Genomic DNA, 115343 nt, shown 5'->3' with positions numbered 1-115343 from the left:
TCATCAAAATAATCTTCCATTAATTGAATTAGTTCCTTATTGTCATCAACTAAACATACCGATATTTTCTCCACTTAAAATTTCCTCCTTTTATGTAATTCAGCGTTTCTATTCTACTTATTCTACAAAAGATCCAAATATCCTTTATTTATTTAAAAAACTTTAGGTTTTTTTGTATTTACTTTAATTATCATCATTTACCTTTAATTTTCGATGTAATTCGATAAGTGATGACAAAAAGGGGTGGTAATTGTCGAATAATATTTATGCCTATTATATCATAGTTTAATTTATAATTTTCCCTACATGAATAATAAAATGACTTGTATGGAATTAATCCATCACAAGTCATTTTTTTAACTAGCTTTATTTTCTTCATTTTTATAAATATTTAAGCCTGCATCCTGAAGCATCCATTCAATATGAACACCATATCCGGAAGTCGGATCATTAACAAAAACATGTGTTACTGCACCAATGATTTTTCCATTCTGTATTATTGGGCTTCCACTCATGCCTTGGACAATACCTCCTGTTTGATTGAGTAATTTCTCATCAGTCATCTGAATCACCATTCCCTTTGTAGCCGGAAACTTTTGAGGTACAGTACTGACAATTTCAATATCAAATTCCTCTACCTTTTCATCTTCAACTACTGTAAGAATTTTGGCAGGTCCTTCTTTAACTTCATGAGACAATGCAATTGGGAGTGGTTCATCACTTTTACCATTTGATATTGGATCATTAAGCTTTCCAAAAATACCAAAAGGACTGTTTTTGGTTATAGAACCTATTTTGTTTTCCGTGATAGAAAATTTGGCCTGTTTTTCCCCTGGAACTCCATTATTTCCTTTTTCAATAGATGTTACAGATGAACGTACAATTGTTCCTTCATGAATTTCAATTGGTTTTTTTGTATCCATATCAGAAATGACATGGCCAAGTGCACCATACTTTTTTGATTTTGGTTCATAAAAAGTCATTGTACCAATTCCAGCAGCCGAATCCCTTATATACAAACCAATTTTATAATCATTTACTTTTGTATCTAAAACTGGTTTCAACTTGGTTTCAATTGTCTCTTTTCCTCTTTTTATTGTTACGTTTAATTTACCTTCTTTTTCTCCAGCCTTTTTTACAAAAGGTTTAACTTCCTTCATTTTTTTTATTGGTTTTCCTTCTATTTCCAAGATTACATCACCTACTTGTATATCTGCGTCTTCACCAGGTGACAAAGTACCTTCTTGCCCATTAACAAGATGATGTCCAACTACAAGGACACCGAGTGTATGGAGCTGTACACCAATCGACTGACCTCCTGGAATTACTTTCATATCATCTAAAACTGATAAATTTACTTTCTTAATGGGGAAGCCTGCAACCTCATACACCAATTGACTGTCACCAGGTTCTTCAGCATAAAATACGGAGGAATCTAGCGCTTTAACGCTTTTTGAAGGGTCTATCTTCACACTCTTACCTAAATATGGAACTTCTATTTGAGATTGGTTATTAAAGGTGACTATTTCATTTGGGATGGAAAGATATGTTTGCATTGGGGTTAAAAAAGGAACCGCACCTACAACAAAAAGGAGTACAATACCTATCCATATTCGAAGTTTATTTGTAAGTCTCAATCTCAATCGTTTCACTCTCCTCGTTCCAAACCCATACCATTTTTTATTTCTGTACTTCTAATTTGACCTAACAGAGACTGTTTTAAACTGGTGAAACATAAGTAAGATGTGTAACATTTCCTATTACGAAACATATAAATTATGTATAAGTAACGATAGTCAAGGTTAAATGGAAATGCATTGTTTTTCATTTGTAATAATTAGATAAAAAGGCAATTTTAATTTGCCAATAAAAAAAAGCCAGATACTCTATCTTCTGGCTAGATGGACAAAATTATCCTTATTAATTTGATTTAAAAGCAGATACTAAATCAAGCATTTCTTTAGCATGGTCTTTAGCAGTTTCTGTAAGTTTAGTTCCGGTAATCATTCTGCTGAGTTCTTCCACCTGTTCATTCACAGTTAGTTCAGAAACACTGGTAGATGTTCTATTGTTTCTTTCCATTTTGCTGATGAATTTATGCGTATCCGCCATTGCTGCAACCTGTGGCAAGTGTGTTATGCACAGGACCTGTGAGTTATTTGAGATTTGGTATATCTTTTCAGCTATAGCCTGTGCAACCCGCCCACTTACACCTGTATCAACTTCATCAAAAATAACACTCGTAACACCTTGATGTTTTGCAAAGATTTTTTTCAGAGCCAGCATGATACGAGACAATTCCCCGCCTGATGCCACTTTACTTAATTCTTTAAGGGGTTCTCCAGGATTTGTAGATATTAAAAACTTGATATGGTCAAAGCCATTTTTTCCAAGCTTCACTTCTTCATCGTTCTGGACTTTTAAATTATGCTCATCAGGATCAAATGAGATTGCAAAAGATGTCTTTTCTAAATATAGTCCCTTTAATTCTTTATAGATATCCTCCGTTAAAGAATCAGCTGCCTTTCTTCTTATATCATGAAGTTGCTTTGCTTCCAAATAAGCGTCTTTTTTAATTTCATCAATTTGGTCACCTAATTTGGACAAATGTGAGTCCTTATTATTGATTTCTTCGATTTCTTCTTCAATAGTTGCCATATATTCAAGTATTTCATTAACTGTCGTTCCGTATTTTTTCTTTAATCTGTTTATTTCATTTAATCGTGATTCGATTTCATTTAATCGGCTGGCACTATACTGTTGTGTGTCTGAATAGTTCCTGATATCGTAACTCAACTCTTCAAGAGCATAATAATGATTTGATATTTCTTCAGCCTTTTTAGCAATGTAATCATCATAACTGCTCGTATTTTCTAATGCTTGCTTAGCCTTGCTTATCCATTCCAATCCCTTTTGCTCACCATATAGAGCGTTATAGGTATCTTGAAGCGCAGTATAAATTCGTTCGTAATTAACTAATGAAACTCTTTCTTCTTCCAAAGCTTCATCTTCATTCGGTAGTAGGTTTGCTTGCTCCAATTCCTGCATTTGAAATGCAAGCAAATCAAGCCGATGAGCTATTTCCTGTTCATTTTCACTCCATTTTTTATACCGCGTTTTTAAGGTGGTAAGTTTATCATATAAGAATGTATATTCTTCCTTTGATCTTTTTATAATATGAGGATCATATAGGTCCAATAAATCAATATGGTTTTCAGAATCCATGAGAGATTGAGTTTCATGTTGACTATGTATGTCAATAAGTGTTTTTCCAAATTCTCTTAGTATAGCTAACGTTACCAATTTACTGTTTACTCTACAGATGCTTTTCCCATTTGCTGTAATTACCCGTTGTAAAACAACTTGCTGATCCAGTATTTCAATTCCGTATTCCTTGCCCACACTATAAATAGGGTGATCTTTATTATCAATAGTAAATAAGCCTTCTATTTCAGCTTTCTTAGCTTCATGTCGCACATACTCTACAGAGCCTCTGCCACCGGCCAACAACTGTACTGCGTCAATGATGATGGATTTCCCTGCACCGGTTTCTCCAGTTAAAACAGTGAGACCATCATTAAATGTAATCGATATTTTATCTATAATTGCAAAGTCATGAATGGATAATTCAGTTAACACGCTATCATTCACCTCACTAGTTACATTAGTTCATTATTATAATGGGCTATAGCATTCCTATAAATCGTTCTTTCAGTTTTTCTGAATCTGCTTCCGTTTTGCAAATAATTAAGCAGGTATCATCACCACATATAGTTCCCATAATTTCTTCCCAGTCCAGATTATCAATTAAAACACCTACAGCATGAGCATTGCCTGGAAGTGTTTTCAAAACAATAAAATGGCCTGCATTTTCTATTTTTACAAATGCATCCATAATTAAACGCTTCAGTTTATTTAACGGGTTAAATCGCGAATCCGCGGGCAGGCTATACTTATAAGTACCTTTATTAGTAAGAACCTTCACAAGATGAAGTTCTTTAATGTCTCGTGAGACTGTAGCTTGGGTTACTTTATAGCCCAAGTATTTTAAATGGTCCACAAGGTCATCTTGGGTTTCTATTTCATTTTCCGTGATTAACTCACGAATTTTGATGTGCCGTTGTATTTTACTCATTTTTGCACCCCCTATCACATACTATTACTAATTTATAGGTATACAATTATCTATAATTATTTAGCGAGAGACTTTAGTTCATTATGCGCCATTTCTACTAATTGTTCTAGTTCGACATCTGACACCAATTTCCCTTTATTTTTTTCCCAGCCGAAGTGTGCCAAAAATTCAATATTGCCATCGCCTCCAGTTATTGGAGAAAACGTAAGGTCAATGACTTCATATCGTTCACTTTGTGCAAATGCTACTATTTGTTTTAACACACTGTAATGCACTTTTTTATCTCTTACAATTCCTTTTTTACCTACCTGGTCGCGACCAGCTTCAAATTGAGGCTTTATCAAAGCAATGACATCACTACCTGATTCCAATAATGTTTTTAATACTGGCAAAATCAATTTTAAAGAGATGAATGAAACATCAATGGAAGCAAAGTTCGGTTGGTCACTATGTAACATATCTGGTGTTACATACCGAAAGTTCGTTCGTTCCATGACAATTACACGTTTATCATTTCTTAATTTCCAATCAAGTTGGTTATAACCTACATCAATAGCATAGCTGAGTCTAGCTCCATTTTGCAGAGCGCAATCAGTAAAGCCTCCAGTTGATGATCCTACGTCAATCATAACTTTGTCTTCGACAGAAATAGAAAAGTACTGCAATGCTTTCTCGAGCTTAAGTCCACCTCGCCCAACGTAGGGAATAAGTTTTCCTTTTACTGTAAGCGGAATTTCCTCATCTACTTTAACACCTGGTTTATCCAACCGGTTTTGTTCTGAGAATACGAGTCCAGCCATAATTAACCGTTTGGCTTTTTCCCTTGTTTCGATTAAATTCCTTTCGACTAATAGAACATCTAAACGTTTTTTCACCATTATATTGCGTCCTTACTTCTTCTCTAATTTTTAGGAAGTATATTTATTTTTATTTTATTTTCAATTAAGAAAATGACTTTTCCTACAAAAAATATTATCTTTGTTGAAGCGTTTATCGCGAGAAATTTCCCGATTGCTTTACCACCAACTGTAATTGCTGCTACCATGCTTGTCAATAAAACAGATAGAACAATCTGCACCGAAGAGCCATCTCCGGATTCAAAGAGCGCAGCAATTTGGAGGACAACAATTGCAGTTGCTGTTCCACTTACTATTCCCGAAATATCTCCTATTACATCATTACAGAAACTGGCAAATCTGTCAGCATTTCTAACAATAATTACCGCTTCTTTTGCACCTACAACCTTTTCAGCAGCCATCGCATGAAAGGGTGTTTCATTAGCAGCAGTTGCTGCTATCCCTAACATATCAAATATGACTCCTGTAAGAACAATTAATAAGACAATCAACAAGCCGATTATCCACACAACTCCGCTTAATATGGAGGATGATATGACTGAAAAAATAGCCGCTAACACAAATGTGATAACGGCAATTGTCAAACTGAATTTTAGTGATCTTTTTAACTGTAATTTCATTTTTTATTTTATACCTCAATTAAAGTTGGATTTAAAATACGTGCTATGTATAAGGAATGGTCATTTAAAAGGTAAAAACTGCGGCTTAGGTCCAGTAGGTTTTCCCAGATGAGTACCCCATGTTGCCATGTAGGCGGTTCCCCATTAAACCCATCTTAGCTTGTCACCATTAGCTAGACTGGATTACCACTTAGTCCACACTATAATCCCTTTTAAACGTCAATCGAACAGTCTAGGAGATTTCCTCAGCAGTCCTTAACCGTTCCCTAGCCTCTTTTGCAGTGAAGATTTCATAGAGAATAAAAACAGTCAAACTGGTGGCCACCCAGTTTGCTATTTGCGACTCTAATCCCCTCTAACACCACTCAAGGCAGGCTACGCTGCAAATAAGGTGTCCCTTACCATATTGTACAGGTTCATACCCCATTCCATAATGGTCCCTAGGCTTAGTTACCACTACAGAGATGGGCCTCCACGGTAATCGGGTCAACGCCCACATGCCTTTGTGGATCGCCCAAAAACCTTAACTCCCAGCACTGACCCAAGGCTGGGCGCCTCAAGCCAACACAAGGAACTTCATCGATATGCCCTTTGGCAGATTTTTAGGCCCGCCTTCAGGAACGGAGGACTGACTAGAATACTGCACCATTCCTATATTCCTTATAATTATAACATATAATAGCGGAGACTTCCAGAAAATATTAGTGATCTCTCTGACTGAAAAAATCTGTCAACTGCATTAAATAAGAGTGTTCAGCATTGGCTTTCTTTAGTGCTTCTTTCGCCTTCATGACATAGGAGTTCTTCTGTTCAACAGCACCTTCTAAACCCAATAGTTTCGGATACGTGCTTTTTTGATTTCCTTCATCACTGCCTACTGGTTTACCGATTTTATCCGGGTCTCCAGTAATATCTAAAATATCATCTTGCACTTGAAATATTAAGCCTAAATAATAAGCAAAATCCTTCAAATAGCTTAATTGTTCACTTGTAGCTTTTCCCAGGTATGCTCCTGCGTATATAGCAAACCTTAATAGCTCACCTGTTTTATGGGTATGAATTTCTTCAAGCTCTGTCAGGGTAATTGGAAGGTTTTCAGCGTGCATATCCAGCATCTGCCCGCCTACCATTCCATTCGGTCCGCTGGAGTAAGATAACGCTTTTATAAGGTTAACTTTTTGAGTATCATTAAGCAGTGGGTCATTAGAAATGACCTCGAAGCTATATGTTAACAGAGCATCCCCTGCCAGTATGGCGGTAGCTTCATTAAATTCTTTATGGTTCGTGGGTTTACCTCTTCGATAGTCATCATTATCCATTGCAGGTAGATCATCATGTATTAAAGAATAGGTGTGAATGAATTCAAGCGCAATTGCTGAAGTAAGAGCTTTTTGTGTATTGTCACCATATGCTTCGTAAGCAGCAAGTAATAGGACTGGACGTAATCTTTTCCCTCCAGCTTTCACAGAATAGAGCATGGATTCTTTTAGCTTATCAGGGATAACAAGGTCTTCTAGGTATCTAATCAGTTCTTTGTGTATTGCTTCCTTCTTATCTTTAATATAGTTGTTTAGGTTCTCCTGCACAGTTATTCTTCCTCCTGTATATCAAACTCTTCAAGATCTCCTTGCTCATTCATTATCTGGGCCATTTTTTCCTGAACGTTTTTTAGTTTGTCATTACATAGTTTTGACAGATTCATACCTTCTTGGTAATAATTAATCGCCTTTTCTAGTGGGACATCTCCCTCTTCCAGTTTTTCAACAATTACTTCTAGTTTTTCCATCGCTTCTTCAAACGTTAGCTCTTTGTTCTTACTCATTCGGATCCCCCTCTACTTCCAATACTTTACAACTTAAGTTCCCATCCATCAAATTAATCTTAATAATATCCTGTTTTTTTACTTGTCTGTATGATTTAATAATTTCCCCGTTGTTATCATATGGAACAGCAAATCCGCGTTTCATTGTTTCCAATGGATTTAATAAAGTTAATTTCTCTAAATTATTTGATAATTGAACGCTCTTTCGTTTGATAGCCTCATTAATATAGTAGCTTTGTTGTTTAACATACTGATTTAATTGCTTCTTTGATCTTTCCATTTGATTTTCAGGGTGTTGATTTTTAAAACGAGTGTACAGATTTTTATACATTTTATTCTTTTGATCCAATTGATTTAACAGCGTTTTCTGGACGTTCTCAACGTGTTTATCCAATTCCTGTTCCTTTTGTTTTAAAAGCTGTTCTGGGTAACGAAAGGCGTAAGATTGCTTTATGCGCTGTAAATGTTGATCATTGGTAGTAATTTCCCTATCCAATTCGCGTGTCATAGACCGGCTGAGAGTAACTATTCTGGCCTTTAACTCATCTTGGGACTGTACTGCTAATTCAGCGGCTCCTGTTGGTGTAGCTGCACGTAAATCAGCCACATAGTCACAAATGGTAACATCGGTTTCATGGCCGACCGCAGAGATAATTGGTATTTTCGATTGGAAGACAGCTTCAGCGACTATCTCTTCATTAAAACTCCACAGCTCTTCAATGGAACCACCACCACGCCCAACTATTAATACATCGAAGATTGCTTTTTCATTAGCCAATTCAATTGCATTCTTTATTGAATTGGCGGCATTTGGTCCCTGCACAAGTACTGGAAGCACTGTAACTGCTGCAATTGGATACCTTCTTCTTAATGTTGTGATAATATCTCGAACCGCTGCACCAGTTGGTGAAGTTACTATTCCAATATGCTTTGGAAATAATGGAATTTCCTTTTTATGGGTGTCGTCAAAATAACCCAGTTTATGTAATTTGACTTTCAATTGTTCGAATGCTAAAAACAATGCACCGACACCGTCTGGTTCCATTTGCTGAATGTATAACTGATATTGACCATATGCTTCAAAAACACTTATCTCACCTTTTATTAAAACATTCATTCCATTCTCTGGGTTGAATTTCAAAGATCTGTTGTTTCCTGCAAACATTACAGCCTGCATACGGGATTGTTCATCCTTGATTGTTAAGTACATATGTCCACGACTGTGGTGTTTAAAATTAGATATTTCACCCTTGAGCCAGATGTTCTTTAAATGGGGATCTGTATCAATCTTACGTTTAATATACTTAGTTAAGGCAGTGACTGTTAAGTAGTTATTCTTCAATTAATGGACAGCCCCTTGGCTGCTTTAATTGTATTCTTCAGTAACATTGCAATTGTCATGGGACCAACACCTCTTGGTACTGGTGTAATATAGGATGCTTTGCTCTTTGCACTTTCAAAGTCAACATCTCCTGTTAACGAACCGTTATCTGTTCTATTTATACCCACATCAATTACAACGGCATCCTGTTTAAGGTGATCCCTATTAATAACATTTGGAATCCCTATGGCTACTATTAGGATATCTGCTCTTGTAGTATGTTCTTTTAAATTACGAGTTTTCGAATGACAATAAGTAACTGTTGCATTTTCATTTAATAACAACTGACCCACAGGCTTACCAACTATATTACTTCGTCCAATAACAACAGCATGTTTACCTTGAATAGTAATATTTCTTGATTTCAGCATGGTTACAATTCCGTATGGTGTACATGGAAGTAATGAATCATTGCCTGTCATCATCCGCCCTATATTTATTGGATGAAATCCATCAACGTCCTTAGACGGTATGATTGTTTCAATAATATGTTCTTCCTTTATGTGTTCTGGAAGTGGAAGCTGAACTAATATTCCGTGAACAGAAACGTCCTGGTTTAACTCTTTAATTAGATTAAGAAGTTCTTCCTCTGTAGTAGATACTGGAAGCTCAATGATATCTGAAACAATACCAGTTTCCTCGGAGGCTTTTTTCTTCCCGTTTACATATGATTTGGAAGCAGGGTTATCACCCACTAATATTACTGTTAAATGAGGAATTATGCCTTTCTCTTTTAACTCTGAAACTTCTTCTTTCATATTATTTCTTAGTTCCTGAGCGAGATCTTTTCCATTAATTACTGTAGCTGACATAGCTATTATCTCCCTTCATGCAATGATTTTTGACAGAACTCCATTGATAAATTTTCCTGATTTATCATCCCCATATGAGTTAGCCAGTTCTACAGCCTCATTTATGGAGACATTTGTTGGAATGTCTTCTAAAAAGTTAATTTCATAAGTTGCAATTCGCAGAATGGTTTTTTCCACAGATGCTATTCGGTGGATGGACCAATTTTCAAGATTCCTTGTAATAATATTGTCTATTTCAGTCTTATACTGAGCTACACCTTCTACAAGCGCAGTTAGAAATGTATTATTCTCTTCATTTTCAAGAAACTCTGCTATTGCTGTGGTAGGTTCATTGTCATTTATATCCAATTGAAATAGTACTTGAAATGCCTTCTCTCTTGCTGTATGTCTATTCATCTTTATAGCTCCTTTGAACATATCTCCTACAAATAATAACATGATTAGATAGGCAAAGCTAGAATCTAATCATATGCAGGATAGAAATTCTAATCTGAATATATCAAGGCCAAAAGACAGAGTCTTTTGGCCTTGATATTATTCGAAATTTTCTTCTGTACTGTCTTTACCGTCCATCTGAATCCCGACAACATGAACATTTATTTCATCAATCTCTAATGCTGTCATATTTTTTAGTGTCTGCCTGATGTTCGACTGTATCTTTTGAGCGACCTGTGGAATTGATACGCCAAAGTTCATTACTACAAATAGGTCAATTAAGATCCCACTTTCAGTCAGCTCTACCTTAACCCCTTTGCTATGTGATTTCTTACCGAATCTCTCAACTACACCAGAGGCGAAATTACCTCGCATTGCGTATAGACCCTCAACCTCAGCAGCAGCTATTCCCGTAATAACCTCAATAACTTCAGGTGCGATTTCAACTTTCCCCAAGCCCGTATTATCACTTACATTTAACAAAGGTTGCTCACTCATCGTTACCACTCCTTTATTAATACTTAATGAAAGTCGGAATATTTCTATTCTTCCTTTTCCAAAATTGGATTGTCCTCCAAGAAATTCGTATTAAAATCTCCTTTAAGAAAAGTATCATGTTCCATTATCAACCGGTGAAACGGAATAGTAGTAAAAACTCCTTCAATGACAAACTCATCCAATGAGCGTTTCATCCGTTTAATTGCTTCTTCACGTGTAGAAGCATACGTTATTAGTTTGGCAATCATTGAGTCATAATAAGGAGGTATACTATAACCGGGATAAGCAGCTGAATCTACTCTCACCCCGAAGCCTCCTGGTGGAAGATACATTTCTATTTTGCCAGCGGAAGGCATAAAGTTCTTAAATGGATTTTCAGCATTGATTCTGCACTCAATTGACCAACCGTTAAATTCAATATCTTTCTGCTTAAAAGAAAGTTCCTCGTTATTAGCAATATTTATTTGCTCTTTAATTAAGTCGACCCCTGTTACCATCTCTGTAACAGGATGTTCTACTTGAATTCTTGTATTCATCTCCATGAAGTAGAATTCTTTACTTTTTCTGTCAAAAATAAACTCAATGGTACCAGCACCTACATAGCCAACAGCCTCAGCTGCTTTTACTGATGCTTCGCCCATTTTCTGACGAATTTCAGGTGTAATTGCCGGGGAGGGGGTTTCTTCTATTAGCTTTTGAAGTCTTCTCTGAATAGTGCAGTCCCTTTCACCCAAGTGTACGACATTGCCATGCATATCGGCTAACACTTGAATCTCAACATGACGGAAGTCTTCAATATACTTTTCTATATAAACACCAGGATTACCGAAAGCCTGCTCAGCTTCTTTTTGGGTAACTCTGATCCCTTTGGTTAATTCCTCTTCATTCCTCGCTACACGAATTCCCTTTCCACCACCACCAGCAGTTGCCTTTATTATAACTGGATAACCAATGTCTGCTGTTATATCAATTGCATCTTGTTCATTGGCAATAATTCCATTAGATCCAGGTACAATTGGTACGTTTGCACTTTTCATCGTTTCCCGTGCTACATCTTTGATGCCCATTTTCTGAATCGATTCTGGAGTTGGGCCAACAAAGATAATATTGCATGCTTTACAGATCTCTGCAAAGTCAGCATTCTCCGCTAAAAACCCATACCCAGGGTGAATAGCATCGACTTCAGTTAATGTAGCTACACTCATAATATTAGTAAAGTTAAGATAGCTGTCTTTACTTAACGTGGGCCCAATGCAATAAGCTTCATCTGCTAATTGAACATGCAGTGATTCTTTATCTGCTTCAGAATAGACAGCCACAGTTTCTATGTCCATTTCTTTGCACGCACGTATAATTCGAACTGCTATCTCCCCTCTGTTAGCAATTAACAGTTTCTTAATCAATCGGTCCATCCCCTTACTTCTTCTTTACTCTAAATAGTGGTTGTCCATATTCTACTAATTCGCCGTCCTCGGCTAGTACTTCTACAATTTCACCTGTTACTTCTGCTTCTATCTCATTAAATAATTTCATTGCTTCAACAATACAAACGACAGTGCTACTCTCCACCTTGCTCCCTTTTTTTACATAAACATCACTTTCAGGGGATGGTGCAGTGTAAAGCGTGCCCACCATCGGAGATACAATTTCAACATCATAATCAACCTGTGTCTCCGTTTTAGACTGTTCCTGTTCGGATTCCTTAGTTTGAATCTTTTCTTCTGTATCAACAGACTCCTTTGTTATCGGTACTGTCTGCTGTACGACCGGCACAGCTTCTTCTTGCTGCTTTACGGAGCTAGTACCGTCTGCTTTTTTCAGAGATACCGTTGTTCCGTTTGTCTCATAAGTAAATTCGTGAATAGATGATTGATCTATTAACTTGATTATTTCCCGTATTTCTTGAACTTTTAACATTTCTGCACCCCTTTGTTTAAATAAAAAAAGTCTTGTTATTAGCTACTAATAACTTCTCTTAAACATTTTACGATAAACAAACATAAAACATCAAGGGAAATAAAGTGTGTTAGTATGAAATGACTGTTGTTATTGGTCTAATTTGATTCAAAAAAACGTATCACAGAGTTGGAAACAATAATTACTATGTATCCATCCTTATTTTAATTATAACAATGTTATTCTAGCAAAGCGAATTGTTTTCTAATCGGACATAATATTAAATAAGGATCCGGACGTAGTAAACATCCGGGCCCTTATTTATTATCATCCTATTATTCGCTTTTTTCAGTGGGTTGGAAATTCACATCTACAGGTACTTCCCCAAATTCATCTCGTACCATTTGCATAATATTTACTACTTCAGACTTAGATAGCTGTTCCACTTTTACATGAACATGCACTTTATCGTTATCTGAGCGAACTAGTACGTCTTGATAGTCCGATGCACCCAATATCGATTCCTCTAATATAGTTTCTTTGGTTGAAATGTTTTCTAATACATCTATATCCTTTAAAGCTTCTTCTTTTTCATCCGCAGATGAGCTGCTTGAGGCAACAACATCTGTTAAACGATCTTTTTTCATACTACGTTCGTCTTGTAGTTCCATACGGATTGTAGTAAACAGCTCATCCTGTCCCAGATTTGTAATGTCACTTACTTCTGCATCATCGCCTCCATTTGTATCTGCTTCATTGGAATCTGTTGTCATTGTCTCTTCTGAATCACTTTGCCCACTATCAATATAGGCCAGATCTTCGTTAGTTGGAGAGGTCATATAATAGACACTCAGGACAATCATTAAACTCAACATGGTTAACAGCCACACCGTTTGTTTCTTTAACATAAATTTATTCCTCCCTTAATTCTTTGGCATTACAGAAACTCTATGTGTTGGAACATCAAGTACACGAGATACCGCTTCAATTATCCATTTTTTCACTGTTGCATGATCTGCTCCCTTTGCTACAACAAATACTCCTCTTACTTCTGGCTTTTTTGTTTGTATCAATAAAGGAACCTCTTTATCCCCTTGCCTCACCAGTACGGTTTGAACTTCTTCTGTACTGTCTTCTACTTTCCTCGTTCCTCCGTTTCTATCATTCTCATCACTTGTTTGCTGTCCTTTTATAAGATTTTTTTCATATACCTTAATATCTGTTGAATCAAGATTCACCATTACCTCAGCTTCTGAAACACCTTGTATCTTGTTTAACATAGATTCTAAATCCTTTTTGTAAACTGATTCCAGTTCATCTACATTTGAAGTAGTGGACGCTTCTTCTGCCACTGGTTCATGAATTGTTTGCTCCATCTGATTTTCAAAATTTTGCTCTATATCTGCTTCCGGTGGTTGTGAGGTAAACACATTACCCAGGATAATCAGAAGTAGCCCAATTAGAGCGAGTACGATTATATAACCAGTTTTTCTTGACGGTTGTTTTATTTTACTCTCACTATCTTTTTGTTGAAAATAATCTTGGATTTTTTTTTTCAAGATGCCCCTCCCTCCCACATGATAGTTAACTTCTTGTTATCAAACTCCCAAATCTCTCTTAATAATATCTCGATCTGATCAATATCTTGTCCTTCATCAACTGCTGGGTCGTCCATATTAATTACAACGTCTTCAACTAAACTCACTGCTCCCTCCCCGTTCTCTAATTCTCGCAGATACACAATGACTTCTTCCAGATTATCAAATGCCAGATCACTTTCTGCAATAAATACAAATTCGATGTCCGTAATAATTGCATGATAGTTTTCAAACAATGGATCTTTTGCTACCTCTTTTAGTTGAACAGCCATTTGTTCTAAAATATATGCATCCTGAGGTGCTTGTATTTCTTTTTTTTGAAATTCAATTAAATTTTCGATGGAATCGCTGCTTATATTTTCCTGATTAAGCTGTGATAATGAGGTTTCCAAGGCTTCTTGTATGTTTATATTGAATAAAAAAAAGACAGGTTTTAGTAAGATAAGAATTAAAATCAGCCCAACTACTAATTTTATATATTTTTTCATGCTAGTTGCCGGTATTAGTAAATCTATTATTGCAGCCAATAATAAGAAAATTATTATTTGAGTAACCCATTGGGTCAGCACTTCCATTTTTATCATCCTATCTTAGAAGGAGAGTAATATTGCTTGCCACAACAATGATTACGATGGCTAATAAAAACATAAAAGATACAGCGAGCAAGCATGCCAGAGTATAGACAATATACTTACTGATCGTATTTAAGGTAGAAATAACAGGCCCATCGCCTATTGGTTGTAACACAGCAGCCGCTATTTTATAAATGATGGCAATTGCAAATATTTTTAAAGCGGGAAATAGGGCCAGAAAAATTATGATTACTACCCCTACAATACCTACAGCATTTTTTAAAAGTAAAGAAGCACTTAATATAGTATCTGCTGCATCAGTAAATGTTCGCCCCACAACTGGGATAAAATTACCAGTAATGAATTTTGCCGTTTTCATGGCTACTCCATCCTGAATGGCACTGGCTGCACCTTGAACTGACATTACACCAAGAAATATAGTTAAAAATACTCCAAGGACACCCAAAGCAACGGTTTTAAATAAATTCGCCAGGTGAGTAACCTGATAATTTTCACTTAGACTACTTACAATTAATAATAATGCCGATAAAAATAACAGTGGAAGGATAAAGTTTGAGATTAAAACCCCACTTACATGAATTAGAAAAATTATGATAGGGTGGAAAAAAGAAACAGAGACTGCACTCCCAAAGGTCGCCATTAAACCCAAAACCAGAGGCAGTAATGCAATCATGAAGCTACTCATTGTATCAATTGCATCCTTGGCATATGAAAAAGCTAAATAAAAGCTGTTCAATGCTATAAATATAAGTACTAAATAGACAACAAAATAAGCAATTTTACTAACTGTGCTACGTTCAAATGCGTTATGCATTGTTTGTAGAACAATAGAAAATAATGTAAGCATTAAAAGTAATCCAAGTAGTTTTCCATTTAGAATTAGTTCGTGAAACAAAAATTCAAGAATCCCAATAAATATATTTTTTAGTGAAAAGGAACCTTTGTTTTTAATAAATTCATAGATGCTGGTTTTTTCCAGTTCAGGCAAGTAACCTCCATAGTCATTCACTAGCTCGTCCCAATAACTTTGGACCCTGTCGAGCGATATCTTCTCCAGCATTAGTTCATCTAAATCCTCCGTTTGAGGTGCTGCTAAAGCAACTGTTGTTTGTGCAGAAATGGAAATAATTAAAGCGAACAGTAATATAACCATTCCTTTATTTCGTTTCATTCACCATAATTACTCCTTTCATACTGGAATCATGTAGCTGGCAGAAAGCTCAAAATAGCCTCTATTACTGCAGTAATGATCGGTACAGCAAGCAGAAGGATGAATATTTTGCCTGCCAGCTCAATCTTAGTTGCCACTGATACTAGACCTGCATCCTTTGTTAAACTAGCTCCAAGTTCTGCAATATAGGCAATCCCTATTATTTTCAGAATTGTTTCCATGTACATTCCTTCAACATTTGCTTTTTCTCCTAAGGATTCAATTAAACGAAAAATACTGCCTATTTGCTGAATAATAGATAAGAAAATTATAATTCCGGTTATAAGGATTAAAAAGAAGGCAAATGATGGGCTTAGATCCTTCAAAACGATATACAATATACTTGATATAATCCCTAAAGTGACGATTTGTAATATATCCATCTCATTTACCCCTGGAAAAGAAATACAGATTTAATCTGTTGAAATAAATCCGAAAGACCATTTATTACCATGACAAGAACGATAATAAACCCCAACAATGTTGCAAATTGTGCGATCTCTTCTTTTCCCATTTGCTTTAATATGGTATGAATCAATGCTACTATGACTCCGATTCCTGCTATTTGAAATAATATCGTTGCATCAGTAAGCATAGATGGTCTCCTTTCCTCCTTAAATAAGCAGCAATACAATAAACAGTCCACATAATACCCCTAAGCCTTTCGCCATTTTACTATATTTATATTGGTTATCCCTAGCTTCCTCCAGCTCGCGGTCCAGATGACTGAGGGTGAGTTGAATATACTTTTGCTGCTGATAAAAATCATGCTGACCTAATGTCCGGCCAAATTGCTTAAGAATTTCGCTTTCATTATTTCCCAAACAAGAGACCCTTAGAAAGTCATTAACATTCTTGTCCCACAGACCTGGTAACTCTGTATTGCCGTTTTTCATAGAAAGACCCAAAGCATGGAAAAAAGACTTAGAAGGTTGTGGTATCTGTTTTGCAATTGTTATAAATGCATCCTGCAATGGTGCTTGACTATACAGTATTTCTGCTTCTAATATCTGAAGAGCATTCTTCACCTGCCTGATATGCTTTGGCCGATTATTTAATTTATTACTCCACTCAAATCCGATCCATGTTGTCGTGCCTATGAAAAGAAGTGCTCCAATCCACTGCATTCGATAAGCCCCTCGATTTCTGTAGAATATTTACCTCATTATGATCGTATATAGAGTTAATACGACCTGGATCACGATGTTTCTCCAGCAAAACGATGCGTTTAAACACGTGTTGAAGAAACAAAGGTTGTATAATTGGTCTTTTTTTCAGCTCAGTTAGTGATTGACCATGTATTGTACAAATTACAACTACACCTGCATTAATTGCCTCCAGCAGTGCTGCGACATCGCTCTTGCTGCCAATCTCATCTACTACAAGAACGTCCGGTGACATGGAACGGATCATCATCATCATTCCTTCAGCTTTAGGGCAGGCATCCATCACATCTGTTCTACGCCCTAAATCATGTTGGGGAACTCCCTTTATAGAAGCACCTATTTCTGATCGTTCATCAATAATTCCTACTTTTTTTGCTGGAACATTTCCCCAACCTGTTGCAATTAACCTGCTGACATCCCTTATAATAGTCGTTTTTCCAGTTTGCGGTGGTCCAACAAAAAGGGTACTGAGATAAGCAGATTTATACATATAAGGAATAATAGGTGTAGCCGTTCCAATTATTTGCTTTGCAATTCGAATATTTAAGAAAGTGATATGCTGAATTGCTTTAACATTGCCACCTAGTGTATTCACTTTTCCCGCAAGACCTACCCGATGTCCACCTTCTATGGTTATATAGCCTTCACGAAGTTCGTCTTCCATACGATAGAGTGAGAATTCACTTAACTGGTTTACAACAAATACAAAATCTTCCCTTACAGAAGTTATCTCAACCCATTCACTTTCCGTATTGAATATCAGTTCAACCTGCTGATTTAAACGAAGCCGGATTTCCTGCAGTAACTGCCACCTGAATGCAATTTTACTTTCTATTAATCCTTTTAGTTCGTTTGGAAATAAACGCAGAATCTCTTCCATAACTTGTCCCCACTCTTTAGTAGTAGCTTTATAGTAAAATGTATGTTTAACTGTTAAAAATATGACTAGCTGACTTTATTCCATCATATTTGCACACACAAAAAAACAGCCCTTATAAATATAAGGACTGTCTATAGCTGTGTATATAAATTTATGCTCTTGATACGTACTTGCCATCCGATGTATTTATTACTAACATATCGCCTTGATTAATAAAGAATGGTACTTGAACCGTATGGCCAGTTTCGAGTGTTGCAGGTTTCGAACCACCACTTGCTGTATCGCCTTTTATACCAGGCTCTGTTTCAGTTACAGTCAACTCAACATTATTTGGTAAGTCAACACCAAGAATTTCACCTTCATAGGTAATTATGTGGACTTCCATATTTTCTTTTATAAACTTTAATTCATATTCAATCTGTTTTGACTGAATTTCAATTTGTTCATATGTTTTTGTATCCATAAATGCATGTGTATCACCTGAAGCATATAAATATTGCATTGTTTTATTTTCTATATGTGCTTTACTGACTTTCTCTCCACCACGGAAAGTTTTTTCCTGAATATTGCCATTACGTAAGTTCCGGAGCTTTGAACGAACAAAAGCAGCACCTTTCCCTGGTTTTACGTGTTGGAACTCCAGTACTTGCCATATATCATTATCAACTTCAATAGTTAAACCGGTTTTAAAATCATTAACTGAAATCATTCTATTATTCCTCCCTTTAAATCCTAAAATTATAAAGTAATTAATGCCTTCGATGCAACAGTTAACCGTTCATTCCCAGTCTCTGTTATTATAATATCGTCTTCTATCCGGCAACCGCCAATACCTGGAACATAGATACCAGGCTCCACTGTAACAACCATGCCAGCTTCTAACTTTTTATCTGTACGGAAAGATAATCCTGGTCCTTCATGGACTTCAAGCCCTAAGCCGTGCCCTGTGGAATGTCCGAAATATTCGCCGAAGCCTTTTTCTGTTATATAATCCCGAGTCAGCGCGTCCGCTTCCTTACCAGTAATCCCTGGTTTAATTCCATCCACACCTATTAATTGAGCTTCGAGCACTGTGTCATAAATTTTCCTTAGTTCACTACTAATTTCCCCGACAGCAAATGTTCTGGTAATATCTGAACAGTAGCCTTTGTAAAGTGCGCCGTAATCTATTGTCACGAGCTCCCCATTTTGTATTTCTTTTTCAGAAGCAACGCCATGTGGAAGGGCTGAACGGGAGCCCGATGCAACAATAATATCGAAACTAGAAGATGTTGCTCCCTTTTTCCGCATAAAAAATTCAAGTTCATTTGAAATATCTATTTCTTTAACTCCCGCTTTAATATAGGCTTGAATATGCTCAAATGCCTGATCAGCTATTTCGGCTGCCTTTTTCATTACGGCCAATTCTTCAGGGGTCTTAATTAAGCGCAATTCTTCTACTAAACCACTTACTGGAACCAATTCCGCTTCGATAACTTTCTTGTATGTCTCGTATTGACTGTACGTTACATGATCTTTTTCAAAGCCAAGATGCTTAACATTCATATCCTTCAATTGATCTCTTATTTCCAAGTCAATTAGTTGCTTGTGTTCGACTACCCGAAAACCAGCAGCCTGTTCAACAGCCTGCTCCATGTATCTGAAATCGGTAATAAATCGTGTATCATTTCTGCTGATAATTGCCGCACCAGCTGTCCCGGTAAAATTCGTGATATACCTTCTGTTAATTCCACTTGTTATTAGAATTGCATCCAAATCATTTTCTTCCAGTGCTTTTCTTAGTTTCGTAAGCTTCTCCACTGATTTCATCCCTTTCTCTTTCTAATTTATAACTAATTAGTATTGTAGTAAAAACGGATGTTATCAGTTTATCATAATCCAATTCATTTGAATAACAATACTGATGCAGTTGTAGTTTCAGTTTTCGACTTCGGTTTGTTGTTGTTCTTTTATTTTCGTATCATGATAATCATAGGATATGGAATAACCTATGAATGTACCATACAATATAAATAAGCAGATAGTAGACACAATTGTGTTATTATTCAAATCAGTGAGCAAGGGGACATTTTCAAAAATAGGCTGCAGGACATAAAATATTACTCCCCAGAGTACAACTCCAAAAGCAGCACCTACCCACATCGAATTTATTTTCTTTAACAATCCATAATAAATAAATGCCACCAGAATTGATAGAATTCCGACCAATACTATTGTTACTGTATTTCCTAACCAGCTATTCGTCCAATCTGCAGTTGTCCATGAGCGTAATATAAACGACTTAGGTGAAACCTCGGAGAAATTGAAGTAGTACATGACTATTCCAAAAATACTCCATAGTATTCCACCGATCAGTCCAGTTAGCAACGCTCGTGACAGTAACGACATAGGAACTTCACTATTATTTTGCTCTAATTGTTTGTTATGTTTATTTTGTTTCACAATAGCCACCTCCAACTTGTATTATTACCAATAACTTGAAAACCAATTCTATTCCCTCTTACCATAGAAATGACTTATACTTAAAATGGTGGCAGTTTACAGTACACTTTTTTTGGTAAGAATACATATCAAACGTATATTAATTTCATAACCCAAAAAATACCACAAAAAATTAAAGTTATGACCTGAATATTTTATGCAGGAAAGGAAAGAATCTATAATAGATATAAATTTTAGAAGTTTTTAAAATAGTTTACCCTTTACTAATTATGTAAAAGGATTAATATGTATTTCAGACCACAGTTTAACCAGCTTGCTGAAACCAACTTACACTACATTTAAATGTAGTAAACTAGTTAATAACATTTCCCGTGCCTCGTGATAAACTAAAAGCATTGAAAATGGTGACTTAAAAGTATAAATTAGTGGTATACAATATAGTAAAGTATGTAATAACCTTAATAGCATGAATGAAAGGAGGATGGTCCTGTGAACCGCAGAAGACTCCCCATAGTATTATATATAATTATTGGCTTAGCAGTTATAGGCCTGTTTTCACAATTATTTACTAATACCATAGGCTTTTTAACAAATATAATTGTTATGATAGCGGTAGGTATAGCCATATTTTCTGTTATCTATTTTGTTTTCCTTAAAAATAGAGCTCCTTCTAACGATATGAAAAAATACAAGCAGGCTGTTAAGCAATCCAAATCTAAATATCAACAACATTCGCATTCGGTACCTAGTACTAGTAAATCTATCGTACTGAATAAAAAGAAACCGAAGAAGAAAATAAATAAGCGCGCACCTCATCTGCGCGTAATTGATGGAAATAAAAAAGGAAAAGACCGAGCTACTTTTTGAGTAAACTTGGTCCTTTCTTTTTTTTGGTTCTTTTCTTAATGATTGTTGCTTCTAATGCATTATATTCTTACCATTCAAAATGCTTCCATTTTCTTCAGGGAAGTGGTTTTTACTTTTCGGGGAATTTGAAGCGGTTACTACGGCAAAGAAAATGGCCTTCTTTTTTTATCTTACTTTGGCCAGTGCTTTAGAAAAAGATCAGCACTATTTGTTCCAGCACTAATTAGTTGTTCCTTCTTTTCATTGGAAATGTAAAAATCAGTAGTCCCCATGTCTTCTTCTATAGGGATAAAGATAATATTGTTTTTCTGCGATGTAGAGATATATCTTGCATCATGTGCTTGTTTCATTGTCGAAAAAAGTGCATGAAACATATCGAATGCGTTTCGAATCTGCCGAGGCTGGCTCTTTTCTTCAACTGTAGTACTCAATTTAACTCCCAAAATAGGGCGGTTATTTTTAGTACCCCGGTTCTCAAAAATCCATAACGGAAAATTACTCAACAATCCTCCATCTACAATAACACTTTTATCATTCCCTCTACCTGCTAATTTTTTTGGCATAAAAAAATATGGAAACCCTGCACTCATCCGTACTGCCTTAGCTATAGAAAAATTACCGGGATCTAATCCATAAATTCTTTGTAGGTCATCAGAGATCACAACCAGTTTTCCTAATGATAAATCACTGACAACTACTTTCAGATATCCTTCTTTAAGGTCATTAAAGGTAAATATATTTTTTTTAGCTAGTTGTTGATATAACCAATTTTCTAGCCTTTCTCCTTTATTTATTCCTAATTGGAAGTATAAAAAAAACCACTTACTAAAGGGTATCCAAGTGGTTAACCTTGGTGGATCCAAAAAATACTTTAAGTCTAACTCAGTTAACATATTGCTTATCTCATCATGTCGGTAATCTGCTGCTATAAAAGATGCTACAATAGCTCCAGCAGACGTACCTGCCACTCGTTCCAGCTGCAAGGAGTTTTCCTCGATACTTTTTAGGGCACCGATAAACGCAAATGATTTTACACCACCACCAGAAAATACACCATCAATTTTCATTAGCCCTCTCCTTATGCCTTTTTATATAATTTAAGCAAAAGAGCAGAAAAATAGAACCGAATACAAGCGGGCTTTAATTTAATGTTTTACCTACTGTTTACTACTTGATAAGTTAGTTTATGGGTTATTTATTTTCCTCGTTATTTTCTGTTTCATTCTCCGTATGTAATGACCGTAACTGTTCAATCCGTTCTTCATCTTCTTTAAAATAATTCACTAAATCTCCTATCCGATCAATTGAATTCCAGCTAAGGTGATGTTCTATGCCTTCTACATCATTATAAATTTTGTCTTCATCCACCCCGATGATTTCAAGAAAATTTTCCAGTAATTCATGTCGAAAAACTAATCGTTCCCCAATTTTCTTTCCTTTTGCTGTAAGAATAAATCCCCGGTATTTTTCATAATTTAAATACTTATCTTTATCTAGTTTTTGAACCATTTTAGTTACAGAGGATGGGTGTACAGCTAATGCTTCAGCAATATCAGATACTCTGGCATAGCCTTTTGTGTCAATCAGATTGTAAATTTGTTCTATATAATCTTCCATACTTGGTGTAGGCATAATAACTCCTCATTTCATAGCATAATTTTTTATCCTGGGCAAAAATGTTTCTATATTATGAGGATACAACAAATTATGGTCTTAGACAAGTAACCCAATGTCAAAGACAAAAAGAGGTAACCCCTTTGGTTACCTCTTTTTGCTTCAATAATAAGTCCTTTACGTGTTACAAGCCACACTTTAATTGTGCACTACAGCTTGTACACGTGTTGCAGCCACCAATATCCTGCACCCTTCCCTTCCTGCAGACAGGGCAAGTATCTCCAATTTCTGAACCAATGGTTACATTTGTTTTTTCTAATTCCTGAATAGTGTCCATCAGTACTACTTTTGGTTTTTCTGTATCAATAAATAATTCAGTTTGCTCTCCAAAAGTGTTTTCTTCTGCTTTAAGAGTCAGGACTTGAGAATCCCGGCTGCCGTCTACATAGACAGTTCCGCCTTTAGCCCCACCGTTGTATAATCGTCGGTATACACCCTCTACCTGATCAACTTTATAACCTTTAGGCGCATTAACCGTTTTAGATATGGAACTATCAACCCATCGTTGAATAACGCATTGTGTATCAGCATGTGCTTCAGGTGCTAGTTCCATTGCTGTAATAAACCATTTAGGCAGATTATCATTGTCCTGATCCGGGTTAGCGTCCAGGTATTCTTGGACAATGTCTGCTTTTACTTCAATAAATTTACCAAGTCTTCCGCTTCTGTAGTATGAAAATGAAAAATACGGCTCTAGACCTGTTGATACACCAACCATTGTGCCAGTACTGCCTGTTGGTGCTACAGTCAAAAGGTGTGAATTTCTGATTCCGAATTCTAATACACCCTTACGAATATCCTCAGGCATGTTTTTCATATATCCTGTGTTGATGAATGCTTCCCGTAATGCCATTGTTTCTTCTTCAGTTGCCCCTGTAAGGAAAGGAAAGCTGCCTTTCTCCTTAGCAAGTTGGATAGATTCACGATATGCCGTAGTTGCGATTGTTTCAAAAATCTTATCTACTAACTTATTGCCCTCTTCTGATCCATATTCGGTTTGACAGTAGATTAATAGATCGTGTAATCCCATCACTCCAAGGCCAACACGTCGTTCACCAAGTGCTTGTTTTTTATTTTCTTCTAAAAAGTAAGGTGTTGCATCAATTACATTATCCTGCATTCGAACTCCAGTTTTTACCGTTTTAGTTAACTTTTCAAAATCAACTTTATTAGTAGTCTTATTTGCCATTTCTGCAAGGTTTACAGCAGCCAGGTTGCATACAGAGTAAGGGGCTAATGGTTGCTCTCCACATGGGTTAGTGGCAACTACCTGGTCACCATATGCCTTTGCGTTTGTCATGTCATTCGCATTATCAATAAAGAAAATACCTGGTTCTGCGGAGTAAGTAGCGCAAATATTGATCAGATTCCATAGCTCTTTTGCTTTAATACGTCGATATACACGAACACCATAGCCCATTTCTTCCCATCTTCGCACGTCACCAACTTCATGCCATTTTTCATTATATGCTGCCATTTCTGCCTTCGTATAATTCTCTACATCCGGGAAGCGCAGCTCGTACATTTCATCTTTTTCAATAGCTTCCATAAATTCTTTTGTTAGGCATACCGAGATATTAGCACCGGTTAAAAATTCTGTATCGTGAACGGAGTAAGTTCCTCCATTTAGCAGCTTTTCTTCCGCTTCGCGTATCGCAGCTTGTGTAAAGCCACCAAGTCCTGGCATTTTTTTATAATTCGTGATCCCTTGATAAAGATCAATTTCCGTATCTGTAAATGGTACAAACTTTAGTTTTTCTTTCGCTAAATGTCTTATTTGTTCATCTTCTGTATTTTCAATCAAGTATCTCAGGATTCTTGGGTTTTGCATTTTGGAAATAATAAATTCAATAATATCAGGATGCGAATCCACTAACATAATCATTTGAGCACCACGTCTTGACCCGCCTTGCTCGACCAGGTGCGTTAATTTAGCTATATCATCCAGCCATGAAACAGAGCCCGAAGATTTTCCATTTACTCCCCTAGCGAGTGTATTCCTAGGTCTCAATGTGGAACCGTTCGTACCGACTCCCCCACCTCTGCTCATTATCTCCATCACCTGCTTGCGGTGATCAGAAATTCCTTCTCTGGAATCTTTAATGTAAGGCATTACATAACAATTAAAATATGTAACATCCGTGTCGGCTCCAGCACCATACAATACTCTTCCAGCTGGAATAAAATTCAGGTTTGCCAGCTCCTCGTAAAACGTATTGTACCATTGCTGCTGCTTATCCTCCGTCTGCTCTACGCTCGAAAGTCCCGTAGCATTTCTCTTTGCTATTTGCTCATAAAAAATTTCCAATGGCTTATCAATAACATCCAAACTTCGTTTCACAATACCAGTTGCAGCTTCTTCGTTATCCAGGACAGCAACAAACTCTTCGTCTACCTGTATTTCAGCTTCCTTGCTTGTCCAATCTATTGATTTTACAAATCCTAACCCTCTTGCTGGAAAATTGGGATCCGCTTTTACTGTTAAGACTACAAAGTCACCTTGACTTAATGTCTTTTTTTCTGTGTCCTTGAAAGCATACCGATCCAGCATTACTAACCGGGAGACCCCTCTATGTGTTAGTTTCATATCATCAGTTATTGAATGAACTTGAGAAAACATTTTAATGTCTTCATTTAATGCCTCTACATTAACTTTTCTTCTGTTTTTAACAATTGTCGACATTTTATCGCTCCTTGCTAAGATAATTACATAAGCTATTATCTTATACTTTTGTTAGTATTACAATACCACATTTAATAAAAAATAAACAATATATTGTGCTTTAAAAAATAAACTATACCATATATTGTGATTCAACCGAATAATTTGCAATCTGTCAATATCAGAAACATATGATTTTAACAGCAAAACAACGATAAATAAAGCTTGAAGAAATTTTTTGCTATAAAATCATTTTTTTTATGGTTTGCATTTCATACTAATTTAGTTGCTAGTAACTAATCACAAATAAAACTCAAAAAAAGATATAACTAAGATTATTAGACAAAAATACTTTAAAAAATTATTAAATCAGCCTATAATAGAGAAGGAACAAATGTGATAGATGGGGGAAAAACTATGGAGTTTTTAGTAATAGCGATAGTTTTATTAGTTGCGATTGGTGTATTCCGATATTTTAGACAGCGTAATTATATGAAGACTTTGACAGAAGAACAATTTCGGGAAGGTTATCGGAAAGCACAATTGATCGATGTAAGAGAGCCACAGGAATTTAAAAAAGGACATATTCTGGGAGCCAGAAATATTCCTGTCACACAAATGAAACAAAGATTAATCGAAATGCGCAAGGATAAACCAGTATATCTTTATTGTCAAAGTGGTTCCAGGTCCGCTAGAGCAGCACAACTACTGCATAAAAAAGGATACGAAGATATTAATCAATTAAAAGGCGGTTTTAAAAAGTGGAGTGGCAAAATTAAATAACTTCCGCTTTAAAATAGTACAAATAAAATGCCTGAGACAGGTTTACCCCCTATCTCAGGCATTTTATTTTATTTATAATATCTTAGTATTGGTTTTCTTGCTGCGGTTGTCTCATCCATTCGTTTGACAATGGTATTATGAGGCGCCTCCTGTACTAACTCAGGATCATTCTTAACCTCTTCTGATATGGAAAGCATTGTGTCAATAAAACCATCTAACGTTTCTTTAGATTCAGTCTCGGTCGGCTCAACCATGAGCGCTTCTTCCACATTTAGCGGGAAGTAAATTGTTGGCGGGTGATACCCGTAATCGAGTAAGCGTTTCGCAATATCCAACGTGCGAACACCTAATTTTTTCTGTTTTTTCCCTGAAATTACAAACTCATGTTTACAATGCTGCGAGTAAGGTAAATCAAATTCACTTTCCAACTTACGCATCATATAATTAGCATTTAAAACGGCATACTCACTTACTTTCTTAAGCCCTTCTGCACCCATCGTACGAATATAGGTATATGCACGAAGATTAATACCAAAGTTACCGTAATATGGCTTTACTCGCCCGATGGATTGTGGTCGGTCGTATTCGAACACATATAAATCATCCTTTTTAACTAGCATAGGTTTAGGCAAATAAGGTTCTAATTCTTTGGACACCCCAACAGGTCCAGAACCTGGTCCACCGCCACCATGTGGACCGGTAAATGTCTTATGAAGATTTAAATGGACAGCGTCAAAGCCCATATCGCCAGGTCTTGTATACCCCATTATGGCATTTAAATTAGCACCGTCATAATACAATTTACCTCCGGCACCATGTACAATTTTGGCCATTTCCATGATTTCCGTTTCGAATAATCCCAGTGTATTTGGGTTTGTCAGCATAAGTGCCGCAGTATCTTTACCTACAACTCTTTTCAAATCTTCTAAATCAACTAGACCTTTTTCATTCGACTTTACTGTAACTGCTTCGAAACCGGCGACGGTTGCTGATGCTGGATTCGTTCCGTGTGCAGAATCAGGTACAATAACTTTTGTACGCTCGACATCTCCATTTGCTTCATGAAAAGCGCGTATCATCATTAAAGCAGTCCATTCCCCGTGAGCGCCCGCTGCAGGCTGTAAAGATACCTCGTACATACCAGTAATTTCCCGTAAGGAAGTTTGTAAATCATACATCATTTCCAAAGCCCCTTGAACACTCTTGGGATCCTGGTACGGATGTATGTGGCTAAAGCCGTCCAGACGTGCAACATCTTCATTCATCTTCGGGTTGTATTTCATCGTACAGGAGCCTAAAGGGTAGAACCCTGAATCTACACCATAATTTCTATTCGAAAGACCTGTGTAGTGTCTCATAATCTCCAGTTCACTAACTTCCGGCAAATCTGGTGCAGTTTTACGAATATACGCCTCTTGTAATTCATCATCAAGATTAATTTCTGGTACATCTAATTCTGGTAGGCTATAGCTTGTTCTTCCTTCTTTACTGCGTTCAAAAATTAATGAAAAATCTTTATTAGCCATGGATATCCCCCAATTCTTTAACAAAAGCATCAATTTCTTCTTTTGAACGAATTTCTGTTACTGCAACTAACATATGCCCCTTAAGTTCCGGGTAATAATGTTCTAAATCATACCCACCGATGATACCTTTTTCCAATAGTCTTTCGTTAATTTCAGAAACTGATTTTGACAGATTTACTACAATTTCATTAAAGAAAACACCTTCAAAAACAACGGGTAAATTTGCCTCTTCCAGTTTTTTCTTGGCATAACGTGCTTTTTGCATGTTTAAGGCTGCCATCTTCTTTAAACCATGCTTTCCTATAGAAGTCATTGCAACCGAACTTGCTAAGGCGTTCAAGGCTTGGTTTGAACAAATGTTTGAAGTTGCCTTATCTCTTCGTATATGTTGTTCTCTTGCTTGTAAAGTCAATACAAACCCACGGACTCCATCTTCATCCTTTGTTTGCCCGACAAGACGCCCTGGTACTTTTCGCATCAGTTTTTCTGTTGTAGCAAAGTAACCACAGTGGGGTCCACCAAATTGTGCAGGAATACCAAATACCTGCGAATCACCAACAACTATATCAGCACCAAAATCCCCTGGTGGTGTAAGGTAACCTAAAGCTAAAGGGTTACTCGAAACAATAAACATTGTTTTCTTCTGGTTTTTAACTAATGCATTAACCTTATCTAATGCTTCAATTTGTCCAAAAAAGTTAGGATATTGTAATACTACACTTGCAGTATTATCATCTATTTCCTTTTCTAACTGTTCTAAGTCTGTCTGGCCATTCAAATGATCGATTTCCACAATATCCAGGTTTGGCCCTTTTGCATAGGATTCAATAACTGCTCTGGATTCAGGGTGTATAGCTTTAGAGACAAGAATCTTCTTCCTTTTTGTTTGTGCGGCACTTAAATTCACTGCCTCTGCAAGTGAGGTTCCTCCATCATACATGGAAGAGTTAGCGACAGGCATACCCGTTAATTCAGAGATCATTGTTTGAAATTCAAATATTGCTTGAAGCTCCCCCTGCGATATTTCAGGTTGGTAAGGCGTATATGCTGTGTAGAATTCAGACCTTGAAATGACATGATCTACAACAGAGGGTATAAAATGATCATAAACCCCTGCTCCCAAAAATGAGCTGTATTCTTTTAAATTGGCATTTTTATTGGCCATATTCGTAAGCTCTTTCTTTAAATCAGCCTCATTGGCAGGCTTTTTCAGTTGAAGATCTCCTTGAAAACGAATTTCTTTTGGAATATCAGAAAAAAGTTCATTGGTTGACTGAACTCCAATTGTATCAAGCATACTTTTTTTATCGTCATCGGTCATTGGCAAATAACGAAATTCCATACGTAATCCCTCCTTATTTATCTCGCTTGTAAAATGGTGTTTTTACGACAACAGCTTTTAATTTACGTTTCCTCACCTGTACGTCTAGTTCTGTTCCTTCTTGTGCGTACTCACTGTTTACTAGCGCCAGGCCAATATTTTTTTGCAGTGTGGGTGACTGTGTTCCAGAGGTAACTGTACCACATAATTCCCCATCATGATAAACTTCATAGCCCGTTCGGGGAATTCCTTTATCGATCATTTCTATTCCAACTAGCTTTCTCTTTGGATTATTTTCAACTTGTTCTTTTAACACATCTTTACCAATAAAATCAGTCTCTTTGTCTACTTTCACAGCAAATTTCAACCCTGCCTCAATTGGGGTAATATCTTTAGATAGTTCTTGTCCATATAATACTAAATTAGCTTCAAACCGTAGTGTATCTCTTGCTCCAAGACCGATTGGTTCCAGCCCCTTGTCTTTTCCTGCTTCTAAGATTAAATTCCATAACTCTCGGCCACTCGACTTCTCAATATAAATTTCAAATCCATCTTCACCCGTGTAGCCAGTTCGTGAAACTATAGCTGGTGTTGTAAGTGAACCAAGGTAAACTTCACTTTCAAAACGGAAAAAACGAATCTCATTTAAGTTCGTTTCTGTTACGGTTTGCAATATTTCTTCAGAGAGCGGGCCTTGTAATGCTACCTGGGCATATTTATCTGATACATTCTCAATAGTTAACTGTTCCACAGTATAATTATTCTGCTTCACTAACCAATCATAATCCTTTTCAGTGTTAGCTGCATTAACAACCAGTAAATAATCATTCTCTTCCATCATGTAAATAAGAAAGTCATCCACTGCACCGCCATTTTCATAACACATAATTGTATATTGCGCGCGGTTTGGAGTTAGTTTAGAAACATCGTTAGTTACAAGTTTTTGGAGGAAATCCAAACTTTTTGGTCCTTTCACTACGATTTCCCCCATATGAGAGACATCAAATAAACCAGCTTTCGTTCTTGTTGTTACATGTTCATGCTTAATACTTGAAAAGTGTACAGGTAAATCCCAGCCGCCAAAGTCAATTGTTTTCGCACCATACTTTTCATATTCAGGAAATAATGACGTTCTCTTCAACTCATCCATCTTATCTACTCCTTTACTTATTTTTTAATTTTCTAACTATTGAAAAACACAAAAATAGAGATTTCACTGATATTCAGGGAAATCTCTGTCCTTAGACCAGAAAGTTGCGTACTTAGTATGGAAAAGAATACATATTCCATACTAAATACTTGCTTCGTGGGTGGCCCTGTACTAGCACAGCAGAGCACTCTCCAGAGTTGCGTCCTACAAGAGTCTTTTTGCCTGAGAGATTCACTATTCGCTTGCTCCTTCGGCGTTACCTGAGGGAATGCAGAAGATTCTCCCTCGGTAATCTCTCCCCTTGTATTCATTCGCTTTTATGAAAAAAGTTATATTTGGTTATACTATGTATAAATACCGTGAAAAATCTATTTTTACTAATTTCATTATATCACAAAAGTGATTTGGATTATATATTGTAATTAATCTGGTCCATCCAATCAATATAAAAAGGATGTATATTATGAAAGATATTCTTTTGCAAAAAGATACCAATTTTATTAATCAGCTCCAGTCAAAACTTGAAAAAGACGAACTTATTTCTTCATGGGAACTTTTTTCTATGACCTACGAAGCTGAACAAACTACAATGACCCCTCAATTTAAGGGTTTACGTGCATTGGAGTTTTTACCCCATGTAGATTTTTTGGAACACCAAGTAACATGTGCAGAGCAAGTGATCGAAACAATGAATGGACGGGCTATTTTAGCTGATGAAGTCGGATTGGGAAAAACCATTGAAGCTGGATTAATATTGAAAGAATATATGATTAGAGGCTTAGTAAAAAAAGTCCTGATATTAGTGCCTGCCTCTCTGGTAAACCAATGGGAAAGAGAATTGAATGAAAAATTTTATATACCAGCTATTGCGCATCGAAAGAATTATGCATGGGAACACTATGACATTATCATTTCATCTATTGACACCGCTAAGCGTTCGCCGCACCAAGAAAAAATCCTGGACATAGATTATGATTTCATATTAATTGATGAAGCGCACAAGCTTAAAAATCATAAAACAAAAAACTTTTCATTTGTACGCTCCCTCAAAAAAAAGTACTGTTTGCTGCTCACTGCTACTCCTGTACAAAATCGGCTTATTGAAATCTTCAATTTAGTATCTATTTTAAAACCCGGCCACTTAGGTAATTATGATTCATTTTTAGAACGATATGGTAAAGATCGAAAAATGATCAAACAGGATATTTATTTGAAACAACTTATTCAGAAGGTTATGGTACGTAACACTAGAAAAGATACCACTCTTAATAATACAAGACGAAAAATCGAGACTGTCTGGCTGGATTTTAAGCCCGAGGAAAAAGAAGTATACGAGGAACTTAATAAAATAATGCAGTCTTATTCAACTTTCTCCAAAATTACTTTTCTGAGAGAAATATGTTCATCAAGAGAAGCTTGTTATTTGTCTCTCAAAAAACTTATTGAAAAAGATAAAGATAATCCTAATCAGCATATTCAAACGATTACGGAAAAAATAGAACAATTACCTCAACATATCAAAGCGGAAAAAGTTGTTGAGTTAATCGAAGGATTTGGTGATGAAAAGGTTATTGTGTTTACTGAATACAGGGCGACTCAGCTTTATTTGCAATGGTTTTTAAAACAAAACGGGATTACGTCTGTTCCTTTCCGCGGTGGCTTTAAACGCGGGAAAAAAGATTGGATGAAGCAGCTTTTTAAAGACCATGTTCAAGTTTTAATCGCTACTGAAGCTGGTGGTGAGGGAATTAACCTGCAATTCTGCAACCACATGATAAATTATGATCTGCCCTGGAATCCCATGCGACTGGAGCAACGTATTGGGCGTATACACCGGTACGGTCAAAGTAAGGATGTTCATGTTTATAATTTCGCAATTAAACAAACCATCGAGGAGCACATCATGACTTTATTGTATGAGAAAATAAATTTATTCGAGCAAGTTATTGGACAATTAGATGATATTTTAGCTGAACTAAACATACCTGATCTTGAAAAGGAACTTCTTGATATTTACGCAGAATCAACCTCCGTTGGCGAGGCCAAAATTAAATTGGCGAATCTTTCTGCAATTATTAAACAAACCCATGAACAAACAATTAATGAGGAGAAGCACTATGGCAATTACTAACTTAGAAAGCTTTTTGCAAACGTACTTTAAAGCACACCACTGTACCTTTATTAATAAAGATGAAGGTTTACTCACTGTACAGTTGACAGAAGAAATGGATAAAGCTTTAATGAACCGGCCATTCTATTGGCATTATATTAACAACATGGGCCGCTCCGGTGACCCAATGCAACTCACCCTCATCACTAACCCAGATAAAAGAGGTGAAAAAGGTGAATGGATCCACTTTGGCAGCCCCAGATTACAGCAGATTATTAAACATCTTAAGGAAAATCAAAAATACACAAAATTATTTCAACTAGTAGATGCAAAAAAAAACACAGCCTTATATCCATGGTTAGTGACAAATATAAAAGTCAGTTATAGAGGAAAGCATAAAAGAGATGAACTCATTTCGATCGGATTACATTTAGTCAATGGTACAATGAAGGTAGAAATGATGGGCCTCTTAAATAAAATTCCTTTGCAAAAGACTATCTCAGATTATTGTTATACGATTTCACCAATTATAAAGCTTTCCAGTGGATATCGAAGAATTGAGAAGGTGATTGATAACTATATTGAAAATCAGACTCATGATTGGGCTGAAGAGTCAATGCAAATTATGGATAATGAAATTCATATGCTAAAGCATTTTTATGAGGGACAGGTAGATACAGAGGAAGAACAAATGAAAAAAGAAATTTTTGAAATAACCGATCGTTATAGACCTTCTATAACATATGAAGTGATAAATGGCGGAATTTTTTACCTTACATCAACAATGTAGGGTAATAGGTCCACCACTTCTTAATAAATTGACAGTGTTAATTATAGCTTCATACGACAATTCCTGCATTCCATGTAGAATGCAGGCAATTTAAGTTTTTCTCATAAATACTTTAAGTGCAAACGGTATTATCCCAAGCCATCTACTCGTATATAACGGACGTTTTAACTTTTGAACTTTTCTTCGTTCTTTCCTCTCACTTGAAGGTAATTCCAAATAGGCAACAACCTGTTGTGTCATATATTTTAAGTAATCACTTCCAGAAATTATCTTCACCTCATTAAAAAACTTATTACCTATAGCCTTTACTATTAAATTGATCCCTATTCCAATTTTTTTAAAAAATTTTTAAAAAAAGAAGGAATTTATCAAATAATGTCGAATTAGTAGTTGTTGCATTTATGTAAAAGGAGGTGAAATCACATTGAGCCCTGCTGCAGCACTTTCAGAAAAACTGCTTACATCTGCCTTCGAAGTACAAGCATCAGATATTCACTTTTATCCATTTCCCGATCAAACCGATGTTTATTTAAGAATACACGGCAAAAGAATATTTCACAAATCCATCGTAGCCAGTCAGTATCAGCTGTTACTAACCTATTATAAATTCACCTCCGGAATGGATATTGGTGATACAAGAAAACCACAAAACGGCACAATAACCCATTATGAGAAATCGAAATTATTCTCACTTCGTTTATCTACGCTCCCTGTAAACCACAAGGAAAGCCTTGCCATTCGAATACTTCCACAGGAAGAAAAACTCGCACTCGAACAACTCTTTCTTTTTCCGAGCCAATTAACAAAATTGAAGGAATGGATAACAAATCGCGCTGGTATTATTCTGTTTACTGGTCCTACAGGTAGTGGAAAAACTACCACCTTGTACGCACTCCTTCAGGCTATATTAAAAGAAAAATCATTTCAGACCATCACGCTTGAAGACCCAATTGAGAAAGACATGAGAGACATTCTGCAAGTCCAGGTTAATGAAAAAGCGGGTATCACATATCAAACAGGATTAAAAGCTGCTTTAAGACATGACCCCGATATCATTATGGTAGGTGAAATTCGCGACTCGTACACTGCACAGTTTGCTTTTGATGCGTCATTAACTGGTCACCTAGTTCTGAGTACATTACATGCAAAGAATGCTGCAGGTACAATACACAGATTGTTGGAAATGGGATTAAAGAACACCGACCTGCAACAGTCATTAATTGCTGTAGCTGCACTGCAATTAATACCTGTGCAAATAAACGGAAAAGTAGTGAGACGTGCAGCAATAGTAGAACTATTGGATGGAGATTTATTGGACCAAACAATAAAAGGAACTGACCATAACCAGTGGAATACCTTCCATACATTTGATCACTTGAGAAAGAAGGCATTTGCATATGGCTATATATCTGAAGAGATTTATAACAAATCATAAACCATCACTAAACAATGAACTCCAACTACGCTTCTTACAAAGATTACAGCGATTATTATCAAAAGGCTATACCCTATTAGCAGCCCTTGAAGTAATTGGGTGGGATAAACAAATGACACTAATTGCTGCAGCAATTACGGAGTCGTTAAAAAAAGGACATACCATTGATGAAGCGTTTGAGGCTGTTTCCTTTCACCAATCAATAACAACTTATCTGTATTTCATCAGATCAAACGGAGACGTACCGGGGAGTATTAGAAAGTGCATTGAAATGTATGAGCATCGGATGAAATATACGCAGAAGTTCCAACAATTTGCAAGATACCCTCTTATTCTTCTCTTTGTCTTTTCAATACTCCTTTATTTCATAAAGCAATCCGTACTCCCCTCTTTCGTTGACCTGTTTCACACAAGCGCCGAAGCCTCTTTTACAGTAACTGTATCCATGATGATAATAGACATACTCGTATTTCTCGTAATAGTAATGTTTATCCTGTTATGCCTGGGTGTATTTATATGGCGGATTATCAAAGAAAAGATAAGCATCGAAAAACAAATAAAATTCTATAATACAATTCCAGTTTATCGACATTTCCTCAAACTTCAAATTTCCTTTCTCTTTGCCACACATTTCAGTTCACTCCTGAAAACTGGTATGCCTTTCAAAGAAATTCTACTTCACATAAGCAGACAGAATAAGATTCCTGTAATATCACATTATTCCAAAAAAATGACGGAAGAATTAACGAAGGGATTTCAAATAACTTCCCTCCTGTCTCAGTTCAGCCTGCTGGAAAATCAGCTAACTGCCATTTTTCAAAAAAATGCTGATGTGGAGGCACTCGAGAAAGACCTATCCATATATGCAGAATTACTAACAGAGGAAATGCAACGTAAAATAATAAAGGCAATAACACTTATTCAGCCAATCTTCTTCCTTATACTGGCAAGCTTTATCATTTTTGTGTATGTGACACTAATGTGGCCAATGTTTCAGCTAATAAAAACAATTTAAAAGGAGAATAATTATGTTTAAAAATAATAATGGATTTACATTAATTGAAATGCTGATTGTTCTAATGATCATTTCGATATTGATTATACTTATAGTTCCCAATCTAAGTGGCAGAAGCAAAGAAGTTCACGATAAGGGATGTGACGCTCTTGTGGCAGTTGTCCAGGCTCAAGTAGATGCTCATTACCTTGAAGTAGGGACATACCCTAGCACTCTTCAGGAATTAGTCCCAAAATATATAACCTCTAAACAAAAAGAGTGTTCTAATAAAAAGGAATTAATCTATAATGATGGTGTAGTCTCCAATCCTAACGTAAGCTAATGACCCGTAACAATGGTTTTTCCTTAATAGAGTTGCTTGTTGTGCTCGGAACATTATCGGTATTACTACTACTAAGTGTTCCCTTAAGTTTTTCACTTATAGAAGAAAGTCAAGATCAGCAGTTTCTCAACATGTTTGAGTTTGATGTGCTGTATATACAGAGCTTATCCACAACAACTGAGGAATTTGTTCGTATTACTTTTTATGCCGATCATTATATTGTCTTAAGGGGGTCAAAGGAACAGCTCGCTGTTAGATCCTACCCTCCTGGCTGGAAAGTGGACTGGAGAACTGATTCTACTATTGTATTTGAACCAAATGGAACGATAAAACAACCGAGGACAATTCAAATGGTATCGCCAAATAATGCATACGATATTATCTTTCCATTTGGGAAAAGCAGGTCTATATTGTTAAAAAATAGTGGATTTACCTTAATTGAAGTCTTAATTGCCTCCAGTTTACTGATGATGATTGTTACTACTATAGTTCCTCTGCTGTCACTACTTAGTTATGAGCGTACCATTCTAGGTGAGCGCCGCGCGGTATCCTACCAACTACATGATGAACTGCAAGATTATATTTGGGGAGAGAACGAAACAATTCCTTTTTCATCTATAGAAACAATAGATGAAAAAGAGGTGTTATTTGAATTCAAAATGGAAAATGAATTCGTTAAAGGATGTGCAAAATGGGAAAATGTTAAGAAATTTAATGAAAAAATATGTTTATACGCCCTTTTACCAAAATAACCGAGGTTTTACTTTTATTTCCACCCTTCTACTGATTATAATTTTGGCACTAACGTTACCATTCGCAGGATACTTATTAAAAGCAAGTAGTTATACTGTCAATCCTGACGAAATCTCTATCCAATTATTCTTTCAGTTTTTGCGTAATGATATGATTAATGCTACCGATTATCAGGTTAGCTCATCAAGTCTTTCTTTAAACCTGGATAACGGAAATACAGCAACTATTGGAAGCTATAATAATCAAATAAGGAGACAAGTCAATGGGCTTGGGCATGAAGTTTACTTGCAAAATGTAAAAGAATGGAATCTCATACCCTTATCCTATGGTTTTCATGCGACAATCACTTCACTGGAAGGAGAAATATATGAAAAAACCATTGTTTTTTATAAGTAACGAAAAAGGCTTTGTATTACCGTATATTTTATTTATTATCACGTTAGTATTTATTTTCCTTACCAGTAACATTTCTACTTACAAAAATGAAATTAAGATGACAGAAAATCATTTAGAACAAGTTATAATAGAAACTTTATATCAAATGGGGCATACAAAATTAAAAGAAGAATTCGTTACGAATAACTACCATGCCACCCAAATTTCCTATTCATTTCCAGATGGATTAGTAAACATTAACCTTACCCCACTAACACAAACTAAGTATCGTTTGGAATTCAACATAACAACTACGAAACGTTCTGTATATAACCTATTTAGTTTTCTTGATACAAATGACTTAATATAAGTACAGGCTCAGTTATAAATAATTCGGTTTAATACTTATTAAAGTCCATGAAGACGCCAAATATGTACATTCTTTAACACCTGTTGTTAAAGCCTCTTTTTTATTACTATATCTATTATACTAGAGGTATTAACTATGGTGAGGTGAATTTAGATGGAACGTACACTAAAAGTGACAAATGTACTAAGTGATCCAACCAGATATGCTATATACCAATACATCATCCAAGAAAAAAAAGAAGTCAGTGTCTTATCAATTGCAGAAAAATTTGATATTCATCCTAATGTAGCAAGACTCCATTTATCAAAATTAGAAGATATTAATATGGTTGTTTCTTACTCCCAAAAGACTGGAAAAGGAGGAAGGCCCAGCCGGATATACAGACTTTCTGACGAAGTGATTGAACTAAACTTTCCACATCGTGATTACAAGCTGCTTTCTTCTATTGCAATTGAAACATTCGTCGAATTAGGTGAACCCGGACGGAAGGCCTTGTATCTGACTGGGAAGAAATACGGAACCAAGGTAATGGAAAATTACCGAGCAATGCCACTTTCCAAAGACTTGACAGTTGAAAAGAAAATCCGCCTATTAGAGAGTGCAGCAACAATGTTAGGAATGTATCCAACATTCCATTATAACCAAAACACAAATAGTATAAGGTTTCAAATAAAAAATTGTCCATTTAAAGAATTAGCAACAACTAACCACACTGTGATTTGTAATATGCATAACGCTTTTATCAAAGGCATGCTTGAAGTTCTCTTTGTAAATGTTGAATTAATTGAGGAGGAAAACATGTTTAAAGGGTGTGAAAATTGCACTTATGTAGCAAAATTTACAAATGTTTAGCAAGATTTATTTACAAGATGGAATTCGTCGTTTATAATGACAATGATAAGGTTACCTAAAAGGAGGGGGAAAGCATGGATCGCATGTTTCGTGTGCTTGCCTTTTGGACGGGTATTTTCACAGTAATGTTTTATGTAGGAGATATGCAGAAAACAGCACTACTATTCCTAGTTCAAACGGTGTTTTTCCTTACAGTAAGTTATTTAAAACTATCTGAACGCATGTATATGTATCTATTCGGAGCTTATTGTACAGTATTCATGGTTGGTTTTACATGGTATTCGGAGTTTATACTTATACCAGGTTTCGGACATTAAAAAACAAAAGAGCCCTGCTTACCTAGGTAAGCAGGGCTCTTTTGTTTTACTGAGCCTGGAATTTCACTCCAGCTGATAATCTATTGGTTTTACTTTGTGTTCAACTATTTAAGTGAGCTCTTTTTAAGAATCCTAATAGCTCATACACTGAAAAAAGGATTATTAGACTTCTCATTACCTATGGTGGTATTAGGACCGTGTCCAGGATAGACTATAAAGTTATCACCTAACTTATATAGCTTATCTTTAATACTTTCTTCCAGCTGCTTTCCATTCCCTCCTGGTAAATCTGTCCGACCAATTCCTTGAAAGAATAAGACATCTCCACTAATTACAAATGATGCATCATTAAAAATAAAACTTACACTTCCTGGCGAGTGTCCAGGTGTATGTATTACTTCAAACTGAATCTCTCCTATTGTCATATTGCCCGGTAATAATAATTGTTCGGCTTTTTTAGTTATAATACTTTCCCCCGTAAATAGGGCCGATCTATTTAAATGGGGATTTTCGAGCCAAGAAGCTTCTGCTTCATGAATATACACATCTACATTATAATGATATCTAAGGTCTTCTACAGCTCCTATATGATCGAAATGAGCGTGTGTTAATAAGATAGCAGCAGTTGTGAGCCCCTCCTTCTGTATATAATCTATAATGGTAGCAGCCTCACCTCCTGGATCTACGATAATAGCATGTTGATCATCATATACAATATGACAATTGGTACCTAAAGGGCCTAGCGACATACTTTTAACATTCATATACGAACCTCCTGTAAGTAATTATAAAAATCAATATGATTTGCCTCGACAAAATAACACTTATACTATAAAATATATAATATAACTGCTTAGTTACATAATAATACAAATGTAATTCCTATACCAATCATGAGAATTAGGAAACATACAAGGAGGATGAAAATAAATGCATATCGTATTAGCAATTTTACTACTAATAGTTGCTCTATTGTCGGTTGTATCTGTTATCCGTCAACTTAAATACAAAAATGTTTTTGCTTTGGCATTCTCGGCAATCTCTGCCTTAGCCTTTGGTTTTTTCTCAATTGCTACTATTATATCTGAGATCGCTGGTTAAAGAACAACTAAACAATATGATTGAGTAAAGCTAACTTTTCAGTTAGCTTTTTTGTATGATAAAAAATAAAATCCGATAATTATAGGACTGGGGCAGTGAGCCAACAGAACTGAAAAAGATTTATCCTCTCTCCCATTCATCTCCCCCACTTAAATGAAAACTTTGGAGGGAATTCTGTCTATTTTTCGTTAATTTTATAAAAAGAAGCTGTTTCAACAATGTTGAAACAGCTTCTTATTTTAGTTATCTTGATCAAAATCTATGAAGCGGAAAAGGTCTCCATAAACCAAATCGTCTGAATACCCCATTTCCTTTTCAACTTTTTCACCTATTGAAGCACAGGCGTCTGTAGATTCATCCGGTTGAGATTCCGTTTCTGTTTCTGCTTCATTCTCTACAACTTCAATCGCTTCACCGGTTTTTCTGTCATAACATACTCCGCTAGTTGAAACATAATCATCGCTAATGAAATCACCATTCCTTAAAGCAATATACCCTTTCCGGTCATTGTGGAAAAGATCATTACCAAAATAGATGTCATTATCAGTCTCAATGCCTAACATGTGCAGTAATGTTGGTTTCACATCAATTTGTCCTGAAACCTCTGATTTAATTTCACCCTCGCCGTGCCCTGGAATATGAATGAAGAAGGGTACACGTTGTAATTGAACATAGTCAAATGGTGTGATTTCTTCTTTATCTAAATACATACTCATTGCTTTGTTATGGTTCGCACTAATCCCATCATGATCACCCATTATGACTATGACAGAATCTTCGTATAACCCAGCATCTTTTAATTGGTCAAAGAATAATTCAATCGCTTCGTCCATATATCTTACAGTTGGAAAGAAATTATTCAGTGTATTTGAATTAGAATCATACGGATCTATCGACTTATCTTCTTCATCTAGTTCAAAAGGAAAGTGGTTAGTCAGTGTTATGAACTTTGAATAGTACGGTTCTTCCAGTGATTGCAGGTATTTAATTGATTGCTCAAAGAACGGTTTATCTTTCAAGCCCCACCCAACAGAGTTTTCATCTGTTATTTCATATGCATCCTGCCCATAAAAATGGTCCACTTTCAAGCTGTCGTACATTTGTTCTCTGTTCCAGAAACTTTTATTATTTGCATGAAACACAGCAGAATAATAATCTTTTTCCTTCATCATTTCAGAAAGACCATGGTATTCATTTTGTGCATGAGTAAAGAAAGCTGCACCCCTTGACAGTGGGTATAATGAATTTTCAATTAAAAACTCTGAATCTGATGTTTTCCCTTGTTCCGTTTGATGATAAAAATTTTCAAAGTAATACGTATCTTCATCGGTTGTCAAACTGTTTAAAAACGGGGTAATTTCCTGTCCGTAAACATCATTATCTATAACGAAGCTCTGGATCGACTCCGCCCAGATAAAGATTACATTTTTATCTTCTGCTACGCCAAACAAATCCGATGTTTCGTTACTTCTTATATTTTCTTCAATATAATCCTGAATTTCCGGCAATTCATTACCATCGGCAAATACACGTTGAGTCTTTGTCTTGGAATGCATTGCTATATCATAGGCATGGAAATTAAAGAGGCCTATATTTTTAACTAGATACTCTCGATCAAAGCCACGTTCAAACAATTGCGGTCTTTCCATCTCAGCGAGGAAGAAGTTCCCTGCAAGCAATACAAATGACATTGCTAATGCAAATACTTTTCCACTGCGCGGATAGCTAACAGCCATTCTTGTTTCTTTCTTTTTACTCAAATACCATAACGCAAGAACATCAGCAAATAACAGCACGTCAAGCGGTTTAATTAATGTTAAAACACTTGAACCTAAATCCGCGGCATTACTAGCTTGAAATAATTGCGGTATTGTAATGAAATCAGTGAATGAACGATAGAAAACCATGTTCGCAAATATTACCAGCGTTCCAATAAGAGCAGTGTAACGGATAAACTTCATCTGACGTGACTGCTTTTTAAACCAAACGCTTAATGCAAAAATCAGAAATGCAGAAACAAACGGATTTATAAATAGAATTAACTCCTGCATCGAGTTTTCTAAATCAATACTAAATACAAAACGGTAAACAATATAGGTTTTCAGACCAAATAATATAGTTGCAATTAAAAACAGTGGTATTTTAGCTTTAAATAAATTCATAGTTATCCTCCTGGTATACAATTCATGCTTTATCAAAGTTAATCTTAATTTTATAATTATAATTACTTACCCGTTATAGCAGTTTTCAAAACATATAATTGACTACTCTATATGACGTATTAGGTTAACAAAAAGTTTCATAGTTCTTATAAAATAGTTATTTGTTAAGGTTATATTTTAATAGATTACGGATAAAAAAGAAACAGTTAAAATTTAACATCTTGTGTTTTTTGTTTAACTAAGTATGCTCCGCCAATTATTCCTGCATCATTGCCTAGTTTAGCAATTTTAATTTCACATATGCTCTTAACTCTAGGCAAGGCATAGTCTTGAAAGGCGTGTTCAATCTCCAGACGTAGTTGCTCCCCTGCTTTTGACACACCTCCACCAATTAATACTTTTGATGGATTAATTATTGTGCCCATATTTGCAATGATTAAACCCAAGGCATTCGCAGTATTTTTAATAATCTTTTTACAGGTTGAATCACCATTTCCAGCTAATTTAAATATATCTTCAGCAGATACCCTTCCATTATCCCGGTAATGATTCAGCAGGGAATTACTAGCTCCATGTTCAATAGCATCCATAGCTTGGCGAACAATCCCTGTAGCAGACGCAACGGTCTCTAGGCAACCGCGTCGCCCGCAGTTGCAAGGAAGTCCATTTGGATCCAATGTAATATGACCAATTTCACCAGCCATTCCATTATCACCATTGAGAATCTCACCATTCGCTATAATTCCTCCACCAACACCTGTACCGAGAGTAATAGCAAAAAGGTTTCTTGCCTGGTTCCCAGCGCCTTTCCAGTTTTCACCCAATGCAGCGATATTAGCGTCATTTTCAAGAAATACTGGCAAATTGGACCTTCCTGTTAATTCAACAGCCAAGTTGTACTCTTTCCATCCAATGTTCACAGCTTCATAAACGAAGCCCGATTCACCATCGATGAAACCAGGCGCACCTATACCAATGCCTAGTATAGTAGTTTTTTTCATATTTGTTACCGCTAGTTTTCTTTCAATCGATGTCCATACATCACCAATAATTGATTTTCCTGAATTAGTGGTATTTGTGGGTATTTCCCATTTATCTATTATTTCGCCATTATTCGTAATCATTCCAATTTTAACTGTTGTGCCGCCGATATCAATTCCAATTATATTTTTATTCATTAGGAGCCTACCCCTTTTTATCGTGTAATTGAGATCGTTCTCTTCTTATGATTAATTTTGCTACTGTGTAGTCCTCTGGAAGTATAAATTGTAATTGATATAATTCATTGACTTCCATTTCCATAAGTTCTAAATCACCAAATCTATTACCAGTGTAAATAAACGTACCGTATTTTTTAAGTAATTGTTGTACATCATACATTGTTTTCATAAAATCACCAACCACCATTATACCAAATTTAAGCGTCATAAGGAATAATTAAATTTACCTATTAAAAACCAGATCGCTTTTAACGATCTGGGTCCTGTGGTTTAAGTATAGTTGGCCTTCTGTTTTTCAAAGGGATAGGTGTTCGTATTAAAATATTTCTGAATGGTCGATACGCAAAAGGTATGAAGGGCCAAAAATAGGCTACATTAAATGAATTCATTCTTGTTATATATAAGATCCACAAGGTAAGCCCCAACACATATCCATTCACCCCAAATGCAGCTGTAATCAGTAATAAAAAAATTCTAACCATCCGGTTCGCAAGACTTAACTCATAACTTGGGGTCGCATAGGTGCCGATTGCAGCCACAGCTAAGTAGAGAACGACCTCGGGAGTAAACCAGCCTACCTCTATAGCTACCTCCCCAATAAGAATCGCAGCTACTAAGCCCAATGCAGTTGCTAAAGCAGACGGTGTATGGATTGCAGCCATTCGCAGCATATCTATACCAACTTCCGCGATTAGAAACTGGATTAATATCGGGATAACTCCTGTATCACTTGGACCAATAAATTCCATGCCTGCGGGCAAAAGATTCGGATTGACGGAAAATAAATAATAAAGCGGTAAAATAAAAATAGATGCCCAAACTGCAATATATCTAATCATTCGTAAATAGGCTCCAACCACTGGCTTCTGTCGATACTCTTCAGCGTGTTGTAAATGATGCCAGTAGGTTGCTGGTGTTATCATAACACTTGGCGTCCCATCAACTATGATAAGTACATGGCCTTCGAATAAATGCGATGCTGCTGTATCCGGTCTCTCTGTATAACGCACAGTTGGAAAAGGATTCCAATGCCTTCCGCCCAGAAATTCTTCTAATGTCTTTTCAGCCATTGGTAACCCATCAGTATCAATATTTTTTAGAGCCTTCCTTAAATTGCTTACACGGTCCTTGTCTACAATATCACCGATATAACACATGCAAATATCCGTTTTGGATCTTCTACCTATTTGAAGATATTCCATACGCAAGGAGCGGTCACGTACTCTTCTTCTCGTCAAGGCTGCATTAAATACCAACGTTTCTACAAAACCATCTCGTGCACCTCTAACAACCCGTTCCAAATCAGGCTCATCTGGTGATCGTACAGGATATGATCTAGCATCAATGACAATACCTTTATCAATACCTTCTACTACTAAAACTGTAGGACCTGCAAGTACTTGATCAGCTGCTTCGTTCAAATCGTCCGATTGTTCTAACTCGATATAAGGTATATATGTCTTTAGCAATTTTGTTAATGGATCGGGTTTTAAGTCCTTTGGATCTAACTTAGCCAGAAACTTCATTAGCAAATGCAATATGTCGTCCTTTGCAAAACCATCTATAAAAAATAACGCCATCTTTCTGCCAGCATACTCAAGATCAACCTGTACCACATCAAAACTTTCATCCACGCCTAATCTATCGTTCATATAGTCCAGGTTCTTCTTATAAGAAGAATAAAATGGCTGTTTGCTGTTTTCCATATCCCTCACCCAATATCTTTTAAGTTTGTATATACAGTAGTTTGGACAGGGTGTACTATTCTATACATTTATACCAATCATAAAAAAATGGATTGGCCATATACATTAAGAAAGACAAGCTAATCAGAGGGTGACAATTCATGAATAAATGGATAATAATTTCTGTGGCCGCATTAATAATATGTACAGTTAGTATGCTGTATATTGTTAGACTTACATCACTTCCTGCGATTACCTACTTTCCTATAGACAAAGAAAGTTCATTCGTTACAGCTGCTTCTTCTCTCCAATTATCCCCTCCTGTAGAAGATAATTCTAATGAACTGATGTGGGTCAGCGAGTCGGAGAGTGACAAAAAAATGTACTTAAGGCAGGATGCTTCTATTTTATTTGAAAATGGAAGGTTAAAGGGGATACGTAGTAAATGGAAACAGGATACAGCAAATATCCGTATACAAGAAAGTATAAAAGTGGAAGGGAGCAGTTTATTCCAGGTCATTTCTTTTCATCACGGTGAAGTTCATCATACAGACAAAGAAATCAGAAGCCTCCACCAACTAAGCAATGACTTCCTGTATGTGATCGATTCGCCTACCACTTCTATTGAATCATTTAAGTCACCAGCTAATGATTATGAGACAGAGTGGAAAACCCTGTTGGATCGTACAACCAAACAAGATTTATTATATCATTGGTATCAATTGTTTAACCATTTCAATATCTCAAGTGATTCCTATACCGCGGTTCCCCTCACTAACTTATATCGTTACAATCAAGAAGCTCTACCTTCATTATCTCAAGATAAAACAGCACAGATTATGGGACAATTATGGGAAGGTTTATATAAAAATTACATCATTCCAATAATAGACAGCGAAGGAAAGCAGATTAGCTACGTTCCTATAATATTATTCGATAAACAGAACCAGCACCTACTTGTATTATTTGAATTGAATGGAGAAAAGAAGCAACTGATTCAACGCTATGGAAATGATATCTAAAGACGATAGCTGCAGTGCAGCTCTCGTCTTTAATCAATGTTGTTTCCTGTAATCTCTTCATATAAATCAGTGAATTCTTCTCTGTCTGGATCCATTTCATATGCTTGGCTGATCGCTTTTTCAGCATCGTTAAGTTTCCCCTCACTATAATACAGAAGAGCTAAATTATAATGTGCCTCTGGCATACTTCCATCTAATTGGATACTCTTTTCCAGATCTTCAATAGCCAAATCTATCTGATTCAATTCTATATAGGCATAAGATCGCTGAAATAGAATTGGTGCATCCAGTTTATCTGAATTATCTAATGCTGCACTAGCTAATTCGACCACATCTTCATACTTTTCCTCCTTTATTAGTCCCTCCATTTTCATAAGTTGATACGATTGACTGTTCTCATTATTAAATGTTCCAAATGCAACTAAACCGCAAATAATACTTAGGTAAATAATAAGTGCGAGAAATTGTTTTTTGTAATCTCTTTTCTTAGGCAAAAAACATATAGCAGCAGCGATAAAACCAGTAATTAAACCGCCCAGATGTGCACCGTTATCAATTTGTGGAACAACGAATCCAAAGACGATGTTTACAGCAATCAAAACGAGTATACCTCTACCCATCGTTTGAAAAAATATTTTTTTATACATTAACCCAAAGAGCATTAAAGCTCCGAACAAGCCAAATATTGCTCCTGAAGCTCCCGCAGAAACGCTAGTCGTAAACGCAAAACTAGCAAGCCCTCCCCCTATTCCAGCCATAAAGTAAATGAAAATAAAGCGTGATACTCCAAAAATACGCTCAACCATACTCCCTAAATAAAACAATGCCATCATATTCATAAATAAATGAAGAAATCCAATATGTAAAAACATGGAGCTTATTATGCGCCACCATTCGCCCTCGATGATTGCTGGATTATATTTAGCACCGAATTCTATAAGGTTTTCAATAGAGGTACTATCACCTGCACTCTCTAAAACAAAAAACATAAGAATGTTTGCCAGTAATAAAACGTATGTGAAAAATGGTTTGCCATAGGATAGTATGCTTTCAGCTTCTTTTTTCTTAGCATCTTTCGAATTGACTAAAAACGATTTATAAGCGTCGATCTTTTCTTCTTTGTCTACTTCAGACAAAGAATCCATTGTCTGTACTTGTAATGCACCTAAGTTTGTATAGAGTCTGGACTTTTCCTTTGTAAAATCATTTCCGGAAAAGTAGTAAACGCTCATTTTTATTGGTTTTTTTTCATTCAGTTGCATTGGCTTCCTAAGAATCTCCCAATCATCAACTGGGGCATGTGAGGATATATATACATTATGTACTTCAATATTCTTACCAATCAGTAGATGCCTCAATGATTTTGTTCTTTGGAAAACGCGGGCAATATCTTCTTTCAGCCGATTCTTCCAGTCGAATCCTTTGTGGACAAGCCTTACAACAGAAGATGTTTTATTTTCATACTTTTCCAGCCATATTTCACCATCTAATTCATTGAAATTTAATACTTCATAATGATTATTCAGTACTAGCTGATGGGCAATTTGGTACATCGTATATTGTTCATTTAAAAACATATATTCTCCTCCCTGCTTCCATCATACCAAAATTCTTGCAGTTTTATTATTGAAAAGGAAGTTGTTCATGAACAACTTCCTTTTTTCCTGTCTCTTTTAATTGGTAGAATGATTAGTAAACAAATTGGGCAGTATTCTGTGTCTTAATGCCGGCATATTCATTGACAGAGAAACAGCAATCTTTCTTATATAACGTATGGCAAGCAGCGTGTTCATTATCCGGTAACGCCATCTATAAAAAACAGAAATTACAGTAACAGCAGTGGTTAACAATAATAAAATTCTCATCCAGTCACCTTCTTTTCTATGTGGTAATACTAGTTATTTTCCATCGGATGAAAATTATGCATGTATCACAGACTAAACAATTTCAGTTATTTAAATCAATTTATGCATCCTTGTTCAGTGATAAGGTGGTCCACAGCGATATCGAATGACTCCCTTGGTAATTCGTCAACTAACTGCAACTTACTAAATATAGAAACTGTTTCATTAGGAAAATTTTGGAGAAATCTGTCATAATACCCCCCTCCAAAACCGATTCTAAAACCTTTTTTGTCAAATAGTAATCCGGGTACAACCAATAAATCGATTGTTCTTTTATCTACTTCCTTTGTTTCTTTTGGTTTAGGCTCTAATAAATTATAGTAAACTTTCTCTAATTGATCATAACTTTCTAATAAGTAAAAGGTGAGGCTTTTGTCGAGAGGATTGCACTTAGGTACACACACGTCTTTATTTTGACTCCAAGCTGTTTCAATAATTTTTTTTGTATCCCATTCAAACCCCTGGGCCATTGTAATACCAATCGTACTTGCATTTAACCATATGCTGGATTTTACTAACCGATGCGTTAATTGGTTTTCTATAGATTCTCTATCCGACGCAGGTAGTGTGCGAAGTGTTGCAATTGCAGATTTCCGTAGTTCTTTTTTATTCATAATATACCTCTCTCCTCCTTTATTAACTTTACTCAATATAGTTAATTGCATTTTATTAAAGGTAAAAATAAAACTCTCATCAACTGAATTGATAAGAGTTTCCGTTTGTCGCAAATCGAATTATTTTGTTTCGCGATGTAATGTTTGTTTTTTAAGACGTGGACTATATTTCATAAGCTCTATACGTTCAGGATTAGTACGCTTATTTTTTGTTGTAATATAAGTGCGATCCCCTGTTTCTGTACAAGCCAAAGTAATGTTTACGCGCATGATTTTCCCTCCAGACTTTTAAATGCTTGCTTTATAGGCAACTAATATTTCATTTCAGACTTAATTATAATAGCAGATCATAGTCAAACTTTCAAGATTTTAATGTAAAAAAAATAATGTTTATTCCAAAGCCTTTCTATGATATAACTAGTATTATAACAGAAATGGAGGAAATTAAATGATCTATGCAATAATCTTTATTGTCATTACCGGCGCTGTACTGTTCGTCTTATCTTTCTTTATGAATGATAGACTGGAAGACCTTGAGAACCAATTAGAACAATTTTCTATTACGACGATGCAGGATACATACCAGATGAAGAAAAAAATTAAGATACTGGAGGAGGAATTACTGACGGAAGATATTTTCACAAAAGAATCAAATACTAATTAAGAATTACTTAAAGCAGAGAAGGAGATAATTATGAAACAACTAATACGTTCATTCTCAGTAGGCTTACTTACAGCTGGGATTATTCTATTAATAGGTTACTACTTTATTGATGATTCTTCTACCCAAGCTGAACAACGATCTGTTGATTCCATGATAATAGAAATCGAACAAGAAGGGTACCGTGTTTTAACAGAGGCTGAGTATATTTCTATTTCAGTTAACAAAGACCAGGATAATAAATCTACTGCCAGCACTATAGAAGAATCAATGGCAGAAAAAGAAGAAGAAGAGGACGAAGATTCTGAAGCTGAAGTCGAAGATCCACCAGAAGAGGAAACTTCTGAACAGGATAATACTGCAACCTACACGCTTCATATAGAACCTGGTATGGCTTCTTCTACCATAAGTTCAGTGTTGGCAGAAAATAATATTATTGAAAATGCTGCTGAGTTCAACAAATACTTAGATGAACAGGACTATAGTCTTAAAGTGCAAATTGGTGAATTTGAGTTATCCAGTACTATGAGCTTTTTTGAATTGGCAGAAGCGATTACAAAGTAAACCATCCAGTTTGAAAGCCTTGAATCCATAAGAATATGGTTTCAAGGCTTTTCTGCTTCGTTTTATTCTTCAGCTTCTTTCTCAAACTTTTCCTCATCTCGATCTTCTTTTATATCGAAATACGTGTCTAGTATTCTTTCGCCTATTTTATGGTGAATAGGATGACGTTGACTTACTTTACCAGTATGTGGTGCAATAACTGCAAATGCTATTTCCGGTTCATCATATGGGGCATATCCTACTAAAGAAAGATTTTCTGTATCTATTTTAACACCATCTTCAAAAACCTCATTTTCTGCAGTCCCTGTTTTACCAGCTGGATTATAATCTTTACCTTTGAAATAAGTTGCGGCAGTACCACCTGTTTCTTGGAATACTCTGCGGAAACCTTCTTGAACCCGATCAATATTGCTTTGTTCCATTTCCACTTTATTTAGCACTTCGGTATTTGTATTTCTGTATACAGGACCTAATTCATTTTCAGATGGCACAGGGTTGCGTACTTCTTTCAAAAAATGAGGTCGTACCCGATAACCGTCATTTGCTATCGTAGCAACGTATTGTGCCATCTGCATTGTTGTAAAGGTATCATACTGACCGATAGCAAAATCTAACATATTCCCAGCTTTAGGCTCAGTTCCAACAAAACCTGTAGCTTCATAAGGGTAATCTATTCCGGTTTTCACACCAAGCCCGAATTGTTGAAAATAATTTCGCATTTCCTGTACAGCATCTCTATTGAATGCTATTTTTTTACCACTTTGATAATTATATTCTCCCCCCATACGCATAGCTATATAGAACATATATACGTTGGATGATAATTTCAATGCATCAGAATCATTCACCAGTCCTAAATTTCTCCAAGACTTTTTCACAGGTGTTCCGTAAATATTTATAGGAGCATCGTAGAAAGACTGGCCTGGTGTTATTACTCCTGACTCGTACCCCGCTAATACAGTCGCACCTTTTATTGTTGATCCTGGTCTGTGTGCATCATATAATGCTTTAAAAGCAGTATTACTAAACTTCTCTGACTTGTGATCATAATGCTGACCAGATACAGCTAATAACTCACCAGTTTTGGGATTTATTACTACAGCAAGTGCATCCTGTAAAAAACGGTGCTGATAAGGGTGTTTTTTGATAGTAGTTTCCAATTCTTCGCGAACGATTTTATCCACTTCTTTCTGAAACTCCATATCAATAGTTAATACTAAATCTTTTCCTCGTTCACCTTCAACAATTGTTTTAGTATCAACAACTCTTCCATTTTTTGTAGTGGTATACTGAATCTGTTCTTTTCTTCCTCGAAGAATATCTTCGTAATATTCTTCCAGGCCACTCCTGCCAACACGATCATTTCTGCTGTAACCTCTTGTTAAGTAATACTGTTCTTTATCAGCCAGTATCCCCTGTTCTTGACTCGTAATGGATCCAAGTAGACTACTGAATGTATCTTCAAATGGATAATCCCTATCCCAGTCAGTTGTAGCATTAATACCGGGCAGTTCACCAAGGTGTTCAGCTACACGTGCGTATTCTTCGGAAGTTACGTCTTCATTCTTAACTATTTGCGGTGTTAGAGAGTAAGCTTTATCCAGCTCTTTTTTTATAGCAATTACTTCTAAATCCTGTTTCGATAAATCCAGTAACTCTTCATTTGTAATCCGATTTAATATAGTATTATACTGTTGAGCATTATCTAAATCGGCAGACTCTTCTTCTGACAACCGGCTATCAGCTTCTTCTTTATTTTTTAAATACCAGTATTCCTGTTTATTTCTATCTGTAATTCCATTTATATAATCTTCGCTATCCATCGAAATATACTTTGCCAGGTTTTCAGCTACTTCCAGTTTATCAGCAGCCTGAATCCCTTTCGCTGGCGTATAAGTTATAGAATACTTAGGCTTATTATCCACAACCACCTGGTGATTCCGGTCGTATATCTTACCTCGTGGTACAGGAATTTTAGTGGTATCCTTGATGGTACGATCAATTTCCTCTTGAAAATCTGCACCATTTAATATTTGCACTACACCTAATTGCATAATTAGGATAGAAAATAATAAAAAAACAATAAAAAACAATATATTCAATCGAAAGGGAAGTTGCGTCTCTTTCTTTTTCATTTTGTTCATCTTTTTTCCCCCATGATAGTCGTATTACTTCCCATTTATTATACCACTTTTTTTAGGATATTTAATGAACATTATCGATTTTTTTCATCTGTTAATTGTTCTTTAATCAGTACTTCTTTTTTTGGAGGGCTGCCTAAATGAATATTTCTAATGAATAAGTAAACAAACAAGTGACCTGTTCCAAAAACCACAAGGAGAATTGGAATAACTGTCTCGGCCGTAAATAATGATACGGCTATCAAAAATATAATAATAGAAGTAACCCTGCCTAAGTTAACAAATAGTTCCCGAACCACGATATACTCTACCCGCAGATCTTTAGCCTTCCAGGCTTTACCAATAACATCATAGGTCATAGAAGCGTATGGTACGTTTATTATTGGATAAGCGATTCCTATAACGATGGCATAAATAATAAGTTGAAAATAACTTATATTAAATACAATTATAAATATTGATAAACTTAGGATTAATGCCCCGGTAAAAATGGCTTTTTTCCTCAAATATGGTTTGATAAATTTAGTAACGATAAAATAAAAAACAAATGAAAGACCGGATAAAAATAAATTAAACATACCTAAAGCAAATTCGCTTTTGGTTATGAGAAATACCCATATTGCAATAACAAAGAGGAAAATCCCCTCCCGTAAACCTTGAAATATATGAGCATATAGTATTCTATTCCAATTTTTATTATGAAGTCTTTCATTTAGAATCCGCTTAAAGTGAAAACTACCTTCAGCCTGACGACGCTTTAATAAAAAGCTACATGCTACTGCACATATAAATAAAATAAACGAAATAGTAAATATAGTTGTATACCCTATGAAGGCATCCATTTTAGCTATTACTGTGCCTGCTACTATCGGTCCGATCATACCACCGAAAGATTGAAGTACACCTAAAAACCCATTAAAGAAATCTCTTGTTTCAGGTTCTGTAATCTCAAATGTCAATACATTAAAAGCTAACCAATAAAAACCATAGCCTATCCCTAACAAACTTCCAAGAATAAAGTTATAGGTAGCCGCCTTCTCCCCTATAATAAGTACACTCAAAAAAAACAAAGACAAAAATATGACTCCCAGCCGCAGCACAATCACTCTGTCTACCTTCTTAGCAAGTTTCCCTGCTACAATAAAGGTTGCAGGTTGAAATAAATATATTGCTAAATTGTACATCGCAATTGTTATGTAGTCTCCAGATTGCCTCCATAAATAAATGTTAACAAATGTATTTGAAAGAAATATTCCTAATGAGTAGAGACCGCCTATTACTAATAAAAATAGTAAGTCTCTATTTATATTCAGTTTTTCTTGAAAAAAGTGAAGACTTTTAAGCATATCCCATACTCCTTTTTATCTCCTTAATAGTTTGATCAATTGAGTATGAGTTATACTTGAAAGAGAATTTAATTATTATAAAAGGCTCCTGCGTCATAATTCCGCTACAGAAATACGTTTCTCTGGTATAGGGTGTACAGTCCCAACCTTTTTGAAGACAATGTTAAAAAAAGCAAAAAACACGTGAAATTTCTCACGTGTTTTTCGGATCTTTGTATTCATTTATTTTGCTTCGTTATAATTTCTGGTTACTTCATCCCAATTCACTACATTCCAAAAGGCTGCAGCGTACTCAGGACGCTTGTTTTGATATTTTAGGTAATATGCATGTTCCCATACATCAAGGCCTAATAGAGGTGTCTTACCTTCCGTTAATGGAGAGTCCTGATTAGGTGTACTTGTAATTTCCAACTCACCTTTATTAGAAACTAACCAAGCCCAACCGGAACCAAAACGAGTAGCGGCTGCCTTTTCAAATTCTTCTTTAAACTTATCAAAGCTTCCAAACTTATTATTTATTTTATCAGCTATTTCTCCAGATGGCTCTCCCCCACCGTTAGGTGACAACAACTTCCAGAAAAGACTATGATTAGCATGTCCGCCACCATTATTACGCACTGCAGTGCGTACTGCTTCAGGTACAGCATCCAGGTTGCTTACTAATTCTTCAATTGATTTAGATTGAAGGTCTGGATGTCCTTCTAGTGCATCATTTAACTTTGTTACGTACGTATTATGATGTTTCGTATGATGAATGTTCATTGTTTCTTTATCAATTGTAGGTTCTAAAGCATCGTACGCGTAAGGTAGTTCTGGTAATTCAAACTTTGCCATAATTAATCTTCCTCCTCTGATAAATAGTAGTACTAAAAAGGATTGAATATTCTTCCTTTTAATCAAGATTATCAGAGCTCACTAGTACTTGCAAATTATATGCATATGTTATTTAACATACTTCTTAAAGGTTAAATGTCTTTAAATTTAAAAATAAAAAAACAAGCAAAATGCTTGTCATGAAATGGTGGCTCGGGACGGAATCGAACCGCCGACACAGGGATTTTCAGTCCCTTGCTCTACCGACTGAGCTACCGAGCCATATAACCAGAATGCTGTTTGGACACACTGTTAAAATCAATTGATGAGATTTCACTCTCTAGTAAGCCTGTAATTCATCGCATTTATACGTTGTAATGGATGTATAGCTCTCATTCGTTTCATTGAATATGTATGGAGGAGGAAGAGGGATTCGAACCCCCGCGGGCTTTGACACCCCTGTCGGTTTTCAAGACCGATCCCTTCAGCCAAACTTGGGTATTCCTCCGAGTTTTTAAATGGTGGACCCTGCAGGACTCGAACCTGCGACCGATCGGTTATGAGCCGATAGCTCTAACCAACTGAGCTAAGGGTCCTTCTATTAAATTTAATGGGGCGATCGATGGGTTTCGAACCCACGCATGCCGGAACCACAATCCGGTGTGTTAACCACTTCACCACGATCGCCGTGGTTTTATTTTATTGGTAGCGGCGGAGGGGATCGAACCCCCGACCTCACGGGTATGAACCGTACGCTCTAGCCAGCTGAGCTACACCGCCATTTTGGCTCCACAGGTAGGACTCGAACCTACGACCGATCGGTTAACAGCCGATAGCTCTACCACTGAGCTACTGTGGAATAATAGAACTTAATATTTGATAAGTATTTCATGACTTCTAAATTAACAGCAACGCAATATAATTTACCATGTTCAACAAGATATGTCAATATCTTTTTTAATTAATACTTCACTAATATGTAAATAAGTTGTTAAAACAACAATATATACTATAGCACCTCCACTCATAGATTTCAACAGAAATATTACAAAAAATTAAAGTTTAATATTTCCGTAAATTGTCTAATAAAAAGAGAATGTAAACTATCCGACACAAAATGACAGTAATTATATGTTTCCAGTCAAGGATTTTTGGTGTTAGACACTTTTAATATCTGCCAAAGTAATTAACCAGCCGATAATTCCTTTGGTATATTAGCCTGCCGTTAGTAAAATAGTATTGTTCTGTCCTATCCATTTAAATATTCCTAAATTAAAAAGAAGAAAGGAGCCCCCCTTCTTCTTTTTATTACCTATTTACCTAAAACTTCTTCTGCTATATTTACAGCATGATCTCCTATTCGTTCTAAATTACTTATAATATCTACAAACACGATACCAGCAGACCCACTGCACTGGCCTTCATTCATGCGGATAATATGTTTCTTACGGAAGTTCCTTTCCATTTTATCAATTTGATCTTCTTTTTGAACTACTGCAAGCGACTCTTCTCTATCCATAAGATCAAGTGCTTTTATAGCTTGTTTGACAGTTAAGATAGTTAGATCAAACATATCATTAAGATCTTCTTGCGCTTGCTCCGTTAAATTTACCTTATTTGATATTTTATAATCAATTAGTTCAATAATATTTTCAAAATGGTCACCAATTCTTTCAATATCACGTACGGAGTCCATCAAAGCTGTGTGTTTAGCGCTTTCGTGCTCGGATAATGACCCAGCAGATATATCTATAAGATAATCGGTAATTTTGCGATCAAGGTTGTTCAAGGCACCTTCGACCTGCATAGCCATTTCAGAATGTTTTTGATGATGTGTAGTTAAATAAAGGTTTGTTTCTTCTAAACCCTTATATGCATATTCACCCATACGAATGACTTCTGCTTTCGCTTGATCCAACGCTAAAGTTGATGACTGTTGGATGAAAATCGGGTCTAAGTGCTTTGGTTTATATTCAACAATTACATCTTCACCCGGAATAATTCTTGTTACTAACCAGGCAAGCGCTCCAATAAATGGAAATTGAATAATTGTATTAACGATGTTAAAGCTACCATGACCAAATGCAATGGTCATTTCGGGATTTAAATTAAGTTGAGCCTGTAAAAAATAGACATACTGGGTGAAAGGTACAAGTAGTATTAAAACAACCACGGTACCCACAATATTAAACACCACATGTGTCATAGCAGCTCTTTTAGCAGCTACGCTTGCACCAAGTGATGCCAGAATTGCTGTTATAGTTGTGCCGATATTATCACCAAATAATACAGGCAGGGCTGCTTGTAAAGTCAATGAGCCTTCGCCAAACAGGGTTTGCAATATACCGATCGTAGCACTGGAGCTTTGTACGATTACGGTAAGAACTGTACCAATAACTACACCTAGCACTGGATTCGAGCTCATCTGAAGTGTTAGATCCTGAAATGCATCTAATCCACTTAATGGCTTCAAACCGCCACCCATTAACTCTAAACCAAAGAATAGCGCACCAAAGCCAAATATAGATTGTCCAATATTATTTACTTTAGCATTTTTAAAGAAAAATAATAGGAAGCAACCAATCGCAAGAATAGGCAATGCATAAGCTCCTATATCTATTCCAATAATAAATGCGGTAACTGTTGTTCCAATATTAGCTCCCATGATAACACCGATTGCTTGTCTAAGTGTCATAAAACCAGCGTTTACTAAACCGATAGTTAATACCGTAGTCCCTGTACTGGTCTGAAGGAGGATGGTGACTATAATCCCTGCTAATACACCTAAAAACGGATTACTCGTAAATTTATCCAGAATGCCTCTTAGACGATCTCCTGCGGTTTTTTGCAGTCCATCCCCCATATACTTGATTCCGAGAAGAAAAATACCGAGGCCGCCAATAAATTCAAAAAGAAGTGCTTGTATATCAATACCCAAAATTTTTCCATCCCTTCAGTCATGTTGAATCTTGTCGTATACCTCTACCATTATTAAATGATTATTAATCGTTTGTAAAGTCCCTAGCAGAATAATTTACACTAAATTTACAATCCCCGGAATTACTCTTTCTTAGTAACTACCCAACCTGGAGCTAATTTAATCTAAATATGTCATGTTAAAAGACAAAAAGATAACCCTTGACAGTTTGATTAAACGATCAAGAATTACCTTTTATGGTTTATTCTATAATTTTTTCCACCAATATCTTTGTACCATCCACCTGCACTATCTTTACACGACTATCTTTAGCAATCCACTGTCCATTAGAAATAGCACTATAATCAGTATTATCTACACGGATCGTACCAACAGGTCTCAGATCGCTTCGTGTTACACCTTCTTTATTAACTAATTTCCCATACGTTTTGTTCATTGAGTTGTAACCAGCTTCTGAAGTCAATTGATCCTTAAGTGTAATTTTAGTCCACATTTCTCTTCTTTTAAAAACTTTTAAGAAGAAAAAAGAAGCTCCACCTCCTAACAATACACCAACTACCGCATACATACCTGCGAATAAACTGGGAGCTGGCAGAGCAACAGCAGCTAACATACTAGCTACACCAAGTGTGGCCAGAGTGCCATCATTTAAAAGCTTCCCATCAATAATAATGAGTAATAATCCAACAAAATAAATAATAAGCATAATCATAAAGGAGCCTGTTTCTAAATAGACAGAAAAATATACCGTTATAAATCCTATCCCCAATAAAGCGAAAAATCCACGCATATTAACAAGTACTTCTCCAATTAAAAACAATGTACCTAATCCCGTTATTACGAAGCCTATCCATTCTAATGAAAAAATATCCAAATCGCTACCTCCTTCCCCATTACTTACGTATTTTCATTATATATTGTTTCATTATAAAGGAGAATAAATATGTATTTCATAAAAAGATGTTTTATCTACGCTTTAATTTTATTACTACTTATCAGCGTTTATAAAGATTTAAGACAGGGTACTAGTTTACCTCCTGCCATGAATTCTTCTACTCCAACTGCTATAATAAAGTTTAACGTTATTCATATTAAAGTACAACCGGGAGACACTGTGCTTTCCATAGTCGAAGAATTAAACGAAGACACATTGGATTCCCTGGATATATCCCAACTGATTTCCGATTTTAAAATGATTAACCCTAATAGCGATCCATACAACCTTCAAGCTCACCATTACTATTATTTTCCACTATATACAGATACAAATAAATAAAAAAAGGGGCTGAATTAACAGCCCCAACTTTTAAACGAATGGAAGAACAAAGAGTGTAATTAATATGGAAATTGCACCTGCTGCAATTGCAATATTTCCCAGAGTATCTGCTCCGCGTCTTCTAGAAACGAAACCGAGAATAATACCTGCTCCACCCAAAATAATTGGCATCATGAAAAATGATATGACAGATAAAGCAATCCCAATCCAGCCAAAGGTACTGTTTACATCTGTATCTGTATTGGCGTTCGTGTCATTTTCAGTAAGTTCTGCATCATAATCATCAGCAGTTAATTCAGCTGCATATTCTTCATTTCTGGAACTATCGGGTTCTATGCCTACAAAATCTTGATTCTTCCTGTGTTCCCCATGGTTTGGCGGGGTTTCCACTCCGTTGTCTTTATAATTTTGAAATTCATCCATAAACTAGACCTCCCTTTCTTAAATTGAGGTGCAGAGTTAGTTTATGGAGTTATCAACTTTATAATAATGTTAATTTTTGGTAGTACCTGATAAATAAGAAATACAAGTTGATATTAATTATACAGCTGCATATAGTAAATCAGTATTATTTATAGGGAGTTTGATTATGTCTACATTCATAAAGGATTTAATTACTAAAAAGTTAAAACAGCTAACACCTGGGGAACTTCTGCACTATGGGAAACAATATGGCTTTAAATTAACACAGGAAGAAGCACAGCAAATAACCACTTATTTAAAAAACAACCGTGTTGATCCTTTCAATACGGGTGGGCGAAAAATAATGTTGAAGGAGCTAGCGAAGATAACAGATGTTGAAACTGCAAAAAAAGCACAGAAGTTATTTGACAAATTAATTAAATCATATGGTTTGGATCATTTATTTAATTAAAAGAGTAAAAAATGATTTGTCACCAAATAGTCAAGTTTATAACAAAGGATAACACCTGTTTCCAAGTGTTATCCTTTGTTAAACATTGACTATTTTTTCTTTTAATTCATGAATAAAAGTACCGTTTTTCAACATTTCAATTTCAAACTTATACGGGGGCTTTTTATTTTTTTTATCTTCTCCAACATAAGGTGTTTCTAATATTTTCGGTAAGCTTTCTAACTGGGGATGATAAACCACTTTCTGCAATGCATTAAAACCAATATGGCCGAATCCAATATTCTCATGACGGTCCTTATGAGCTCCGATTTCATTTTTACTGTCATTAACATGAATCACCTTTAGCCGCTCAACCCCAACAATCTTATCAAACTGGTTTAATACGTCATCAAAGTCATTCACGATATCGTATCCTGCATCGTGAATGTGACATGTATCCAAACAAACAGATAACTTTTCATTATGTGTAACTCCATCAAAGATACTTGCTATCTCATCAAAGGATCTGCCAATTTCTGTTCCCTTGCCCGCCATCGTTTCAAGTGCAATCTGCACATCAACATCTTTTTCCAATACTTCATTCAATCCTTCAATTATCTTTTTAATTCCCTCTTTAACCCCTGCTCCAACATGTGCACCTGGATGCAGAACAATTTGTCTGGAACCCAGAGCGGCAGTACGAGCTATTTCACTTCGTAAAAAAGAGACGCCTAATTCAAATGTCTCAGGCTTTAATGAATTGCCTATATTGATTATATAAGGTGCATGAACGACAATATCTGTAATCCCGTTCATTGCCATGTTCTCTTTTCCTGCCTCTATATTTAGTTCTTCAATAGGCTTTCTTCTAGTATTTTGCGGAGCGCCAGTATAGATCATAAACGTATTTGCCCCATAAGATGCTGCTTCCTCACTTGACCCTAAGAGCATTTTCTTCCCACTCATTGATACATGTGATCCTATTTTAACCAATTTTTGCACCTCTCCCGATTTAGCCTGTGGCTCTACCACATTATTACAGCTATTTCTTATAATTATTCTTTTTCGTCAGTTGTCTTTTTATTGACGTTTGCTGCTGTTTCATTTTTTTCTTATAGCCTGGCTTTACTTTATTCGTTTTACGTACTTTTTTCCATGCTTCTTTGTCAATATCTGTCGTTACCTTTGTTCGTAATGAGCGCTCATTCCAGGATTTAGCATCAACCCATTCTCCATTTTTCACATCAGCATACGTGAATTTTAATCCTTTTTGCTCCAGTTTTTCAATTAACTTCACATCGTTTTCATGATAAATACTAATTGCCGTTCCTTCTAACCCAGCTCTTGCAGTTCTACCAACTCGGTGAATATAGAAATTTTCCTCTTTAGGTAGCTGAGCGTTAATTACATGGCTCACACCCTTAATATCGATCCCTCTTGAAGCTAAATCGGTAGCAACGACATATTGGTAACGAAGACTTTGAATGTCCTTCAGGGCACGCTTACGTTCACGTGGAGTCAATCCACCATGAATCAATCCAGCATCCAGTCCTTTTTCCTGGAGGGAAGCTGCTAATTTATTGGCTATTTCTTTTCCATTCGTAAAAATGATGGCTAGATATGGTTGAATTGTTTTAGAAATATCCATAATTACATCCGCTTCGTTACGATGTCTCAAATCAATTAATCGATGCTCCATTTTTTCAGGAGAGAAATGATCATTCACCTTTACATGCAAAGCATTATTTAAATATTTTTTAAAAAAATGCTGCAGGCGCTGTGGAATGGTTGCGGAGAATACAAGCAACTGAATATCCTTCTTAGAACGTACTAACAGTTGATCTACTTCTTCAATAAAACCCATGTCAAGCATTAGATCTGCTTCATCAATAACAAAAGAGGTTGCAGAATATATGGATATTACTCCATCCTTAACCAAGTCCAATATTCGTCCCGGAGTCCCAACAATTATATGGGGAGGTTCTTTTAGTTTTTCTGCCATTTTCTGTTTATCTGTACCACCAACTAATAATTTCGAAATCCATTGTTGGTTACGCCCAGCGTAATGAATAATTTTTTTAACTTCTTCGTGTATTTGCATTGCCAGTTCTCTTGTTGGTGCTGTTATAACAAACTGCACTTGGCGTTTATTCGTATCCAATTGGTTAAACAAAGGCAGTAAGAAAGCATGTGTTTTTCCCGACCCTGTTCGTGATTGTCCAATAATACTCCTACCCTGTAATACTTTAGGAATAACCTGCATCTGAACATCCGTTGGTTCGCGAAATTCCAAACGTTTGGTAACCTCTACTAATGTTGGATGAAATGAAAACTGACTGAAATTGTTTTTTTCCATTAAATAAACTCCTTTTTATGTTGGCTGCTATAAAATCTGAAACGGATTTGTATTTGATTCAGATAGAACCACTTCAATACTATTGTTTTGAACTTTTTTTTCGATATACTGCTTTGCTGCCTTTTTCATTATGTTTTCTATATAATGACCCGGGTCAATGACAGATAAGCCCATTTGCCAGGCATCTTGAGCTGCATGAAACGTCATATCTCCCGTTACATAAACATCGGCACCTTTTTGTTTAGCTGCGTGAAGATATTTTTCTCCACTACCCCCAAGCACAGCTACTTTTTTCACCTTACTTTTTAAATCCCCTGTTACTTTGACGTGAGAAAGTCCAAATACAGATTTAACATGATTGGAAAACTGTTCAAGGCTCATTTCGTTCTTCATCGTGCCGATCCGACCAATTCCATATGTTTCTCCTTTATTATCCATGGGATAAATATCATAAGCAACTTCTTCATAAGGATGAGCTCTTATCATAGCATTAATTACTGGCTGAAGCTTTTCTTCTGGTACTATTGTTTCTATTTTTACTTCATCAACGAATTCCATTTGATTTATATTTCCTATAGAAGGATTAGCACCTTCTAGTGGCTTGAACGTTCCTTGTCCTTCTGTTTGAAAAGTACAATGACTGTAATTACCTATATGACCTGCTGAACTATCGCCTATAGCCTCACGAACCTCTTCTGCATGTGATAGAGGAACAAATACAACTACTTTAACTAACTTCTGTGTATGTGTGTTAACTAATACATCTGTGGATTCAACTTTCAATAAATCACACAGTATATCATTAACTCCGCCATTTGCTATGTCCAGATTAGTATGTGATGCATATACAGTTATATTATGTTTTATTAATTTCTCAATTGTACGACCTTGAGGGCTATCAACATTAACTTGTTTCAAGGGTTTAAACAAGAGCGGGTGGTGAGCAATAATGAGGTTAACATTTTTTTCGATCGCTTCATCAACAACAGACTCTAAAACATCCAATGTTATCATGATTTTTTTTACGATTGAAGCATGTGATCCAATTTGTAAGCCAACATTATCCCAGTTATAAGCTAATTTCCTTGGCCCCCACTCTTCCATTATTTGGAAAACATCAGAGTTATTGAGTATTCTCTTCATCTTCAATTACCTCCCTGATCAATTGTAATTCAAACTCGTACCGTATTATTTTTTCTTCATTTACTTTTTTAGCTTTTTTCATTTGTTCAATGACATGTTGGAGCTTCTCGTATTCAAGCTTCCATTTAGAATAAAACGCCTTTGGTTTATTTTCCATAAGCAAAGGTCCAAACAATAATTGTTTTTCACTTATGTCTTCATTATCCGGATTTATAATGTTTATTTTATCAGCAACAATAATTTCGTAAATATGTCCACTCTCTTCAATGATTGCTTCATTAGTAATCATGAAACGATGCTCAATTAGCCATTTTCGGACACTTCTTGCATCCACGTTCGGTTGGGCAATAATGCGCTGAACGGAAGAGAGTTTCTTTTTACCTTCTTCTAATATCATACGAATTAAAGCACCCCCCATGCCAGCGATAACAAGTTGTTTTATTTCATCTTTCTCATTTATTACCTGTAAACCGTTTCCTAAACGCACTTCAATGACAGATGTTAAGTTGCATGTTGCCACAGTATCCTTTGCACTGTTGAATGGCCCTTCATTAACTTCACCGGCAATCGCTTTAGCAGTTTTATCTTGAAGGCACACAAAACAAGGCAGATATGCATGGTCTGATCCTATATCCGCAAAAACAGTTCCTTTTGGTAAAAATGAAGCTATTGTTTTTAAACGTTCTGATAGTTTAATGCTATTTATCATATATATCTCTACTTTCTGTTAGGGTTACCCACTTCAAAGTAAAAAGAAGAGCTTCTGTTCATAGCAGAAAGCTCTTCTTTTGTATTATTATTCTTTTTCAGATAACCAGGTTGCCAGTACTTCAGCTTCCGTATCAGTAGCCATTCCTGCAGGCATAGAACCTTGTCCATTAATAATAACATCTTGAATTTCTTCTTCTGAAAGTTTACTTCCTACTTGTGTTAAATCCGGCGCATTTCCTCCGGACAAATCACCACCATGGCAGCTTGAGCAATTCGCTTGGTAGATCTCATCAGGATCTCCAGTTGTTTCTCCTTCTTGTTCATCCGTTTGCTCAGTTCCGCCTTCTTCAGCTTGCTGAATGTCTTCACGCTGGTTTAAACCAACAAATGATATAACAATTACTGTAAGTATCCCAAAAATAGCAATGATTGCAAATGGGATAACTGGGTTCTTTCTCATAGCGTTTCCTCCTTATGTAATCCCCATATTCTAATTCATTTGAAAAGGCTATATATATTTTACTCGATATTCAAATTAGTTTAAAGGGATAAGATGTGAATATTTATAAAACAATAAAAAATAAGGTAAATAATAGTCCTATTATACTGGAGAACATAAGGTATTTCATATGATTCTTATACCCCAGTAATAACCAGATTAAAAAATTTAACGGAAGCAGGATGTTGATTAACCATTTGTAGTCAGATAAGAACTGACTTGTAATAACTGACATGAACAATAATAGTAATAAAGCTATTACTAAAGCAACCTGAAAGAAAATAGTATTGTTTTTTTTAAGTAATACTGCCATCCAACAAGAATAACTAAAAAAAAGAACAAGAATACCAAGTTGCAAAATAAGATGAAATTGCGTAGAATATATGACAAGAAATGAAAACGGTAACAACAACACTAAAAGGATCATTTGGACAGTTAAAATAGTATTCCTGCTTCTTATTGACTGTGCAGAAACTTCTGCCGTATCGCCTCTTGTGTATAGTGCAAGAAGAAAATCACAATACACGTCCGGCAGTAACTTATGAGCCTTCCAATAATTAATTTCTTTAACAATTGTAGCAATTCGATCATTAGCCATACACCTCACTCCTATGCAAATGGCATGAACATGTGAGATTATTTCTCTATCGAACCTGCAAAAGAACAGGAAAAGTCATTGTTCACAATTTGCGCCCAATGACTAAACATATTAATCTAAAAAGTCTTTTAGTCGTTTACTCCGGCTCGGATGTCTTAGCTTACGCAAAGCTTTCGCCTCAATTTGGCGAATTCTTTCTCTAGTTACACCAAAAACCTTACCTACTTCTTCCAACGTTCTGGTACGTCCGTCGTCAAGACCGAACCGCAAACGCAGTACATTTTCTTCGCGATCTGTGAGGGTATCCAATACATCTTCAAGCTGTTCTTTAAGTAATTCATATGCTGCATGATCTGATGGAGCTATTGCCTCCTGGTCTTCAATAAAGTCACCTAGATGGGAGTCATCTTCCTCGCCAATGGGTGTCTCCAATGAAACAGGTTCTTGGGCAATTTTAAGAATATCCCGGACTTTGTCTGGTGTTAGTTCCATTTCATCACCAATCTCTTCAGGTGTTGGTTCTCTCCCCAAATCTTGAAGTAATTGACGCTGTACACGTATAAGTTTATTTATTGTTTCAACCATATGAACTGGAATACGGATTGTTCTTGCCTGATCAGCAATTGCACGTGTGATCGCCTGGCGAATCCACCATGTTGCATAGGTACTAAATTTAAACCCTTTGCGAAAGTCAAACTTTTCAACAGCTTTAATTAAGCCCATATTTCCTTCTTGAATAAGATCAAGAAATAGCATTCCCCTACCAACATAGCGTTTAGCTATACTCACAACCAAACGCAGATTTGCTTCTGCCAGGCGACGCTTTGCTTCCTCGTCTCCTTTTTCAATACGTGTTGCAAGTTCAATTTCCTCTGCAGCGGACAATAAATCAACACGACCTATTTCCTTTAAGTACATGCGGACAGGATCGTTGATTTTAATACCTAATGGCACACTGAGGTCACTTAAGTTAAATTCTTCTGTTTTTGCGATTTGTCGCATATTCGGATCATCTTCAGACTCACCAATTATTTCTACACCCTGTTCTCCTAGGTACTCATAAAATTCATCCATTTGATCTGATTCAATAACAAAGTTGGATAAGCGATCTGCTACTTCTTCATAAGCCAAGACGCCTCTTTTTTTGCCCATTTCAAGCAATTGATCTTTTGCTTGCTCCAGTGTTAGCTCTGGTTCATTTTCTTTTGTTTGCGAAGGCTTATTATCGGCCATGAGTCCCCCTCCTTCCAGACTACGTAAATATTCATTTCGTACTCTTTAACTGTTTTTGTATTTCAATGATTTGCATAGCTATTTGTGCAGCCTTCATGGGATCATCTTGTTGTTCAGCTAATCTTTGTTGATCCCTTAATGATTTGATGCTGCTCATATCCTTAGTTTCAGCACGAATAATCCTAATATAATCATTGATTTCTTTATCGCTGATATCATCAAGCATAGGAGTCATAGCTATTTCAATAACTAGCTGTTTTACTCTCTGATCTGTTAGTCTTTCGATAAATAAACTAACATCTGCAGGATGACCTTCTTCATAATATGCATATAAGTGTGTTGCAATAATCTTATGCTCATCCAAGTTAAAGCCGGCACCTATTTCCTCCTGCACCTTATCAGTTATAATGGCATCTTGCAACATATATGAAATAAGCTGTTTTTCAGCATTATGAAAAGCTGGTAATAACTTTTTATTTCGAGAATTACTTGTTGTTCTATTAGTATATCTGTTCTTTTCTCCCTTATCCTTATGAATGCCTTTCTTTTCTCGAAGTGTGACAATTTCATCAGTTAAAGTATCTAGTGAGATGTTGTATTCATTACTCAGCTCTCTTAAATAATATTCCCGTTCAACTGGACTTTCAATCACGGCGAGTTGGTTTAAAACTTTTTCAATATATTTTATGCGGTCTCCTTCCAGACTTAAATTGAAATCTTTCTTTAAATACCGCATGTAGAAACTTATAAATGTGCTGCTCGCCTGTATTACCTCTTTTTTAAACGCTTCAGAACCATGTTGCTTAATAAAATTATCAGGATCCATGTTATCATGCAGGTTTGCGATCTTAACATAACAGCCAACTTGACGTAATAAATTGGCGGCTTTATACGTTGCTTCAATTCCAGCTCTATCCGCGTCATAGCATAGAATAACCGTATCCACATATCTTTTTAAAAGCTTGGCCTGTTGTTCCGTTAATGATGTTCCCAATGTAGCAACAACATTTTTTACCTCAGCCTGATATGCTGAGATTACATCCATATACCCTTCAAATATTATTACTTCACTTTCTTTACGAATATGCTTCTTTGCTAAATCGAAATTATAAAGTAGCTTTCCTTTTTGAAATAGTTCACTTTCAGAACTGTTCAAGTACTTAGGTTCTTGTTCTGCTAGGGAACGACCACCAAATGCTACCGTCTTCCCCAAATGGTTCCTGATTGGAAAGATAACCCTGCCTCTAAAGCGATCTGTTACACTGTTATCTTCCTGTAGGGTGACTAATCCTGCTTTAACCAGTAACTGCTTGTGGAATCCTTTTTTATCGAGAAATTCAGCTGTGAAGTCCTTAACATTAGGAGCGAAGCCCAATTGGAATAAATCAATAGATTCGTCACTCACGCCTCTTTCTTTAAAGTAGCTGTAACCTTCTTTACCATCTTTAGTGTACCTTAGCAAGTGATGATAAAGTTTAGTCAGCCATTCATTCGCCGATAATATACTTTGGTTTTCCTGAGATAAGGCAGTTTCTCTTTTAATTCCTGTTTCTGGTAACTCTGTGCCACTTCTATTAGCAAGCAACTGTAATGCTTCGTAAAAGGAGAAACTTTCCATTTCCATTAAAAAAGTCATTACGTTACCGCCTTTTCCACAACCAAAGCAATGGAAAATCTGTTTTTCTTGAGTGACAGAAAAAGAAGGGGTCTTTTCACCATGAAATGGACAAAGTCCAAAATAGTTTCTTCCTTGTTTTTTTAATTGTACGTATTCACCAATGACATCCACAATATCATTTGATTTACGTATTTCTTCAATTACTTCTTCAGATATTTGATTGGCCATATAAACCACCATGCTCTACTAATATTCGTGTTCCATATTAGAAAATCCTTCATTTTTCGACAATATTTTTTATGAAATCGAAAAAAATTACCTTCTGGCAGTCTGTATACCCATTGAAGGACAATTTTGATCATACTTGGTTCTTGGTTCATGTACTATTCTCTTATTTACATTTTACCTCTAAGACTTAATATATAAACCCAATATGTATTCGGGTGCTATATCTTTATATATTAATTCTATGCTGCACCTCTAATATCCTTCTTATAAATGAATGTTTTACTTTTCAGAATATCGTGTACACGTAAAAATTTATTTATATATTATATCTTTACACAAAAATTGATTATAATACAGATCTGCAGAAATTGCTAACAAAAAGTATTTAATTTTGTAAAAAGATATTCATAATGAAATAGTAAAAACATTCTACCAGTCCATCGTAGAATGTTTTTATATGAGTTTTTTTAAAGAGTGTTGTTTTTCAAGTATATACTGCTTCGTAAATACACTACGTAATCATAGCATTTGTGTTTTCGCTGTAGCAGTAGCAGTGGATTGTCGGAAAAAGCAACAGCTGAGACAAGAAAAGCTTCGGCAGCATTACATGTTATCATTCAAAGTGTTTTCCTTATTCAGGAAAGAAGATTTTGCTTTTCGGGAAAGCCGAAGCGTTGCAACTCCCGATACGGAAATCAACATTGACACAGTTTATATAAAATAGCAACAAACTATGCGAAAAGGGCCTTTCATGTAAATTAAGTAAACTACTTTTGTATCATGTGTAGAATAATATTTGCAGTTTCTTCAACTGCTTTATTTGATACATCAATTACCTCGCACCCAATCGTATTAACTACTTTATCAAAATAGGCCAGTTCTTCGTGTATTCTTTGCATATTCGCATAGGTAGCTTGATCTCCGAGTCCTAATGCCTTTAAACGTTCTCTTCTGATCTCATTTAATTTTTCTGGACTTATGCTTAACCCAATACATTTTTTAGAATCAATCCCATATAACTCCTCAGGTGGATCTACTTCAGGTACAATTGGCACGTTAGCAACTTTCAAACGTTTATGTGCTAAATATTGGGAGAGAGGGGTTTTAGATGTTCTTGATACACCAATTAATATAATGTCCGCTCTGGCTATCCCTCTGGAATCCCTGCCATCGTCATACTTTACAGCAAATTCAATGGCTTCAACACGTTTGAAATAATCCTCATCCAGTTTATGAACAAGTCCTGCCTCGAGACGAGGTGTATTCTCAAATGCTCTTTCCATTGCAGATATCATTGGTCCCATTATATCAATTGCCTCTATATCAAACTTTTTAGCCTGTTCATTAACATAATTTCTAAGCTTTGGATCAACCAACGTAAATCCGATTATACCATTTCTCTCTTTGGCTAGTTGGATTGTCTCGTCAACTGTCACCTTATCCTCTACATAAGGAATTCGTTGTATTTTATAGTCACCATTATTGAACTGGCTTAAACCTGCTTTAATTACTAATTCCGCTGTTTCCCCAACAGAATCTGATAAAACATATACAATCGGTTCAGTTTTCATAATTAGCTCCCCCTCCTACGTAAGCGTTTAGTTATATGGTGTTTATATATGTTCGTCCATAATCAATTCAACAAAAGCTTTTGTAATCGTTGTTTTAGTAATACGACCTACTACTTCTAAACCAACTTCTGTGTCTTTCACTACAGGTACACCATCAATTTGCTTATTTATAAGGTCATTTGCTACATCAATCAACTTATCTTCTTTCCTGCACACTGTTATATTAGGCATTCTAGTCATAATAATGTGTACTGGAACTGCATTTAAGTCTTGCTGTCCAATACTTGCCCTCAGCAAATCCTTGCGCGATAGAACACCTGTTAAACAAGAATTATTATCTACCACAAATAATGTGCCTACGTCTTCTAAAAACATGCTGGAAATAGCATCGTAGACAGAAACACTTTCTTTTACTACTACTGGTACGTGCTGAAATTCATGTACTTTAAATTTTTTAATATTTTCTGTAAGTAATTCAGATCCTGTCTTACCGGTAAAAAAATATCCTACACGAGGTCTTGCATCCAAAAATCCAGCCATGGTAAGTATCGCTAAATCTGGGCGCAATGTAGCTCTTGTTAAACTTAATTGCTCAGCAATGTTTTCCCCTGTTATAGGTCCATTTCCCTTAACTATTTCAATAATTTTCTCTTGTCTTTTTGATAATTCCACTTTCTCACCACCCGGAGCAAATATGACATACTATTCCTTAATATTATAGACTATTTCCAATCAAAAAGAAAATTCCGTTATACTTAAAGAAATAAAGCATGCTTTAATAAAGTTAAGACGCAGACTGTATATCATGATCCAGTGGCTGCTTATTACTCTAATAAATATTCTGGGATCCAGTTGAGTACAACAAGTTTTTATTAGATATTGATAGCAAGAGAAACAGTTAACTTTTGGGTTACCTGGCTGCTTTGATTAAAAATGCTGTTTCCATTCAATTTTTCTTAAATCAGCATAATCAAGAATTAACATAGCAATAGAATTCACTAATGCTATCCGATTATTACGTATCTGCTCACTCTCTGCCATAACCATATTATGTTCAAAAAAATCATGAATCGGCTCAGAAAGTTCTCCTATATTTGTCAATGCCATTGCAGACTTCAACTCTTTTTTGGCTGTCTTATATTCCTCTGTAACGGTTAAATATCTCTTATACAGAAACACCTCTGAATCCGTTTCAAGCAAGTCAGGGTTAACATTGGTTTGCTGTGTATTATTACTTAGATTCAAAATTCGGACCAGTGCTTCCTGAACAGATTTAAAACTACTATCATTCCTTATTTCCGATAAAGTGGCTGCTTTTGACATTGCATAATCCACTCTCCCAATTTCCTTATGAAAGACAGCCTGTATTATATCCTGTTCAATAGACATTTCTTTTAATAAATATGTTGCGCGTAATTTAAAGAAGTCGGTAAGTTCCTTTTTTATTTGCTTATGATCGATTTGGTCGATTCGAAGTGTACGATACAACTCTTGCGTAATTTCCAATAAATCTTCCATAGTGACATTCCATTTTTCATTATTCATTATTCTTAAAATACCAGCAGCTTGTCGTCGCAAACCGTATGGGTCCTGTGATCCTGTTGGAGTCAACCCGACTGAAATGCATCCTACAATCGTATCTAATTTATCTGCAATACTTACAACAGACCCTACTGTCGACACAGGTAATACACCATTGGCCTGCTTCGGTAAATAATGCTCTCTAATTCCATTTGCCACTGCTTCATCTTCACCAAATACCCGTGCATACTTTTCACCAATTACTCCTTGTAATTCTGTAAATTCATTCACCATATTAGTTACTAGATCAAACTTACAGATTGCTGCAGTTCTTGCAGCAAGAGAAGAAGTAGCTGCATCTAAATTCAACAATTTTGTGACTTGATTGGTAATATGACCAATTCGTTTAACTTTGTCACTAATTGTCCCAAGTTTTTCCTGGAAAACAACTCGTTCTAATTTCCCGTTATAGTGATCAATCGAGTGCTTCTGATCTTCCTCATAGAAGAATTCAGCATCAGACAACCGTGCATGTAACACCTTCTCATTTCCTCTAATTACAGTGTTAATTTCATAATTATCTCCATTTCGAACACCAATGAAATAAGGTAATAGCTCTCCTTCCCTAGACTTCACAGGAAAGTACCTTTGGTGTTCTTTCATAGAGGTTATAAGTATTTCCGGCGGCAGCTTTAAAAACTGTTGCTCAAAAGAACCAATAAAAACAGTTGGATACTCAACAAGATTTCGTACCTCATCCAATAAGTCTTTATCTATTGGAATTAGATAACTATTCTTTTCTTCGATGTCTTTAATGCCTTTTATTATTAGATGTTCTCGCGCCCCAGGATCAACGATCACAAAATTTTCATACAGCTTACGCTGATAATCTTTCGGTTTGCTTAAGTTGAATTCAGATCCCAAAAATCGGTGTCCAAAAGTTAGATTGCTTGTGCCTACACCAGCAATCTTAATAGGAATTACCTTTTCACCATATAGAGCCACAAGCCAGCGTATTGGTCTGGCATATCTTAGAGTCTCTTCACCCCATCGCATATTTTTCCCGAATTGTATCGATTCAATAATCGTTTTAAATTGTGGCAATAAATCAAACGTAGGTTTACCATCAATATATTTTCTAACAAAAATATATGTAATTCCTTTTAAATCTTTTGTATAAATATCTTCCACCGTTTTACCTTGACCTTTTGTGAAGCCTACAGCTGCTTTTGACCAATTCCCATCCGTGTCTTTTGCAATCTTTTCCGCGGGACCCTTGGCTTCTTCTTCAATGGTGGTTTGTTCTTCAGCCATCCCTTCTATTAATACAGTTAGTCGCCTAGGCGTTGAAAAAGTAGTTATCGAATTATAAGAAATACGTAATTCCCTTAACCAAGCTTCTGTTTTGACATTTAACTGCTTTTCTGCATCATCTATAAATCGTGCTGGTAATTCTTCCAATCCTATTTCAAATAATACATCCTTAGCCATTATTTTTCCTCCTTATTCAACAGTGGAAAGCCCAGTCGTTCTCTTTCGGCAACATATGCTTTTGAAATATTTCTAGCTAAGTTACGAATTCTCGATATATAGCCAGTTCGCTCTGTCACCGATATCACCCCTCTAGCATCTAGTAAATTGAAGGTGTGTGAACATTTCAGTACGTAATCATAAGATGGGAAAACCAAGCCTTTTTCCATTGTTGCTTTTGCCTCTTGCTCATACATTGAAAACAACTGGAACAACATATTAGTGTTGGATTCTTCAAAAGTGTACTTAGAATGCTCGTATTCTGGTTGAAAAAAGATATCTCGAACAGTAACGCCTTTTGTCCATTCCAAATCGAATACATTATCTTTATCTTGTATGTATGAGGCAAGGCGTTCTAATCCATACGTCAATTCTACAGTCACAGGTGATGCTTCCAAACCGCCAATTTGCTGAAAATAAGTGAACTGGGTTATTTCCATGCCATCTAACCAAATCTCCCACCCTAATCCGGCTGCACCTAATGTTGGGTTTTCCCAGTTATCTTCAACGAATCGAATATCATGCTTTAATGGATCAATCCCAAGCTTTTTCAAGGATTCTAAATATAGCTCCTGTATGTTTTCAGGTGAAGGTTTCATAATGACTTGAAACTGATGATGCTGATACAACCGATTGGGGTTTTTTCCATAACGACCATCAGCAGGTCTTCTTGAAGGTTCAACGTAAGCAACGTTCCATGGCTCCGGACCAAGACTTCTCAGAAGAGTCATTGGTGACATTGTTCCTGCTCCTTTTTCAACATCGTATGCTTGCATAATAATGCAGTTTTCTTCTGACCAATGCTTTTGCAGTGTTAGAATCATTTCCTGTATGTTCATAATTTACATAGCCTCCATGAATTTTTTAAAATAATAAAAACCCGTCCCTATGTCTATACTGTATAGACATAGGGACGGGTTCTAGCCGCGGTTCCACCCTACTTGCTCTAAAAAATTGTATAGAGCCACTTTATATCCATGCTCAAGAGTGCCATTCCTTGTTGTTCTATTACCCAGCTCTCACTATTCCAGGCTCGCTATAAATAGAATTCAACTAAGTACTATTCTCTTTCTTAGCAATCAGGTTATTAATTATTTCAATATGTAAAATAATACGTTATCTGATTTAAGCTGTCAATTAATGCCTCTTATTTTAAAAGGTCCAGCTGGTTTAAAAATTTCCTCGATTTCAAATGATATCCGCCATATTTATCATAATACGCGTCCATCAACTGGCGAAGTAATTTCTTGTTTTCCTGTTTCACAGAAATAGTGCCGATTCTGTTAAGTTGTAAAGTGGAAAATACATATAATAATTTTATCATTGAAGTGGGTAAGTTAAATGCTCCCTGATCTATACTCCTGCATCGGTTACATAATAAACCGCCTTCTGTAATTGAAAAAGCTATTAACTGGGTTGAATTTCCACAGTTAACACATTTGTCAACAGTTGGAGAGAATCCACCTTTTGCATATAGTTTAAATTCATACATCATAACGGGGATCTCTGCATCCTCATTTTTTTCTATCCAGGACATGGTTTCATAAAGCTCTTCATATAAAAAGATATCCGGACTTTGCATATCAACTAACTTGTCGGTTAATTCTGTAATATAAGCAGTATAGGCAGTTTTTATAATATCTTCACGGATTGGTCTGAAGGAATGGATCATTTCCCCCTGCTGAATGGTGCTTAATCCGCGATTAACGTATACAAAAAACTCACCATAGATGAATGGCTGCGTTACTGCAGCCATTCTACTTTTAGGCTTTTTTGCACCTCTTGCCAGTGCTGTAAATTTCCCTAGCTTCTTACTGAATATCGTTACTATCTTATGTGTCTCACCATAATCTTGCGTTTTTATAATTATTCCATCTATTTTTTCCAGCAAACAGTTCACCCTTTTTAATCACAGTTCTAATAAAATAGATATACATTTAAACCTCTGTCTCTCTACAAAAGAGCATCGGTTCCCTTCTGATTAAATTTTGGTGTCTAAAGGTGAAATCTCTTCTATAACACTTTGTCCATGCTCATCTGAATTTGGTTCATTTTCCAATTCTTTCATTAATAAATAGGTTTCAATGTTTCCCGTTTGACTGAATATTCTCCAGGTTAAATCTACCACAAGAAACCCCACCCTTTCTTTAATGTTTGAAAATGTAACTTACTACATAGAATGACCACCCTGACCTCAAACAATTAGTATAAAAATTTACCATGTTTAATATTCGTCACTTCGAAACCCGTATTCATGTAGTTGGCTTTCTTTATTTCTCCAGTCTTTCTTGACCTTTATCCACAGTTCTAAGTAAATTTTTGTACCTAGTAATGCTTCAATATCCTTGCGTGCGTTTTTACCAATATTTTTTAACATGCTTCCTTGTTTTCCAATCAATATTCCTTTTTGGGTTTTTCTTTCCGTCACTATTGTTGCTTGAATTAATACTGATTGAGAATCCCTTTTTTCAATATTTTCAATTACTACTGCAATGGAATGAGGTATTTCTTCTCTTGTTAACTGTAAAACCTTCTCTCTTATTAATTCACTTATGATAAATCTCTCTGGATGATCCGTTACCTGATCCTCAGGATAATATTGCGGTCCTTCTGGCAGCTTTGTTTTTAATAAATCAAGTAAATGCGTCACATTATTTCCTTCTAAGGCAGAAATAGGTATAACTTCCTCAAACTTAAGTTTGTCCTTGTATCGATCAATCAATGGAAATAAATCATCTGGATGAATTAAGTCTATTTTGTTTATAATCAGATATACAGGGCTTTTCACTCGTTGTAAAAGATCAAGTATATACTGATCCCCTCTCCCATAACCATCTTTTGCATCAATCATAAATAACACAGCATCTACTTCATTTAAACTATTTACTGCTGCTTTTACCATAAAGTCACCTAAACGATGCTTTGGTTTATGGATGCCTGGTGTATCAATAAATATTATTTGTGAATCATCCTGTGTTAACACGCCCTGAATTTTATTTCTTGTTGTTTGCGCTTTATCACTCATTATAGCAATTTTTTGTCCTATAACCTGGTTCATAAAAGTTGACTTACCTACATTAGGTCTTCCAATAATTGCTACAAAACCTGATTTAAACTCATTATTTTCCATGTTGTTTCCTCCGTGACGTTTTTCTTATATTTTATAATACTATAAATACTATCTACTTTCATGTAATCGACAAAACCTTTAAAAATATTCCTTTGTTCTTTAAAATACCACATAATGTTAATTCTTTAACCTTATAATAACATTCCGTGCATATTAAATACATTCTCTCTCGGAGTCTTGTTTTTGCATTGAGGAGAGAGATGTATGACTGCATGTTAATCAGAGATAAAAAAAAGTCCCTGTAAGGACTTTAAAAAATTGAATATAATTTAGGCAGAAAAATTAGAATGCCTAAGATTAACGAAGTAACAGCTGCTACTAAAACAGCACCGGCTGCGATGTCCTTAATAACTTTTGCAGATGGATGCAGACCTGGTTTAAGGTAGTCCATCATTTTTTCGATAGCAGTGTTTGTTATTTCAGCTACTAACACTAATCCAACAGCCAGTACAATAATTAACCATTCTGTTACTGTTAATTTAAAGACTATTCCCGCTGCAAAAACAAGTAAAGTTGCTAGGAGATGAATTCGAAAATTCCTCTCTGTTCTGGCAACCTCCTTAATACCATTCCATGCATGGGTAAATCCAATGGATCTTTTATTACCTTTCAATTCCAAATTCACCTAGTATAGTTTCTTGCCTTTTTAACATTTCTTCTTCATCCTCTTTATTAATATGATCATATCCTAATAAATGAAGAAACCCATGAATGGTTAAAAAGGACAATTCTCTTTCGTAGGAATGATTATAATCCGCTGCTTGTTCTACAGCCTTATCCACTGATATTACAATATCCCCTAGAGCCAAAGGCAGTTCCTCACCAATTATTTCTATTTCTCCTTCCACAGGCTCCTGAAGCGCAAATGAGATTACATCAGTTGGCTCGTCTTTTTGCCTATAATTACGATTCAACTCTTGTATTTCGTCATTATCTACAAAATTAATAGAAACTTCAGCCTCTTTCGAAATACCTTCTTTCTCTGCAGCAAAAATAAGTAAACGTTGAAGTAGATCAATGTGTTCAGTCGGGACTGACCTCGTCTGATCGTGAAAGTCTATAAACATTTATTTTGCCTCCTTCATTGGATATTGTATTCTCGAATGGAAGATTCCTTTAAGTGTATCACATATTGTACGATGAATTATTTTTAGTTCTTTTAACGTGAGCGGTGTTTCATCCAGTTGTCCATCCATCATCCGGTCATTTACAATCGATGATACAATTTCTTCTATTTTTTCTTCGGTAGGCTCTCTTAATGAACGAACAGCTGCTTCAACTGAATCACATATGCATATGATAGCTGATTCTTTGGTTTGAGGCTTTGGCCCAGGATATCTGTAATATTCCTCTTTTACATGCTTATTTGTATCTTTATCTTTATAGTAAAAATACTTGAGTAACGTTGTCCCATGGTGCTCTTTAGCTATATCAATTATTTCTTTTGGTAATCGATGGTTCTTTAGCATGGCAGCCCCGTCATATGGATGACTAATTATAATCTCTGCGCTTTGCTTCGGTGCCAGAACATCATGCGGATTATTAATTGATAGTTGGTTCTCAATAAAATAGGACGCACGTACTGTCTTGCCAATATCGTGATAGTATGCACCAACTCGTGCAAGCAATCCATTTGCCCCAACTGCTTCACATGCTGTTTCACTCAGGTTAGCCACCATAATAGAATGATGGTAGGTACCTGGCGCCTCTGTTAAAAGTTTCTTCAACAATGGGTGGTTAGGACTGGATAATTGTAATAATTTAATATCCGACAGAATTCCTAATCCTGTTTCGAAAAAAGGTAACAACCCGATTGTAAGTACTGCCGAAAGAAAAGCTGCGGTGACTGCAAAACCTGATTGAATAAATATATCACTTAATGAATATTTTTCAAATGATAGAAATAAGAATAATAATACAGTAACTGCATTAACAAATGCCATTCCAACACCGGCTTTTAAGATTGCAAGGCGGTCCTTCACATTTACTAAAAAGAAAATACCTGCTAGTTGTGAGAAGAAGAAATACATACCGGCTTCAACATTTAAAGAACCTGGAATTTGGTTGTTGAATATAATCGTACCTAATATTGCATATAGGGCCGCAAGGATAATAGCAGTTCGCTCATGAATTAATTGCTTTATTAAAAGTACTCCTGTTGCTACTGGTACTACTAAGAATAATTGATTCCCCTGCGTTGTATATAAGCTTACAATCTTCATTAATATAATTACAATGATACTAATTACAAAAATTGATACTATCGTACCTCTATCAAGCTTTTTTATTAGCGCCAATCGGTTCATCTCGTACGCTATTACACTACTTATTAATAGTACAAGTAAGCCGAGGCCAATGATGGGGAACATATTACGTTGATTATCTAATAGACCAACCAGAGCCATCTCTTCATAGATTTCATTTGTTATTGTTTGTCCCTCTCTTACAATTATCTCACCAGCCCTGGTTACTACCGGCTCAACACTGCTCGCAGCTTCTTTTCTGGCATTGGCCGTCTTTTCAACGTCAAAAAACGAGTTTTCCACTACAGCGAATTCAGTAAGTTGTGTGAGAGCTTCCTGGGTATCGGTATCCATATCTGAATACTCGATAATCTGCTTAGCGTTAGATATAGCACTTTGAAGGTTCTCGGTCCGTACACCAGTTTCCATACTGTTCTTTATTGATGATATAAAGAGCTTTTTTGCTTCATCTCTATCAGAATCTGGTATTTCAATTAACTGTGCAAGCACCTCGTTACTTACTTCTTCACTAATTTCTGAAGAGAGTATTTGTTGTAAACGCTGAACCTTCTCCTGATTAGTCAATGGGACGGGAGTGTCTTCTATGTCAGATTTCTCACTGAAAAATTCTTCATCCTTTAATTTTTCGATAGCATCAAAAATCTCTTCAATATATTCCTCACGTTCTTCAGTTACTTCAGCAGAAATACTAAACCTGTCTTCTACCGACTGAACCGCTTCTCTTGTTTTCCGTTGAGTCTCCTGTTCATTTTCAATCGTTATAGGTGAACGAATGGTTTCCTTAGCACTATTAAAACGTTCTATATCATATACTTCTGTATGTACATTATTCAATGTAACGAGAAAGAAAAAGATGCCTAATCCAATCACTGGAATAAGTATGGAAAACCATTTACTCGTTGGTCTGAAAATATATTTTATAACTAACATCATTTTCTTTTTCATACGTTACACCCCATTTTAAAATGAAGAATGAATATAGAAATAAGACCCACTTATTTTTTGGGGGTCTTACTATTTCTCTGCCATAGAATCTAAGTACTCTTTTCATAAGCGTCAATTATTCGCTGTACGAGTGGATGTCTCACTACGTCGGTTTGATCCAGATGAATAAAAGATATACCTTTCACTGAATCAAGTAGCTGATTAGCAGCGTGTAAACCAGATTTCACCCCTTTAGGCAAATCAACCTGTGTAATATCACCTGTTATAACCATTTTTGATCCAAACCCCAAACGTGTTAGAAACATTTTCATTTGCTCTGGTGTTGTATTTTGTGCTTCATCTAGAATAACGAATGCGTCATCAAGGGTTCTGCCCCGCATATATGCTAACGGCGCAATTTCAATTGTCTCTCTTTCAATTAATCTTACAGTATGTTCTGCGCCCAATACATCATGCAAGGAATCATATAATGGGCGTAAATACGGATCGACCTTTTCTTTTAAATCTCCAGGTAAAAAACCTAAACTTTCTCCAGCCTCAACTGCCGGCCGTGTCAAAATAATACGTTTAACCTGTCCGTTTTTAAGAGCATGAACAGCCATTACTACAGCCAAATATGTTTTACCAGTACCAGCTGGACCAATGCCAAAAACAAGATCGTTTGATCTTATTGCAGATATATACCCTTTTTGACCTAATGTTTTAACTCGTATTGATTTTCCTTTCGCGTTCTTAGTAATTTCATCTTCAAACAATGTTTCAAATTGATTTATCTTTCCGTTCTTCGCTAAATCAACAGCGTATACAACATCTCTTTCTGTTATAGTTAACCCTTTTCGAATAACTGATAACAATGTTAAGAGAATATCTTGTACGAGTGAAATATTTTCTGTTTTCCCAGCAACATTAACTTGTTCTCCCCTTGTCACAATGGAAACGTGCAGCTGTTCTTCAATTTGATGCAAAAACTTATCATTTGTCCCAAATAATGACAATGCTTCGCTTGGGTTTGATAGTTGTAAATCGATCTCGGTAAGGTTTTCTGGCATAATCGATCTCCTTAATTTAGAAGTTGGTCAACGTGATAACGAATAACAAATTTAATCTCGTTATTTACGGTAATGAATGCCTTTTGAATAGTCATTTTTCCAAACTTTTACTAATGGGCTGTTCTTCGCTAATGTTTTCTTCTACACTAATGTATAAGCTTAATTTAACTTTACCATTCTCGATAGTATCATGCAAAACTTTTTCAGATAATATTCGTGCTTCCTGGCCTAATTCAAGCTTTAAATCTTCTTTTGCTTGTTGAATACCAGTATTTATTGCTTCTTCTCTAGACCTTTCTACCTTTGTATACATCTTTTCACTTAAAATAGTTTCACCTATTTTAACTGGTAGCTTCCATTTAAAAAAATTCAGTTCTCTTTCGACTACTTCACTATGAATATTTTTATAATCTGGTTCACCAAATCCCCATAATGGTGCCCGAACAGATCCGATACGTATGTAGTGTTTTTTCTCTTGATTTCCAGTCAGATGTTCGTAGCTTGCTTCTAAAGGGATGGTAACTAAAACTTCATACCACGTTGTCGCTGTGATTTCACCAGCAGCTGCGACTAATTCCAGGTTTTTGTTTCCACTTTCAGAATCTTCATCTTCATCCGTTTCCTCAGATTCATTAATAATTCCCGAAACCAGTACATCCCCAGGTTCAACAAAATCATTAACATGAACTTTAGGAAGGCCTTTAGATACATACATTGTTTTGATAATACCTTTTTTGGTAGCTACTAGATTGCGTGGACCTTTTACTTCTTCTTTGTTTACAATGATTTTTTCTACTCCTTCAAGAAAAAAGGTTGTCCCTTTTTGATGCACTCCAACCCACAATAGTTCTGGTACGTCTTTAACTAACTTTTGTTGGATGGAATTTGGCGATTCAAGTGTAATTATCCATGATCCTGGATGGATGCCATAGCTCTCTAACTGTTTGCTTATTTTTTCTTCAATTTCCTTTGGGACACCAGTAATTTTAACCTCCCAAATAATATTAGACAAAAAAATAATTAATAAGATACTCATTATAAGGCCAACTACCAGCTGCTTTTTTCTTAGAAATAGTTTTACTGTAAATGGGTATCCTTTTTTGCCAACAAAGGTTATTTTGTAATTCGAATTTCGTTTTATTTGTCTGATTACTTTTATGTCTTTTAATTTTATATTTCCTGTACATGTATCGTCGGCTGTCTTTTTGACATCCCATATTGTTAGCCCTGAATGGATACATTTCTGGAAAAAAAGTTCAGGATTACTTCCTTTTACTGATATCGTTACATAGCCGGTTATAAAAGCACCTTGTATCTGTTTCATGTCCTCCTCCTTTACTTAATACTCTCTAATCAGGGATAAACTTTACCTCTTTAATAATACCTTCCAGTAAAATTTCTTCTGGTAACATCATTTTTAACACAAATGAAGATCCAAAAATCTGAATAAAACCTTTGTTTGTTTTTAACTTAAGTTCAGAGTCTGTAAAGGTTGCTAATCCTTGATGGTTTTCAATATAAACATGCAGTTGTCCAATTATTGTTATCCTTGGTAACTCGAGAATAATATCAGAAGGAAGGGCAAGATATTTTATTAACCACGGGCGTATGCCCTGTTGCCACTTTTTCACAAATGCAGCCCCCTCTCACAGTATATTTATGAAATGATTGAAAAGATAAGAACAATAAAGTGAAAGAACATTGATCATTACCGTAAATTAACAAGCTCAATACGCGGTGGTTTGAAACAGCTATTCCTTTCGTAGCCACTTGATCTGGACATCTCATAGTTGGTAATTTAACTTTAACAGTTACAATTACTATTTTTATCAGAACAAAAGCACTGGGCGCCCGGATAAGGACGTACGGACTGCGCCCGCGCACCCGCGGGTGGGTCGACGTTGCCGCGCAGGAGCGGTGTAGTTAGTCGATCTTCCACTGCCACAGCAGATTCACTTAGACTTTCGCCATTTCCGGCGATTAGTCAAGTTCATCTGTGGTGTAGCGCTGGTTTTTGCCCTACATGAATGACTAAAAGGAAACATGCTCATCTCTAGCGGGTATGCCGACGCCTGAGTACAAGCCCGATTTTAGTCGGCCATTCTTTCCATTTTTCGAATTGGTTTATATTGAGTTAGATTACGGAGGTGAAGGAAGTCTCGCTAGTCCCTGGGCGCTGGTCGATGAAAACGCCACGTCCTTGAAAAAGAAAAGCACCTTGAATGGTAAGATGTATCTCATAGATGCTTTCCTTATCCTGTGGCTTCATCGGCACTAGGACGTCCTGCGACTGCAAACTCTCGTCCCACCGAAAACATTTGTCCATCGGAACTGGACGTGGCTGTTTAAGTGTAAGAATTAATTGCAGCCAAAAATTTTATACTCCTATATATTAAAAAAAGCACCAACAAGTAAGCTCTTCTAGCTTACTTGTTGGTGACTTCAATTATTACTATTTTCTTCTGTTTGTTATAACACTTCTGTATGGCTTCAAGGCTCTTGGTGAGCCTAGAACTTCCGCCATAATAATGCCATTTACAAGACCATTTTTATTTAAATTTTTACCTATCTGTCTTTTTAGCTTCTTTTGTTTGGTTGACAGTTCGTTGATAGGTTCGAGTGAATTATCATCTGTAATGGCATTACTAGATAATTTATCCATTCCTTGCTTTATCTCAGTACTACTATTGTATTGATCGGCTAAACGCTCCATTTGTTCTCTTTGCTGTTCTTCAATGGTTGATGTTGAATACGTACGTTGTGGTTTCGAATCACGCGATCTACCCTGCTGTGATCGGCTATACCCCTCGGAAGGCGTATTCGTTGGATTTGGCCTGTTAACAGGCTTTCTCTCCTGTTGTTGCTTTTGCTGCTGTTGCTGCTTCGCTGTATTATCTCTAAGAAATCCGATAATACCTGCGATAATGATAATTACGATGAAGAAGTTGCTAAAAATAGCATCAAAGAGACCTTGCATTATAATCCTCCTTTAATCGCATGTTTAGGATTATTATTGATCATTGTCTTCGTTTTTGTCCTGCGACAATTTACCAATTGTGTCTCGCATTTCTGTATCAGCATCGATATTCTTATAATTCATATAATCCATTACACCTATGTTGCCTGAGCGTAATGCCTCTGCAAGTGCACGAGGTACATCTGCCTCTGCTTCAACAACTTTTGCACGCATTTCTTGAACGCGGGCAAGCATTTCTTGTTCCTGGGCAACAGCCATAGCACGACGTTCTTCAGCCTTCGCTTGAGCAATATTTTTATCTGCTTCAGCTTGGTCTGTTTGTAAAATAGCTCCAATATTTTTACCGATATCTACATCTGCGATATCAATCGATAAGATTTCAAATGCAGTACCTGCGTCCAGCCCTTTGCTCAACACAGTATGTGAAATCGTATCCGGATTCTCCAGAACTTTTGCATGTGTTTTTGAACTACCAATCGTACTTACTACACCTTCACCAACACGGGCAATAATTGTTTCTTCACCAGCACCACCAACTAGGCGGTCAATATTTGCACGCACAGTGATTCTTGCTTTCGCTTTTACTTCAATTCCATCCATCGCAATACCCGCAATGAAAGGTGTTTCAATAACCTCAGGATTTACACTCATTTGTACTGCTTCAAGAACGTCACGACCTGCTAAATCAATAGCAGCCCCGCGCTCGAAAGGCAGTTCAATGTTTGCTCTGTGTGCTGCAATTAAAGCGTTTACGACTCTGTCTACATTACCACCAGCTAAGTAATGACTCTCCAATTGATTAGATGTTACTGTTAGACCGGCTTTATGTGCCTTAATCAATGGATTAATAACACGGTTAGGTACTACTCTACGAAGTCGCATACCCACCAATGCCAGTATGCCAACTTTAACACCAGCTGCCAATGCACTAATCCAAAGCATTACAGGGATAAATGTGAATAAAATTGCTACTGCAATCAAGATTACCGCTATAATAATGAGCGGCATAATATCAACTATTTCCATGATAAATTCCTCCTGTTTTTTAAAATATTTATTATATATTAGATTTCTCTAACAACAATACGAGCTCCTTCAACCTTGATTACCTTTACATGTTTACCTGCTTCGATAAACCCACCCTCAGATATAACATCTAGGCGTTTTTCTTCAAATACAGCAGCTCCAGATGGTCTGAGTGGTGTAACTGTTAAACCTTCTTCACCAATCAGTTCCAGGCGATTAACTGTGGAAACATACCCTAATTCTGTTGTGGTTTGATCTCTTAAAATAATATGTCTGAAAAAACCCTTATCCATACCTATCGTTCTAAAGAGTATCACTGAAGCTATGGTTGCCACCAGGAACGCTATTCCTATACTTAACGACATATGTCCAATATCATACCCGGACATAAATAGTGAGCCGATAATAGATCCTACTCCAAGTAAACCTAGAATTCCACCAGTTACAAAGAATTCGGCAAATATCAAAATAAGCCCCAAAATAAGTAATACAACTGCCTCGAAACCAGCGAGCCCGGCAATAATATGCCCATAAAAAAACAGAACAAGTGAGACTAATCCCATGGTTCCAGCGATCCCGAAACCTGGTGAATATAACTCTACAATCAAACCAAGACTAGCTACTGACAGTAAAATTGGAATAACAATCGGACTCGTTAAGAATCTGGCTATTTCTTCTGCAAATGTTGGTTGTGTATCAATAAGAGTCGCGTCAGATAAACTTAACTCATTTAGTAATGCAACCCGGTGATCCACAATACCTTCTGCATAGTTAACCTCCACTGCTTGTGTGGGGTCCAGTGTTAAAAATTCACCCTCTGCTGCACCATACTCAGGTAAGTCAATACTCTCATCAGCCATCGCTGTAGCATAAAGTGGATCTCTCCCTTTCGATTCTGCTGCACTTCTCATTGCTGCAAGCCATGCAGATTGTGCCTTTTTGTCTGCTGCGTTTCCATCCCCTGTTATAACCCCGCTCGCTCCCATAGTTGCCTGTGGTTTCATATAAATTGAATCCGTATTTAAAGCAATATAAGATCCAGCTGATAATGCTTGGTTAACAATGAACGAAGTGGTTGGTATCTCTAAATCTTGAAGAATTTTGGCGATTTGCCCTGCAGAATCAACTCTTCCGCCCGGGGTGTCTATCTCAAAAACAATATGGTCCGCGCCCTCTTCTATGGCTTCCTGAGTCGTACGAGCCAAAAATGCCTCTAAGCCGCGTTCAACCTCTTTTTCAATTGGTATGAAATAGACTAATTTCCCTTTACCGCTATCACTTGCCTGTGTATGTTGGTGCAGGCTGAATACCGTGAAGAAAAGAAAAGCGATGAAAAACATTATGTATCTTATTGATCTCTTCCTCGACAAGATTAATCACCCCCTTAAGATGTTAATAGTATATACGAGAAAACATCCAATTTGGTTTCGATTAAAATGATTTACATAATTAATTAAATACTATCACAAACAGGTACTAATTAGATACAATTACATCCTATTATTCGCAAATTAGGTAAAAAATTATAACATTTTAAAGTTAAACACAATACGTAGAAAATAAGGAGTTTATTATGTGAATATTTCAACAAAACAAATAAAAAAACTAGACAACGGTATGATACTCTTTTATATGCTAAATTCTTACATGTGAATTAGCGTGTGGCAGATTGGGGAAATGCAATGAAAAAATCCTTGCCATAATGACAAGGATTTTTATAAGTTAGTTTAATCTAGCTGCCTTTGTACAAGATCTTTTAGTTGAGAGCCATCTGCTTTTCCTTTTACCTTGGGCATCAGTGCTCCCATCACCTTACCGATATCCTTCTTTGATGATGCATTTACTTCCTGAATCGTTGACTGAACAATTAACTCCAGCTCTTCAGTAGTAAGCTGTTTTGGCATATATTCTTGTAAAATATCAATTTCAGTTTCAAGTTTTTTAACAAGATCATCGCGTCCAGCTGATTTGAATTCTTGGAGGGAATCTTTTCTTTGTTTTAACTCTCTAGACAGTATGGTGAGTTCTACGTCTTCTGAAAGTATATCTTTACCAAGTTTTATTGATTCATTCTGCAATGAAGCTTTTACCATGCGAATTACGCTTAGCACTATCTTATCTTTGTCCCTCATCGCTTGTTTCATATCTTGATTCAGCTGTTCAAGTAATGTCATACTCGTGCACCTTCTTTAGAATTTACGCTTTCTAGCAGCTTCAGATTTCTTCTTACGCTTAACGCTAGGTTTTTCATAGTGTTCACGCTTACGATATTCTTGCAATGTACCACTTTTTGATACACTACGCTTGAAGCGACGAAGAGCATCCTCAAGAGACTCGTTTTTACGAACGCGAGTTGAATTTGACATGCTAATTTCCCTCCCTCCGAAGCACAAAACAGGTTTGTACAGGCAAATGCATGCTATCACATGCCTTTTTAAAGTATAATATATTACTACTTACAGGTCAACAAATTATTCACTATATATTAAAATTAAATGTATTAAAGTAAATAATTTTATGTAAAAACACCTTATTTATATGCTTAATAAACAATATTAATAATCGGATGTACCTATACTTCCTTTAATAATATCTATGCCAGCACTGGCACCAATTCTGGTTGCGCCTGCAGCAATCATTGCTCTCGTTCCTTCGATATCACGAACGCCACCAGATGCTTTGACGCCCATTTCACTACCGACCGTTTGACGCATTAATTTAATATCTTCTATTGTCGCCCCTCCACCAGAGAAACCAGTAGATGTTTTTACAAAATCAGCTCCAGCATCTTTAGCCAAATTGCATGCACGTACTTTTTCTTCCTCTGTTAAAAGTGCAGTTTCAATAATTACTTTTGTAAGTGCATCGCCTTTTGCTGCAGCAACCACTGCTTCAATATCAGCTTTTACAGCATCGTCATTATTTGACTTTAACTCCCCTATATTAATCACCATATCAATCTCTGTTGCACCATCTTTAGTTGCTTGTTTCGTTTCAAAGACCTTTGTCTCTGTAGAGGTAGCACCCAATGGAAAACCAATTACAGTACAAACTTTTACATCTGTATCTTTAAGATTTTCATAGCAGTACGATACCCAATACGGATTTATGCATACTGACGCAAAACGGTACTTCTTAGCTTCATTCACGATCTGGGTGATCTTTTCCTTACTTGTATCTGGTTTTAATTGTGTATGGTCAATATACTTTGCTAGTTCATTATTCATCCTACTAATCATTCCTCTCTCGACTATGTTGTACGTACCTCTACTACTTCCCTATAATCATAGCATGTACATTTATATAAATCTAATTTTTAGTTATTGTTCACGTTGTTTTTCTTTAGACGCGTGAACAAATTGATAAAAACCAAACAGGGCTATTACAATGACCACAAGCAGGGCACATAAAATGTATATAGCCTGGAAACCAATGCCTGTGACCAGTATTCCCAGAGTATATGTTCCCAATGCAACCCCTATATCGTACATCGTGTAAAAAGTAGCAGTAGCATGTCCACTCCGTTTAAATGTTGTAGATTGTACCGCCATTGTTTGGAAACTGGGCAGTAAAGAGCCATACCCTAAACCGATTAAGCCGGCCGAAAGCAGTAGAATACCTGCAGTTTCTGTAAAGCTGAGGACTAATAACCCGAAAGCAAATATTAGCAAGCTTGGAATAATAACGAAAGTCGGTCCTCGACTGTCGAACGCCCTTCCTAAGGTAGGGCGGGTTACAATCATAACGATAGCAAATATCACAAAGAAATATCCAGAAACCGCAGTAAGGTCCAATGTATTGGCATAAACAGATATAAATGAAATAATTCCTGAGTAGGAAAATGCCACTAGACTAGCAATTATAGCTATTGGTAGTGCTTTTATTTCAAAAATATCATGAATGGAAATTCTTCTTTTCTCATGCTTTGTTACTTGTTGTTCTTCCTCCGGAGCTTTAACAATTGTTGCGAAGAACATTCCCAGGGTCATCAGGATTCCTAAACTTAAAAAGAGCATTTTAAAAGAAGTAAATTGAAGCATTGTTAATCCAAGGAATGGACCTGCTACAATTGCAACATTCATCGACATAGCAAACTAACCCAATCCTTCTCCTCGACGTTCCGCTGGTATTATGTCTGCTGCAATTGCCCCGGTTGCAGTTGTGACAACTCCAAAGGATAACCCATGTATAAAACGGATTATTAATAATATATTGTAGTCGTCAAAAATAAAATAAAAAAACGTAGTAATTGTATAAACTACTACAGTAAGCAAAAGCACTTTTTTCTTCCCTGCATATTCTAAAATCATACCGGAAAATGGCCTTATTAATATAGCTGCTATAAGCATAATAGTAACAAGTAATCCAGCCTCTGCTTCGTTTCCCCCTAAAGAATTAATTACAAGCAATGGCAAAGTTGTCATTAGAGTATAAAATACTGTAAAAATAATAAAATGTGTTATTGAAATACTTATAAAACTTTTTGTCCAAATAGGATTTCTGCTATAGTTACTCATCTGTTATCACTACTCCTTCTCAGACAGTTTTTAAGTAAAGTCTTACTTTAGAACATTAAAAAAATAACCTAGTCAGTAGACCAGGTTACGAAGTAGCTTTAATTTTTGAATGTGATGCATCTTCCACTATCCGCACGAAAGTTCCTTGATTGTATGGATAGCCCGATTTTGTAATTTTAACCCGGACTATTTTACCAATCATTTCAGGTGTACCGTCAAACTGTACTTTTAAATAATTATCAGTATAGCCAACTAATAGTTCAGGATGATCTGCATCTTGTACTCGCTCTTCCGGAATTACTTCCAATACTTCGTTCTCGTACGTCGAAGCATATTCTTTAGCTAACTGATCTGATAGATTAATTAATTGGTGCACACGTTCATTCTTTAGTTTTTCATCAACTTGATCGTTCATTCTAGCCGCTGGTGTACCTGTACGCCTTGAGAAAGGAAATACATGAAGCTCAGTATATCCAATTTCCTTTATGAAATTATATGTCTCCATAAATTCTTCATTCGTCTCTCCTGGAAAACCAACAATAACATCCGACGTAATGGCTAGCCCAGGTAATGCTTTCTTTATCTTATTTACTTTCTGCTTATAAAACTCACTGGAATATTTTCTTCGCATTCTAGCAAGAACTGTGTCTGACCCTGATTGGAGTGGTATATGCAGGTGACGTACAATTTTATCAGATTTATCAAGTGCTTCAATTACTTCGTCTGTAATCTGGCTTGCTTCTATTGAGGATATACGTATCCTCTTCAATCCTTCTACCTTTGTTTCCAGGTCATTAAGGAGCATGGCAAAGTTATAATTCTTCATGTCCTCCCCATATCCTGCTGTATGGATTCCAGTTAGAACTATCTCTTTATAACCAGCATCCACTAATTTCTGTGCCTGTGAAACAACACTTTCTGGATCTCTTGACCGCAGTAACCCACGGGACCAGGGAATAATACAGAACGTACAGAAATTGTTACAGCCTTCCTGGATCTTCAGTGAAGCACGCGTTCGATCGGTGAATTCAGGTACGTCCATTTCTTCAAAAACACGGTTCTTCATTATATTACTTACGCCGTTGATTGGCTCTCTCGTTTTTTGGTGCTCATCAATATATTTCAACATGTTTTTACGATCTTGCGTTCCGACAACGACATCAACACCAGGAATCTCCATGATTTCCCCAGGAGAAGTTTGTGCATAACATCCAGTTACACAGACAATGGCCTCCGGGTTCTTTCGAATAGCCCGACGAATAACCTGCCTGCTCTTTTTATCTCCTGTATTTGTTACTGTACATGTGTTTATGACATATACATCTGAATCATGATCAAAGTCAACTCGTTCATAGCCATTATCCATGAACATACGCCATATTCCTTCAGTTTCGTAATGATTTACCTTACACCCCAAAGTATGGAAAGCTACTGTAGGCATCAATTACACCTCAATTCTTCATAATGATAGGAAATGCTTGCTAACACATATAAAGCTGCAGTTTCTGTTCTTAAAATTCGTGGACCCAAACGAACCGGCGAGAAGTCTTCGGCCTTTAGCAGTTCTGCTTCCTTTGCTGTAAATCCGCCCTCCGGTCCAATACACACAAATAAACGTTGATTCTCCAATACGTTCTCTATTACCGTTCCGAATGAATGATAATTAGACACTTTAGCTTCTTCTTCATATGCAAATATTTTTACATCATAATTTTCACTTTCTTTTAACAACTCATCGATAGACATCGTAGGATGAATGAATGGAATTCTATTACGATGGCTTTGCTCACTTGCTTCTTTAACAATTTTAGTAAAGCGTTCCATTTTTTTATTCATCTTCTTACTATCCCATACAACGATTGAACGCTCAGCCTGAAACGGAATAAAGGCATTGGCACCAAGCTCCGTTCCTTTTTGCAAAACGAAGTCGAATTTATCTCCCTTGGGTAATCCTTGTGCGATCGTTACATCAATTGGCAATTCAACAGCTTCTTCTAACCATTCTTTAACCACAGTCTTAATATGATCGCTTTCAATTGATACTATTTCACAAATCGCAGCCTGCCCTTTAGGATTATTACAAATAATTGCATCGCCATTCTTAGAACGCATTACCTTGTTAATGTGATGTGCGTCATCGCCTCTTACTATAACCTCGTTATTATTCCAATCTTCTGCGTGGACAAAGTATCGTTGCAAGCCAAGCACCTACTTCATTGAAAGTTTAAGCCTTGCTAAAAAAGTCCTCCAGCCGTGGTTCATTATAAAACTTTTTTAGCTACAATGGAAATCCATTCTTCCATCTCGTTAACCTGTATAATTTTAAACCCTTGCTGTTCTAGTTTATCTTTTACTAACTGTTTCTTATTTAAAATTATCCCTGACGTAATGAATAAACCATTTTGCTCTAAATTGTCCCACGCATCTCCCACAAACTGAACAATAATCTCCGCAAGTATATTCGATACAATTATATTTGCTTTCAAATTAACTTGATCCAGTAAGTTATTCTGCTTTGCTATAATTTGATTGCCAAGCTTATTTAAATTGGCATTCACTCTGGTGCTCTCTACGGCAACGTCATCCAAGTCATATGCATGAACTTCTTGAGCGCCAAGCAGGACAGAAGCAATACTAAGGACACCTGAGCCTGATCCTACATCAATCACAAGATCATCTTTATTTAAGTACTGTTCGAGGGCCTGTACACTTAACACAGTCGTAGGGTGTGTCCCTGTACCAAATGCCATACCAGGGTCAAGCTCAATAATTATCTCATCACTGGAGACTGGGGAATAATCCTCCCATGTTGGCGTTATTGTTATTCTTTTTGATATTTTAACAGGCTTGTAATATTTCTTCCAGGCAGTAGCCCATTCCTCTTCGTCTATTTCACTCAAGGAGACATGGTTATTACCAATGTCTATGTCATATAGCTTTAAACTATTAATGGTAAGCTTGATTTGCTCAACTGTTTCGCTTAAAAAGCTATTCATTGGCAGGTATGCTTTAATATACACACCTTCTTCCGGATATTCACTGGAATCCAACTCATAAATTTCACCAAATTTATTATCATGCTGCTTCACTAGATCTAATGGATCTTCAATAACCAGGCCACTTGCTCCAGACTCATGTAATATATTTGATATTGGTTCTATTGCCTCATTCGTTGTATGAATACAAACCTCTGACCATTTCATTCCGATTCACCCATTTCTTAAGTAAGGATTTCCACCCTTTATAATCAGCGATATACGGACTCTTTTTCTCGTTTCTTTATGTACGGTGTTACTAACACCGTTATTCACTTTTAAATGCTTTTTTAAATCGTTTAAATAGTGATCCATCTTGTTCATCAGTAGCTTCATTACCACCTATTTCATTAAATTCACGCAATAATTCTTTTTGGCGTTCAGTTAAGTTAGTAGGTGTTATCAGTTTCACCTTAATATGCTGATCTCCCTGACCATATCCCCGAACATTCGGCGCACCCTTCCCTTTCAAGCGGAAGGTTTTACCTGCCTGTGTACCAGCCGGTATTTTTAACATTACTTTCCCATGTACTGTAGGAACCTCTACTTCGTCACCTAATGCTGCCTGTGTAAATGTTAAAGGTAATTCACAGAAAATATGGTCTCCCTCACGTTCAAAAAAGTCATGGGGTTTAATTTGAACAACAACATACAAGTCACCTGGAGGTCCACCATTTACTCCAGCTTCACCCTTGCCGGAAACACGTATTTGTTGTCCTTCATCTATACCTGCTGGAATAGATATATGGATTTTATTATGTTTCTTCACTCTTCCGGCACCGCCACATGTATTACATTTTTCAGGTATTATTTTACCTGAGCCATTACAATGATGACAGACCCTTTTGTTAACTACACGGCCAAATGGTGTGTTTTGCTCTGTGTTTAATTGACCTGAACCATTACAGTGTGAACAAGTTTTAGGTTTAGTGCCTGGTTTCGCACCACTACCCTGGCAAGTATCACAGTTTTCTTCTTTTGGAATATTTATATCTGTATCCTTACCAAATATTGCTTCTTCAAAGTCCAGAACCATTGTATACTGCAGATCTGCACCTTGCTGTGGCGCATTAGGATCTCTTCTGCGTCCACCACCGCCAAAGAACATATCAAATATATCACCGAAGCCACCAAAGTCTTCGGCACCACCACCAAAACCACCAAAGCCTTGGCCTTGTGGACCGGCATGACCAAATTGATCGTATTGAGCACGTTTCTGGTCATCACTCAATACTTCATATGCCTCTTTTGCCTCTTTAAATTTATCGGCAGCACCATCCTCTTTATTTACGTCTGGATGGTATTTTCTAGCTAGTTTTCGATATGCTTTTTTCATTTCTTCTTTTGGAGCACCTTTACTGACTCCAAGTACGTCATAATAATCTCTCTTACTCACTTGTTGATCACTCTCCCGCTACACGATTGCATAAATTTAATCTTACCATCAATTGCTCCTCAGTGGCAAATGATCATTCAGTAAAAAGGTCAAAGTCAAGAGGACCCTGACTTTGACCTATCATTTGTTCATTTATTATTTTTTATCTTCTTCATCGTCTACTTCTTGATAATCTGCATCCACAACGTCTTCTTCGCCTTCTTGGCCTTCCTGACCTTGTGCTGCTTCAGCATCTTGTTGCATTTGCTCATACATTTTTACCGATAGTTGCTGAACTTGTTCTTCCAGAGCTTCTTTCTTTTCTTTAATCTGGTCTAGATCATCAGATTCCAGGGCAGTTTTTAACTCTTCTTTTGCTGTTTCTGCTTTTTGCTTTTCTTCCTCTGAGACTTTTTCAGCTAAATCTTTGATCGTTTTATCCGTTGTGAAAATTAACTGGTCTGATTCGTTTCGTAAATCTACCTCTTCACGACGCTTTTTATCTTCTTCCGCATTTTCTTCAGCTTCTTTAACCATTTTTTCTACTTCTTCATCTGAAAGACCGGAAGATGATTTAATTGTAATAGATTGCTCTTTGTTTGTGCCCATATCTTTTGCACGAACATTTACGATGCCGTTAGCATCAATATCAAATGACACTTCAACTTGCGGTACTCCACGAGGTGCAGGAGGAATATCAGTTAGTTGGAAACGGCCCAGCGTTTTATTATCCGAAGCCATTTCACGCTCTCCTTGAAGTACATGAATATCTACAGCAGTTTGATTATCAGCTGCTGTGGAGAAAACTTGTGAATGACTTGTTGGAATTGTAGTATTACGTTCAATTAATTTAGTGAATACAGAACCCATTGTTTCAATTCCCAATGAAAGTGGTGTTACATCCAGTAAAACAACGTCCTTAACATCCCCTTGAAGCACTCCACCTTGAATTGCTGCACCTAATGCAACAACTTCATCCGGGTTTACACCTCTGGATGGGGATTGACCAGTTTCTTTTTTAATTGCATCCTGAACTGCAGGAATACGAGTTGAACCACCAACCAGGATAACTTTATGGATTTCCTTCGTAGACAATCCTGCATCTGATAAAGCTTTACGTGTAGGAATCATCGTACGTTCCACTAGATCAGAAGATAATTCTTCAAACTTTGCGCGTGTTAAATTCATTTCTAAATGTAATGGTCCTGCTTCTCCTGCAGTGATAAATGGTAACGAAAGTTGAGTCTGAGATACACCAGAGAGATCTTTCTTTGCTTTTTCAGCTGCATCTTTCAATCGCTGTGTCGCCATTTTATCTTTTGACAAATCGATTCCGTTTTCTTTTTTAAATTCTTTAACCATATGGTCTATGATAACTTCGTCAAAATCATCTCCACCCAATCGGTTGTCACCAGCAGTAGAAATAACTTCAAACGTACCATCACCGATATCCAGGATGGATACATCGAAAGTTCCTCCACCTAAATCGTATACTAAGATAGTTTGATCTTGATCTTCTTTATCAATTCCATATGCCAGTGCTGCTGCAGTAGGCTCGTTAATAATACGCTCTACTTCCAGGCCAGCAATCTTACCGGCATCTTTTGTCGCTTGACGCTCTGCATCATTGAAGTAAGCAGGTACTGTAATTACAGCTTTCTCTACTGTTTCACCAATATAGTCTTCAGCATATGATTTTATATGCTGTAAAATTATCGCAGATACCTCTTGTGGAGAATATTCTTTGTCTTCAATAGTAACCTTATAATCAGTTCCCATATGACGTTTTACAGACTGAATAGTATTTGGATTTGTGATAGCTTGGCGTTTTGCTACTTCCCCTACTTGTCTTTCTCCATTTTTAAAAGCTACGACAGATGGTGTTGTACGATTTCCTTCAGGGTTAGGAATAACTACCGCTTCCCCACCTTCCATAACAGATACACATGAATTCGTTGTTCCTAAATCAATTCCTATAATTTTACTCATCATCTATTTCCTCCTTGACAGCATTCACATTATTTATTGACTTTTACCATCGCAGGTCTAATGACCCGATCTTTAAGTATATAGCCTTTTTGTAATTCTTCTATAACTGTATTTGATACCGCTTCTTCATCTTCAACTTGCATTACAGCGTGGTGTAGATTCGGATCAAATTCTTTTCCTACTGTTTCAATAACATCTATCCCTTGAGATTTCAATGCATCATTAAGTTGACGATAAACCATCGTAATCCCTTCAACAAAGCTGGCATTTGCTTCAGTTACCTCAACTTGCAATGCCCTCTCGAAATTATCCAGAGCAGGTAAAACCTCGTTTGCTAAATCCTGAGATTTGTACTTTAAATCTGCTTCTCTTTCTTTCTGTTTGCGTTTCTTGAAATTATCAAATTCTGCTTGGGTGCGGAGCATTTTTTGGTACAAATCATCTTTTTCTTGTTCCAATAATGCTAGTTTCTTTTGTAGTTCATCCTGCCCCAGCTCTTCTTCCTTATTTGGTTCCGCCTCTTCTGAATCAATAATTTCTATATCCTCGGATTCATCACCAGTCTTAACCTCTTCTTCTGTCACTGGGTCTTTACTTTGTTTCTCCATATTGCCACCTCCTATGTAAAATTCACCATATAAGACTATATCACGAATAGTACGTGAAATAAAAACCTTTACTCCCGGTCATGGGACTTGTCCTAATTCATTAGTAGTACTGTAAGCCATTATCATGCTACTCATTGTTCCTATACCATTTGTATAAAGCTTCGGTCATTTCATTAGATAATACATTTAATAATGTAATGACTTTCCTATACTCCATTCTCGTCGGTCCAAGTAATGCAATTGTACCCATTTGGCCATCACCCAGTTGATAAGATGCTGTAATTAAACTAAGATCTTTAATTGCATCAACCTGATTTTCATTTCCTATCGTAACATTGATTCCATTCGTTGTACCTTTTAATAAATTTGCTATCTCATCTTCATTCTCCATCATCGAATAAAATGATCTTATCTTCTCCACATCATTAAATTCAGGCTGAAGTAAAATATTCGATTTCCCTCCAACATACAATTTAACAGGATGTTCATGAGAAAATACCGCCCTTAGGTAATCATAGGATTTATCATAGTTACTCAAATACATCTTCATTAAAGAAGCAATTTCTTTATTAAACATTTCAGGTAAATGAATAATTGGAATTCCATGCAGTCGATCATTTAAAATGTTAACCATTTTTTCCAAATCTGATGGATCTATTTCAGATGGGATGGAAAATGAACGATGTTCTACATGCCCGGTATTTGTAATTAAAATGGCTACCGCTGTATGGTCAGATAATGTAACGATCTGTAATTGCTTTAACTTTGTTTCAAATAACTCAGGCCCAAGAATGATTGACGTATAGTTTGTTAAGTCTGACAACACTTCTGCTGATTTCTGAACAAGCTGTTCAAATTCAAAGAAACCATCTTGTATAATGTGTTTGATCACATTTACGTTTTTCTGCTTTCTGACTGGCGATATTAAGTGATCAACATAATATCGATATCCTTTTTCTGATGGGACCCTTCCGGAAGATGAATGTGTTTTCTCTAAAAAACCCATATCTTCTAAATCGGCCATTTCATTTCTAATCGTAGCAGCACTGTAAGATATGTTTTCTTTTTTAGAAATAGCACGTGAACCAACAGGATGTGCTGACTCGATGAAATCATCAATAATGACTTGCAAGATCAATAATTGTCTTTCTGTTAACATGATGATCACCTCTGTTAGCACTCTTGATCAACGAGTGCTAATTCTAATAATAAACTACCAAATACTTATTTTTTTGTCAATAAACATGACTTGCATAAGTAATACTCATTTTAGTAATGCCACCCTGAAGGGTATTTAACCTAAATGAGTGTTTCCAATGTTTCTTTTTGTAGCTGTTTCACTTTCTCATCAGGAATAATAAGCAATTTTAATCTCATCATCTAATAAGAATTTTTCAAAAACCTCGTTTGCCAGGAGCATTCCCTGGTCTGTTAAACGAATGGAATTCCTGTCTTCTATTAGCCATTCTTTTTCAACGAGTGATTCAACTTCTTTTTTATAGAGTTCTTCAAAATTGAAGCCATATTTCTTTTGGAAATCTAATTTACTGACCCCTTTTGCTTTTCGCAAACCCAAGAACATTTCTTCTTCAACTTTTTCTTTCAGTCCAATTTTATCTACATGTAAAACAGGCTTTCCATCCTTTTTCGCCTGCTTTACATATGCAGGGAGAGGACGTATATTTCCAGTTCTTTTCCCTGGCAGGTATCCATAGGCACCTGCTCCAAGTCCATAGTAATACTCATTACTCCAATACGTTAAATTATGCTTACTCTCATACCCTAATCTTGCGAAGTTACTAATTTCGTACTGGTGCAAATTATTTTGTTTCATCGTTTCCCTTAAAATATCATACATCGCCACTTCCTCATCTTGGGGAGGACGATGGAGCATTCCCTTCTTATGACGTTGATGAAAGACTGTTTTAGGCTCGATTTGTAAAGCATATGTTGAGTAATGAGGTAATTTAAACGAAATCGCTTCCTCTAATGACGTTTGGAACTGATCCACAGTTTGATTAGGTAAAGCATAAATTAGATCTAGACTTATATTGGAAAACCCATGTTGCTGTAATTGATCCACCGTATTATAAACATCACTTACTTTATGTGACCTGCCCAACTCTTCCAGCATGTTATCATCAAAAACCTGTACGCCGAGTGATATTCTATTAACCCCATATTCTTTTAAAAGCTTGGTTTTTTCAATATCAAAATCACCAGGATTTGCTTCAATTGTGTATTCCTCACAATTAGCTACATCAAATTTTTTATCGATTATCTCTAACAATGCACGCAATTGCTTGAAATTTAGTGCTGTAGGCGTTCCGCCACCAATAAAAATAGTCCTGACGCTATTCTTATAACCTGCAACATTGACGTTTATTTCATTCGTTAGTGCCTCTATATACTCAGTCGCTAATTTTTCATTATAAAAAAACTTTACAAAATCACAGTAATGGCAGATCTGCTGACAAAAAGGTATGTGGATATATGCTGATTTTATCTTACTCATTTGTAATCCTCCTATCCAAAGCAAAAGGGAAAAACCTTCAGCATAATGCATTCAAGTTCTCCCTTTTAATCTTAGTTTAATCATCATTCATTTGTAATATAGACATAAATGCTTCTTGGGGTACTTCTACGGAACCTACCATCTTCATCCGTTTTTTCCCTTCTTTTTGTTTCTCCAATAATTTACGTTTACGTGAGATATCTCCACCATAACACTTAGCCAGTACATTTTTACGCATAGCCTTGATGGTTGACCGAGCTACAATCTTGTTGCCAATTGCAGCTTGAATTGGTACTTCGAATTGCTGACGAGGAATCAATTCTTTCAATTTATCAACAATCTGTTTACCTCGATTATAGGAAAAGTCACGGTGAACAATAAAGGAAAGAGCGTCTATTGTTTCAGTATTTAGTAAGATGTCCATCTTCACAAGGTCAGAAGCTTGGTAGCCTATCAGCTCATAATCAAAGGAGGCGTACCCTTTAGTCTGGGATTTTAACTGATCAAAGAAATCATATACAATCTCTGATAATGGAATGTGATATACGACATTTACTCTGATATCATCCAGGTATTCCATATCAATAAATTGCCCCCGCTTCTTCTGTGAAATTTCCATTACTGCACCTACATAATCGTTAGGCACCATAATCGTTGCTTTTACAAAAGGTTCGCGTATTTCATTTATTGACTGTGGGTCAGGCATTAATGATGGATTATCAATTGTTAACGTTTCATCATTTGTTAGTTCCACCTGGTAAATCACACTTGGCGCAGTAGTTATTAGATCAATATTAAACTCTCTTTCAATCCTTTCCTGGATAATCTCCATATGGAGTAATCCCAAGAACCCGCAACGGAAGCCAAAACCTAATGCTTGAGATGTTTCCGGCTCATACTGTAAGGAAGCATCATTTAATTCCAGCCGCTCAAGTGCTTCTCTTAAATCATTGTAACTATTCGAATCTATAGGGTATAACCCACAGAAAACCATTGGATTTAACTTACGATAACCCGGGAGTGCTGTCTCGGTTGGACGGTTTGCAAGCGTAATTGTATCCCCAACCCGAGAATCCCCTACATCTTTCATGGATGCTGTCAAATAGCCTACATCCCCTACAGTTAACTCTTTTTGATTAACAGGTTTAGGGGTAAACACGCCCACTTCGTTTACTTCAAATTCTTTCCCTGTGGCCATCATCTTAATTTTATCGCCAACTTTAACAGTGCCTTCTTTAATACACACATAAGCTATTACCCCACGATAAGGGTCATACAAGGAATCAAAAATAAGTGCTTTTAAAGGGTTGTCCTCATTACCTGCGGGCGCTGGAATTGACTCTGTTATTCTTTCCAAGATATCTTCAATACCGATGTTTGATTTAGCAGATGCTAAAATTACCTCGTCCTTGTCGATGCCAATAACATCTTCCAGCTCTTGTTTAACACGTTCCGGATCTGCACTTGGCAGATCAATTTTGTTAATAACAGGTATGATTTCTAATTCATTATCAAGAGCAAGGTAAACGTTAGCCAGTGTCTGCGCTTCTATTCCTTGAGCGGCGTCCACAACCAAGATAGCACCTTCACAAGCTGCAAGACTTCTTGATACTTCATATGTAAAATCGACATGGCCTGGAGTGTCAATTAAATGAAAAATAAACTCCTCGCCATTTTTACTTGTATAATGTAATTGTACGGCATTCAATTTTATAGTGATTCCACGCTCGCGTTCCAAATCCATAGCATCGAGTAATTGTTCTTTCATCTCACGTTTAGTTATAGTTTTCGTATTTTCCAAAATACGGTCTGCTAAGGTGGACTTTCCGTGATCGATATGAGCGATGATTGAAAAATTACGTACATTCCTTTGTCTTTTCACCATAATGATGTCACTCCTACATGTCTTTTACCGCACTTAAAGATAAAAGTTTCAAATTTATCAACGACAATACTAGCATTGATTATAGCAACTGTATTACTTTAGTTCAAGAACTAAAGCGCAACGGGACCTGAAAAAAGAAGGTCATCATAAGCCGTGATGACCATAAGAAGGAAATGTTTTTCCAGTTTGGGTAGCCAATTTCCTTTGGTTGTTTCCCTGAACATGGAACAGTGAAATGATAGTGTGAGCATTCTTGCGGCACTAAATACGGATCCTTATCTGTTTGCTAAAAAACATGATAAAGATCCGTCGCTCTTCATTTTAATAGTATAAAAGCATAGCGTGTTCATATTTATTAAAAAAACAACTGAGATACTTGATAAAGGATTTGGACAATTACCTCATAAAACCCTTTAACACCTGCTTCTAAAAATGAGGCTGTCTTCTGAGTGAAATGTTCAGCTTCCTCCATATTATGGTTATCCAGTTCCTGTTCAACTAGCACCATTTGAGTGCTTGCTAATTCTTGACTCTCAACTAGTTCTACTTCCTTAGTTGCTTCATCATGAAGTGAAATTTCACCTCGATCCATTCCATAAAGCACCCCTGTTAAAAAAAAGACGGCAAGCAATAAAAGAACAACGAAAGAACGAACCATTTATTAAACCCTCCTTATGGATTTGCGTCTACTTTCTCAGCATCCCAGTAAAATTCACTAAATACATCTGCCAGAGCATCTGCTGAGCGATATAATTCATCGAGGTTGTTCTCAACCCCACCGAATTCCAGTATTAAGGAGTTCTCAGATAAATCCTGGTTAAAAACTCCATTTGTCCCTGGCCCCTCTTTAGGATATACACCTCTACTTAACCCAGGGTATTTTTCTTCCAATAAGTAATGTAATTCTGCGGCCAGCCCCAGATTTTTTTCGTAATCTGGATGCTCGGCACCTACCACTATCATAATTCTGCCATACATTTCACCGTTAATTTCCTTAGTGGTTTTTTCATAAGGGATAGAGTCACGGTGTAAATCAAATACATATTGGATCTCTTTATTTGAACTAAAAGCTTCTTGAACAACATCCCGTGAAGCATCATAGGAACGCCCATATGTCCAATCTTTATCCTTTAAAATACTCATAATATCTGTATCGTCGACTATTGTTCCTATACCGTTAGCTTCCATCGATTTTGCGAGCCGATCACTAACTTTGGTTATATTTACTTCCTTGTGATGTGCTAGATCAGGGTCTTTCACTCCAGGTAAATGCGGCAAAAATGATTCCCTATTATGGGAGTTATAAATGTAGACCACATTTCGATCGCCAGTTGTAGGAATATTATCTTTAATTTCTTTTTCTGTAATTTCTTCTTCAGCCACATCATCTATGGCCTCCCTGTCCTTTAATACCTCTTCTAAAGGAGGAGAAGATTCGATAGAAAGATTAGTATAATTCGTCCCTTTCCCCGCAATTAATAACCGACTGTCAAATGTCGAAAATCCCGGAAGTTCATTTCCTAATAGGCTCCGAGGATCATTAGGTTTCACACTTGTCGCTAAATGGAATAGGGTAGTAGATAGTTTTGGAAGCGTTTTATCCTCTGGATAGGCTTGTTTAAATGCTCTATTTTCCAAGCCGATTAAATATAGAAAAGTAGCGCTCTCAATATCACTTGTCCACTCTGTAACAGCTTGCGACGAAATACGATAGGCTGGCTGCACTGTTGTTAAAATGCCGATGCTTATGAATAATAGAACAATACTGGCCAGATACATTCCACTTCTTTTATAAAAAGGATATAGCGGATTCTTTCTATACCGCTTCCTGTTTTTTAAGAACATGATCCCACCCTTCCTGAAGTTAAACTTAATTCTTAATAGAATCTATGATTTAACTTCAGGAACTAGAACTAAATCTTCTTTTTTGGTAGGTATGATAGAGCAGCAATTCTTTTATCTTGTATAGGCAGCAAAGTTATCTACATCAACATTCTCGTGTAAAGCCGCATTAACACCATTTGCTATTACACTTGCCATATCTATCATAAATCCGTCTACTTCCTTAGGTGTAACCATTAAATTATGTCCAATTGGTGTTAATACTTCGGTTATTAACTTCCTTTTCTCTTCATCCGATAGAGTACCGACCATTCCGAGAAAGGTGCTTCTGCTACCTTCGTCTGGCAAGTCCGATTCATTGAATTTTTTTTCTCCAAAAGTCAAACCTGCTGGGGCCAAGGATTTCGATGGATTATCTTTCTCTTTCATTTCTCTTCCAAAATGTTTTAAAAGAAAATCAATCGTATCACTAGCAATGGTTACCGCATCAACCACCGTCGGAACACCTATTGCCATAACTGGAACCCCCAAGGTCTCCTTACTTAGTTCTTTTCGTTTATTTCCTACTCCAGAACCAGGATGAATACCTGAGTCGGATATTTGTATTGTTTCGTTAACTCGTTCAATCGATCTGGAAGCCAAGGCATCTATTGCTATTACAAAGTCAGGATTGAACTTCTCAACAATCCCAAAAATTATATCGCTCGTCTCAATCCCTGTCACACCCATTACACCTGGTGTAACAGCTGCTACTGGGCGGTAACCTTCTGATACGGTTTCATGCTGAAGTTCAAACAAATGGCTCGTTACCATAATTTTCTCAGCAGTCATCGGTCCAAGTGCATCAGGGGTCACATTCCAATTTCCCAGTCCTACAATTAATCCTGTACTGTCAGCTGGTATATTGTTTTTTAGAATTAATTGTTCCAGTTCTTTAGCCAATACTCTTGCTGCGGCTTCTTGCCGTGATGTATCCTGCTTTTTAACACCGTCAGCATATATTGTGATATAGGATCCCGCTTTTTTACCTAGTAATTTGGCACCTTCATCATCGATATCCACGTAGGATACCTTTATATCTTCTTGTGTTCTTTCCTTAACGGTTACTCCTTTGATTTCCTGCTGTTTCTTCTTTTCTTTCTCTTTTTTTTCGTCTGTTTCCACGTACATATCTCGAGCCTCTGTCGCCAAATCTGTTCTAACCTGAAATAAGTTAGCCTGTTCTTCCATGTTTAATCTTCCTTTCGTAATTCATTAGTAATAGAATGAACAAATACGTTAAATTCATACAAATTCATCGATTAAATAACAAAGCTATTGATAATCTGTCGCTCCTTTGGTAAAATGTCTCTTGTCCACTAACAAAGTGAAACTTAGGATAAAGCAGAACTTAGATGAGGATAAACTAATTTTCATTAATGAAATAATTTTGCAGGAGGTGAAACAATGGCTAATATCAAATCTGCTATCAAACGTGTAGATACGAATAATAAAAAACGTGTGAACAATCAAGCACAAAAATCAGAAATGCGTTCTCAAATTAAACGTGTTGAAAAATTAATTGAAGCTAATGATGTGGAAAATGCAAAAGCTGCATTACAAAGCACAACAAAACATATTGATAAAGCTGTTCAAAAAGGTATTATTCACAAAAACAACGGTGATCGTCAAAAATCCCGTTTAGCTAATAAAGTAAATAACCTTAGCGCATAATAAAAAAACGATCCTCTGAAAAGGATCGTTTTTGTTTATTCGGGTTGTATTAATTCATACAGCAATAGTTCAAAGGCTAGTTCTTTCTCCATTTTCCCTTGCTTCATCACCGCATCTGCATTTGTTAATTTATCAAGAATAGCCTGTAAATGATTAACAGTAAATCTCTTTTCCCTATTTAGCGCTATCTTTATAACATACGGATGAACCTGCAGCTGTTTTTGCATCTGGGACTGACCATAACCTTTAAGTTTTAAAAGCTTCACACGCAAAATAGTACGAAACTGAAATGCAAGTAAGCCAATTAAAGCGATTGGCTCCTCTTTCATTTTTTCAAGATCCTTGTATATGGTAATCGCCTTATGTAAATTCGCATCAATCACTGCATCTACAAGTCTTAAAGAAGAACTGCTCGATGTATGTGATATCAATTCCTGCGTAATCTGCTTTGTAATATGACCATTTTCACCTACGTACAATGCTAATTTAGTTAGTTCATTTTCTATAAGGTGAAGGTTCATGGATAATTCTGTCTCTATTACTTCATAGGCATCGTTATCCATAGTGACATGCAGTTGGTCAGTTAAATTCTTAATCCATTTCTGCAGTTCGTATTCTTTTATCGGGTTACACAGTGCAACAGCAGCCTTTTTTTTAAGGAGTTTGCTGATCTTTTTCCGTTCATCTATTTTCTCATAGGCCGCAATGAACACCAGTATAGAATAATCCACCGGTGCACTTAAATAATTCTGCAATGATAGTAAATCATGCTCAAAAGGAAGCTTGTCCGGCTTTGCTTTAAGAAACGATGGATTAGTTGCTATTACTAACTTTCTTTCCCCAAAAAAGGGGTAGGTCTCCACATCGGCAATTACTTCTTGTATTGGAGTCTCCTCCAAATCATAAGAAGATAAATTATCCATTTCCCCTGACAGTACTTGTTTTATAATTAGCTGCTTTATGTTTTGAATAAAATAGGATTCAGATCCATAAAGTAAATAAACTGGGGCAATTTGTTTATTCTTAACTTTTTGCACAACTTCCAAATAAGACATATCATCCACTCCACCATTTATGTATAGTAGTAATGGTAAAACGTTACCCAAGGAATAGCAAGTAAAATTTAGAGGGAAACAATTCGGGTACATGTTCCCCTCTATAATCTATATAAACGCTTAGAACACAGCTCTAGAAACTGCGTGCCAAACGATATTTGTGTTACTACTAGAGTATCCTTTCTAAGTAAAAGTATAGATGTTAACTCTTTCTAAAAATGGTGAAGTATAATAAAGTGTGACAATTTATGTTCAAAAGTAGATTTTTTTCTTGTTTTAATTTATACTGATGATGACATAGGAGGGGTAGATGTGAACGAATTTGAAAAAGACGTACAGTCTAAAAATAACGATGTAGTTGATTCCATTATGGGCTTTGGTTTCTCATTTGTTTTCTTTGCTTTGATATTTGCGATAGGTGTTGTAATAAGCGTGGTAGGCCAGTAATATTCCTTTGGGGTCCAACGATCTTACACACCACACAAAAACATAACTCAATGTATAACAAAGAGACTGAAAATTGCAGTCTCTTTTTGTATGGAATTAATTATCTTATCTTATGGTATCCTATGGTAAATACTTATAAAAAGTTCCTTGGTCCTCTTTAAAGCGGTACAGGACTGCTCCGTCTTGATCTGTTCGCAATATCTTTACATTCAAGGCCTCTAACGTTTCCAGGACTTCTCGTGTGGGATGACCATACGAATTATTAACACCAACTGATATCAAGGCAAAGTCCGGATTCATTTGCTTAATAAAACCCAGGTCCGTAGATGTATTACTGCCATGATGTGCAACCTTCAGTACATCGACAGTCAGATTAGGATACACATCTAGGATCTCGTTTTCTGTACCTTTACCAATGTCACCTGTAAAAAGCCAGGATTTACCTCCTAACAGCGTAAATAATACAAGTGAGTTTTCATTTGGGGAATCATTATCTCTAAATGGAGCGACTACATAAAATGATTGTCCACCAACTATAATTTCCTCATTCTGCATTACATTTTGTATGTTGACATTCTTCCTGTTCCACTTTTTCGCATCATCTTCGGAAAAATCATAGTAGTTACTTAAAATAATCTGTTCTACTTCTATATCCTCCACCATAAATGAAAGGCTTCCTACATGGTCTATATCTTCATGACTAAGGAAGATGGCATCAATTTTACTGATTCCTTTAGAGTACAGGAAAGGTTTAATTACTTGTTTATAAACTTTCTCTGACGGTTCCATGTCATCAAATGCAAAACTTGCGCCTGCATCAACAAAAATAACTCCCCTTCGATAAGGTAGTTCAATAACAAATGCGTCACCCTGTCCAATATCAAGCATGGTTACTGTACCTATCGGAGATAAATAAGGACGTGCTGCAACATAAATAATTGCAATTGTAATTACAACACCATATTTGAATGCTTCCTTCAATTTATTTTCCTCTAGCCGCTTCATAAAAATAAAGAGTAAGCTATAATAAACGACAGTAAAAATGATTGGAAACACACCAATAATCCAAGGATAATAAAAATACGCGTCCATAGTTGCAACGAATGTTAAAACATGGTAGTGGATACTAACAAAAAGCATATCAAATACATTTATTAGAAATAACGGGATTGGCAAGAAGAGTAGTAATAAAAGTATAAACAGTAGAGGTATGACTATAATAGAAAAGTATGGAACAATTAGTAAATTTAATAAGATAGACAACGGTTGAAATGCCCAAAAGTAAGCAAATTGCAGGGGTAAAATCATCATTTGTGATACGAAGCTTATTTGCAGAACTTGAACCAGGGAAGAGCTTGATGAAGAAATCCATTTCTTAGACAATAGAAGTCCAAAAGTAACACTGAATGAAAGCTGAAAACCAATATGATATACAATGTTTGCATCAATTATTATAAGGGATATAAACACTATACTTAGTATATCAGTGACGCTTAGCAAAAATTTAATTTTACTAAGAAATATAAAAAGCAATACCATTGAACTTGCTCGCCACACAGATGGTTCCCCACCCGCTATTAATGCATAGACTGGAAGAAATAGTATCATGATCCATTGTGCCTTTTCTTTTGTAAGTAACTTTAATTTAATTAATAAAAAATAAATTAATGCAACAATTAATCCTACGTGAAGTCCGGAGATCGCTAAAAGATGCGACAAATTCCATCGCCGGAATAATTCGATGGTATCTTCCCCGATCTGTGAATCATCACCTAAGACTAACGCATTCATCCATGCAGAAGTCTCCTCACTAACATTGGCTGCCACATAAGTAAGTAAATCACTTCTCATATTATAAAAACGATTTAAAAAAGTGCTCCCCTCACAATGTATGTCATCTAATGAGTAAAGTATCAGTTGATGGGTTATCCCTTTTGTTAATAAGTACTTGTGGTAGTTAAACTGTCCTGGATTCCTGTTTTGATCGGGTTTTTCGATTTTTCCATTGATGATACAACGAGCACCGTACTTAATGTCAGCATTATTTTTTAATGGGAGCTGTTTTTCTTCTTTTTTAGGGAAATGAATGACAAGAATCTTTTGCTGAGATAATTCCTCCTGAAAAATGAAATCAATCTTTTGTTCTTTGCTGTCCAGTGAACTAACTATCATTCCAGTTAATGGACCTAGTGAAGGTAGAGTGTCTTCATTGGCATGATCAAAACCAATTGCGGGGATGTAAAGTAGAAAAAAAAGAAGGGAGGCTAGGGAAGTAATTAGTGGAGCTTTCCTTAGCCGTTCACTGTAATATAAATAATAAAGCCATAAAATAAATCCAACCATAAACCAATAATTATTAAAAAAAAGTGTAATTATACTTATAACAACAGCGAGCGCAGTGAAATGCCAGTACCCTTTCACTTCGCCTATTTACCTAACTTAAATAACTCATCAGCTTCACTTTTTAATACTGCTATTTCTTGTTCAGTTGTTGTGTTTGTTTCAAGTTTATCAAGTAAAGTTTTCACATAATTCCTCTTCTCTCGATAATTAGTATCTACTGCTAAATAATCCAATTCTACTTTTCTTATCTGTATTCCTGCTTCTTCAAACAACTGTATAGCATACTCACTATTTCGGTAATCAGCCGCATAGATAACTGTTTTAATACCACTTTGTATGAGCTGCTTAGAACATTGAAGACATGGAAAATGAGTTACATACACGTCGGCATTATCTGTAGGAACACCGAACTTGGCACATTGCAATAATGCATTTGCTTCTGCATGAACTGTTCTGACGCAATGTCCATCGACGACATAACATCCCTCATCTATACAGTGAACACTGCCCGTTACACTGCCATTGTAACCCCCAGCAATAATTCGCTTGTCCCTCACGATGGTTGCACCAACCATTAGCCTGGTGCATGTACTTCTTAAAGCTAATAAATGACTTTGAGCCATAAAGTATTGATCCCAAGAAATTCTGTCCATCCTTACAAATCCCCTTTTTACTTATTTCTACTAGTTTACATTTGTCTGGTCAGATTGGTCAACAGACTATGGTAACTGAATAGAGTCTCTAATGTTTTCCAGTGTTTTTTGACCGATCCCTGATACTTTAAGTAAATCTTCAATCGTACGGAACAATCCATTCTCTTCCCTATATTGAATAATCGCCTGTGCTTTAGAAGGACCGATTCCATTAAGGCCTTCTAATTCTTCCTGTGTTGCATAATTTAATCTTAACTTAGCAGAACCATTGTTATTAGGGGAGTTATTAAGTTCCTCTGTTTCGCCTTTTTTAGGAATTAGTATAATCATTTCATCCTGAACTTTTTGTGCCAGATTCACTTGTGATTCGTCCGCGTCTTCGGTAAAACCACCAGCAATTTGTATCACATCATTAACACGAAAATCAATTTCAACCTGATATACTCCAGGTGTTTTCACCTCCCCCTTTATATCAACTACCACATTTATTTCCTCTTGGTCTAGCTTTATATCCTCAGTCATCTCAACCGGGATAGAACTTACAGTATGAAAATCAGAACCATGAACATCTGCATCGTCCTCTTTCGTGACTATAAGAAACACAATAATTAAAATGGTTACTATAATAAAAAACATATTTTTTTTGATTAATTCAAACATGAGGGATCACTCCTTTGAGATGTTCGCAGGGAAGAGAAGGAAAAACAGTGGGAAACGACTATATAGTATCATTCGACAAAAACCTTCAAAATCCTTTTTAAAAAAAGGCCGAGAATTTTATATTATCTCGACCTTTTTTCTGCTATAAAAAAGATTCTCTCCGTTTTTTCATTCAAGCTATTTCTTTCTAAAGAAAAATCGCCATATACTTGTAAATTATTAAAGCCGGCATCTTTTAACAGCCGCTGATAAAATTTAATGGAATAGGTTCGCTGGTGGTGGTATTCTTCAAAACGCTCATATTTATCGCCATCTAAAGAAAAAAACGTTAAATCATGAAACATTTCACCTGGCTGCTCCCCTTCCATACAAAACCAAATGTAAGAAGTGTCCTCCATGACATCAGCAAACGTTTGATTAATAAAATGATGTTCAACGTGGTATAGTGAGTGGATATCAAAAATAAATAAACCGCCCTCCCTCAAAGACGCAGCAACACGATTAAAAACCGAGCTAATCTCTTCTTCATCAGTAATGTAGTTTATCACATCACAATAGCTAACAGCAGCGTCAAGCTCAGTTAGACCATCAAGATCTCTTAGATCCTGCTGTAACCACTGCACCGTCACTTTTGCCTCACTGGCCTTATGCTCTGCATAGGTGAGCATTTCAGAAGAGTAGTCTATTCCTGTCATTTTATAACCAGCTTTTGCCAATTTTACAGTAATCTCACCAGTCCCACACCCAAGGTCTGCAATAGCATTAAACTCTTTTCCAGATTGTTCAAATACCTTATGTGTGAATTCTATCCACTGGTCATAAGGAGCGCCAGCCATAAGTTTATCATAGAGTAAAGCCATATCCTGATACGCCATTACTTCACCCTTCTAGCCCAAAGTGCAACTGTAAGCGCTCAGCATCTCCCCAAAGACGTTCTAAATTATAATATATTCTTTCATCTTTGTGGAAAATATGACAAACGATATCACCAGTGTCCACCAATACCCAGCGTCCATGCTCCATTCCTTCAATTCTGTTAACTGAAATATCTCTTTCATCCATTGATTCCTTAATACCTCTTGCTATTGCTTGGACTTGTCTTTCCGTGTTTCCATGACATATTAAAAAGTAGTCAGCTACTAACGACACTTCATTCATGTCCAGTGCTACAATATCTTCTGCTCTTTTATCGTCACATGCATTAGCTATAATTTGTATTAGTTCCGTGTTCTCCATAAATTAATTACCTCCGATTATACGTTTAGTGAAATCATTATATGCGTGGAATGTGTCCGGATAGATGGTTGCCTTCTTTTCTATTAAAAAAAGGATTGTATTACGTAATGCCATCCAACATGCTTTAACCAAGTTCTTTTCAGACATGTCCCTCACTTTTTCAATGCCGGGAAAGCTTCTTCCAGGTTCAATATAATCTGCCAGGAATACTACCATTTCCATTTTGCTCATATTTGCCTTTCCGGTTGTGTGGTATTGAATAGCTGCTTTAATAGCCGTATCCTGGATACCAAACTCTTTTTCCACCAATATGGCACCAACTGGTCCATGCCACAATTCATGATGGTAATTTAATAACTCGTCTGAAAGTGATGTATTTTTAATCCAATGTTCCATTTCATCCAACGGTCTGTATTTTGCATAATCATGAAAAATGGCTGCAAGCTCACATTTTTCCTTAGATACATTATATAAACCAGCGAGCCTAACTGCCGTCTCAGCGACACGTATCGTATGCTCAAACCGTTCTTTAGTCAAATGGGGCCTTACACCTTCTAGTGCAATATCAGCTCTCATACAGTTGCTTCTCCTTGATATACGTATATACTGTTTCTGGCATTAAATATCGGACAGTTTCGTTAGTTGATAAACGATCCCTGATTAGGGTCGAAGAAATTTCAATAGCGGGAATGTCAACCTCAATAATTGGATAAGCCGAGTGCAACTTATAGCCTGCTCGTTTAACACCTACAAAACTAACCATGTTTATCAGTTCATCAATTCTATGCCAATGCTGCAAATATTCCACCATATCAGCACCTATAATAAAATAGAATTCTGTATCGGGAAATTCTTTTTGCAACGCCTTTATTGTATCAAACGTATAAGACTTTCCTAAGCGTTCTGTTTCAATTGTATTTATGCTGAAGAAAGAGTTGCCATCCAATGCTTTCATCAGCATGTTAATTCGGTCAGTAGCACTTGTCTTAGCACTTTCCTTATGTGGTGGTAAATGGGAGGGTACAAACCAAATCTCTTCTAAGTTGAGTGCTAATCTTACCTCTTCGCCTATGATCAAATGTCCTAAATGGGGCGGATCAAAAGTTCCACCAAGTATACCAACTCGTTTCATGGCCATCTCCTTTATGGTAATTGAATCTGTTTACTCTCTACAGATTCCTTGTACAATACAATAATGTTACCAATTATTTGTACAATTTCTCCTTTAGTACCCCTTCTTAAATGATCAGCAACAGTATTCTTGTCATCCATGCAGTTTTGTAAAATACTTATCTTTATAAGTTCTCTTTTTTCTAAAGCTTCATTTATCTGCTCAAGCATATTATCATTTACACCATCTTTACCAACTTGAAAAATTGGCTTTAAATGATGTGCTTCAGAACGTAAGAAACTTTTTTGTTTACCTGTTAACATATTATCTTCCTTCCAAGATTAATTTTAATTGATGATCCATAGACTCTAATGGCACTTTTTTACCTGTCCAAATTTCAAATGCATATTGTGCTTGATACAAGAGCATTGTATGTCCAAAATGAACCAAAGCTCCAGTTCTTTGAGCTTCCTTTAAAAATTTGGTCTCTATAGGCTGATAAATAATGTCACTTACGATACAACCAGCCTTTATAGTATCCATAGAAAAAACAGACCTGTCACTGGATGGTTTCATTCCTACTGAAGTTGTTTGGACAATCAGATCATAGTTATCGAGATACTTTGCCACTTCATGAAAAGGCAAGATACTTGTATTAGTATCTTCAGCTTTTAGCTTTGCTATTTCTGTTGCATTTTCCACAGTTCGGTTTGTTATGTCAATATACTTGAACCCTTCACTTACCAGTCCATAATACACACCTCTGGCTGCACCACCTGCACCAATTATAAGAATTCTACTTGATTTATCCGTATAAAACGAAGGGTACTTGCTTTTCAGAGAACGTAAATAGCCCATGCCGTCTGTATTATACCCTATCCATTTTCCGTCTTGATTAACTACAGTATTGACCGCTCCAATGACTTCAGCAGATCGATCTATTTCATCTAAGAAAGGAATGATTCTTTGTTTGTATGGTGCAGTCACATTAAAGCCATTAATTTCATTATCTTTTAATGCAGCAATCTTATCCTGGAAAGAGTCATCTGGTTCAATCTCATAAATCGAATAACTTCCTTGGATTTTTGATTTTTCCAGAAATTGTTTGTGTATCCATGGTGAAAGGGAATGATCTATCGGATAACCAATTAGTACGAATTTATAACCCATCGTATCTCTCCTTCTAAATTAATGATCTTCTAATAGACACTGTTACATCCTTCGGGCTATGGGCAGTAATAGTTACATTCTCCCCTGTTATGGTTATCCATCCCAGCCCAGGAAAAACGATGTCTGTTTTCTCATTTGTAATCCGAAAAGTCGTTTGAGTAAACTCCGGCAATATTTCCAGTGTTTTCTCACTTGGCGGTGATAATAACTCACCACGTTGAGTTTTATACAGGTTATCTGCATTTTCCAATTTTGTACGGTGTATCGGAATCTCGTTAGAGAAATAACATACAAATGACTGTTTCTCCCCCTTGATAAAGTCAAATCTGGCTAAGCCACCAAAAAACAATGTCTGCTGGCTGTTTAATTGATAAACTCTAGGCTTAATTTCTTTATTAGGGGTAATTACTTTTAAGTCCTGCTCTGAAACGTAATGAGCTATTTGTCGCTTGTTAACTATTCCAGGTGTATCAATTAAGGATGTATTATCATCTAATGGAATTTCAATGAATCCTAAAGTGGTTCCTGGAAAATAGGATGTGGTAATGACCTCACCATACCCTGTCGCTTGTTTAATAATACGATTAATAAAAGTAGATTTCCCAACATTAGTCGTGCCTACAATATAAACATTACTTTTCTTTCGAATTAATTCAATCTGATGTGTTAATTCTTCTATCCCATATCCTTTTACTGAAGATATTAAGAAGACATCCTTCACCTTGATACCTGCTTCTTTTGCTGAGGCCCTCAACCATTGATTCAGCTTTCGTTTATTTGTAGATTTTGGCAGCAGATCAATTTTATTTCCCACCAGAATGATTGGCTTATCGCCTACTATTCGCGGTAAGCTCTTAATTAAGGTGCCATTGACATCAAATATGTCAATAACATGTACAACTAAACCGTTTTCTCCTCTTATATTACTTACCATTTTCAAGAAATCATCATCCGTATAAGATACGTCTTGTATTTCATTATAGTGTTTTAAGCGAAAACACCTTTTACATAGTATATTTTCTTTTTCAAGCGATGTTTTTGGTGTGTACCCAGTTGCATCTGGGTCAGATGTTTGGATAAGGACCCCACAGCCCTGACAATCAATTTTTTCCATTCTTAGTCCTCCCAGCTGATTTTTCCTTTTTTACGCATATAATTTAGTATCCTACGTTCTATTTTGCGATTGATTTTTGTTATTTTTCCGTCGGTTTGCACAATAGGTACCACTAATATCGTATAAAAACCTGCGTAATTTCCACCTAAAACATCGGTTAATAACTGGTCACCAATAACAACAACTTCGTCTTTTTTAAGCCCCATTCGTTTAGAAACTGTTTTAAATGCTCGACTTAAGGGCTTACGAGCACTAAATACAAAGGGCGTGTCCAAAGGATCAGAGAAGATTTTAACACGTTCCTGTTTATTATTAGAAATTATCGTAACTTTAATGTCATGATCTTTCATAAGTTTAAACCACTGAATGACTTCAGGAGTAGCATCCTTTACGTCCCAGGCTACAAGTGTATTATCCAGGTCTGTAATGATTCCTTTAATTCCTTTTTGTTTCAATACCCCTGGTTGAATATCAAACACACTTTTTACATGTTCATTTGGCAAGAAATTCTTTAACAACTCTAACACCTCATTATCGTCTGTAACTATCAATCATTTTGTACGAATCTACATTATAACCCAATCCTATAATAACTTACTATAATTTCGAAGTGAAGCTTTACGAACAATACAATTACCAGATAGAGGTAAATTGCAAAAGTAACCTGAATATTTATGTATAGTTTCGATAATCTATGCATGAATCGTTCGACAAATAGTTACTTTTTTCGCGCTGTGGATAACTTTATCAACATTTTGCAACCTGTTACAACAACATATGGTGGTTGATTTTATGATTTATCAACAAGTTATCTACAGGGCGTTGTAGATAACTTGCGCCTTGTTCTCATTTATCTATCATGATAAATTATAATTAATAACTAATACCAATTTCAGATCTTAATTTTTCGGGAGGGGCTGTATTTATGAAGCATTTGTCAGATGAATTATTAATAGAATCATATCATAGAGCAAATGAATTAAATTTAAGCCCTGACTTCCTCTCTTTAATCGAAGAAGAAATTCACAGAAGACGGTTATCATCTAAAATTAAATACACCTCTAAATTAGGATAAATATTATTGTTCCGTATATAATATGAAGGAACTCGTCCAACCCTTATAATTGACTAAATTATAGGGGTTATTTATTTTTCTCCCTTTCATATTGTGTTAAACTATCCTTTGGATAATTTTTTAATTGGCATGTTCAAGCACATCCTTGAATCATTTCACACGTTATAAAATTAATCACCGTACTGGTCCCAATTATAAGAAAAGTTTGACCCCCATTAAATTACATAGCTTTCTACCATTTAAATAACAGAATATGTGTAGTAACAAATACAAAATTTTATTTTCAAGGAGGAATCCCATTAGATGATATTTGCAGTATTAATTCCACTACTTATTGCATGTTTTGTTCCTATGTTAAGTAAATTGAAACATAGTATACATACTGGCATTTTCGTGTTTTTTGTCCCCTTTTCCATTTTTCTTTATTTTATTCAATTCGTTGGAGCTGGTTTTACTCCACTTAGACAAACGTATAATTGGATACCTTCATTAGGAATAAACCTTGATTTCTACTTGGACGGTTTGAGTTTATTATTCGTTTTACTAATAAGTGGTATTGGGGCACTTGTTGTACTCTATTCAATTTTTTATTTAGATAAACAGGAAAGTCTGGGGCATTTCTATGTTTATTTATTAATGTTTATGACAGCTATGCTTGGTGTTGTGCTATCAGATAATATATTTGTCCTATATACATTTTGGGAATTGACATCTATATCTTCTTTCTTATTAATTGGGTATTGGCATTTTAAAGAGCGCTCGAGGTACGGAGCCTTAAAATCAATGATGATTACAATTTTCGGTGGGTTAAGTATGTTTGGTGGCTTTGTGCTGCTGTCTGTTATCACAGGAACCACCAGTATACAAGTGATGATCCAGCAGGCAGACGTTATTCTAAACAATGATTACCTTCCATTAATATTAGGTTTAATTCTATTAGGTGCATTTACTAAATCAGCTCAGTTCCCTTTCCATATTTGGTTGCCGGATGCAATGGAAGCACCAACTCCCGTTAGTGCCTACCTTCACTCTGCAACTATGGTAAAAGCCGGAATATATTTGATTGCACGATTTTCTCCTGTATTTTCAACGTATGAATGGTTCTTTATTACTGTAAGCTTAGTGGGAATCATTACATTATGCTGGGGATCATATATGGCTGTAAGACAAACTGATTTAAAAGCTATTCTGGCTTTCTCGACAATAAGCCAATTGGGTATGATTATGGCAATGCTCGGTTTTGGTACCGAAGCAGCTGTATATGCTGCTGTATTCCATATCCTAAATCATGCTACGTTTAAAGGAAGTTTATTTATGGTTGCTGGTATAGTTGACCATGAGACAGGTACTCGAGACATAAGGAAGCTTGGCGGTCTGTTAACGTTTATGCCAATGACTGCAACCCTGGCTTTGTTCGGTACATTTTCAATGGCTGGTGTACCTCTTCCATTTCTAAATGGTTTTTATAGTAAAGAACTGTTCTTTGACGCTACACTTGGTCTAACTAGTGCGAATCTTCTTGCTCAAGCAATTCCTTACTTGGCTGTGCTTGGCAGTATATTTACATTTGTTTATTCTATCTATTTCTTCTTTGGAGTGTTTACAGGTCCAAAGAGATTTGATTTATTACCTAA

At 36.2% G+C, this 115343-nt stretch carries 120 protein-coding genes, 6 tRNA genes, 2 pseudogenes and 1 riboswitch (2 of these 129 only partly in view); of the genes and pseudogenes, 23 read left to right on the top strand and 105 right to left on the bottom strand.

What is annotated here, in order from left to right:
- From spo0A to QGM71_RS02080, 25 genes are all read right to left on the bottom strand, one after another.
- Window positions 1-20, bottom strand: the 5' portion of a protein-coding gene (spo0A, locus tag QGM71_RS02200; RefSeq protein WP_327606396.1) for a sporulation transcription factor Spo0A. The gene continues 706 nt to the left of window position 1, outside the view; the window shows 20 of its 726 coding nt (coding positions 1-20); it begins with the start codon at window positions 18-20; its stop codon lies off the left edge, out of view.
- A gap of 336 nt (window positions 21-356) precedes the next feature.
- Window positions 357-1652: a SpoIVB peptidase gene (gene spoIVB / locus QGM71_RS02195; protein ID WP_407702984.1), complete on the bottom strand. Its 1296-nt coding sequence runs from the start codon at window positions 1650-1652 to the stop codon at window positions 357-359.
- A gap of 268 nt (window positions 1653-1920) precedes the next feature.
- Window positions 1921-3639, bottom strand: a complete 1719-nt coding sequence (gene recN / locus QGM71_RS02190; RefSeq protein WP_327605869.1) for a DNA repair protein RecN — start codon at window positions 3637-3639, stop codon at window positions 1921-1923.
- A gap of 46 nt (window positions 3640-3685) precedes the next feature.
- Window positions 3686-4135 (bottom strand): transcriptional regulator AhrC/ArgR, encoded by a 450-nt coding sequence (gene ahrC, locus QGM71_RS02185; RefSeq protein ID WP_327605868.1) that lies wholly within the window; start codon window positions 4133-4135, stop codon window positions 3686-3688.
- A 56-nt stretch (window positions 4136-4191) separates the two neighbouring features.
- A complete protein-coding gene (locus tag QGM71_RS02180; protein WP_327605867.1) occupies window positions 4192-5013 on the bottom strand; it encodes a TlyA family RNA methyltransferase in 822 nt (273 codons plus the stop codon).
- 23 nt (window positions 5014-5036) lie between these two features.
- Window positions 5037-5612 carry a hypothetical protein gene (locus QGM71_RS02175; protein ID WP_327605866.1) on the bottom strand — a complete coding sequence of 192 codons (576 nt, stop codon included), beginning with the start codon at window positions 5610-5612 and terminating at the stop codon, window positions 5037-5039.
- Between the two features lie 701 nt (window positions 5613-6313).
- Complete coding sequence (locus QGM71_RS02170) at window positions 6314-7198, bottom strand: polyprenyl synthetase family protein (protein WP_327605865.1); 885 nt, start codon at window positions 7196-7198, stop codon at window positions 6314-6316.
- A gap of 2 nt (window positions 7199-7200) precedes the next feature.
- A complete protein-coding gene (locus QGM71_RS02165) occupies window positions 7201-7434 on the bottom strand; it encodes an exodeoxyribonuclease VII small subunit (RefSeq protein ID WP_327605864.1) in 234 nt (77 codons plus the stop codon).
- Window positions 7427-8776, bottom strand: coding sequence for an exodeoxyribonuclease VII large subunit (gene xseA, locus QGM71_RS02160; RefSeq protein WP_327605863.1), 1350 nt, complete (start codon window positions 8774-8776; stop codon window positions 7427-7429). Before xseA ends, QGM71_RS02165 begins: the two co-directional genes overlap by 8 nt.
- On the bottom strand, window positions 8773-9627 hold the full coding sequence (gene folD / locus QGM71_RS02155; protein ID WP_327605862.1) for a bifunctional methylenetetrahydrofolate dehydrogenase/methenyltetrahydrofolate cyclohydrolase FolD: 855 nt from the start codon (window positions 9625-9627) through the stop codon (window positions 8773-8775). The genes xseA and folD overlap by 4 nt, the downstream gene beginning before the upstream one ends.
- Before the next feature lie 15 nt (window positions 9628-9642).
- A complete protein-coding gene (nusB, locus tag QGM71_RS02150) occupies window positions 9643-10023 on the bottom strand; it encodes a transcription antitermination factor NusB (RefSeq protein WP_327605861.1) in 381 nt (126 codons plus the stop codon).
- A 138-nt stretch (window positions 10024-10161) separates the two neighbouring features.
- Window positions 10162-10560, bottom strand: a complete 399-nt coding sequence (locus QGM71_RS02145) for an Asp23/Gls24 family envelope stress response protein (protein ID WP_327605860.1) — start codon at window positions 10558-10560, stop codon at window positions 10162-10164.
- 44 nt (window positions 10561-10604) lie between these two features.
- Window positions 10605-11963 carry an acetyl-CoA carboxylase biotin carboxylase subunit gene (gene accC / locus QGM71_RS02140; protein ID WP_327605859.1) on the bottom strand — a complete coding sequence of 453 codons (1359 nt, stop codon included), beginning with the start codon at window positions 11961-11963 and terminating at the stop codon, window positions 10605-10607.
- A gap of 13 nt (window positions 11964-11976) precedes the next feature.
- The gene (accB, locus tag QGM71_RS02135; RefSeq protein ID WP_327605858.1) at window positions 11977-12477 is read right to left on the bottom strand and encodes an acetyl-CoA carboxylase biotin carboxyl carrier protein; all 501 of its coding nucleotides are present in this window, start codon (window positions 12475-12477) and stop codon (window positions 11977-11979) included.
- Window positions 12478-12791: 314 nt separating this feature from the next.
- On the bottom strand, window positions 12792-13364 hold the full coding sequence (locus QGM71_RS02130; RefSeq protein WP_327605857.1) for a SpoIIIAH-like family protein: 573 nt from the start codon (window positions 13362-13364) through the stop codon (window positions 12792-12794).
- A gap of 15 nt (window positions 13365-13379) precedes the next feature.
- Complete coding sequence (spoIIIAG, locus tag QGM71_RS02125; protein ID WP_327605856.1) at window positions 13380-14015, bottom strand: stage III sporulation protein AG; 636 nt, start codon at window positions 14013-14015, stop codon at window positions 13380-13382.
- Entirely contained in the window at window positions 14012-14629 is a 618-nt protein-coding gene (gene spoIIIAF, locus QGM71_RS02120; protein ID WP_327605855.1) for a stage III sporulation protein AF, read from the bottom strand. Before spoIIIAF ends, spoIIIAG begins: the two co-directional genes overlap by 4 nt.
- 10 nt (window positions 14630-14639) lie before the next feature.
- Window positions 14640-15818 carry a stage III sporulation protein AE gene (spoIIIAE, locus tag QGM71_RS02115; protein WP_327605854.1) on the bottom strand — a complete coding sequence of 393 codons (1179 nt, stop codon included), beginning with the start codon at window positions 15816-15818 and terminating at the stop codon, window positions 14640-14642.
- Window positions 15819-15847: 29 nt separating this feature from the next.
- Window positions 15848-16240, bottom strand: a complete 393-nt coding sequence (spoIIIAD, locus tag QGM71_RS02110; RefSeq protein WP_327605853.1) for a stage III sporulation protein AD — start codon at window positions 16238-16240, stop codon at window positions 15848-15850.
- A 5-nt stretch (window positions 16241-16245) separates the two neighbouring features.
- On the bottom strand, window positions 16246-16452 hold the full coding sequence (gene spoIIIAC / locus QGM71_RS02105) for a stage III sporulation protein AC (protein WP_327605852.1): 207 nt from the start codon (window positions 16450-16452) through the stop codon (window positions 16246-16248).
- 19 nt (window positions 16453-16471) lie between these two features.
- On the bottom strand, window positions 16472-16984 hold the full coding sequence (spoIIIAB, locus tag QGM71_RS02100; protein ID WP_327605851.1) for a stage III sporulation protein SpoIIIAB: 513 nt from the start codon (window positions 16982-16984) through the stop codon (window positions 16472-16474).
- Window positions 16929-17903: a stage III sporulation protein AA gene (gene spoIIIAA, locus QGM71_RS02095; protein ID WP_327605850.1), complete on the bottom strand. Its 975-nt coding sequence runs from the start codon at window positions 17901-17903 to the stop codon at window positions 16929-16931. The genes spoIIIAB and spoIIIAA overlap by 56 nt, the downstream gene beginning before the upstream one ends.
- 151 nt (window positions 17904-18054) lie before the next feature.
- Window positions 18055-18612 carry an elongation factor P gene (gene efp, locus QGM71_RS02090; protein ID WP_327605849.1) on the bottom strand — a complete coding sequence of 186 codons (558 nt, stop codon included), beginning with the start codon at window positions 18610-18612 and terminating at the stop codon, window positions 18055-18057.
- Between the two features lie 29 nt (window positions 18613-18641).
- Window positions 18642-19703 carry a M24 family metallopeptidase gene (locus QGM71_RS02085; RefSeq protein WP_327605848.1) on the bottom strand — a complete coding sequence of 354 codons (1062 nt, stop codon included), beginning with the start codon at window positions 19701-19703 and terminating at the stop codon, window positions 18642-18644.
- A gap of 117 nt (window positions 19704-19820) precedes the next feature.
- Window positions 19821-20345 carry a YqhR family membrane protein gene (locus QGM71_RS02080; protein WP_327605847.1) on the bottom strand — a complete coding sequence of 175 codons (525 nt, stop codon included), beginning with the start codon at window positions 20343-20345 and terminating at the stop codon, window positions 19821-19823.
- Between the two features lie 489 nt (window positions 20346-20834).
- On the opposite strand from QGM71_RS02080, the gene QGM71_RS02075 reads away from it, so the two are divergent.
- A complete protein-coding gene (locus QGM71_RS02075; RefSeq protein WP_327605846.1) occupies window positions 20835-21212 on the top strand; it encodes an SA1362 family protein in 378 nt (125 codons plus the stop codon).
- A 170-nt stretch (window positions 21213-21382) separates the two neighbouring features.
- Here the strand turns inward: QGM71_RS02075 and QGM71_RS02070 are convergent, their stop codons facing one another.
- The 3 genes from QGM71_RS02070 to QGM71_RS02060 all read right to left on the bottom strand — a co-directional run bounded on the left by QGM71_RS02070 (window position 21383) and on the right by QGM71_RS02060 (window position 25569).
- Entirely contained in the window at window positions 21383-22279 is an 897-nt protein-coding gene (locus QGM71_RS02070) for a patatin-like phospholipase family protein (RefSeq protein ID WP_327605845.1), read from the bottom strand.
- 124 nt (window positions 22280-22403) lie between these two features.
- On the bottom strand, window positions 22404-22844 hold the full coding sequence (gene mntR, locus QGM71_RS02065) for a transcriptional regulator MntR (RefSeq protein ID WP_327605844.1): 441 nt from the start codon (window positions 22842-22844) through the stop codon (window positions 22404-22406).
- Between the two features lie 166 nt (window positions 22845-23010).
- Window positions 23011-25569: a vitamin B12-dependent ribonucleotide reductase gene (locus QGM71_RS02060; RefSeq protein WP_327605843.1), complete on the bottom strand. Its 2559-nt coding sequence runs from the start codon at window positions 25567-25569 to the stop codon at window positions 23011-23013.
- A gap of 396 nt (window positions 25570-25965) precedes the next feature.
- Here QGM71_RS02060 and QGM71_RS02055 point away from each other — a divergent pair, with 396 nt between their 5' ends.
- On the top strand, window positions 25966-26331 hold the full coding sequence (locus QGM71_RS02055) for a rhodanese-like domain-containing protein (RefSeq protein WP_327605842.1): 366 nt from the start codon (window positions 25966-25968) through the stop codon (window positions 26329-26331).
- A gap of 68 nt (window positions 26332-26399) precedes the next feature.
- On the opposite strand, the gene gcvPB is transcribed toward QGM71_RS02055, so the two are convergent.
- The 3 genes from gcvPB to gcvT are packed head-to-tail and all read right to left on the bottom strand — an operon-like array spanning window position 26400 to window position 30328.
- Entirely contained in the window at window positions 26400-27857 is a 1458-nt protein-coding gene (gcvPB, locus tag QGM71_RS02050) for an aminomethyl-transferring glycine dehydrogenase subunit GcvPB (protein WP_327605841.1), read from the bottom strand.
- On the bottom strand, window positions 27850-29199 hold the full coding sequence (gene gcvPA / locus QGM71_RS02045; protein WP_327605840.1) for an aminomethyl-transferring glycine dehydrogenase subunit GcvPA: 1350 nt from the start codon (window positions 29197-29199) through the stop codon (window positions 27850-27852). The genes gcvPB and gcvPA overlap by 8 nt, the downstream gene beginning before the upstream one ends.
- 13 nt (window positions 29200-29212) lie before the next feature.
- The gene (gene gcvT, locus QGM71_RS02040; protein WP_327605839.1) at window positions 29213-30328 is read right to left on the bottom strand and encodes a glycine cleavage system aminomethyltransferase GcvT; all 1116 of its coding nucleotides are present in this window, start codon (window positions 30326-30328) and stop codon (window positions 29213-29215) included.
- 200 nt (window positions 30329-30528) lie between these two features.
- A riboswitch (glycine riboswitch) is annotated at window positions 30529-30639 on the bottom strand.
- 152 nt (window positions 30640-30791) lie between these two features.
- Here gcvT and QGM71_RS02035 point away from each other — a divergent pair.
- Together QGM71_RS02035 and QGM71_RS02030 are read left to right on the top strand one after the other, a co-directional pair.
- Window positions 30792-32459, top strand: coding sequence for a DEAD/DEAH box helicase (locus QGM71_RS02035; protein ID WP_327605838.1), 1668 nt, complete (start codon window positions 30792-30794; stop codon window positions 32457-32459).
- Window positions 32446-33228 (top strand): YqhG family protein, encoded by a 783-nt coding sequence (locus QGM71_RS02030; RefSeq protein WP_327605837.1) that lies wholly within the window; start codon window positions 32446-32448, stop codon window positions 33226-33228. Before QGM71_RS02035 ends, QGM71_RS02030 begins: the two co-directional genes overlap by 14 nt.
- Window positions 33229-33318: 90 nt before the next feature.
- Here QGM71_RS02030 and QGM71_RS02025 read toward each other — a convergent pair whose 3' ends face one another.
- Window positions 33319-33504, bottom strand: a complete 186-nt coding sequence (locus QGM71_RS02025) for a YqzE family protein (protein ID WP_327605836.1) — start codon at window positions 33502-33504, stop codon at window positions 33319-33321.
- A gap of 148 nt (window positions 33505-33652) precedes the next feature.
- Here QGM71_RS02025 and comGA point away from each other — a divergent pair, with 148 nt between their 5' ends.
- The 9 genes and pseudogenes from comGA (at window position 33653) to QGM71_RS01985 (ending at window position 38667) form a co-directional block, all read left to right on the top strand.
- Complete coding sequence (gene comGA / locus QGM71_RS02020) at window positions 33653-34663, top strand: competence type IV pilus ATPase ComGA (RefSeq protein ID WP_327605835.1); 1011 nt, start codon at window positions 33653-33655, stop codon at window positions 34661-34663.
- Complete coding sequence (comGB, locus tag QGM71_RS02015; protein WP_327605834.1) at window positions 34626-35678, top strand: competence type IV pilus assembly protein ComGB; 1053 nt, start codon at window positions 34626-34628, stop codon at window positions 35676-35678. Before comGA ends, comGB begins: the two co-directional genes overlap by 38 nt.
- Window positions 35679-35691: 13 nt before the next feature.
- Complete coding sequence (comGC, locus tag QGM71_RS02010) at window positions 35692-36000, top strand: competence type IV pilus major pilin ComGC (RefSeq protein ID WP_327605833.1); 309 nt, start codon at window positions 35692-35694, stop codon at window positions 35998-36000.
- Window positions 36000-36071 (top strand): annotated as a pseudogene (locus QGM71_RS21760) (prepilin-type N-terminal cleavage/methylation domain-containing protein); the annotation flags it as partial. The gene comGC and the pseudogene QGM71_RS21760, both read left to right, overlap by 1 nt.
- Window positions 36072-36131: 60 nt before the next feature.
- On the top strand, window positions 36132-36752 hold the full coding sequence (locus QGM71_RS02005; RefSeq protein WP_327605832.1) for a prepilin-type N-terminal cleavage/methylation domain-containing protein: 621 nt from the start codon (window positions 36132-36134) through the stop codon (window positions 36750-36752).
- Window positions 36700-37149 carry a ComGF family competence protein gene (locus QGM71_RS02000; RefSeq protein WP_327605831.1) on the top strand — a complete coding sequence of 150 codons (450 nt, stop codon included), beginning with the start codon at window positions 36700-36702 and terminating at the stop codon, window positions 37147-37149. The genes QGM71_RS02005 and QGM71_RS02000 overlap by 53 nt, the downstream gene beginning before the upstream one ends.
- Window positions 37121-37498: a hypothetical protein gene (locus QGM71_RS01995; protein WP_327605830.1), complete on the top strand. Its 378-nt coding sequence runs from the start codon at window positions 37121-37123 to the stop codon at window positions 37496-37498. The genes QGM71_RS02000 and QGM71_RS01995 overlap by 29 nt, the downstream gene beginning before the upstream one ends.
- Before the next feature lie 153 nt (window positions 37499-37651).
- A complete protein-coding gene (locus tag QGM71_RS01990; protein WP_327605829.1) occupies window positions 37652-38350 on the top strand; it encodes a helix-turn-helix transcriptional regulator in 699 nt (232 codons plus the stop codon).
- 74 nt (window positions 38351-38424) lie between these two features.
- Window positions 38425-38667 (top strand): DUF2626 domain-containing protein, encoded by a 243-nt coding sequence (locus QGM71_RS01985; protein ID WP_327605828.1) that lies wholly within the window; start codon window positions 38425-38427, stop codon window positions 38665-38667.
- A gap of 140 nt (window positions 38668-38807) precedes the next feature.
- On the opposite strand, the gene QGM71_RS01980 is transcribed toward QGM71_RS01985, so the two are convergent.
- Window positions 38808-39431 (bottom strand): MBL fold metallo-hydrolase, encoded by a 624-nt coding sequence (locus tag QGM71_RS01980; protein WP_327605827.1) that lies wholly within the window; start codon window positions 39429-39431, stop codon window positions 38808-38810.
- A gap of 166 nt (window positions 39432-39597) precedes the next feature.
- Here QGM71_RS01980 and QGM71_RS01975 point away from each other — a divergent pair, with 166 nt between their 5' ends.
- A complete protein-coding gene (locus tag QGM71_RS01975) occupies window positions 39598-39768 on the top strand; it encodes a DUF2759 family protein (protein WP_327605826.1) in 171 nt (56 codons plus the stop codon).
- Window positions 39769-40007: 239 nt separating this feature from the next.
- On the opposite strand, the gene QGM71_RS01970 is transcribed toward QGM71_RS01975, so the two are convergent.
- The 4 genes from QGM71_RS01970 to QGM71_RS01955 form a co-directional block, all read right to left on the bottom strand.
- Window positions 40008-41930 carry an LTA synthase family protein gene (locus QGM71_RS01970; protein WP_327605825.1) on the bottom strand — a complete coding sequence of 641 codons (1923 nt, stop codon included), beginning with the start codon at window positions 41928-41930 and terminating at the stop codon, window positions 40008-40010.
- A 206-nt stretch (window positions 41931-42136) separates the two neighbouring features.
- A complete protein-coding gene (locus QGM71_RS01965; RefSeq protein WP_327605824.1) occupies window positions 42137-43108 on the bottom strand; it encodes an ROK family glucokinase in 972 nt (323 codons plus the stop codon).
- A 7-nt stretch (window positions 43109-43115) separates the two neighbouring features.
- Window positions 43116-43319 (bottom strand): YqgQ family protein, encoded by a 204-nt coding sequence (locus QGM71_RS01960; RefSeq protein WP_327606394.1) that lies wholly within the window; start codon window positions 43317-43319, stop codon window positions 43116-43118.
- A 79-nt stretch (window positions 43320-43398) separates the two neighbouring features.
- On the bottom strand, window positions 43399-44856 hold the full coding sequence (locus QGM71_RS01955) for a spore germination protein (protein ID WP_327605823.1): 1458 nt from the start codon (window positions 44854-44856) through the stop codon (window positions 43399-43401).
- Between the two features lie 140 nt (window positions 44857-44996).
- Between QGM71_RS01955 and QGM71_RS01950 the strand changes: the two genes are divergently transcribed.
- Window positions 44997-45857, top strand: a complete 861-nt coding sequence (locus QGM71_RS01950) for a hypothetical protein (RefSeq protein ID WP_327605822.1) — start codon at window positions 44997-44999, stop codon at window positions 45855-45857.
- Between the two features lie 29 nt (window positions 45858-45886).
- Here QGM71_RS01950 and QGM71_RS01945 read toward each other — a convergent pair whose 3' ends face one another.
- From QGM71_RS01945 to rpmG, 4 genes are all read right to left on the bottom strand, one after another.
- Window positions 45887-47434, bottom strand: coding sequence for a rhomboid family intramembrane serine protease (locus QGM71_RS01945; protein ID WP_327605821.1), 1548 nt, complete (start codon window positions 47432-47434; stop codon window positions 45887-45889).
- Window positions 47435-47530: 96 nt separating this feature from the next.
- Window positions 47531-47722 (bottom strand): hypothetical protein, encoded by a 192-nt coding sequence (locus QGM71_RS01940; protein WP_327605820.1) that lies wholly within the window; start codon window positions 47720-47722, stop codon window positions 47531-47533.
- Window positions 47723-47817: 95 nt separating this feature from the next.
- A complete protein-coding gene (locus QGM71_RS01935; RefSeq protein WP_327605819.1) occupies window positions 47818-48375 on the bottom strand; it encodes a 5-formyltetrahydrofolate cyclo-ligase in 558 nt (185 codons plus the stop codon).
- 120 nt (window positions 48376-48495) lie between these two features.
- Window positions 48496-48645, bottom strand: a complete 150-nt coding sequence (gene rpmG / locus QGM71_RS01930; protein WP_327605818.1) for a 50S ribosomal protein L33 — start codon at window positions 48643-48645, stop codon at window positions 48496-48498.
- Between the two features lie 178 nt (window positions 48646-48823).
- Between rpmG and QGM71_RS01925 the strand changes: the two genes are divergently transcribed.
- Together QGM71_RS01925 and QGM71_RS01920 are read left to right on the top strand one after the other, a co-directional pair.
- Window positions 48824-49039 (top strand): hypothetical protein, encoded by a 216-nt coding sequence (locus QGM71_RS01925; RefSeq protein ID WP_327605817.1) that lies wholly within the window; start codon window positions 48824-48826, stop codon window positions 49037-49039.
- A gap of 30 nt (window positions 49040-49069) precedes the next feature.
- Complete coding sequence (locus QGM71_RS01920) at window positions 49070-49600, top strand: hypothetical protein (protein ID WP_327605816.1); 531 nt, start codon at window positions 49070-49072, stop codon at window positions 49598-49600.
- Between the two features lie 62 nt (window positions 49601-49662).
- Here QGM71_RS01920 and QGM71_RS01915 read toward each other — a convergent pair whose 3' ends face one another.
- From QGM71_RS01915 to QGM71_RS01865, 11 genes are all read right to left on the bottom strand, one after another.
- Complete coding sequence (locus tag QGM71_RS01915; RefSeq protein ID WP_327605815.1) at window positions 49663-51744, bottom strand: peptidoglycan D,D-transpeptidase FtsI family protein; 2082 nt, start codon at window positions 51742-51744, stop codon at window positions 49663-49665.
- Between the two features lie 71 nt (window positions 51745-51815).
- The gene (locus QGM71_RS01910) at window positions 51816-53087 is read right to left on the bottom strand and encodes an MFS transporter (protein ID WP_327605814.1); all 1272 of its coding nucleotides are present in this window, start codon (window positions 53085-53087) and stop codon (window positions 51816-51818) included.
- Between the two features lie 222 nt (window positions 53088-53309).
- The gene (locus QGM71_RS01905; RefSeq protein WP_327605813.1) at window positions 53310-53921 is read right to left on the bottom strand and encodes a superoxide dismutase; all 612 of its coding nucleotides are present in this window, start codon (window positions 53919-53921) and stop codon (window positions 53310-53312) included.
- A 185-nt stretch (window positions 53922-54106) separates the two neighbouring features.
- A tRNA-Phe gene (locus QGM71_RS01900) sits at window positions 54107-54182 on the bottom strand.
- Window positions 54183-54315: 133 nt separating this feature from the next.
- Window positions 54316-54408: transfer RNA gene (locus QGM71_RS01895), tRNA-Ser, on the bottom strand.
- Window positions 54409-54419: 11 nt separating this feature from the next.
- A tRNA-Ile gene (locus QGM71_RS01890) sits at window positions 54420-54496 on the bottom strand.
- Between the two features lie 15 nt (window positions 54497-54511).
- A tRNA-His gene (locus QGM71_RS01885) sits at window positions 54512-54587 on the bottom strand.
- 16 nt (window positions 54588-54603) lie between these two features.
- A tRNA-Met gene (locus QGM71_RS01880) sits at window positions 54604-54680 on the bottom strand.
- A gap of 4 nt (window positions 54681-54684) precedes the next feature.
- Window positions 54685-54759 (bottom strand) — tRNA-Asn (locus QGM71_RS01875).
- A gap of 453 nt (window positions 54760-55212) precedes the next feature.
- The gene (locus QGM71_RS01870) at window positions 55213-56838 is read right to left on the bottom strand and encodes a Na/Pi cotransporter family protein (RefSeq protein WP_327605812.1); all 1626 of its coding nucleotides are present in this window, start codon (window positions 56836-56838) and stop codon (window positions 55213-55215) included.
- 241 nt (window positions 56839-57079) lie between these two features.
- A complete protein-coding gene (locus QGM71_RS01865) occupies window positions 57080-57712 on the bottom strand; it encodes an NfeD family protein (protein ID WP_327605811.1) in 633 nt (210 codons plus the stop codon).
- Between the two features lie 69 nt (window positions 57713-57781).
- Between QGM71_RS01865 and QGM71_RS01860 the strand changes: the two genes are divergently transcribed.
- Window positions 57782-58114, top strand: coding sequence for a hypothetical protein (locus QGM71_RS01860; protein WP_327605810.1), 333 nt, complete (start codon window positions 57782-57784; stop codon window positions 58112-58114).
- Between the two features lie 30 nt (window positions 58115-58144).
- On the opposite strand, the gene QGM71_RS01855 is transcribed toward QGM71_RS01860, so the two are convergent.
- Entirely contained in the window at window positions 58145-58537 is a 393-nt protein-coding gene (locus QGM71_RS01855; RefSeq protein WP_327605809.1) for a hypothetical protein, read from the bottom strand.
- Between the two features lie 166 nt (window positions 58538-58703).
- Between QGM71_RS01855 and QGM71_RS01850 the strand changes: the two genes are divergently transcribed.
- Window positions 58704-58988, top strand: coding sequence for a DUF2624 domain-containing protein (locus QGM71_RS01850; protein ID WP_327605808.1), 285 nt, complete (start codon window positions 58704-58706; stop codon window positions 58986-58988).
- A 78-nt stretch (window positions 58989-59066) separates the two neighbouring features.
- Here the strand turns inward: QGM71_RS01850 and QGM71_RS01845 are convergent, their stop codons facing one another.
- The 40 genes and pseudogenes from QGM71_RS01845 to gpr form a co-directional block, all read right to left on the bottom strand.
- Window positions 59067-59960, bottom strand: coding sequence for a deoxyribonuclease IV (locus QGM71_RS01845; RefSeq protein WP_327605807.1), 894 nt, complete (start codon window positions 59958-59960; stop codon window positions 59067-59069).
- Between the two features lie 49 nt (window positions 59961-60009).
- Window positions 60010-61323, bottom strand: a complete 1314-nt coding sequence (locus QGM71_RS01840; RefSeq protein WP_327605806.1) for a DEAD/DEAH box helicase — start codon at window positions 61321-61323, stop codon at window positions 60010-60012.
- A 27-nt stretch (window positions 61324-61350) separates the two neighbouring features.
- The gene (locus tag QGM71_RS01835) at window positions 61351-62466 is read right to left on the bottom strand and encodes a Nif3-like dinuclear metal center hexameric protein (RefSeq protein ID WP_327605805.1); all 1116 of its coding nucleotides are present in this window, start codon (window positions 62464-62466) and stop codon (window positions 61351-61353) included.
- A complete protein-coding gene (locus QGM71_RS01830) occupies window positions 62447-63175 on the bottom strand; it encodes a tRNA (adenine(22)-N(1))-methyltransferase (RefSeq protein WP_327605804.1) in 729 nt (242 codons plus the stop codon). Before QGM71_RS01830 ends, QGM71_RS01835 begins: the two co-directional genes overlap by 20 nt.
- A gap of 87 nt (window positions 63176-63262) precedes the next feature.
- The gene (gene cccA / locus QGM71_RS01825) at window positions 63263-63637 is read right to left on the bottom strand and encodes a cytochrome c550 (RefSeq protein WP_327605803.1); all 375 of its coding nucleotides are present in this window, start codon (window positions 63635-63637) and stop codon (window positions 63263-63265) included.
- Between the two features lie 103 nt (window positions 63638-63740).
- Window positions 63741-64274, bottom strand: a complete 534-nt coding sequence (locus QGM71_RS01820) for a hypothetical protein (RefSeq protein ID WP_327605802.1) — start codon at window positions 64272-64274, stop codon at window positions 63741-63743.
- A 111-nt stretch (window positions 64275-64385) separates the two neighbouring features.
- Window positions 64386-65507 (bottom strand): RNA polymerase sigma factor RpoD, encoded by a 1122-nt coding sequence (gene rpoD, locus QGM71_RS01815; protein ID WP_327605801.1) that lies wholly within the window; start codon window positions 65505-65507, stop codon window positions 64386-64388.
- 31 nt (window positions 65508-65538) lie between these two features.
- The gene (dnaG, locus tag QGM71_RS01810) at window positions 65539-67353 is read right to left on the bottom strand and encodes a DNA primase (RefSeq protein ID WP_327605800.1); all 1815 of its coding nucleotides are present in this window, start codon (window positions 67351-67353) and stop codon (window positions 65539-65541) included.
- A 767-nt stretch (window positions 67354-68120) separates the two neighbouring features.
- Complete coding sequence (locus QGM71_RS01805) at window positions 68121-68924, bottom strand: pyruvate, water dikinase regulatory protein (RefSeq protein WP_327605799.1); 804 nt, start codon at window positions 68922-68924, stop codon at window positions 68121-68123.
- Window positions 68925-68966: 42 nt separating this feature from the next.
- Window positions 68967-69596, bottom strand: coding sequence for a helix-turn-helix transcriptional regulator (locus QGM71_RS01800; RefSeq protein WP_327605798.1), 630 nt, complete (start codon window positions 69594-69596; stop codon window positions 68967-68969).
- Window positions 69597-69851: 255 nt separating this feature from the next.
- Window positions 69852-71936 (bottom strand): glycine--tRNA ligase subunit beta, encoded by a 2085-nt coding sequence (gene glyS / locus QGM71_RS01795; protein ID WP_327605797.1) that lies wholly within the window; start codon window positions 71934-71936, stop codon window positions 69852-69854.
- Window positions 71936-72814, bottom strand: a complete 879-nt coding sequence (gene glyQ, locus QGM71_RS01790; RefSeq protein WP_327605796.1) for a glycine--tRNA ligase subunit alpha — start codon at window positions 72812-72814, stop codon at window positions 71936-71938. The genes glyS and glyQ overlap by 1 nt, the downstream gene beginning before the upstream one ends.
- Window positions 72815-73122: 308 nt before the next feature.
- A complete protein-coding gene (gene recO / locus QGM71_RS01785; RefSeq protein ID WP_327605795.1) occupies window positions 73123-73866 on the bottom strand; it encodes a DNA repair protein RecO in 744 nt (247 codons plus the stop codon).
- A 90-nt stretch (window positions 73867-73956) separates the two neighbouring features.
- Window positions 73957-74103: a YqzL family protein gene (locus QGM71_RS01780; RefSeq protein WP_327605794.1), complete on the bottom strand. Its 147-nt coding sequence runs from the start codon at window positions 74101-74103 to the stop codon at window positions 73957-73959.
- A gap of 96 nt (window positions 74104-74199) precedes the next feature.
- On the bottom strand, window positions 74200-75105 hold the full coding sequence (gene era / locus QGM71_RS01775) for a GTPase Era (protein ID WP_327605793.1): 906 nt from the start codon (window positions 75103-75105) through the stop codon (window positions 74200-74202).
- Between the two features lie 250 nt (window positions 75106-75355).
- Window positions 75356-75718 carry a diacylglycerol kinase family protein gene (locus QGM71_RS01770; protein ID WP_327605792.1) on the bottom strand — a complete coding sequence of 121 codons (363 nt, stop codon included), beginning with the start codon at window positions 75716-75718 and terminating at the stop codon, window positions 75356-75358.
- A complete protein-coding gene (gene ybeY / locus QGM71_RS01765; RefSeq protein ID WP_327605791.1) occupies window positions 75708-76172 on the bottom strand; it encodes an rRNA maturation RNase YbeY in 465 nt (154 codons plus the stop codon). The genes QGM71_RS01770 and ybeY overlap by 11 nt, the downstream gene beginning before the upstream one ends.
- Window positions 76173-78314, bottom strand: coding sequence for an HD family phosphohydrolase (locus QGM71_RS01760; protein ID WP_327605790.1), 2142 nt, complete (start codon window positions 78312-78314; stop codon window positions 76173-76175).
- An 89-nt stretch (window positions 78315-78403) separates the two neighbouring features.
- On the bottom strand, window positions 78404-79363 hold the full coding sequence (locus QGM71_RS01755) for a PhoH family protein (RefSeq protein ID WP_327605789.1): 960 nt from the start codon (window positions 79361-79363) through the stop codon (window positions 78404-78406).
- Between the two features lie 91 nt (window positions 79364-79454).
- Window positions 79455-80687, bottom strand: a complete 1233-nt coding sequence (gene yqfD, locus QGM71_RS01750) for a sporulation protein YqfD (protein WP_327605788.1) — start codon at window positions 80685-80687, stop codon at window positions 79455-79457.
- A 25-nt stretch (window positions 80688-80712) separates the two neighbouring features.
- Window positions 80713-80994 carry a sporulation protein YqfC gene (gene yqfC, locus QGM71_RS01745; RefSeq protein ID WP_327605787.1) on the bottom strand — a complete coding sequence of 94 codons (282 nt, stop codon included), beginning with the start codon at window positions 80992-80994 and terminating at the stop codon, window positions 80713-80715.
- Between the two features lie 821 nt (window positions 80995-81815).
- A complete protein-coding gene (locus tag QGM71_RS01740; RefSeq protein ID WP_327605786.1) occupies window positions 81816-82340 on the bottom strand; it encodes a hypothetical protein in 525 nt (174 codons plus the stop codon).
- Window positions 82341-82373: 33 nt separating this feature from the next.
- The gene (gene floA, locus QGM71_RS01735; RefSeq protein WP_327605785.1) at window positions 82374-83366 is read right to left on the bottom strand and encodes a flotillin-like protein FloA; all 993 of its coding nucleotides are present in this window, start codon (window positions 83364-83366) and stop codon (window positions 82374-82376) included.
- 38 nt (window positions 83367-83404) lie between these two features.
- Window positions 83405-84706, bottom strand: a complete 1302-nt coding sequence (locus QGM71_RS01730; protein ID WP_407702988.1) for an NfeD family protein — start codon at window positions 84704-84706, stop codon at window positions 83405-83407.
- Between the two features lie 387 nt (window positions 84707-85093).
- A complete protein-coding gene (locus QGM71_RS01725; RefSeq protein WP_327605783.1) occupies window positions 85094-85540 on the bottom strand; it encodes a GatB/YqeY domain-containing protein in 447 nt (148 codons plus the stop codon).
- Between the two features lie 15 nt (window positions 85541-85555).
- Window positions 85556-85732, bottom strand: coding sequence for a 30S ribosomal protein S21 (gene rpsU, locus QGM71_RS01720; RefSeq protein WP_327605782.1), 177 nt, complete (start codon window positions 85730-85732; stop codon window positions 85556-85558).
- A 189-nt stretch (window positions 85733-85921) separates the two neighbouring features.
- Window positions 85922-86593 (bottom strand): deoxyribose-phosphate aldolase, encoded by a 672-nt coding sequence (gene deoC / locus QGM71_RS01715; RefSeq protein WP_327605781.1) that lies wholly within the window; start codon window positions 86591-86593, stop codon window positions 85922-85924.
- Window positions 86594-86686: 93 nt separating this feature from the next.
- Window positions 86687-87883, bottom strand: a pseudogene (locus tag QGM71_RS01710) (MFS transporter).
- 85 nt (window positions 87884-87968) lie between these two features.
- Complete coding sequence (mtaB, locus tag QGM71_RS01705) at window positions 87969-89324, bottom strand: tRNA (N(6)-L-threonylcarbamoyladenosine(37)-C(2))-methylthiotransferase MtaB (protein WP_327605780.1); 1356 nt, start codon at window positions 89322-89324, stop codon at window positions 87969-87971.
- Complete coding sequence (locus QGM71_RS01700) at window positions 89324-90082, bottom strand: 16S rRNA (uracil(1498)-N(3))-methyltransferase (protein ID WP_327605779.1); 759 nt, start codon at window positions 90080-90082, stop codon at window positions 89324-89326. The genes mtaB and QGM71_RS01700 overlap by 1 nt, the downstream gene beginning before the upstream one ends.
- 62 nt (window positions 90083-90144) lie before the next feature.
- Window positions 90145-91086 carry a 50S ribosomal protein L11 methyltransferase gene (gene prmA / locus QGM71_RS01695; RefSeq protein ID WP_327605778.1) on the bottom strand — a complete coding sequence of 314 codons (942 nt, stop codon included), beginning with the start codon at window positions 91084-91086 and terminating at the stop codon, window positions 90145-90147.
- Window positions 91087-91186: 100 nt separating this feature from the next.
- Window positions 91187-92314, bottom strand: a complete 1128-nt coding sequence (dnaJ, locus tag QGM71_RS01690) for a molecular chaperone DnaJ (RefSeq protein WP_327605777.1) — start codon at window positions 92312-92314, stop codon at window positions 91187-91189.
- A gap of 135 nt (window positions 92315-92449) precedes the next feature.
- Window positions 92450-94282, bottom strand: coding sequence for a molecular chaperone DnaK (dnaK, locus tag QGM71_RS01685; protein WP_327605776.1), 1833 nt, complete (start codon window positions 94280-94282; stop codon window positions 92450-92452).
- Between the two features lie 29 nt (window positions 94283-94311).
- A complete protein-coding gene (grpE, locus tag QGM71_RS01680) occupies window positions 94312-94890 on the bottom strand; it encodes a nucleotide exchange factor GrpE (RefSeq protein ID WP_327605775.1) in 579 nt (192 codons plus the stop codon).
- A gap of 127 nt (window positions 94891-95017) precedes the next feature.
- Complete coding sequence (gene hrcA, locus QGM71_RS01675; protein ID WP_327605774.1) at window positions 95018-96049, bottom strand: heat-inducible transcriptional repressor HrcA; 1032 nt, start codon at window positions 96047-96049, stop codon at window positions 95018-95020.
- Window positions 96050-96238: 189 nt separating this feature from the next.
- Window positions 96239-97405, bottom strand: a complete 1167-nt coding sequence (gene hemW, locus QGM71_RS01670; protein ID WP_327605773.1) for a radical SAM family heme chaperone HemW — start codon at window positions 97403-97405, stop codon at window positions 96239-96241.
- 76 nt (window positions 97406-97481) lie between these two features.
- The gene (gene lepA / locus QGM71_RS01665; protein WP_327605772.1) at window positions 97482-99290 is read right to left on the bottom strand and encodes a translation elongation factor 4; all 1809 of its coding nucleotides are present in this window, start codon (window positions 99288-99290) and stop codon (window positions 97482-97484) included.
- Window positions 99291-99645: 355 nt separating this feature from the next.
- Complete coding sequence (locus tag QGM71_RS01660; RefSeq protein WP_327605771.1) at window positions 99646-99948, bottom strand: hypothetical protein; 303 nt, start codon at window positions 99946-99948, stop codon at window positions 99646-99648.
- Window positions 99949-99962: 14 nt separating this feature from the next.
- The gene (gene spoIIP, locus QGM71_RS01655; protein WP_327605770.1) at window positions 99963-101135 is read right to left on the bottom strand and encodes a stage II sporulation protein P; all 1173 of its coding nucleotides are present in this window, start codon (window positions 101133-101135) and stop codon (window positions 99963-99965) included.
- Window positions 101136-101246: 111 nt separating this feature from the next.
- Window positions 101247-102362, bottom strand: a complete 1116-nt coding sequence (gpr, locus tag QGM71_RS01650) for a GPR endopeptidase (protein WP_327605769.1) — start codon at window positions 102360-102362, stop codon at window positions 101247-101249.
- Window positions 102363-102578: 216 nt separating this feature from the next.
- On the opposite strand from gpr, the gene rpsT reads away from it, so the two are divergent.
- Entirely contained in the window at window positions 102579-102845 is a 267-nt protein-coding gene (gene rpsT, locus QGM71_RS01645) for a 30S ribosomal protein S20 (protein WP_327605768.1), read from the top strand.
- Window positions 102846-102880: 35 nt separating this feature from the next.
- Here rpsT and holA read toward each other — a convergent pair whose 3' ends face one another.
- On the bottom strand, window positions 102881-103900 hold the full coding sequence (holA, locus tag QGM71_RS01640) for a DNA polymerase III subunit delta (RefSeq protein WP_327605767.1): 1020 nt from the start codon (window positions 103898-103900) through the stop codon (window positions 102881-102883).
- A gap of 312 nt (window positions 103901-104212) precedes the next feature.
- Here holA and QGM71_RS01635 point away from each other — a divergent pair, with 312 nt between their 5' ends.
- Complete coding sequence (locus QGM71_RS01635) at window positions 104213-104347, top strand: YqzM family protein (protein ID WP_327605766.1); 135 nt, start codon at window positions 104213-104215, stop codon at window positions 104345-104347.
- Between the two features lie 120 nt (window positions 104348-104467).
- Here the strand turns inward: QGM71_RS01635 and QGM71_RS01630 are convergent, their stop codons facing one another.
- The 11 genes from QGM71_RS01630 to QGM71_RS01580 all read right to left on the bottom strand — a co-directional run bounded on the left by QGM71_RS01630 (window position 104468) and on the right by QGM71_RS01580 (window position 113152).
- Window positions 104468-106768, bottom strand: a complete 2301-nt coding sequence (locus tag QGM71_RS01630; protein WP_327605765.1) for a DNA internalization-related competence protein ComEC/Rec2 — start codon at window positions 106766-106768, stop codon at window positions 104468-104470.
- A gap of 5 nt (window positions 106769-106773) precedes the next feature.
- On the bottom strand, window positions 106774-107343 hold the full coding sequence (locus QGM71_RS01625; RefSeq protein ID WP_327605764.1) for a ComE operon protein 2: 570 nt from the start codon (window positions 107341-107343) through the stop codon (window positions 106774-106776).
- Window positions 107344-107409: 66 nt separating this feature from the next.
- On the bottom strand, window positions 107410-108003 hold the full coding sequence (locus QGM71_RS01620) for a helix-hairpin-helix domain-containing protein (protein ID WP_327605763.1): 594 nt from the start codon (window positions 108001-108003) through the stop codon (window positions 107410-107412).
- A 122-nt stretch (window positions 108004-108125) separates the two neighbouring features.
- Window positions 108126-108878 (bottom strand): class I SAM-dependent DNA methyltransferase, encoded by a 753-nt coding sequence (locus QGM71_RS01615; protein WP_327605762.1) that lies wholly within the window; start codon window positions 108876-108878, stop codon window positions 108126-108128.
- Between the two features lie 4 nt (window positions 108879-108882).
- Window positions 108883-109239 (bottom strand): ribosome silencing factor, encoded by a 357-nt coding sequence (gene rsfS, locus QGM71_RS01610; RefSeq protein ID WP_327605761.1) that lies wholly within the window; start codon window positions 109237-109239, stop codon window positions 108883-108885.
- A 3-nt stretch (window positions 109240-109242) separates the two neighbouring features.
- The gene (gene yqeK / locus QGM71_RS01605) at window positions 109243-109815 is read right to left on the bottom strand and encodes a bis(5'-nucleosyl)-tetraphosphatase (symmetrical) YqeK (RefSeq protein WP_327605760.1); all 573 of its coding nucleotides are present in this window, start codon (window positions 109813-109815) and stop codon (window positions 109243-109245) included.
- A complete protein-coding gene (locus QGM71_RS01600) occupies window positions 109805-110371 on the bottom strand; it encodes a nicotinate-nucleotide adenylyltransferase (RefSeq protein ID WP_327605759.1) in 567 nt (188 codons plus the stop codon). Before QGM71_RS01600 ends, yqeK begins: the two co-directional genes overlap by 11 nt.
- Before the next feature lie 11 nt (window positions 110372-110382).
- Window positions 110383-110673, bottom strand: a complete 291-nt coding sequence (yhbY, locus tag QGM71_RS01595; protein ID WP_327605758.1) for a ribosome assembly RNA-binding protein YhbY — start codon at window positions 110671-110673, stop codon at window positions 110383-110385.
- A 1-nt stretch (window position 110674) separates the two neighbouring features.
- Window positions 110675-111520 (bottom strand): shikimate dehydrogenase, encoded by an 846-nt coding sequence (aroE, locus tag QGM71_RS01590; protein ID WP_327605757.1) that lies wholly within the window; start codon window positions 111518-111520, stop codon window positions 110675-110677.
- 13 nt (window positions 111521-111533) lie between these two features.
- On the bottom strand, window positions 111534-112634 hold the full coding sequence (yqeH, locus tag QGM71_RS01585; RefSeq protein ID WP_327605756.1) for a ribosome biogenesis GTPase YqeH: 1101 nt from the start codon (window positions 112632-112634) through the stop codon (window positions 111534-111536).
- A 2-nt stretch (window positions 112635-112636) separates the two neighbouring features.
- Window positions 112637-113152: a YqeG family HAD IIIA-type phosphatase gene (locus QGM71_RS01580; protein ID WP_327605755.1), complete on the bottom strand. Its 516-nt coding sequence runs from the start codon at window positions 113150-113152 to the stop codon at window positions 112637-112639.
- A 407-nt stretch (window positions 113153-113559) separates the two neighbouring features.
- Here QGM71_RS01580 and sda point away from each other — a divergent pair, with 407 nt between their 5' ends.
- Entirely contained in the window at window positions 113560-113709 is a 150-nt protein-coding gene (sda, locus tag QGM71_RS01575) for a sporulation histidine kinase inhibitor Sda (RefSeq protein WP_327605754.1), read from the top strand.
- Window positions 113710-114012: 303 nt separating this feature from the next.
- On the top strand, window positions 114013-115343 hold the 5' portion of the coding sequence (locus tag QGM71_RS01570) for a Na+/H+ antiporter subunit A (protein ID WP_327605753.1). Its footprint extends 991 nt past the window's final position; only the first 1331 of its 2322 coding nucleotides appear in the window; its start codon is at window positions 114013-114015; its stop codon lies off the right edge, out of view.

The sequence above is a fragment of the Virgibacillus tibetensis genome, from assembly GCF_036026595.1.
GTDB classification, from domain to species: Bacteria; Bacillota; Bacilli; order Bacillales; family Amphibacillaceae; genus Virgibacillus_P; species Virgibacillus_P tibetensis.
This window is presented reverse-complemented; position numbering and strand designations above follow the sequence as displayed.

What these genes read in the sequence shown, in the direction of transcription:
- nusB (WP_327605861.1), bottom strand. Translation starts at nt 10,023, where the DNA reads ATGAATAGACATACAGCAAGAGAGAAGGCATTTCAAGTACTATTTCAA.
- floA (WP_327605785.1), bottom strand. Translation starts at nt 83,366, where the DNA reads ATGGAAATAGTTGATATTATGCCGCTCATTATTATAGCGGTAATCTTG.
- comGC (WP_327605833.1), top strand. Translation starts at nt 35,692, where the DNA reads ATGTTTAAAAATAATAATGGATTTACATTAATTGAAATGCTGATTGTT.
- QGM71_RS01860 (WP_327605810.1), top strand. Translation starts at nt 57,782, where the DNA reads ATGTATTTCATAAAAAGATGTTTTATCTACGCTTTAATTTTATTACTA.
- QGM71_RS01740 (WP_327605786.1), bottom strand. Translation starts at nt 82,340, where the DNA reads ATGCAAGGTCTCTTTGATGCTATTTTTAGCAACTTCTTCATCGTAATT.
- deoC (WP_327605781.1), bottom strand. Translation starts at nt 86,593, where the DNA reads ATGAATAATGAACTAGCAAAGTATATTGACCATACACAATTAAAACCA.
- QGM71_RS01835 (WP_327605805.1), bottom strand. Translation starts at nt 62,466, where the DNA reads ATGAAGAGAATACTCAATAACTCTGATGTTTTCCAAATAATGGAAGAG.
- ybeY (WP_327605791.1), bottom strand. Translation starts at nt 76,172, where the DNA reads ATGTTTATAGACTTTCACGATCAGACGAGGTCAGTCCCGACTGAACAC.
- QGM71_RS01615 (WP_327605762.1), bottom strand. Translation starts at nt 108,878, where the DNA reads ATGGCGTATCAGGATATGGCTTTACTCTATGATAAACTTATGGCTGGC.
- mntR (WP_327605844.1), bottom strand. Translation starts at nt 22,844, where the DNA reads ATGCCTACACCAAGTATGGAAGATTATATAGAACAAATTTACAATCTG.
- rpmG (WP_327605818.1), bottom strand. Translation starts at nt 48,645, where the DNA reads ATGCGCGTAAACATTACTTTGGCTTGTACAGAAACAGGGGATCGCACT.
- aroE (WP_327605757.1), bottom strand. Translation starts at nt 111,520, where the DNA reads ATGGGTTATAAATTCGTACTAATTGGTTATCCGATAGATCATTCCCTT.
- QGM71_RS01985 (WP_327605828.1), top strand. Translation starts at nt 38,425, where the DNA reads ATGGATCGCATGTTTCGTGTGCTTGCCTTTTGGACGGGTATTTTCACA.
- QGM71_RS01980 (WP_327605827.1), bottom strand. Translation starts at nt 39,431, where the DNA reads ATGAATGTTAAAAGTATGTCGCTAGGCCCTTTAGGTACCAATTGTCAT.
- QGM71_RS01730 (WP_407702988.1), bottom strand. Translation starts at nt 84,706, where the DNA reads ATGTTTTTCATCGCTTTTCTTTTCTTCACGGTATTCAGCCTGCACCAA.
- QGM71_RS01910 (WP_327605814.1), bottom strand. Translation starts at nt 53,087, where the DNA reads ATGCTTAAAAGTCTTCACTTTTTTCAAGAAAAACTGAATATAAATAGA.
- QGM71_RS02060 (WP_327605843.1), bottom strand. Translation starts at nt 25,569, where the DNA reads ATGTCGACAATTGTTAAAAACAGAAGAAAAGTTAATGTAGAGGCATTA.
- comGB (WP_327605834.1), top strand. Translation starts at nt 34,626, where the DNA reads ATGGCTATATATCTGAAGAGATTTATAACAAATCATAAACCATCACTA.
- QGM71_RS01755 (WP_327605789.1), bottom strand. Translation starts at nt 79,363, where the DNA reads ATGCCAGAAAACCTTACCGAGATCGATTTACAACTATCAAACCCAAGC.
- QGM71_RS02030 (WP_327605837.1), top strand. Translation starts at nt 32,446, where the DNA reads ATGGCAATTACTAACTTAGAAAGCTTTTTGCAAACGTACTTTAAAGCA.
- gcvPA (WP_327605840.1), bottom strand. Translation starts at nt 29,199, where the DNA reads ATGGAATTTCGTTATTTGCCAATGACCGATGACGATAAAAAAAGTATG.
- QGM71_RS01925 (WP_327605817.1), top strand. Translation starts at nt 48,824, where the DNA reads ATGATCTATGCAATAATCTTTATTGTCATTACCGGCGCTGTACTGTTC.
- QGM71_RS01830 (WP_327605804.1), bottom strand. Translation starts at nt 63,175, where the DNA reads ATGATAAATAGCATTAAACTATCAGAACGTTTAAAAACAATAGCTTCA.
- gcvPB (WP_327605841.1), bottom strand. Translation starts at nt 27,857, where the DNA reads ATGGCTAATAAAGATTTTTCATTAATTTTTGAACGCAGTAAAGAAGGA.
- spoIIIAB (WP_327605851.1), bottom strand. Translation starts at nt 16,984, where the DNA reads ATGCAGTGGATTGGAGCACTTCTTTTCATAGGCACGACAACATGGATC.
- cccA (WP_327605803.1), bottom strand. Translation starts at nt 63,637, where the DNA reads ATGAGAAAGAACCCAGTTATCCCATTTGCAATCATTGCTATTTTTGGG.
- QGM71_RS01850 (WP_327605808.1), top strand. Translation starts at nt 58,704, where the DNA reads ATGTCTACATTCATAAAGGATTTAATTACTAAAAAGTTAAAACAGCTA.
- spoIIIAA (WP_327605850.1), bottom strand. Translation starts at nt 17,903, where the DNA reads ATGGAAGAGATTCTGCGTTTATTTCCAAACGAACTAAAAGGATTAATA.
- QGM71_RS02000 (WP_327605831.1), top strand. Translation starts at nt 36,700, where the DNA reads ATGTTAAGAAATTTAATGAAAAAATATGTTTATACGCCCTTTTACCAA.
- yqfD (WP_327605788.1), bottom strand. Translation starts at nt 80,687, where the DNA reads ATGAAACAGATACAAGGTGCTTTTATAACCGGCTATGTAACGATATCA.
- rsfS (WP_327605761.1), bottom strand. Translation starts at nt 109,239, where the DNA reads ATGGAGAACACGGAACTAATACAAATTATAGCTAATGCATGTGACGAT.
- QGM71_RS01855 (WP_327605809.1), bottom strand. Translation starts at nt 58,537, where the DNA reads ATGGATGAATTTCAAAATTATAAAGACAACGGAGTGGAAACCCCGCCA.
- QGM71_RS01975 (WP_327605826.1), top strand. Translation starts at nt 39,598, where the DNA reads ATGCATATCGTATTAGCAATTTTACTACTAATAGTTGCTCTATTGTCG.
- efp (WP_327605849.1), bottom strand. Translation starts at nt 18,612, where the DNA reads ATGATTTCAGTTAATGATTTTAAAACCGGTTTAACTATTGAAGTTGAT.
- glyQ (WP_327605796.1), bottom strand. Translation starts at nt 72,814, where the DNA reads ATGAACATACAGGAAATGATTCTAACACTGCAAAAGCATTGGTCAGAA.
- QGM71_RS01660 (WP_327605771.1), bottom strand. Translation starts at nt 99,948, where the DNA reads ATGGTTCGTTCTTTCGTTGTTCTTTTATTGCTTGCCGTCTTTTTTTTA.
- yqeH (WP_327605756.1), bottom strand. Translation starts at nt 112,634, where the DNA reads ATGGAAAAAATTGATTGTCAGGGCTGTGGGGTCCTTATCCAAACATCT.
- QGM71_RS01625 (WP_327605764.1), bottom strand. Translation starts at nt 107,343, where the DNA reads ATGGACAGAATTTCTTGGGATCAATACTTTATGGCTCAAAGTCATTTA.
- QGM71_RS01995 (WP_327605830.1), top strand. Translation starts at nt 37,121, where the DNA reads ATGAAAAAACCATTGTTTTTTATAAGTAACGAAAAAGGCTTTGTATTA.
- QGM71_RS01950 (WP_327605822.1), top strand. Translation starts at nt 44,997, where the DNA reads ATGAATAAATGGATAATAATTTCTGTGGCCGCATTAATAATATGTACA.
- folD (WP_327605862.1), bottom strand. Translation starts at nt 9,627, where the DNA reads ATGTCAGCTACAGTAATTAATGGAAAAGATCTCGCTCAGGAACTAAGA.
- mtaB (WP_327605780.1), bottom strand. Translation starts at nt 89,324, where the DNA reads ATGCCTACAGTAGCTTTCCATACTTTGGGGTGTAAGGTAAATCATTAC.
- QGM71_RS01820 (WP_327605802.1), bottom strand. Translation starts at nt 64,274, where the DNA reads ATGGCTAATGATCGAATTGCTACAATTGTTAAAGAAATTAATTATTGG.
- QGM71_RS01600 (WP_327605759.1), bottom strand. Translation starts at nt 110,371, where the DNA reads ATGAAACGAGTTGGTATACTTGGTGGAACTTTTGATCCGCCCCATTTA.
- yhbY (WP_327605758.1), bottom strand. Translation starts at nt 110,673, where the DNA reads ATGTTAACAGGTAAACAAAAAAGTTTCTTACGTTCTGAAGCACATCAT.
- spoIIIAD (WP_327605853.1), bottom strand. Translation starts at nt 16,240, where the DNA reads ATGGATATATTACAAATCGTCACTTTAGGGATTATATCAAGTATATTG.
- QGM71_RS01805 (WP_327605799.1), bottom strand. Translation starts at nt 68,924, where the DNA reads ATGAAAACTGAACCGATTGTATATGTTTTATCAGATTCTGTTGGGGAA.
- rpsT (WP_327605768.1), top strand. Translation starts at nt 102,579, where the DNA reads ATGGCTAATATCAAATCTGCTATCAAACGTGTAGATACGAATAATAAA.
- QGM71_RS02175 (WP_327605866.1), bottom strand. Translation starts at nt 5,612, where the DNA reads ATGAAATTACAGTTAAAAAGATCACTAAAATTCAGTTTGACAATTGCC.
- QGM71_RS01840 (WP_327605806.1), bottom strand. Translation starts at nt 61,323, where the DNA reads ATGGAAAAAAACAATTTCAGTCAGTTTTCATTTCATCCAACATTAGTA.
- QGM71_RS02005 (WP_327605832.1), top strand. Translation starts at nt 36,132, where the DNA reads ATGTTTGAGTTTGATGTGCTGTATATACAGAGCTTATCCACAACAACT.
- QGM71_RS01990 (WP_327605829.1), top strand. Translation starts at nt 37,652, where the DNA reads ATGGAACGTACACTAAAAGTGACAAATGTACTAAGTGATCCAACCAGA.
- QGM71_RS02035 (WP_327605838.1), top strand. Translation starts at nt 30,792, where the DNA reads ATGAAAGATATTCTTTTGCAAAAAGATACCAATTTTATTAATCAGCTC.
- QGM71_RS01935 (WP_327605819.1), bottom strand. Translation starts at nt 48,375, where the DNA reads ATGAATAAAAAAGAACTACGGAAATCTGCAATTGCAACACTTCGCACA.
- rpoD (WP_327605801.1), bottom strand. Translation starts at nt 65,507, where the DNA reads ATGGCCGATAATAAGCCTTCGCAAACAAAAGAAAATGAACCAGAGCTA.
- QGM71_RS02145 (WP_327605860.1), bottom strand. Translation starts at nt 10,560, where the DNA reads ATGAGTGAGCAACCTTTGTTAAATGTAAGTGATAATACGGGCTTGGGG.
- QGM71_RS02130 (WP_327605857.1), bottom strand. Translation starts at nt 13,364, where the DNA reads ATGTTAAAGAAACAAACGGTGTGGCTGTTAACCATGTTGAGTTTAATG.
- ahrC (WP_327605868.1), bottom strand. Translation starts at nt 4,135, where the DNA reads ATGAGTAAAATACAACGGCACATCAAAATTCGTGAGTTAATCACGGAA.
- sda (WP_327605754.1), top strand. Translation starts at nt 113,560, where the DNA reads ATGAAGCATTTGTCAGATGAATTATTAATAGAATCATATCATAGAGCA.
- gcvT (WP_327605839.1), bottom strand. Translation starts at nt 30,328, where the DNA reads ATGGATGAGTTGAAGAGAACGTCATTATTTCCTGAATATGAAAAGTAT.
- QGM71_RS01920 (WP_327605816.1), top strand. Translation starts at nt 49,070, where the DNA reads ATGAAACAACTAATACGTTCATTCTCAGTAGGCTTACTTACAGCTGGG.
- QGM71_RS01960 (WP_327606394.1), bottom strand. Translation starts at nt 43,319, where the DNA reads ATGAAAACAATGTATGATGTACAACAATTACTTAAAAAATACGGTACG.
- spoIIIAF (WP_327605855.1), bottom strand. Translation starts at nt 14,629, where the DNA reads ATGGAAGTGCTGACCCAATGGGTTACTCAAATAATAATTTTCTTATTA.
- QGM71_RS01945 (WP_327605821.1), bottom strand. Translation starts at nt 47,434, where the DNA reads ATGTTTTTAAATGAACAATATACGATGTACCAAATTGCCCATCAGCTA.
- lepA (WP_327605772.1), bottom strand. Translation starts at nt 99,290, where the DNA reads ATGGTGAAAAGACAAAGGAATGTACGTAATTTTTCAATCATCGCTCAT.
- QGM71_RS01915 (WP_327605815.1), bottom strand. Translation starts at nt 51,744, where the DNA reads ATGAACAAAATGAAAAAGAAAGAGACGCAACTTCCCTTTCGATTGAAT.
- accB (WP_327605858.1), bottom strand. Translation starts at nt 12,477, where the DNA reads ATGTTAAAAGTTCAAGAAATACGGGAAATAATCAAGTTAATAGATCAA.
- QGM71_RS01905 (WP_327605813.1), bottom strand. Translation starts at nt 53,921, where the DNA reads ATGGCAAAGTTTGAATTACCAGAACTACCTTACGCGTACGATGCTTTA.
- QGM71_RS02055 (WP_327605842.1), top strand. Translation starts at nt 25,966, where the DNA reads ATGGAGTTTTTAGTAATAGCGATAGTTTTATTAGTTGCGATTGGTGTA.
- QGM71_RS02180 (WP_327605867.1), bottom strand. Translation starts at nt 5,013, where the DNA reads ATGGTGAAAAAACGTTTAGATGTTCTATTAGTCGAAAGGAATTTAATC.
- era (WP_327605793.1), bottom strand. Translation starts at nt 75,105, where the DNA reads ATGGAAAATAATGAGTTTAAATCAGGTTTTGTAGCAATTATTGGAAGA.
- QGM71_RS01725 (WP_327605783.1), bottom strand. Translation starts at nt 85,540, where the DNA reads ATGACATTACTTGAACAGCTGAATCAAGATATGAAACAAGCGATGAGG.
- hemW (WP_327605773.1), bottom strand. Translation starts at nt 97,405, where the DNA reads ATGAGTAAGATAAAATCAGCATATATCCACATACCTTTTTGTCAGCAG.
- spoIIP (WP_327605770.1), bottom strand. Translation starts at nt 101,135, where the DNA reads ATGTTCTTAAAAAACAGGAAGCGGTATAGAAAGAATCCGCTATATCCT.
- gpr (WP_327605769.1), bottom strand. Translation starts at nt 102,362, where the DNA reads ATGGAAGAACAGGCTAACTTATTTCAGGTTAGAACAGATTTGGCGACA.
- QGM71_RS01940 (WP_327605820.1), bottom strand. Translation starts at nt 47,722, where the DNA reads ATGAGAATTTTATTATTGTTAACCACTGCTGTTACTGTAATTTCTGTT.
- QGM71_RS01760 (WP_327605790.1), bottom strand. Translation starts at nt 78,314, where the DNA reads ATGAAAAAGAAAATGATGTTAGTTATAAAATATATTTTCAGACCAACG.
- rpsU (WP_327605782.1), bottom strand. Translation starts at nt 85,732, where the DNA reads ATGTCAAATTCAACTCGCGTTCGTAAAAACGAGTCTCTTGAGGATGCT.
- hrcA (WP_327605774.1), bottom strand. Translation starts at nt 96,049, where the DNA reads ATGTTAACAGAAAGACAATTATTGATCTTGCAAGTCATTATTGATGAT.
- QGM71_RS01620 (WP_327605763.1), bottom strand. Translation starts at nt 108,003, where the DNA reads ATGTTTGAATTAATCAAAAAAAATATGTTTTTTATTATAGTAACCATT.
- spoIIIAE (WP_327605854.1), bottom strand. Translation starts at nt 15,818, where the DNA reads ATGAAACGAAATAAAGGAATGGTTATATTACTGTTCGCTTTAATTATT.
- holA (WP_327605767.1), bottom strand. Translation starts at nt 103,900, where the DNA reads ATGTCTTATTTGGAAGTTGTGCAAAAAGTTAAGAATAAACAAATTGCC.
- grpE (WP_327605775.1), bottom strand. Translation starts at nt 94,890, where the DNA reads ATGGAGAAACAAAGTAAAGACCCAGTGACAGAAGAAGAGGTTAAGACT.
- QGM71_RS01955 (WP_327605823.1), bottom strand. Translation starts at nt 44,856, where the DNA reads ATGGAAAACAGCAAACAGCCATTTTATTCTTCTTATAAGAAGAACCTG.
- QGM71_RS01970 (WP_327605825.1), bottom strand. Translation starts at nt 41,930, where the DNA reads ATGAATTTATTTAAAGCTAAAATACCACTGTTTTTAATTGCAACTATA.
- prmA (WP_327605778.1), bottom strand. Translation starts at nt 91,086, where the DNA reads ATGAAATGGTCAGAGGTTTGTATTCATACAACGAATGAGGCAATAGAA.
- QGM71_RS02070 (WP_327605845.1), bottom strand. Translation starts at nt 22,279, where the DNA reads ATGAAAATTGATGGTGTATTTTCTGGTGGTGGTGTAAAATCATTTGCG.
- glyS (WP_327605797.1), bottom strand. Translation starts at nt 71,936, where the DNA reads ATGGCTAAGGATGTATTATTTGAAATAGGATTGGAAGAATTACCAGCA.
- QGM71_RS01965 (WP_327605824.1), bottom strand. Translation starts at nt 43,108, where the DNA reads ATGAATAAAAATATAATTGGAATTGATATCGGCGGCACAACAGTTAAA.
- yqeK (WP_327605760.1), bottom strand. Translation starts at nt 109,815, where the DNA reads ATGAGAGCTGATATTGCACTAGAAGGTGTAAGGCCCCATTTGACTAAA.
- dnaG (WP_327605800.1), bottom strand. Translation starts at nt 67,353, where the DNA reads ATGGCCAATCAAATATCTGAAGAAGTAATTGAAGAAATACGTAAATCA.
- dnaK (WP_327605776.1), bottom strand. Translation starts at nt 94,282, where the DNA reads ATGAGTAAAATTATAGGAATTGATTTAGGAACAACGAATTCATGTGTA.
- QGM71_RS02165 (WP_327605864.1), bottom strand. Translation starts at nt 7,434, where the DNA reads ATGAGTAAGAACAAAGAGCTAACGTTTGAAGAAGCGATGGAAAAACTA.
- spoIIIAC (WP_327605852.1), bottom strand. Translation starts at nt 16,452, where the DNA reads ATGCTTACTGATGCAACGATATTATTTCAAATAGCAGGAATCGGAGTC.